Below are 115,343 nucleotides of genomic sequence, written 5' to 3'. Positions count from 1 at the left end.
CGGCCGCGATTGCCGGGGCCAATATGCTCTTTGGCCTGCTGGTCATGCCCGAGAGCCTCGCCCGGGACAAACGCCGGCCCTTTCAGCTGTCGCGCGCCAACCCGTTCGGCGCCTTTCGCGCCATCGGCCAGCTCAAGGGGCTGACCGGGCTCCTGGCGGTCTTCGGCCTCTATGAGCTCGCCTATTTCGTCTACCCGGCGGTCTGGTCGTTTTTCACCGAGGAACGCTTTGGCTTCGACACTGCGATGATCGGCCTGACGCTCTTTGCCTTCGGCATCACCATGGGGATCGCCCAGGCCGTGCTGGTCGGCCCGCTGGTCAGCCGGTTCGGCGCCTATCGCGTCGCCATGGCCGGGATCGCAATGGACAGTATCGTGTTTCTCGCCTTCGGCTTCACCGCCAATGTGCCGCTGATGTGGATCATGACGATCCTCTCCGGAATTTCCGCCATTTCGATCCCGGCGCTGCAATCGATGATGAGCACCGCCACCCCGGACGACCAGCAGGGCGAATTGCAAGGGGTCACCGGCTCCATCGCGGCCCTTGCCACGATCCTCAGCCCGCTGATCATGACCGAGACTTTCGCGATCTTCTCCCGCCCCGGCACCCCGCATTACCAGCCCGGTGCACCGTTTCTGCTGTCGCTGATCATCGTGCTGATCGGCGGGCTGATCCTCTGGTGCTGGCAGCGTGTTCATGGCCGGAGCTGAGCCTGCCCCGCCCCCGTCTGACGGCGCAAATACAGGCTCTTTGCGGAAATTTGATCTATATCGGGTCCGACCCCGTGCTCTTGTGCTATACTAGGCTCAGTCAAGGAGGAGGAGAGTTATGACTCGCAATATCGTAGACACGTCCCACCGCGCCGCAGGTAATGGTCGTCTCGTCCATTATCTCAGCCATGATCGCGCCGCCGGGCGCTCCCGCGTCTGGGAACAGATCGACCGTGCGCGCAAAGGTCCGAAAGATGCCTCCCGCGTGAAACAGTTCCTGCGGGTGGAACGCGGTCAATTGGCCTGATCCCAGGCCGACACAACACCCCCGAACAGGCCCTTTGGGCCTGTTTTCGTTTATAAATTTTCCCATTTCAGGCTTTGCACAGAGAGTTTGAAAGAAGTTTGCAAATCCTGCTTCACAGATTGAAATTGCAAAAACCATTACAAAAACCTGTGCACAATCGCATACCGGATTTGACCAGCGGAAATTGACTGGCAGCGCCCTCAGAAGGCGTCTAGATGCACGGGATGATCGGGCGGCTTTTGGGAGGAGTAGGTCGGATCGAATCCCCCCTCTCTTCCCCGATATATGCGCCGCACCGGACACGCATCCATGACTTTCCACCAGTTGGAGACCTCTCGTGACCATCGCACGCCGCCCTGTTCCAGCCTCGCTGCAATCCAAGATCATGTCCGCCGAGGACGCCGCCGCCCTCGTCACCAATGGTGCCACTGTCGGCATGAGCGGCTTCACCGGCTCCGGTTATCCGAAAGCCGTGCCGCTGGCGCTCGCCGCCCGGATCGAAGCGGAACATGAAAAGGGCAATCCCTTCCGGATCAAGATCTGGTCCGGCGCGTCCACCGGCCCGGAGCTCGACGGCGCCCTGGCCAAGGCCGACGGCATCGATTTCCGCCTGCCCTACAATTCCGACCCGATCGCCCGCGAGCGGATCAACAAGGGCGAGATGCGCTATTTCGACATGCACCTGTCGCAGGTGGCGCCGATGGCCTGGCAGGGTTTCCTGGGCGAGTTGGACACCGCGGTGATCGAGATTTCCGGCATCACGCCCGAGGGCGATCTCATCCCCTCGTCCTCGATCGGCAACAACAAGACCTGGCTGGAGCGTGCCGACAAGATCATTCTCGAGCTGAACTCCTGGCAGAGCGAATATCTCAACGGCATGCATGACATCTATTACGGCACGGCCCTGCCGCCGAACCGTGTCGCCATTCCGCTGACCAGACCCGACGACCGCATCGGTCAGGCGCATTTCAAGGTCGACCCCTCGAAGATCGTCGCCATCGTCGAGACCGATACGCCGGACCGCAACGCGCCCTTTGCCAAGCCCGATCAGGTCGCGCTCGACATTGCCGGGCATCTGTTGGAGTTCCTCAGCCATGAGCTGAAAATGGGCCGGATGCCGAAAGAGCTGCTGCCGCTGCAATCGGGGGTTGGCAATGTCACCAATGCCGTGCTCGCGGGCCTTCTCGACAGCCCGTTCGAAAACATGACCGCCTTCACCGAGGTGATTCAGGACGGCATGCTTGACATGCTCGACGCCGGCAAGCTGCGCATGGCCTCGGCCACCGCGTTCTCGCTCTCGCCCGAGGCCGCCGAGAGGTTCAATGCCGAGGCGCATCGCTATCGGGACAAATTGATCCTGCGACCGCAGGAAATCTCCAACCACCCGGAGCTGGTGCGTCGCCTGGGCTGTGTCGCGATGAACGGTCTGATCGAGGCCGACATCTACGGCAACGTCAACTCGACCCATGTCATGGGGTCGCGCATCCAGAACGGCATCGGCGGCTCGGGCGATTTTGCCCGCAACGCTTTCGTGTCGATCTTCATGACGCCGTCGACCGCCAAGGGCGGCGCGATCTCCGCCATCGTGCCGATGGCCAGCCATGTCGATCACATCAATCAGGATGTGCAGGTCATCGTCACCGAACAGGGGCTGGCCGATCTGCGCGGGCTCGACCCGAAGCAGAAGGCCGAGAAAATCATCAACACCTGCGCCCATCCGATGTATCGCGACATGCTGCGCGACTATTACGAGCGGGCGAAGAAAAGCTCCTTTGGCGGCCACGCGCCGCACGATCTGCGCGAAGCGTTGAGCTGGCACCAGCGCTTTGTCGACACCGGTTCAATGAAATAAGCGAAAGGCCTCCGGATCGGAGGCCTTTTCTCTGGTCTCTCATGTTCCATTCCGTCAGGGTGCCGCCATGGATGCGATACAGATGACAGAGCTCGCAAAGAGCCTCGCAGGCGCGCTTACCGGCGCAGAGGATCTGCATGAGACACTTGTGGCGGAGCTGGCCCGGGCGCCGCTTTCCGAGGCAGAGGCAGATGCGCTTTTGCCGCTGATCCGTCGAGAGGCCGAGGCGGCATTGATCGCCCGGCTCGACCAGTTGGACGCCGGCTTTCTCACCGCCGTGATCCGCCATGCCTGCGGCCATGCGCCGATCCCGGGCTCTGCCGCCATCCAAAGCCACCTGAAAAATGCAGAGGTCGCGCCGGTGATGTCGCCCGACCCGCGTGAAACCCGCGCGACCGCCCTGCCCTCCGAGCGGCCCCGCATGCCGGCCTTTTCCGACCGGGCTTTCGATGCCTGGTTCGACGGGCTGCGCGAAGGCGAGGAGATGCTCTACGGCTACGGGCTCTATGGCGAGAAGCGCCGGGTCTATATGGCCGATCAATATCGCGACGCCTCCGGGCCGGAACCACGCTCGCGCCATCTCGGCATCGATATTTTCGCGCCCGCGGGCACCTCCGTCACCGCGCCGCTGCCCGGGTACGTGCACCGGGTCGCCTATAACGCCGATCCACTCGACTATGGCCATACGGTGATCTTGCGACACGCCACGGAAGACGGCCTGCCGTTCTGGACGCTCTACGGTCATCTGGGTCAGCCGCATGTCGCCGAAGGCGATGAGATCGCCCCGGGTCAGACCATCGCGCCGCTGGGGGACTGGCACGAGAATGGCGGCTGGGCGCCGCATCTGCATTTCCAGCTGATCACCAGCCTGCTCGCACAGACCGGTGGCAATTTCTACGGCGTCGGCCATGACAGCCTCTGGCCGGTCTGGGCCGGGATTTCCCCCGACCCGAACCTGATCCTGCGGCTGCCCGAGGCCGTGTTCCGGCTTTAGGCGGCGGTCCCGGTCAGATCGGCGATATCGGCCGGCAGGACCTCATCGCCGAAAGCCTGCATCTGATCTTCCGCCCAGAAGCGGATATCCTGCAGCTTGACCATCTTGCGATTTGAAATCATCCGACCGCGCCGCTCTTCCAGTGGCAGGTCGAGCGCGAACTGGATCGCCCCGTCCATCGACTTGTGCGAGAACGGGTTGGCGGGCACGGCGGCGGCCAGCTCGACCGCGGCCCCCGCGAATTCGGAGAGCACCAGCACCCCGTCCTCATCGGTGCGCGCAGCGCAGTATTCCTTGCACACGAGGTTCATCCCGTCGGCCAAGGGCGTGATCCAGGCGACATCGGCGGCGCGATAATAGGCCACCAGATCCTCGAAGGGCACGGGGCGCGAGATCAGCGCAATCGGTTGCCATTCGAACGAGCCATAGCGGCCATTGATCTTGCCCGCGAGATGTTCGAGATCGCGCTGGATCTCCTCATAGGCGGTCATGTTGGAATTGGCCGCCACCGAGACATGCATCAAACGCACCTTGCCCCTGAGATCGGGACGGCTCTCCAAGAGCCGCTCAAAACTTTCGAGCTGTTCGATGCCGCCCTTGGTGTAGTCCGTGCGCCCGACCGAGAGGATCAGCTGACCGTCGCCGATCTCCTGCTTGATCTCCTTGACCTTGGCCGCCGTCTTGTCACTGGAGGCAAGCTGTTCGATATACTCGACATCGACGCCCACCGGGCTCGCTTGCAGCCGCACGGTCCGGCCGTCAAAACCAACCTCGGTCACCACGCTCTGCTCCGAGAGCGCCGAGGTCTCTGACGCCAGCTCCGGCTTGACCTTTTCGCGTTTGAGCGTCTCGACCTCGAGCAGCGAGCGCGCCGCCGAGACGAAATTGTTCACGTAACGCGGGATGTGGAAACCGACGACATCGCAGGCCAGAAGGCTCTCGAGGATCTCCTTGCGCCAGGGCAGCACGTTGAAAATATCGGCGTTCGGAAACGGCGTGTGGTGGAAGAAGGAGATCTTCACATCGGGCCGAAGCGTGCGCAGATAACCGGGCACCAGCCACAGGTTGTAGTCATGCACCCAGACCACGGCGCCCTCGGCGGCTTCGGCGGCGGCGGCCTCGGCAAAGGCCCAGTTCACCTCGCGGAAGGTCGGCCAGTCGACCGGGTCGTAATTGTAGCGCTCCTTGAACCCGTGCAGGATCGGCCAGAACGCCTCTTTCGAGGACACGTGATAGAAGCTCGTCACCTGTTCCGGCGTCAGCGGCAGGCGCGACACGGTGTATTTACCATAGGCGTCGTCGATCTCGATCACCCGCTCGAAATCGGGATTCGCCGGATCATCGGCATGTTTCCAGGCGATCCAGGCGCCCTTGTCGACGCGGCCGAAAAAGCTTTTCAGCGTCGGCACGATGCCGTTCGGACTTTTGTTTTCGCGATATTCGATTTTGCCGTCGACCTCGACCTCTTCGTAAGGCTGGCGATGGTAGACGATCACAAGATTGGAAGACATATCAGGCTCCTTTCAGGGCATGATTTGAGGCGTGATTTGGCGCGTCATGAAGGTCAAATGCGGCGATGGCCTCGAGAATGCCGGCGGCCCCGTGGGCTTTGGCATGATGGACCGTGTCATGACCGTGCAGGCGCTGGGTGAGCGCGGTCTCGGAATTGCCCACCGCCACGGCGGGCAGGCCGGAAATCAGCATCGACAGGTCGTTCATCGTGTCGCCGGCGCAGAGCACCCGGTTTTCCGGAATGCCCAGATGCGAGATCAACCGCTTGATCGACGGACCTTTCGAGACGCCTTTGGGCAAAACGTCGAAATAGCGATTGTCGGAAATCAGCCAGTCGAGCCCCATGGTCTCGACCAGCACCTCGGCAGAGGCATCATAGACCGAGGGTGTCAGATCGTAGCTGACCCGGTATCGAAACGCTGTCGGCTGAAGCGTCAGCCCCGAGATCCCGTCGAGCGCCGCGCGCACATGATCACCCTTGTTGTGCCAGCGCGCGGCGATATCGGCTTCGAGTTCCGGGATCGGTTCGACATGACCGTCCGGGCGCACATGGGCAATCGTCGTGCCGACGTCGCCGACGACATATTCGGGCCAGGGCAGACCCTGCTCGCGGCACATGTCCATGATGAATTCCGGGTCGCGCCCGGTCACGAAAATCAGCCCGACGGTGTCGCGATTGGCCTCGATCCAGTCGTAGAGAATTTTGCGATCCTCTTCAGAGCCGCCCAGAAAGGTGCCGTCGAGATCGGTCGCAAGGGTAAAGCGGCGCGCGGCAATCGCCGGGCGCGGTGTGGCATGAACATTCATGTCTCAGGAAACTCCGAATTGTAACGGCATATCTGGCGTTGGGTGGGTCAGTGACAGGTCGAGCGCATTGGGCTCCGCCTCGATCGGCCGCGCCCAGAGCGCGGTAAAGGCCGCTTGCAGATCGGCGCCCTTGTGCAGGACCGCATGGACCGTCTCACAGATCGGCATCGGCACATTGATGCGATGCGCCAGATCGGTGACCGAGACCGCGTTGACCTCGCCCTCGACCACCACCGGGCGGCCTTCAAAACAGGACGGACGCGCGATCCCCTGGCCGAGCTGATAGCCGAGCGACATGTTGCGCGAGGTGGTCGAGCTGCAGGTCAGCGTCAGATCGCCCGCCCCCGAGAGGCCGGTGACGGTTTCGCGCGAACCACCCAGGGCCTGGGCGAGCGCCTTCATCTCGTCGGTGCCACGGGTGATCAGCGCGGCGCGGGTGTTTTCGGCAAAGCCTGCCCCCGACATCATGCCACAGGCGATGGCGATGACGTTTTTCACCGCCCCGCCAACCTCGACCCCGACCAGATCGTCGGAGACATAGGGCCGGAACCCGCCGCCCGAGAGCGACATGGCGAGCCGCGCCGCCGGGCTCTGTTCCGGCGCGAGCCGGTCGGCATAGGAAAACGGAAAGGCCACGGTGGCCGCGGTCGGATGATCGAGCGCGGTCTCGCGGGCAAAGGTGGGACCGGAGACGGCACCCACCGGATGGCCGGGCAGCACCTCGGAGACCACCTCGGACAAGAGAAAGCCGGTGCGCTTCTCGACGCCCTTGCAGGCCAACGCAATCGGAATGCCCGCCGGGATATGCGACGCGATCGCCTGACACATCGGGCGCAGCGTCGACGAGGGGGTGACCATCAAAACGGCCTCCGCACCCTCGAGCGCGTGCGACAGATCAGCCGTGGCCCTCAGACCGTTTGGCAGAGCGACCTCGGGCAGGTAATCGGCATTCTCATGGGTTTCATTGATCCGTTCGGCCAGATCAGGACGGCGCGCCCAGAGACGCACCTCGCGTCCGTTGCGAGCCAGAACGGTGGCGAGCGCAGTGCCCCAGCTGCCGGCGCCAAGAACGGCGACACGCGCATAGGGCTGCGACGGGGTGTGGGATATGGAATCCTTGATGGGGAGCTCCTTTTGGGTGCTCTTACTCAATATGTCTTCTTCAGGTTCCGCGCGCCCCACCCGCCTCTGATCGAGGCCGCGCGACAAGGGGCAAAGACACTCCATAGGCAGGCCGAAGGACGATACAGTCGTCAGGCCAGGCGGGCATCAGCGCCAAGCGGGTCGGTCACGGAACACGAGCCATGCAACACTACGTGCAACACCGGCGGGCAGTCCCGGAAAACCGAGCGGGTCCGTCGCGTGGACCCTGGCAATAGGGTAGTCATTCTGCCCCAAATTTCAACCCGCCACCGCCGCGACGCAGAAAAACCCGTGACATCTCGGCCACGATCCGCTTCCAGGCCGCCTCCGGACCCCACATCCAGGCCCCGCATCCAGACCAGTGCCAGATGCTCTGAAACGGCCATCGCTTTCCCGGGCACGGACCGGCCCCACAGACCAGATCGATCTCACGCGAAAACCGCGAGCTGTACCGCACCTTCGGCGGCGCCCGCTGTTTTCTGACGCACAAAACACAACTCTTGGGCGTATGCTTTATTTGCATTCTCGCAAGAAGGGTTGCCATCGGCAGAAACCCGCGCCTCAGCACAAAAAGAAGCTATCGCCAAAGCCCGACTTCACGTATCGATCAACGAAATTTTTACCATGAATATCTCGTATGTTCGAAGGCATGGCATCCGGTAATGACCCTGATAGGTAACACGTATTCTGTTTTCCCGAAGTATGGACGCAGCCTGGTCGCGCTCCTCATCGCTTTGGGTCTGACCCATAACCTCTATGTTTTCCCGTCAACCCACACCCCCTCTCTGAACATCTTTTCGGCCCTGGGGTACGGGCTTCTTCTATATTGTATTTTGACCCGAGAAGCCACGGGAGGGCTGCGCCTGCTGCGTGGCATGGCCCTGGGCTATGTGCTGATGTTCGCCATTCAGAGGCTCCTTGAACAAAGCCTGCCGGGCTGGCCGCTGCTGATCGGCAAGGCGCCGCTGAGCAGCTGGGGCATCGAGCCGCCTTTGCGGGCCGAGTTTTCCACCCAGACCGCCATCGCCCAGGCGGCAATCGGCGCCGCGCTCCTGAGCGAGAGCCGCTACCCGCGCCTGTCGACCGCCGCCACGCTGTTCTCGGCGCTGGTCACCACGATCGCCATTCAAGGCCTGGCCTTTCAGGCACTTTTGACCGATCTGGAACTGTCGGTCTTCTCCGTCGGGCTGATGCTTCTGCTCAGCCTCGACCTGATGCATCACAAACGCGACCAGCGCCCCTTTTCCGGGCTGATGTGCCCACATGGCCAATGCCAGCTGGTCCGCGCCCTGACCCTCGCCGCGATCATGATCCCTTCTGCGGTCGGGCTCTGGCTGGCCAAGACATTGTGGATGTCGGCCCATATCGCACATGGGCTCGAGATCGCCTTCGGCCTGATGTCGATGCTCCTGGTTGGGCTGACCCTCTGGGTCGGCGACCTGATGCGCAGTCAGAATCTCGAAATGGAACTCGCCGCGATCAGCGATCCGCTGACCCGCATCCGCAACCGGCGCGGCGTCCTGCAGGCGGTCAAGACCTGGCATTACAGCGCCATGATCCTGATCGATCTGGACCGTCTGAAATGGCTCAATGACACATTCGGCCATGAGATCGGCGATGAGGCCATTCAACTGGCCGCGACGATCCTGGAACGCGAGATCGGGGAGCACGGCATCGTCGGACGCTGGGGCGGCGACGAGTTCATCGTCCTGCTCGACAAGAGCGCCGCGAAATCCCTGCATGAGACCTGCAACCGGCTCGATCAGGCGCTGGCACGGGGCGCGCTTTCGGCCCCCACCGGCGAGACGATCTCGCTCAGCGCCTCCTTCGGCCCTGCGGCGATGACAGCCACGCTCGAAGGGTTCAACGAGGCCCGCGAACGCGCCGACCGGGCGCTGTATCACGGCAAGGCCTGCAAACGCTGTCAGCGCAACGGCCATGCCTGTGCCGAAGCGGTGCAAAGCGCCATCTTCCACATGGTGCCGCCGAGCTGCCCGATGGACCGCCTGCCCTGACAGCCTGCCCCTGTAGCGGCTATTCCAACGCTTCGAGTGCCAGTGCCGCCATGCGCAAAATGGCCTCCCGACTGTCGGCCACGGCGATGAACCGGCCGTTGTGACAGAATTTTGCGCCTTTCACTCCGCTGGCCGCCTCGAGCGCCGTATCCGTGAGCCCGGCCCAGGCCTCCGGCAGATCGGCCCGGCTCTCGAATGTGTCAGCGCCCAGCCGGATCGTGGTCAGGGCCCAGTCGGCGCCACGCGGATGCACCACGAAGAGCAGGTGATCGGCCCCCGCCGCCTCGATCGCGGAGCGGAACGGCATGCCCATCGGCAGCTCGAGGATGCGCGCCGCACCGGCGGCCTCGATCGCATCGAGCACCAGGGTCTCGGCCCGGTATTTCGCGGCCAGACGCGCGATTTCGGCCTCGACCAATCCGCGGGCCACCGCGAGCGCCCGATGAAACCCCCGATCATCCGCCTCCGGGGAACGATCGTCGAAATCCGGTTTGAAGCTCTCCAGCAGGTTGGGCAGGGTCAGCTTCGACAGCGGACCGGCCACGCCCGGGTCCATGGCGCCATTGTCCAGAAGATCGACGGGAAGCACGAAATCGGCGTCGAATGCCGCGTGGATCGCGTCCGCCCGCGCTTGCGGCACATCCAGCGCCCGCAGATAGTCGCGTCCGAAATGCGCCCAGATCAACCCGAAGGAACTATAGGGCTGGCCGTCGGGGCGCAGCGGGTTGGGCTTTTGATGGTGATCGAAAATCCCGGCCCCGGCATCATAGGCACGCCCGACATCATAGATGATCCGATCCGCGGCCGGGGTGAGCCAGGCCTCATCGCGGCTGCGCACCAGCTTGGCCTCGGGGAACAATCGGGTCAGGATGACAGAGGACAACACCTCATCGGCATGAAAGCCGCCGGAATGGGTCACGAGATGGATGAAGGTCATGGGCGGTCTCCAAAACGAAGGTTCATAGGGGCCAAGACGACAAGGGCGACCGATTGGCCGCCCACACAGGTCATTCGACAATATACCGGCACATCCCGTGCCGACGCCATCCGATCAAGGCGTCTCGATCAATGCGTCCAGGGGGCACGACGGTTGGTGGCGAAGTTTTCGCCATAGCCGCCGGCACGCACGTTATGCGCGCGGTTGTGCGGCTCCTGCACCACATAGTCGATGCCATGCTGTTCGGCATAGGCGATCGCCTTTTCCTTGCTCTCGAAACTCATGCGCACTTGGGTCTGGGTGTCGCTGGACGAGGTCCAGCCCATCAGCGGGTCGATATCGCGGCTCGAGGCCGGGGCGTAATCGAGCATCCAGTGTTTGGTCTTGCCTTGCCCGGATTGCATCGCGTTGCGGGCGGGCTGATAGATACGAGCGCGCATCAAGAGACTCCTTTGCTTCTTGCTGCGGTTATCCCCATTTCCCACAGCCGTTTCAAGTCTTTCACGAGACAGAGGCCGACATTGCCGAAACACCGTGGCTCAGGGGGCGGAAAATCGATGGCATCGGGGCAAACGCGAAACCCGATGATCGCGAAAGATTACGGGCCAGGATCTCAGGGCTAGAGGCTAGAGGCTCGGGTCCAGCGGCCAAGATCGAGGGGAATGAATTGAGGGGAGGAGGGTGACTGCCCGACCGGAGCGTGGGAGCGAGGGGTGGGTGGTGGTACGCACCCGGCCGGGACAGTCTGTTCTGCTGCTTGCATATATAGGATAGGCCTGTCGGCATTTCTGTGGCAAGAGAAAATATCGCTAAAGTTGCATAAAAAATCCGAAAATACTCGCTAAAGTAGCAACGATTTGTTAACCAAGTACCTCTTGCGGCCTCTTGTCGGTTGAATCGGGCTCGGGGCTTGAACCGAGAACAAAAAGAGATCATCTCTTAACCGTTCCGCCCCTTGCCCCTCAAACGCCCACCAAAGGATCGCCCATGGACCCGCAGTTGATGACCGACCCGCCGAAAGAGTTGAAGAACCGTCCGAAGCTCGAAGGCGGCAAGCGGTTCGTCATGCACAGCAATTTCGAGCCCTCGGGGGATCAGCCGACGGCGATTGCCGAACTCTCTGCGGCGATCGAGGCCGGCGAACATGATCAGGTGCTTCTGGGCGCCACCGGCACCGGCAAGACCTTTACCATGGCGAAGGTGATCGAGGCGACGCAACGCCCGGCGATCATCCTCGCTCCGAACAAAACGCTCGCGGCGCAGCTCTATGGTGAGTTCAAAGGCTTCTTTCCGGAGAACGCCGTCGAATATTTCGTCTCCTACTATGACTATTATCAGCCGGAGGCCTATGTCCCCCGCTCCGATACGTTCATCGAGAAGGAAAGCCAGATCAACGAACAGATCGACCGGATGCGCCACGCCGCCACGCGCTCGCTTCTGGAACGCGACGACGTGATCATCGTGGCCTCCGTGTCCTGCATCTACGGCCTCGGCTCGCCCGAGTTGTACATGGCGATGACCATCGATCTGAAGATGGGCGAAGACTACGATCAGCGGCAATTGATGGCGGATCTGGTGGAGCTGCAATACCGGCGCAATGACACTGCATTCGACCGTGGCTCCTTCCGGGTGCGCGGCGACAGTCTCGAAATCTGGCCCGCGCACATGGAAGACCGGGCCTGGAAACTGTCTTTCTTTGGCGAGGAGTTGGAGAGCATCACCGAGTTTGACCCGCTCACCGGCAAGAAGACCGACACGCTCGAACATGTCCGGGTCTACGCCAATTCGCATTATGTGACGCCGAAACCGACGATCAAACAGGCGATCAACGGCATCAAGGCGGAGCTCAAGCAACAGCTCATCCGTTTCACCGATGAGGGCAAGCTGCTGGAGGCGCAGCGGCTGGAACAGCGCACCAATTTCGATCTGGAGATGCTGGAGGCCTCGGGCTTCTGCAACGGCATCGAGAACTATTCGCGCTATCTGACGGGCCGCGCCCCGGGCGAGCCGCCGCCCACGCTGTTCGAATTCATCCCCGACAATGCCATCGTCTTCGCCGACGAGAGCCACGTCTCGGTGCCGCAGATCGGCGGCATGTACCGCGGCGACTTCCGACGCAAATCGACGCTCGCCGAACATGGCTTCCGCCTGCCCTCCTGCATGGACAACCGGCCTCTGAAATTCGAGGAATGGGACGGGATGCGGCCGCAATCGGTCTTTGTCTCCGCCACGCCCAAGGATTGGGAGCTGGAGCAATCCGGCGGCGTTTTCGTCGAACAGATCATCCGCCCGACGGGGCTTCTGGACCCGGTGGTGGAGATCCGCCCGGTGGATACCCAGGTTGACGATCTCTTGGACGAGGCCAAGAAAATGGCCGAGATCGGCCGCCGGGTGCTGGTCACCACGCTGACCAAACGCATGGCCGAGGATCTCACCGAATATCTGCACGAACAGGGCGTGCGGGTGCGCTACATGCATTCCGACATCGACACCATTGAACGCATCGAGATCCTGCGCGACCTGCGTCTGGGCGCTTTCGACGTGCTGATCGGCATCAACCTGTTGCGCGAGGGGCTTGATATTCCGGAATGCGGCCTCGTCGCCATTCTGGATGCCGACAAGGAAGGCTTCCTGCGTTCCGAGACCTCGCTGATCCAGACCATCGGCCGTGCCGCCCGCAACGCCGATGGCCGGGTCATTTTGTACGCCGACAAGATCACCGGCTCGATGCAGCGCGCCATGGACGAGACCGAACGCCGGCGCGAGAAACAGATGGCCTATAACCTAGAGCACGGCATCACGCCCGAGACGGTGAAGAAGAATGTCGATGACATCCTCGCCGGGCTCTATCAGGGCGACGTGGACATGAACCGCGTCACCGCCACGATCGACAAACCCGCCGCAGGCCAGAACCTGCAAGCCGTGCTCGAAGGCCTCAAGACCGACATGCGGGTGGCCGCCGAGAACCTCGAATTCGAAGAGGCCGCGCGGCTCAGAGACGAGATCAAACGGCTCGAAACCGTCGATCTGGTGCTCCACGATGATCCGCTGGCGCGGCAATCCGCGGTGGACGAGGCCGTGGCCGATGCCAAGGAGAAGAGCGGACGGTCAACGGCAGGACGACCGGGGATGCGGGGTGGCAAGGCTGGACGGGGGAAGAGGAAGTGATGTTAGGCCTTGGACTTAGCATAGGAAATGTTGTGCTTCACCAAAGACCTGCGCAGGTGCGCGAACAGATGGAGACGCTTTCACATGAATTGATCATCCCAATACAGCTCCTTGAAGTCGTAGAACATGCCAATGAGGGGCAGATAATTGCAGCCCTGCGCTACCCGTGGGAGGCAATCTTTCAGCAGGTCAAAACCTCGCCTGAAATCTTGTATCAATTCTCAAAGCACCCGCGAGAGTTTGAGGAGTTTATCGCATCCACATACGACCGCCTCGGCTACAAGGTAACACTTACACCAAGGAGCGGAGATGGGGGCAAAGACCTCATTGCTGAGAAGAGTGGCTTCGGAAAACTCCGTATTCTGGATCAATGCAAGGCGTTCTCAAAAGGCAACACCGTAGGCATGAATGACGTTCGCGCCATGATGGGAACTTTCAAATTGAATACCGACTTTGACAATACGCCGACGCGAGCTGTCATTACGACCACCTCGACTTTCGCGCCGACAGCCAAAGTGGAATGGAAAAATTATATCCCATCACAACTTGAACTGCGGGATCATGATGATCTTGTGAGCTGGCTCTCCAACTCGAAGTAGACTTATCAGAGCTGTGATTTAGGCACGCCCTCCTTGGCCAACAGAGATAAAGGGGCGGCAAGAAGAAACGCTGAGGCTTGCGACCAATCAAGACATTTCCTCTCATTTCTGTTAGAATACGGCGGAAGCGCGCAGACCTTGGAGGTTGCCATGGACTGCTTCATCAAGATCCGTCACGACAAGGCGCCACAAACCGTTCTCTGGATCAGGATTTCCGGCGGCGCGGAGGATGAGACCCTGTTCTGGGAAGAGAACCCGCCCAAAGGCCAGCACGGGGGGCTCGCCACGGATGGCGGCATGTGCCGGATCACGGCCGAGGGCACATGGAGCATGTTTCCCAAAGTGTCCGTGATGGGCAAGACCAAGCCGGTTTTGACCATCACAGTCCCGTCCTGGGCGCGGCTGAAAGATCTCGAAGACATCTCCCACGGCCCGGCCAAAGTCCTCGCTGAGAACAGTTTCTTCAAAGGCAGCAAGACCGGGCTGACCTGGCGGCTTGCCCTGCCCGATTGACCGCGACCTCACAGCCCCCTTCCCTCAAATCCGACGCATCTGTCACAAAACCTTCACCCCATCCGGGGGCGTGGTTTACCCTTGTTTGTCGCATTGCGCCGATCCTGTGACAAACAATCGACCAACGCACAGGTGGCGAACAGATCATGCGCATTTCGACGGCCTTCATTCCCATTCTTCTGGCCTTGCCGCTCGCGGCGGCAGAACCGGAGAGCCCTCCCGAGACAGGGCCCGACACCGAACAGGGCGCGCTCAGGCGTATCGAGGTTGCCGGACGGCTGGCCCTGGCCGGCGAAGCCCTGCGCCGCGACAGCTGTGTCTATGGCATCACCTCGGAGGGGCTCGGCTCCGTGCTGCGCCATGTCGACGATCTCGAATTTTACATCTGGGCGCTGCGCGAAGGCTCGCTCGACGAGGGGCTGTTGCCCATGGCCCATCCGAAGATCCTGGAAAAGATCGCGGAGGCGGAGCCGCTCATTGCCGGGGTAAGCCCGTTCTTCAGCCCGGAAAACGCCGCCACGCTCAAACAGCTCGCCGGAAAGACCGCCGCGATCGGCAAGGCGCTCGACACCCAGGCGCGGTTTTCGGTGCCCGACCCGACTGCGGCGAAACTCGCCACTCTCGCCGCCCGTCAGGCCCAGGACCTCGCCGGCATGGGGGCCGATCTCTGCGAAGCCGTCAAGCTGGGCGATCCCGGGGACCGGCTGAAAGCCGTGTCAAAGAAACTGTTCCGCTACACGATGGTGAGCGCCGCCCTGGCCCATGGCAATGACGACAAACAGATCGTGCCGCCTCCCACGGACAAGATCGCCATGGTGATGGCGGAGATCGACGTGAAATGGGCGGAAATGCTGCCGCTGTTGCAACAGATCACCGAGCGCGGTGACCTCGCCCCGACAGAGGCGCAGACCGTCCAGCAGTCGATCCGCGAGATGCTCACCCAATATGATTTCGCGCTCTATCTCTACGGCGCGCTGTAGACCGGCAGCTTGATCCGGCTCGACCGTCAGGTGCCGCCGGGACCCGTGCCCCGGCGGCCCTGGTTCATTCCGGCACCACCACGGTGAGGCCGAGCATCCGCCAGACCTGTATGCCGCCGCGGTAGTAATAGAGTTTCTCGGCCGGGAAGCCCGCCTCGATCATCCGCCGCGCCGCGGTCGGCGACTGGCCGCACCACGGCCCGTTGCAATAAAGCGCCACGCGGGGAACAGCGTCGCCCTCACAGATGAAACCTTCGAAATCCGGCTCACAGCCCAGCTCGCCCAAGCGGTCCGCCGCTTCGGTATAGGCCATATGCTTGGCCCCGGGGATGGCACCGCCTTCGAAATCCGGCTGCACCCGGCTGTCGAGCACCACCGCATCAGGCGCCTGCAGCATCTCCATGAGCTCCAGCTCGCCGATGGTGGTCACACCCTCGGCCGGGGTCATCGGCTGGATGCAGAAATTCGGACAGGGGCGCGAGGTCTGGGCCCAGATGCCCGTCACCTCATTGGCGTTGTCCTGAATCCGGGAAATTTCCACCGGCCCGGCCCCGGTCTCCACCGTCACCGACATCGTGTCGGGTGTGATCCCGACCGGTTCGGCCATGGCAGCCGCCCCGAAACATGCGGCCGCGGCGGCCATTACAATTGTCAAACGCATCAATAGAGTCCTTCCACTTCATACATCACCGGCTCAAAGGTCTTGCACATGCCGTTGATCTCCCGGTTGCGCTTGCGCATCTCCTCGGTCCGGAGCATGGCCTGATAATCGCCGCGCTCCTCCCATTGCGAATAATTCGCGATCCGGGTCTGTGCATCATTGATATGCAGCGCCGCCGCGATGAAGCCTTTCTGCTTCGAGATCACTTCCGAATAGGCGGATTGCAGTGCTTCCATCAGATCCTGAGCCATGCCCGGCGTCGTCTCGAATGTCGTCAAAACGGTCTGGCACGCGCGGTCCTTGGATATTGTCGGCATCGTCTCCTCCCAAATCTGAGCCTTGTAGGAGAAGCATAGAGCCATATGCGTGCATTCGCATACCTCTTTTCGATCCGCGGAAGAAACCCGCTCGCCGCCCTTGCCGCCTCCCGCCACCGGAATAGCTCGCATTTTAGCCAGTCCGCATTTGGAGAATCACCCGGCGGGCCTTACCCATACCGCATCCCCGAACCGGAATGCCCCATGCATTAACCATTGTTTTTCGGGTATTCTCCCCAGTCAGATCACGCTTTTGCCCAAGCCCCGCCGCATTTCGCGAGCGCCCCCTGAGTCATTCCGGCTTTTCTGTGTTTTCAGTGCGTTAACCATAACAAATGCTTGCAAGAGGCCATGCGGATTTAGCTAAAATCCAATTGAACTCGAACATGGCCAGCTAAAATGCGGTCGTAAATGTCCAGAACGGACCCACCCCCGAACCCGAAAAGCGACCCCGGAGATCCGGGATAGGGATGTGTCAGGAAAGGACAAATCATGCGTGTACTTCTTGCTGAAACCAATTGGAATGCCATGACCGCTGCCGCCGGTCTCGATGATGCCGGTCTGCTGGTCACCCGTGTGAACGACGGGCGAGAACTGATGGATTTCGCCGACTTCGGCGAACAGAACGCGATTGTCCTCGACCTCGACGTGCCCGACATCAACGCCTTCAAACTGATCGAACAGCTGCGCCACCGCGATCCGCTGATGCCGATCTACGCGCTCACCGCGCATGACGATTGGGAGAGCCGCAAACGCGCCTATGAGGCCGGTGCCGATGACGTGATCTCCGGCCCGGTGAACCCGGCCTTCCTCGCCGCCCAGATCAAGGCCGCCGTGCGCCGCACCGCCGGCTATGCCAGCAAATCGCTTCAGGTCGGCGCGCTGACGCTCGACACCGATCACAACGTGGCCACGATCAACGGCCAGGAGCTGCAGCTCACCCGCAAGGAATACGAGATCCTCGAAATGCTGGTGCTGAACCGCGAGCGTCTGGTGACCCGCGAGACCTTCATGAACCATCTCTATGCCTGGAACGACGAGCCGGACACCCGCATCATCAATGTCTACCTGTCGCGCATCCGCCAGCAGATCGAGCTTTGCGGCGGCGAACCGGACATTGTCGAAACCGTCTGGGGGCTGGGCTACAGGATCACCGCCAGAGCCGACGCCGCACAGGCCGCCTGAGCACAGGCCGCCTGAGCACGGGCCGCCTGAACACAGGCGCCTGAGCACGGGGGCAAGCCACCCGACAGATTGGCCCGCCCGACAGTTTTTGTGAAGCCGCGTGTTATGCGGAGGAGGCCAGCGGAATTTGCGCTGGCCTCGCCTGTTGCGCGTCCCTAGACTGCGCGTATGCGTGAAGACAAACCCTCCCCGATCCGCCCGACCGATGACGACGCCCGCCAGATGGCGCGGGATCTGGTGACCGGGGCCCGGATCGCCGCGCTGGCGGTCACCGATCCGGAGACGGCGGCCCCGCATGTCACCCGCATCGCCTTCGGGCTGGGCGGCGATGGCGCCTGGCTGACGCTGGTCTCGGATCTGTCCGGCCATACCAAAGCCCTGCGCGCCAATCCGATGGCCGGGCTCCTGCTCGGCGAGGCGCCGCAAAAGGGCGACCCGCTGGCCTTTCCGCGCCTGTCCGTGAGCGTCGAGGCGCATTTCGTTCCCCGCCAGAGCGAAGAGCACGCCGCCTGTCGTGCCGCCTGGGTCACCCACCACCCGAAAGCCAAGCTTTATGTCGATTTCGGAGATTTCTCCTTTGTCCGCTTCACGCCGCGCTCCGCCGACCTGAACGGTGGTTTCGGCAAGGCCTATCGCCTGTCCCCCGGGGATCTGTCGCGCGACGCCTAACCCCCGCGGGCCGTTCGCCCACGAGGCTCCGTCACGCTCGGGCCGGATCATGGTTCAGATCGGCTTGTCCATCCGCGTCACCACATTGACCGTGCCTTTCACCGCCTCGGGAAAGGTCAGGCGCAGCTGGTTCGCCGACGCCCCGTAATTCACCGTCACATAGGGCCGGTGATAGACGGTCGAGCCGGAGCCATTGGTCATGGCATTGCGGAACACCAGGCTCTCCACCACCCGCGCCTGGCCGCCGAACGGCAGGTAGCCCGACGGGTCGAGCACCCAGTTGTTCGACGCCGTACTCTGGGAAAACTCCAGCGACACCGGGTTGACCGTGACCTGCCCGATGCCGTTGAACGTATTGCCCTCGAAGGTGATGTTGCGCATCAGGTTATAGCTGAGATCGGCATAGGTCGTGTCCACCGTCTCCACCCGGTCGGTGATCCCGTTCAGGGATTTGAACGTGTTGTTCTGGACCGAAAGCCCCTGAATGAAATGGCCCGGCCCATAGGGTTTGACCACGATCCAGGAGAACCAGCGCGCCGCATCGTTGACGGTGAAGATATTGCCGGTGACGGTCAGCCCGCCAAAGGAATATTCCGAGGAGAAATCCGGTCGCGCGTCATGCTCGTTGGTCATCTCGATAAAGGAATTGTCGATGTAATTTCCGGTGATGATGGATTTGACATTGGGATAGGTCAAAACCAGCCCCGCCATGCGCGGGCTGTCGGCCACACTGTCGCCCTGATACCAGTGATTGCCGACAAAAATATGCCCATTGCCATAGCAGATCCCGGTATGGCCGAATTTCTGGAACACGTTGTCGCGGATCTTGGTGTCATTGGCGTTGACGTTGAAGGCGATCGATTGCCGGTCCTCCGCCGGCACGCTCTGTTCGTTCGAGACAAAGGAACAGCGGTCGATATGCAGATCCTGACAGCCCTCGCCCAAGGAACTCACCCCGCGGTTGAGCGGCGATTTGAAATGGCAGTCCCGGATATGGAAATTATTTCCCGAGGGCGCCAGCATCACCGCCGAGGCGCGGCTGTTGCAGAGAAATTCCATCTCCAACAGGCTGAATTGCGAGAGTTTCGACAGGCCCGAGAAATCGAGCACATATTTGAACCGCGTGAACGTGTAGCTCTGGGTCGCGTCGGGCCCGAAAAGCGGCTGGCTCAGGTCGATCGTCTGATTGCCGATATTGACCGAGGTGACATAGACCTCGCGCCCGACCCCCTTGCCGGTGACCAGACTGCCGACGGGAATATTGGCGGCATTGGCGACATTGGAAAGCTTGCGCGGGCTGGCCGGGCTGTAGCTGGCCTGCGACGTCGCGGTCTCGGTATTCCAATCGCTCGAGGCCTGCACGTTGATCTGACCGTTGCGGATCACCCGGCGCACCTCGAGCGTGTCCTTGCCGGCGATCGCGGCAATATCCAGCGGGCCGTAAAGCTCGATCCGCCGCCCCCGCATGTCGAGACTGTCATGGTCGGTATATTGGAACATCGCCTGAATCGCGCGTTTGAACCCTTCGACCTCATCGCCGAACGCATCGATATAGGCGTCGAGGTGGAAATTGTTGCGCAGCACCAGCCGCTCATTCGCCGGCAGGCTCACCGTGCCGTCGAATGTCACCTCGGTGGTAAACGACACCGTATCGGTGAGCTTGTACACCCCTTCGGGGACCAGGATACGACGCCCGTTCGCGGCGTCATTGGCGGCATCGAAGGCGTTGGTGCAATCCGTCACCCCGTCCCCCACGGCGCCATAGTCGCGCACATCGATGACACCGCTGCTGTCGCCGAGATACCAGCCCGAAACATCCTCGATCCGGATGTCGTCGATCCGCACCGTGCCGCCGTTCAAGCCGGTGAGATCGAGACCGAAATGGCCATAGACCGGCGCGAGCCCCCAGGGCATGTCGACGCCACCGCGCGCGCCCGACCCGACGATGGCCGAGACCTCGACCACCTCGCCGTAGCTGTCGAGCGCCACCGAGGCGCCCAGCTCGGTCAGCCCGCCCACGTGATTGAACGCGCCGTTGCCGGCCCAGCCGGCGATCCGCACCGAGGGCAGATTGCCGGAGATGGCCTTCACCCGCGCGGTGATCTGCAAATACATCCCCGGCTGCAAAGGCGTCTCGCCCATGTAGCGCAGCCTGGTCGTCATCGTGGTCTTGACCAGTTCGAGACAGCCGCCGAAATCCGCATCCGCCGCGACAAAGGCCGCGTTCGCCGCCCCGTCATAGGTCGCGGAGCCCGGTGTTCCGTCCTCGCTGGACCAGACATCCAGCCCCTGCGCAAAGGCCGGCGGCATCAGCGCCAGCCCGTCAGTGATGGCCTTGTTCATACGAGCCCCTTTCATCCATCGATCGACGCCAATGTCAGCGCGCATCTGCCCCGAGATGGACCCGGTTTACCGTCCCGGATTTACGGCCCTGTTAGCACCCCGTGCGGCGCCGCCCCCGCAGGCGCAACACTTCGCGCCCTGCGGCGAATAGATCATTGGCACCTCACCGACATCGGCGTAGGCTTTGCCCATCATGAGCGATCGCATCCGCAGAAAAGACCCCGACATGACACGCGCCCTACGGCGCCTCGCCGCCGACCGTCTGGATCGGGCGATCGCCGAGACCGCGGCGCACAGCCTCGAGGACAGGATGCGCGCGGTGCATAATATTCGCCGACGGATCAAGGAATTGCGGGGCCTGCTGCGCCTCGTGCAGCCGGATTTCAAAGGGTTCCACGACAGCGACCGGGCGCTGCGCGACATTGCCCGCGAGCTCTCGGAAATGCGCGACGCCAAGGTGCGGCTCGACACGTTTCTGCAGCTCGCCGATCTGGTCGATCTCTCATCGCCCTCCTGCACCCGCTATCGCAGCCGGCTCGAAGCGGCGCGGATCGAGGCCTATGGGTCCGACAGTGCAGAGCTTCGCCTGAAACAGGTGCGCGAGGATCTGCGTGCCTTCCGCGCGGCGAGCCAGAGCTGGCAATTGCAACATGCCGGGCGCAAAGCCGTCTTTCCCGGTCTCCGGGCCACCTATGCCGCCGGCTATACCGATCTGGCCCGGGCCCGCGAAAGCCACGCCCCCGAGGATTTCCACGACTGGCGCAAACATGTGAAATATCATGCCTATCACGCCTATATCCTCACCCCGATCTGGCCCGAGGCGATGATGGCCCATAGCACGGCCGCCACGCAGCTCGGCAGTTTACTGGGACAGCATCACGATCTCGTCGTGCTCGCCGAAGAGGCCCGCAAGGCCGGGATTTCCACCGAGAATGTCCAGACGATTGAAAAGGCCATGGAGAAACGCCGAAAGGTCCTGGAGCGCCAGGCCTTTCGCGACGGTGCCCGGCTTTTCGCCGACACGCCCGAAGCGCTGGGCCGGCGTTGGTCGATCTGGTACCGGCTCTGGCAGGCCGGTTGAGCGGGCGCCTCATCCGGGCCGGTAATCGCCCTGCCCCCGCTGCGACTGGGCAAAGACCCGGTCCGACACCTGAATCGTATGCCCCGCCGGGTCCCGCACATTGGCGAAGGCGCAGCCCTCCATGCGGATGATCTCGCCGAAATCCAGCCCGTCGGCCTTCGCAGAGGCGCAAAACCCGGCGACATCCTCGACATCGAACACCAGTTTGACCTGGGATTGCCCCTCGTCCTGTCCCGGCCGCAGCGGGTGCAGCAGAAGCGTCATCCCCTCCGCCCGGGACCGCAGTTCGACGATCGGATCGGTCTTTGAGCGATAGATCGCATAGCCGAAATACCGCGCGTAAAATCCGGTCATCTCGTCGATCTTATCGGTGTAAATCAACACTCTCCCAAGCACAGTTCCCATCCCGGCCTCCATCTGATTGACCCCATGCCCGACATGATCACGCAATCCAGTGCAGGCCAATGAAAAAGGCGGCCCCGAGGGACCGCCCAAATCATTTCGCCTTTCACAAAACTCAGGACAGCTCGCCCGCCAGCCCTTTGTCCAGAAGCGCGATGGTCTCGTTCACCCCGTAGAGCGCCGCAAAGGAGCCGAACCGCGGGCCCTGGCTCTGCCCCAGAAGCACTTCGTAAAGCGCCTTGAACCAGTCGCGCAGATTCTCGAACCCGTGGTTCTTGCCGACCGCGAAGACGATCGATTGCAGGAAATCGCCGTCGGTGAAATCCGCCTCCGGCAGCGCCTCGTCGGAACCGGCGGCTTCGTTCTTTTTGGCGATTTCGGCGAGCGCCAGCTCGGCGGAACCAAAGGCCGCCTTGAGATCTTCCATCGCGGCGCGCTCTTCGGCAGAGGGCGCACGGAAGGTCTTCTCCGGCTTCACGAAGTCATTGTAATAGCGCACGGCATAGCCGGCGGCGGCGTCGAGCTGCGGATTGTGCTCCGGGCTGGCGTCCGGCGCGTAACGCTGGATGAACCCCCAAAGCTGATCCTTGTCCTCGGCGCCGGCGACAGAGGCCAGGTTCAACAGCATGGTGAAGGGCACGACCATGTCGGAGGCCGGCACATTCTGACCATGGATGTGGAACACCGGGTTATTGGCCTTTTGCGTCGCGTCCTGTTTCGGATAGGCGCGCAGCTGCTGGTGGTACTCATCCATCGCCCGCGGGATCACATCGAAATGCATCCGCTTCGCCGTTTTCGGCTTTTGATACATGAAATAGCTGAGGCTCTCCGTCGAGGCATAGGTCAGCCATTCGTCGATCGACAGACCGTTGCCGGACGACTTGGAAATCTTCTGGCCCTGCGCGTCGAGGAACAGCTCATAGGTGAAATGCTCCGGCTTCTTGCCGCCCAAAATCTCACAGATCCGGTCGTAGATCGGCGTGTTGGTCGAGTGGTCCTTGCCATACATCTCGAAATCCACGCCAAGCGCCGCCCAGCGCGCGCCGAAGTCGGGTTTCCATTGCAATTTCACATTGCCGCCGGTGACCGGCAGGGTCCATTCGCGGCCGTCTTCGTCATCGAAGGTGATGGTGTAATCATCCTTGTTGACCGATTTCATCGGCACGTAGAGCACGCGACCGGTTTCCGGGTGGATCGGCAGGAAGATCGAATAGGTCGCGGCGCGCTCTTCGCGCAGGCTCTTGAGCATGACCTTCATCACATCGTCGTATTTCTCGACGGCGCGTTTCAGAACCTCGTCAAACTGACCCGATTTGTAGAACTCGGTCGCCGAATAGAATTCATATTCGAAGCCGAACGTGTCGAGGAAGCGACGCAGCATGGCGTTGTTATGCGCGCCGAAGCTCTCGAATTCCTCGAACGGGTCGAACACGCTGGTCAGCGGCTTCTGGATGTCCTCTTTCAGGCGCTCCTGATTGGGCACATTGCCGGGGATCTTGCGCATCCCGTCCATATCGTCCGAGAAACAGATCAGACGCGTCGGAATGTCAGAGATCACCTCGAAGGCGCGGCGGATCATCGTCGTGCGCAGCACCTCGCCAAAGGTGCCGATATGCGGCAGGCCCGAGGGGCCATACCCGGTCTCGAAGAGCACATAGCCCTTCTTGTCCTTGGACTGCTCATAGCGTTTGAGAACTTTCCTTGCCTCATCAAAAGGCCAGGCTTTAGAGCTCATACCAGCGTCACGCAGGTCAGTCATGATCAAGGAATCCTTATCTCGCACGGGTCCATCCCGCAAAGCCCGGTTCCTATTGAACATGCCGCGTTGCGTCAATATTGTTTGGATGGAAACGCCCGCTCAGGAGCCAATAAAATGAACGATATGCCCCATTCGCTGACCCCGCAGGACTGTCTCGTCGCGGTGATGATCGCGCAATCCATGTCGGATGAGAATATCCGCACCGCCGAACTGGTCACGATCGAGAATATCGTCAACCATCTGCCGATCTTCGGCGATTACGATCCCGACCGGATCAAGGTGGTGTCCTCGACCGTGTTCGACCTGTTCTCGGAAGAGGACGGGCTCGATGCCCTGTTCGGTCTCATCCGCGACAACCTGCCCGACTATCTGCACGAGACCGCCTATGCGCTGGCCTGCGATGTCGCCGCCGCCGATGGTCATACCTACGAGGCCGAGCTGCGGCTTCTCGAGGAGATCCGCTACGAGCTCAACATCGACCGGCTGCACGCCGCCGCCATTGAACGGGGGGCACGTGCGCGCTACATGCTGATCCACGCTCCGCTCTGAGAGCCCTGCAAAGGACAGATATGCCCCGCTTCACGTATCTCTACGACACCTATTGCGGCTGGTGCTATGCCGGTGCACCGGTGATCTCCGCCCTTGTCGAGGCCGGCGCCGAGGTCGAGATGCATCACAGGTGGCTCTTTGCCCCCGAGCACGCCCAGACCATGGGGTCGGGTCTCGGCCGGATGATCGAACAACACGACGCCCGCGCCGAACAGCTCTCCGGCCAGCCGTTTTCCGAGACCTATCGCGAGAACATCCTGCGCGCCCCCGAAGAGAGACTCGAGTCGACCCTGACCGCGCAGGCCGCCGCCCTGGTCCATGATCAAGGCGCAAAGGTCGAGATGGCCCTGGCGCGTCGCCTGCAAAAGGCACGTTGGGAAGAGGGCCGCTCGGCACAGGACGCGGCATATATCGAGCAGATCCTCAGCGACGAATTCGACACCAGCACAGCGCTCTCCGACGCCTCCGACGCAGCCCGCGCGATGGCGCAGGAAACCGAGCGCCTGATGCACCAATATGGTCTCTCCGGCGTCCCGGTGCTGATCATGGAACGCGACGAGACGCTCTACAATATCGCCCTCTCCGACTATTATAATCGGCCCGAAGAAATCACGACCCTGTTGCGCTAGGCGCGCTTTTCACCGGGACGCGCATCGGGGCGGCCACCCGGACGACCATCGGGGCGACCGAAACCGGCGCGCTCTTCACGCCGCGTAAAACGCCCCCCAGCGCTGGATCAACGCCTGTTGCAACCGTTTCGCCCGGCCATTGAAGCTGCGCGCCCCTTTCGGGATCTCGGCGCCTTGCGCCTTGGCCGCCTCGCGCGCCGGCACATCGGCCGCGATGACGGCAAAGGCCAGACGCCGGCCATCCGGCAGATCGGCATAGCCCGCCAGGTTCGAGACGAAATCCAGCGTGCCGGTCTTGGCATGCACGCTGACCGGGCTGTTCTCGAGCAGGTTGCCCTTCTCGTCGAGCATCCGGATCGGCTTCATCAGCGGGGCCAGCACCGTCTCGACCCCGGGCGCCGTCAGCAGGGTGACCAGATCGGCCACGCTGACCTGCGAGTCCGCGCCGAGCCCCGAATGATCGACAAAGGCGATATGGCGCATGCCCAGCGTCTCGCGCGCCCAGGCGCTCATCGCCCCGGCCGAGGCGGCCAGTGTATCCGGCGCGCCCCCGCGCGCCCGGCTGGCCGCAAGCCCGATCACCTCGGCGGTCAGATTGGTCGAGTATTTCAGCATGTCCCGCACGATGTCGCGCAGAGGCGCGCTGTCGATCCGGGCCATCTCGATCGCATCTGCGGGCATCGTCCCGCGCTGCCCCTGCGGCAGACGCAGGCCAGCAGACCCGGCCAGGAGCTGAAACACTTCGGCGGCATATAGCGCCGGCAACCGCACCGGCAGCCAGCGCGCGCCGCCATTGCCCAGCGCACTGCGCGCCACGGTCCATTCGTCGCGCCCCTTGCCCGGCTCGTGATCGAACACCGGCAGATCGCGGCTCGCCAGCTGCATATGCGAGATCCGCACATCCGGGGCATGGTTCGTGGCACGGGCATCCATCTTGAGACTGTAGCTCTCGCCCTGCCGCCGCCATTCGAAATGCACGCGGTTGTAATTCAGATTGAGTCCGGAAATCGTCGGGTTGTAACCGGCATATTCGGTCTGTTGCCCGTCGATCTGGTCAATTCTGGGCAGGGCGCTGTCATCGACCAGAAACCGCCCGCTGACCCTGGTGATCCCGGCGCTCACCAGCTGTTGCGCCAGCGCCGCCAGCGCATCGGTGTCAAGTGTCGGATCTCCCCCGCCCAGGAGGATCAGATCGCCCTCGAGCACGCCGTCGACCACCGGCCCGCTGCGCAACACGCGGGTGGCAAAGCGATACCCCGCTCCGAGATGTTCGAGCGCATAGAGGCTGGTGACGGTCTTCGCCACCGAGGCCGGTGGCAGGCGCATCAGCGGATCACGGGTCTCGAGGCTCTCGCCGGTCGCCGCGTCCGCCACCGCGAAACTGACCTGACCGGAAAGCCGGGCGGCTGCGACGAGCTCTTCGGAGCTTGGCAGGCTCTGTTTGAACAGGCCCTCGGGACGCGGCACAGGGAGGGGCGACGCCATCAGCCCCTCGGCCAGCGCGCCCCGCGCCAGGCCGAGCTGCGCCGCACCGCCGAGCAAAAGCCCCAGCGCCCCGCGCCGACTGATCCTGTGCCGATTGATCCCGATATGCCCGTCCTCACTCATGCCGCCGAGTTAACCGGGGGAGTGTGACTTGATCAAGACGGGAATGCGCCGATCAGCGCTGCCATTCCCCTTTGGCACGGATTTCTGTCGAGGAGGCATGCGACATCGGCACGTTGATGAAACACCAGCACGGCGCCGCGCAACGCCCCAGAAGCCGCGAAGAGCCCGACGGCAGCTTGGCATGGGCAAAACTATGCGCCGCCACCGAATTGCGCGCCGCGCCGCGCGTGCCCGGCCGGGCGATCACCCCCATGGGCGTGGTCTCCATGATGCCGCGCCAATCCTGCCAGAGGTGAAACTGTGCCAGATTATCCGCCCCCATCAGCCAGACGAAGGTCACTCCGGGGTAGAGCCGCTTCACCGCCTCGAGCGTCGCCGCGGTGTAACGCGTGCCGGTGCGGGCCTCGAGATCGGTCACCTCGACCTTCGGATGGCGCATGATCGCCCGGGCATGGGCGAGCCGCTTTTCCATCCCCGCCGGGCCGTGTTCCTTCAATGGATTGCCGGGGCTGACCAGCCACCAGACCCGATCCAAGCCAAAGCGTTTCAACGCCATTTTTGTGATATGCACATGGCCCTCATGCGCGGGATCGAAGGATCCCCCGAGCAAACCGATCACCTGACCGGGGCGGGCATATGGCAGGTCGCAACGCATGGCGTCCTGCATGGCGACATGTCGCCGCACTGTCAATATTCTGCTCCGCCGTATGGGCTTGACGATTTCCATTTGCTGACTAAAGTCAGACAAAATAGCAGACCCAGGTCAGGAATAAAATGTCGCTTTCTCCCGTCGCCCGCATCCGCCGCTTCAACCGCGCCGTCACCACCGAGACCGGCGCCCTGGACCAGAGCTTTCTCGGCCGTGGCCGCCCGCTCGGCGCGGCCCGTGTGCTCAATGCCATCGGCCCGGAGGGGCGCGCCGTCTCGGAGGTGCGCGATTTTCTCGATCTCGACACCGGGCTGATGTCGCGGCTGTTGCGCGGGCTGGAAGAGGAAGGGCTGATCGCGGTCAGCGAAGACCCGGAGGACAAGCGCCGCCGCCATGCCGCGCTGACGCCCGCGGGGCTCAGTGAATACGAGGCCTATGAGGCGCTCTCCGACACCCGCGCCCAGGCGCTTCTGGACCGGCATCCGCATCCGGAACAGCTCCTCGCCGCGATGGATCTGATCGCCTCCGCCTTGGGGCGCGACCGGATCGAAGTGCTCGAGATGGACCCCGACAGCGCAATGGCGCAAGACGCGATGCAGAGCTATTACAGCGAGCTGGCCGTGCGGTTTTCGATGGGCTTCGACCCGGCAAAAGCCGCCCGCCTCGACGCCTCCGACATGCGCCCCCCGCGCGGCGCCTTTCTCGTCGCCATGGCGGACGGGCTGCCGTCGGGCTGCGTCGGCTTGAAAGGCACCGACACGTCTAAAGAAAAAGGGGGCTATGCCGAGATCAAACGCCTCTGGGTCGCCCCTTCGGCGCGCGGCCTCGGCCTCGCCAAACGGCTGATGTCCGAGATCGAGACCCGCGCGCGGGAGATCGGCATCACCACGCTGCGCCTGGACACCAACTCCGCCCTGCCGGAAGCTGCGGGATTGTATCAGCGATTGGGATGGAGTGAGATCGAGCGGTTCAACGACGATCCTTATCCGGACCTGTTTTTCGAGAAGGCGATGTGAGGGTCATTTCCCCCGCACCATCTCTCGCAAACCATCAAGATCATCGGGACTATCGAGACGATGAATAATGCGGTGACAAGTGGCGCAAAGCACCGCGAAATCGTCAGGATCGACCACACGCCCCTCGGGAGGCATCTCTGCCACGGGTTTGAGGTGATGGGCCTCGATCACGCTCGTCGCGATCTCCGCGCCATAAGCTGCAATCGCGTCTAGCTCGCAGCCCTCACAAACGTACCCTTTCTCCTCCTTGATCTTGCGCGTATTCACCCCGCGCCGCTCCCACGCTTTGTGCACAACGGCAACCTTTTTCTCACTGAACGAGGGGCGTTCGGTTTGGGCCTCGTTGCTCGGGAATTCCCACGGAGGCGCCTCTCCCTCTTCGGATATCTTCTCAGCGCCATCGGGGTAGAACACCGTGAAGCGATCATAGAACGCTTCGGGGTCGTAACCGCTGAGGCCGAGGGAGCGGCGTGAATCCTTGTCGAACTTTAGATAGGAGAAACCCATAGTACGGAGTTCATCGTCAAAGCTACCCCAGTAATCGTTGTCGTTCCACGCCGCATTCGCGTTTTTATAGGCTTCCCGTATAGCGGGCTTCAGGTCCCAAACGCTCCCATCATCTGGGTCGACGAGAAAAGTCTTGCCCGACCAATTGTGCGGACCTTTCGGGATATCGCGCATCTGTTTGAGTACGGTCAAAATCTCGCCGCGCCCGATCCCAAGTTCTGCCAATCTCTTCGCCATACCAATTGCCCCCCTTGTCACACTCCGCTATCTAAGCACAAAATCCCAATTCCCTCCAAGGAGCCCCCAAATGGCAGCCTATCAATACGTCTACCACATGGACGGCGTGTCCAAGACCTACCCCGGTGGCAAGAAGGTGTTCGAGAACATCCGCCTGTCCTTCCTTCCGGGGGTGAAAATCGGTGTCGTCGGTGTCAACGGCACCGGTAAATCGACGCTGATGCGGATCATGGCCGGTCAGGACAAGGATTTCACCGGGGAGGCCTGGGCCGCGGAAGGCGCCAAGGTCGGTTACCTGCCGCAGGAGCCGGAGCTCGATCCGGCCCTCACCGTGCGCGAAAACGTCATGCTCGGCGTGAAGGCCAAGAAGGACATTCTCGACCGTTACAACGAGCTCGCCATGAACTACTCGGACGAGACCGCCGAGGAGATGGCCCAGCTGCAAGACGAGATCGACAGCCAGAACCTCTGGGATCTCGACAGCCAGATCGACATCTCGATGGAGGCGCTGCGCTGCCCGCCGGACGATGCCGATGTCACCACGCTCTCGGGCGGGGAAAAGCGCCGGGTTGCGCTCTGCAAACTGCTCTTGGAAGCGCCCGACATGCTGCTCCTCGACGAACCGACCAACCATTTGGACGCCGAGACCATCGCCTGGCTGCAACAGCACCTGATCGAGTACAAGGGCACGATCCTGATCGTCACCCACGACCGTTACTTCCTCGACGATATCACCGGTTGGATTCTCGAACTGGACCGTGGCGCCGGCATCCCCTACGAGGGCAATTATTCGGCCTGGCTCGAGCAGAAAGCCAAGCGGCTGGAGCAGGAAGCCCGCGAGGACAAATCGAAACAGAAAACCCTCGAACGCGAACTTGAATGGATGCGTCAGGGTCAGAAAGCCCGTCAGGCGAAACAGAAAGCCCGGATCAACGCCTATAACGAACTGGCCTCCCAGTCCGAACGCGAGAAAATCACCCGCGCCCAGATCGTCATCCCCAATGGTCCGCGGCTTGGCTCCAAGGTCATCGAGGTGCACGGGCTCTCGAAACATATGGGTGACAAGCAGTTGATCGAAGGGCTCGATTTCTCCCTGCCGCCCGGTGGCATCGTCGGCGTCATCGGCCCGAACGGCGCCGGTAAATCAACGCTGTTTCGCATGCTCACCGGCCAGTTGGAGCCCGACGAGGGCACGGTGGAATTCGGCGACACGGTCAAGCTCAGCTATGTCGACCAGTCGCGCGACGACCTGAACCCGAATGACACGGTGTTCGAGGCGATCTCCGACGGGCAACAGATCATCAACCTGGGCGATGCCGAGGTGAACGGCCGGGCCTATTGTTCGACCTTCAACTTCAAGGGCGGCGATCAGCAGAAGAAGGTCGGCGTGCTTTCGGGCGGTGAACGCAACCGGGTGCACATGGCGCGGCTCTTGAAGTCCGGCGGCAACGTGCTGCTCCTTGACGAACCGACCAACGATCTCGACGTCGAAACCCTCCGCGCGCTGGAAGACGCGCTCACAGAGTTTGCCGGCTGCGCCGTGGTCATCTCCCACGACCGTTTCTTCCTTGACCGCATCTGTACCCACATCCTCGCCTTCGAAGGCGACGCCCATGTCGAATGGTTCGAAGGCAACTTCGAGGATTACGAAGAGGACAAGAAACGGAGACTTGGACCGGATGCCTTGGAGCCGAAGCGATTGAAGTATAAGAAGTTTTCTAGGTAACCTGACGCCCCGCCCTGTGCGGGGCGTTCTCTTTTCGTGTCCAAAAGGAATTCCTCAATGCCTTGTCCCGACCAGAATCTTCTTAAGAAAGCCGCCATGCAAGCAAAGGAAAACTGGGGCTGGTGGGGACCGGACTTTCTGGAACCAGATTTCAAGTCTTTGCCACTCTTGCTGGATTACCCGCGCTTTCGCGGTTTTGGCGCGGACTACTCGGTCGTCCGCGGCCTCAGTGCACGACAGTGTGATACTCTCCGAAAAGATCTGAAATCCACCCCCGGTTTTTTATCCAATTTCTCGAAAAACATGACTTACGAAGCTTTTGAGAAAGGTTTTGGCGAGTTCAAGAAAATGCTCATCGATCTGCCGAAGGACAAAAACAAAGAGGCGCAAAAACAAGAAAGAGTCCTCAATCAAAATCGAATCTCGCTCCTTTCGAAGCTCCTTTGCACTTGGCAACCAACAGAGTTCGCGATGTGGGACACATTGGCACGGGAAGGGCTTCACAAAATATCCAGTTCCAAGTCAACGAGATATACCCGGCACACGCAGTACCCTGAGTACAATGCAGCCTTTTGGAAATTGTACGAAAAATGGGAGAAAGAGCTCGGCGATCATGCAGACCAAGAGTGGCAACAGGCCAGCCTGAAGAACGATGAGCTTCAAGAAAGGATTGCACTTTTCGCACCAAGAATTCTTGACAGTTATTTGATGTTATCTGCTCCCTCCCAAAAACAATGAAATAGACGTGCCCGCTGTCTGGTCGGACACTCTCTCGCGCCTGATCCGAGGGGGGCGCGTGAAACGCGCAGCCCCGTCGCACCAAAGGTGCGCCCCACGCGCGCGTCGCGCCGCCCGCATCACTCCGCCTCCCGCCATGCCGCCAACTGTTCCGCCTCGCTCGCGCCGGCCTTCCGGGCCGCACGCCAGGCTTTGAATTTCCGCTCGGTCAGGGCGATCTCGGCGATTTTCATCTGGGCATAGGTGCCCAGCACCCGGTTGATCCGCGCCTGATAGCCCTGGCCTTGGGCGCGAAAGAATTTCGCGACGCTCTCGTCGAGGCGCAGCGTCACCTTGACCTTCTTCTCGGTGACATCGAGATCCTGTTCCAGCGTTGCCCAGGCCTCCAGCACGATCTGGGCGACGTCCCAGTCGAACATGTCCAGCTTCCCGAGCGCATAGACCTGCCGCTCGAGACGGTCCATGGCAAGGCGTTGGGTCTTGGTGAGCCGCGGGCGCTGCGGGCGGCGGGTCGATTGGGAACCGGTCGATTGGGTCTGGCGGGAGGGCTGGCGAGGGGGCTGGCGGGGGGTCATGGCACGCTCCGATTTCTGCGCGCCCCAGCTTGTCAAAGCGGTGTTAATCCCGCCTCACCGGAGCGCACGCGGGGTCCAACGGAAGGCCGACAGGAGGCCGACGCGAATCCGACGCCGACCCGGCAGGGCAAAATTCCCCTATCCAGCGACACAGAAACCTGTCATATTCCCCGCGCTAAGTTACCTCTTTCGACCCTTCTGTTCGGTTTTACCGGCCACAGTCATCGAACGATCCTTGACGACGCCGGGTCGCTGCAATCTCGCGAGCGACAAGACAAACAGGAGTAAACACGATGGCCAATGGCACCGTGAAATGGTTCAATTCCACCAAAGGCTTCGGCTTCATTCAGCCGGAAGGCGGCAGCAAGGACGTGTTCGTGCACATCTCTGCCGTCGAGCGTTCCGGCCTCACCGGCCTGGCCGATGGCGCGAAGGTCACCTTCGACATCGAAGCCGGCCGTGACGGTCGCGAATCCGCTGTGAACCTCGTTCTGGCCTAAGCGCTTTTTCAGCCCTTGTGCTGAAGCCTGCGCTGACCCGAGACAAAGAAACGCCCGCACCTATGCGGGCGTTTTTCTTTCCTGACTTCAGGCCCTTATCAAGGTCTCGCCATCGCCCTCACGGTCTCGCACCCCGACCAGATCGGTGGCCACCACGGCCAGCGCCGCGATGGCTTCGCCACGATCTTCGCGGAGCGTACAGGGCGTCATCGTCACCCGGCCAAAGCCGGCCTCGGCCAGAAGGGCTTCGACATAGGCCTGGGAATGCGCGAACCGCCTCGTGTCCCGCAATTCCACCGGCGCCGCCCCCAGCTCGACCGTGAAGGCCAGAACACCGTGATCGGCGAGTGAGCCGGCACACCAGGACATGATCCGCTCCAAAGCGCCCAAGTAGATGAACACATCCGCCGCCAGAATCAGGTCATAGCGTTCGGCCCCGAGCTCCAGCCGGGCGATATCCTGTTTCTCCAACAGATCGTAGATGCCCTTGCGATCCGCCTCGACCAGCATGCCCTCGGAGATGTCATAGCCGGACAGCTGGTCACAAAACGGCCGGATCGCGCCCCCCATCAACCCTGTGCCACAGCCGAGATCGAGCACATGCTCAAACCGCGTGCGCCCGGTCAGGAGCAGGCTGTCGCGCAGGATCTCCGGCCCGCGATAACCGAGTTTTTCGACCAGAGAGCGCTCGAACCGCGGCGCGTATTGATCGAACAACAGCTCGACAAAAGCGGCGGGCATGGCCTCCGCCATCGGCACTTTGCGCGCCAGATCGCGTTTGAGCCCGGCCCCCAACGCATCGCACGGATCGGCCAAAATCGCCCGCTCCCAGGCGGCACAAGCCGCGTCAGTCTCCCCCAGCGCCTCCAGCCATTCGCCCAGTCGAAACCAGCCGGCCACCCAGCCCGGCACCAAGTCCAATGCACCCGCAAGTGTCTCCACCGCCCCGGCCAAATCCCCCAGATGCGCCAGCGTTTCGGCAAAAGACGCCCGACGGTCCACCGTCAGATCGCCCGAGGAAAACAGGCTCCCCGCCATCTTTTTCATCTTTCGAAAGGACCCGCTCATTTGCCTTGCAATGGCCACGCGGCGGGTGACACGCTGCACGTCGGGCGTGCATCGGCGCCGCAGTACTGCGACGCCGTGTTTTCGTCAAGTTTCTTGAAGGCCCAAAGGCGCTCAGCGCTTTTTCACGAACTCCGTGAGAATGACGATGCGCTGGCCTTCGACGCGGCCTTCGATCTGGCCGGCGTTGTCCTGCACCAGAGAAATGCCCCGCACCGCCGTGCCGCGCTTGGCGGTAAAGCCACCGCCCTTGACCGGCAGGTCCTTGATCAGCACCACGGTGTCTCCCGAGGACAGAACCGCACCGACACTGTCGCGATGGATCACCTCGGGACCGGCGGCCTTGGCCCAGTCCTCGACCTCGGGTTCCAGGTACAGCATGTCGAGCGCATCGGCGGCCCAGGCCTCATCCTTGAACCGGTTCAAGAGCCGCCAGGACACCACCTTGACCGCGTCGCTTTCCGACCACATCGAGCTGGTCAGCGCCTGCCAGTGACCTTCGGGCACCGCTTCGCCCTTGAGCCCGTTTGCACAGGTGTCGCACAGGCTCACCGTCTCGCTTTTCGGCTGCACAGCCACCTCGGTCAGAGCGGCATCCGCTCCACAAATCTCACATTCGGCCATAGCGTCCTCCTGAATTCGCACGGCCCCCGAGGCAATTCACCCTCGGGTAAATCCAACGAAACGCAAAGCACCGGCCCCCGATTGCCGGGCGCCTGCGCATCGCGCTCAAACCGTGTCTTTGCTTGGTCATGAATGGCTTTAGGGCGCTAGGCGCCTCGGAGCAAGCAACAAACCGCCCTCGCGATGAACTCTCTGCAAAATCACGGCAAAGCCCCTTTCAACTGTCGGCGGAACACCGCATAGTCGGGGCAACAAGGACGGGGGGGACCGTTCGAGGGGACGACCAAAGGTGTTGAACGCAACCAAATTTGCAGCCGTGATTTGCCTCTGTGCCGCAACGCTCGGCGGCACCGCCGCCGGGGCGTTCGAAGCGAGGCTGGACAGCTCCGGCAGTGACGATCTGAGCAAGCGTCTGCGCGCGGCTTCCGCCGTGCTCGAGGCCGTCGGTCAGGATGTGACCGCGCCCGAAGAAATTATCGCCGCGGTTCAGAGCGATTATCGCACATTGATCGGCACGCTCTATCGCGAAGGCTATTACGGACCGAGCATCTCGATCCGTGTCGATGGCCGCGAAGGCGCCTCCATGTCATTGATTTCCCTACCGGCCTCGATCTCCACCGTGGTGATCACCGTGGCGCCCGGACCGCAATTCGTCTTTGGCGAGACCCGCGTGGTGCCGCTGGCCGCAGGCACGGAATTGCCCGAGGGTTTCGCCCGTGGCGAAATCGCCCGGGCGTCGCTGATCGGGGAGGCCTCGGATGCCGCCATCGAGGCCTGGCGCGAAGCCTCGCATGCCAAGGCTGCGCCCGCCGGTCAGGACATCGTGGCCGATCACGACACGCGGACGCTCGATGCCGATCTCACCATCGATCCCGGCCCTGCCGTCACCCTCGGTCGCTTGCGCTTTGCCGGCAACACCACGGTGCGCGAAGACCGGCTTTGGCGCATCGCCAACCTGCCCACCGGCACCGCCTATCATCCGGACAAGCTGGTGCTGGTCACCAAACGGCTGCAGAAGACCGGCACATTCCGCTCGATCACCCTGCGCGAGGCCGACACGCTCAATGCCGATGGCAGTCTCGACATCACCGCCACGCTGATCGATGAAAAGCCGCGTCGCTTCGGCTTTGGCGCCGAACTGTCGTCGCTCGAGGGCGGCACGCTCTCGGCCTATTGGATGCATCGCAACCTCACCGACAATGCCGACCGGCTGCGTTTCGACGGCGAAATCTCGGGATTGGGCGGCACCACCGGCGTCGATGCGACCGTCTCCGCCAGCTACCGCCGCCCGGCGACGGTGACGCGCAAGACCACGCTGGTGCTCGGCGCGACGGTGGAACATCTCGACGAGCCCGATTACCTGTCGGATTCGGGCGAATTCACCCTCGGCTTCGATGTCGAGACCTCGCCCAATTCGACCTTCACCGCTGGCATCGGCTATCGCTATTCCGAGGTCGAGGACGATCTCGGCTCGCGCAACTTCTCGCATGTGATCTTTCCGATCTCCGGTTCGCGCGACACACGCGACAATGCGCTGAACCCCGCCTCCGGCTCCTATTTCGAAGCCGAGATCCTGCCTTTTGTCGGCATCGACGGCTCGGCCTCCGGCACGCGGGTGTTCGCCGACGGGCGCGGCTATCGCAGCTTTGGCGACAATGATCGTTTCACCTTCGCCGGCCGGCTGCAACTGGGCTCTGTCATGGGCGCCGATTACACCGAAGTGCCGCCCGACATGCTGTTTTTCTCCGGCGGCGGCGGCACCGTGCGCGGCCAGCCCTATCAGTCTCTGGGCGTCGATCTCGGCGGTGGCGATGAGACCGGTGGCGCCAGTTTCCTTGGCCTCTCCGCCGAGTTGCGCACCAAGATCAAAGGTCCGATCTCTGTCGTCGGTTTCTACGATCTGGGCGGCATCGGCACCACCGCGCTGCCGGGCGAAGACGCGGAATGGCACGCCGGTGCCGGTCTTGGCCTGCGCTACGAGACCGGGTTTGGACCGATCCGCTTCGATCTTGCCGGGCCGGTGTCCGGCAACACCGGTGACGGGGTGCAAATCTATATCGGCATCGGACAGGCATTTTGAAAAAGCTTCTTCCCATCACCCTCGCCCTGGCCGCGTCCACAGCCCTGCCCTCGACGCTTCTGGCGCAGGACAGCGGCACCCCGGCGGAGACCGAGCGCGACCGTTCAATGATCGTCGGTTTTCTCGAAGACAATCTTTCGGGCGCCGGGCGCGATATCCGCATCGAGGGGTTCAAGGGGCTGCTGGCCTCCTCGGCGACGCTCGACACGCTGACCATCGCCGATGATCAGGGCGTATGGTTCACCCTGAAAGGCGCGGAGCTCGACTGGAGCCGGGCGGCACTTTTGTCCGGCAGGGTCGAAGTCACACGGATCGCCGCCAAAGAGATCCTGTTTGACCGCCTGCCCGACGCGCCCCAGACAACCGTCGACATCCCTGCGCCGGAGGCCACGCCTTTCTCGCTGCCCGATCTGCCGGTCTCGATCGACATCGGCGCGATCGAGGCGGAACGGGTGCGGCTTGGCGCCCCAGTGCTGAAAATCGGCGAAGCCGTGGAAATATCTCTGAGCGGTTCGGCGCAGCTCGCCGATGGCTCCGGCCAGACCGCGCTCGACATCACCCGGCTCGATGGGACGACGGGACAATTCTCGCTTGCGGCCAGCTTTGACAATGCCACGGAACAGCTTGATCTCGATCTGTCGCTGAGCGAGGGCGAAGGCGGCATCGTCACCACATTGGCCAATCTGCCCGGCGCACCATCCTTGTCGCTGGTCGCCAAGGGCTCCGGCCCGCTGGACGGGTTCGCCACCGACATTGCCCTTTCGACCGATGGGCAAGAACGCCTGACCGGCCGCGTCGCACTGTCCGCCGAGCCGGACCCGGATCAGTCCGACGCCCCGGCCCCACGGCGCTTCACCGCCGATCTCTCGGGCGACCTGACACCGCTGTTCAGCCCGGACTATGCGCAATTCTTCGGGGACGCCTCGCTGCTTTCCGCCAAGGGGCTCTCATACCCGCAGGGCGGTTTCGACCTCGAAAGCTTTATCCTGTCGACCCGCACACTGTTGCTGACCGGCGCGCTGGATCTGGCCGCCGACGGCCTGCCCAACGCGTTTGACCTCTCCGGTACGCTGGTCAGCCCCGATGGCGAACCCGTTTTGTTGCCCTTCGGCAATGCCCGGAGCAGGGTCCACGATGCCGCGATCCGTGCCGCCTATGACATTCGCAAGGGCGAGAGCTGGACCGCCGATATCGATCTGACCCAATATGCCCAGGACGGGCTCAGTCTCGACCAAGCCGCGCTCGCGGCCCGCGGCACGATCTCGCGTCGCCGCAGCAGCGATGGCGCGACCCTGCTGGGCGCAGTCAAATCGCGGTTCAGCCTGACGACGCGGGATCTCGCCTTCGACGATCCGGCGCTGCAACAGGCGGTCGGCGCCACCCCCGGCCTGACCGGACGCCTGTCCTGGCGCGAGGGCCGGCCCTTGGCCCTCGAGGCGCTGGAGATACAAAGCAGCGACACCACGGCCACGCTTTCCGGTTCCCTCGACGGGCTGTCGGACGGTCTGGGCTTCACCGGCAAGCTCGGCCTCGACACGCCGGATCTGAGCCGGTTCGCAGCGCTCAGCGGGCAAAACCTGTCCGGCGCCCTGACCGCGGCGGCGCAGGGCCGTATCGCGCCTCTGAACGGCACGTTCGACCTCGACATCGATGCCACGGGGAACGAGCTTCAAGCCGGGATCGCAGAGCTCGACGCGCTGACCGGGGGGCGGAGTGCGATCAGCCTTTCGGCCAAGCGCGACGGCACCGGCGTGAGCCTGCAACGGGCTTTTCTTAGCACGACGGCTCTGATGGCACGCGCGCGCGGCCAGCTCTCGACCGAGGCCGGTGATCTGAACCTCAGTGCAAGGCTCGATGAGGCCGCACGGCTTGGGCTCGGGCTGAGCGGTCCGCTCTCTGTGACCCTGGACATGTCCCGCACCGGCGCCGACAGCCCATGGCAAACGGATGCAGAGCTCGACGGGCTCGGCGGTACCTCCGCACAGCTCAACGGCGCACTCAAAGGGCTCGAGAGCGGCGATCTGAACGCTTTGGCCTTCGATGGCACGCTCGCGCTCGACGCGCCGCAGCTGGCGCAATTCTCGACGCTGGCCGGGCGGCCCCTGTCGGGCGCGCTGAACGCCTCCGCCAAGGGCAGCGTCACGCCGCTCACAGGCCTGTTCGATCTCGATGTCGCGGCCACGGGAACGAACCTGCGCAGCGGCATCGCCCAGCTCGATGCGCTGACCGGCGGCACAAGCACGCTCTCGCTCTCCGCCAAACGCGACGAGAGCGGCCTGACCCTGCGCCAGGCAGATCTCGCCACCCCCGCGCTTCAGGCCCAGGCCGAAACGACATTCGCCGCCGAGAGCGCCGAGATCACGGTGACCGCGCGGCTCGACGACGTGGCCCGGCTGGGCGTCGCCCTGAGCGGGCCGCTGTCCCTTGACGCGCAACTGTCGCACAGCGGCACAGAGACACCTTGGCAGGCGGCCGCGAACATGACAGGCCCCGGCGGCACGGCCGCCCAAATGTCCGGCGCGCTGGCGCAGGATTTCGCCACGGCGGACCTGAGCCTCACCGGCACAGCACCTCTGGGCCTGTCGAACCGGTTCACCACGGCGGCGCTGACCCAGGGCAATACCACGTTCGATCTGCGCCTCAACGGGCCTTTGGGCCTGAACGCAGTTTCAGGACAGGCACAGATTGTGCCCGGCGGCCGGGCGGTGATTTCCTCGGCCGGGCTGGCGCTCACCGTCGAGCGCGGTCTGGTGACGCTGAACGGTGGGCAGGCACAGCTCGATTTTGCCGCCAGCGCCGACACTGGCGGCAGCCTCACCACCTCCGGGCCGATCACCCTGTCCGGCGCCTTTCCCGCCAGCCTCGCCATCGGCATCAATCAGCTCGGCCTGAGCGACCCGCAGCTCTACAGCACCTCGCTCGACGGGAATTTGCGCTTTGAGGGCGGGCTCACCGGCGGTGGCCAGATTTCCGGGGCGCTCACCCTGGGCAAGACCGATGTGACGGTCTCGCCCGCGGCGCTCGGCAGCGGCGGCGACATTCCGGCGATCACCCATCGCGGTGCCTCCGCCAAGGTTCAGAGCACCCGCGACCGCGCCGGGTTGATTGCCGAGGAAAAAACCGGCGGGCCGGGCGCGAGCTACGGGCTCGACCTCACCATTTCCGCCCCCAGTCAGATTTTCATTCGCGGGCGCGGTCTCGATGCCGAGATGGGCGGTCAGCTGCGGCTGCGCGGCACCACCACGGATGTCGTGCCGGTCGGGCAATTCTCGCTGATCCGCGGGCGCCTGTCGCTTCTGGGCAAACGCATCGTCATGGAGGAAGGCGCGGTCACCCTACAAGGCGAACTCGACCCGATGATGCGCCTCGTGGCGGTCACAGAGACCGATGATCTGACCGTGCAGCTGATCACCGAAGGCCCGGTCAGCTCCCCCGAGCTCACGCTCACCTCCTCGCCGGTGCTGCCCCAGGACGAGATCCTCGCGCGCTTGCTGTTCGGCAAGAGCCTGAGCGAAATCTCCGCCCTGCAAGCCGCGCAGATGGCTGCCGCGGTGGCCACGCTCACCGGCGGCGGTGGCGGGCTGGTCGGCTCGATCCGCGACAGCTTCGGCCTCGACGACCTCGACCTGCAGACCTCGGAGGAAGGCGGCAGTTCGCTGAAGCTCGGCAAATACATTTCCGACTCCGTCTACACCGACGTCACCATCGACAATGCCGGCAAGACCCAGATCAACCTGAATTTCGATGCCACCCGGAACGTGACGATCAAGGGCACGGCGACCTCGGATGGCGATACCGGGTTTGGCGTATTTTTCGAGAAAGACTATTGAGGGAATTTGACCCGCCGCAAGGCAGGAGCTTGAAAACAGCATAGGGTGACAAGGGCTGAGGGAGGCTGCTTTGTCCGAGACCATATTCCACACCGAGGATCTGGTGAAAACCTATCACACCGGCGGCACCGAGGTGCGGGCGCTCTCCGGGGTGGATCTCGATCTCTATGGCTCCGAGCTGACCGTGCTCCTCGGCCCCTCGGGCTCGGGCAAATCCACGCTTCTCAATATTCTGGGCGGGCTCGATCACGCCACCTCTGGGCTGGTCGAGTTCCGTGGCCGCGATCTCACCTTGCTCTCGGATCGCGAGCTGACCCGCTATCGCCGGGACCATGTCGGCTTCGTCTTTCAGTTCTACAATCTCGTGCCCTCGCTCACGGCGCGCGAAAATGTCCAGATGGTCACCGATATCGCGCCCAACCCGATGCGCGCCGAAGAGGCGCTCGCGCGTGTCGGCATGAGCGACCGGATCGATCATTTCCCGGCCGAGCTGTCGGGCGGGCAACAACAGCGCGTCGCCATCGCCCGCGCCATCGCCAAACGCCCCGAGGTGCTCTTGTGCGACGAACCCACCGGCGCGCTCGACAGTTCCACCGGCGTGCAGGTGCTCGAGGCCATTCGCGACATCAACGAGGATCTGGGCACCACCGCCATCGTGATCACCCACAATGCCGCGATTCAGGGCATGGCCCATCGCGTGGTACATTTTCAGGACGGCAATATCTCCACCGTGTCCACCAATGACACCCGGCTCGCGCCGTCGCAGATCGAGTGGTAGCCATGCATGCGCTCGACAAGAAACTCCTGCGGGATTTCAAACGGCTCTGGGGCCAGTCGCTTGCCATTGCGCTGGTGCTCGCCTGCGGGGTGATGATCTTGCTGACGGCGTTCGGCATGTATCGGGCGCTCGACGATACTCTGGAAGCCTTTTACGAACGCAATGAGTTTGCCGATGTCTGGGCCGCGACCGAAAAAGCGCCGCGCCCGCTGTTGCGCGAGATCGCGGCGCTCGACGGGGTGCAACGCGCCGAAGCCCGGGTGCAGGAATATCTGATGCTCGACCTGCCGGGGCGGGTCAAATCCGCGACCGGCCTGGCGCTTTCCCTGCCTGACAACGGTGCCCTGCCCGGGCTCAACGTGCCGCTTCTGCGCTCCGGCCGCCTGCCTGATCCGCAGGCCACGGATGAAGTGCTGGTGACCGAACCCTTTGCCCAGGCCAACGGCTTTGTCCTCGGCGACACATTCGATGCGCTTCTGTCGGGGCAAAAGCGCAGCCTGAAGATCACCGGCACCGCGCTGTCGCCGGAATTCGTCTATGCCATCGGTCCCGGCACGCTGATGCCCGACGATACGAGTTTCGGCGTGATGTGGTTGCCACAGGCGATGCTCGCCTCTGCTTTCGACATGTCGGGGGCGTTCAATTCGGTCTCTTTGAGCCTCACGCGTGGCGCCAATGAGCCGCAGGTGATCGATGCGCTGGACGACCTTCTGGCACCCTATGGCGGCACCGGCGCCCATGGCCGGGATCAGCAGGCCTCGAACGCTTTCATCGCCACCGAAATCAAGCAACTCAAGAACATGGCGACCATCCTGCCGCCGGTGTTCTTCGGCATCTCCGCCTTTCTGGTCAATATGGTGATCGGCAGGATCATTGCGCTCGAACGCGGCGAGATCGGGCTGTTGAAGGCTCTGGGCTATACCGATCTCCATATCGCCGCGCATTATGTGCTCCTCGCCGGGCTGACCGCCCTATTGGGCATTGTCATCGGCTGGATCACCGGCGGCATGTCGGCGCGCTGGATGGCCGCGGAATATGCGCAATATTTCAAATTTCCCTATCTGATCTTCAACGTCTCTTACGATGCCTATGCGATCTCCGGGTTTCTGGCGCTTTTGACCGCTGCCATCGGCGCCTTGCGCTCCGCCATGGCCGCCGCCACCCTGCCGCCCGCCGTCGCCATGTCGCCGCCGGCCCCGCCGCGGTTCAAACGCAGCCTGTTTGATCGCCTGCTCGCAGCCTTGCGGCTCAGCCAGCCCTCGATGATGATCTGGCGATCCTTGTTTCGCTGGCCGCTGCGCGCCGCCATGTCCGCCGTCGGCCTGTCGCTCGCCGTCGCCATCATGATCTCGGTCGGGTTCTTTTCCTATTCGATCAACGCGGTCTCCGATATCGCCTTTGACCAGTCCAATCGCGAAGACACGGTCCTGCTCTTTGCCAAGGAACGCTCGCTCTCCGCGCTCGAGGACGTGCGCAAATTGCCCGGGGTCGAAGAGGTCGAGGGCGAGCTCTATACACCGGTGAAACTGCGCAATGGCTGGCGCGAGAAACAACTGTCGATCATCACCCGCGGTGAGGGCGCCACTCTGGCACGCTCGATCGATGAGGTCGGCCATGTGGTCGAAGCAAACGGTTCCGGCCTGCTGATCACCACCCGGGTGGCCGAGGTGCTCGGGCTCCGCCCCGGCGACCAGGTCGAGGTCGAATTCATGACCGGGCGGCGTGAGACCTATTGGCTGACCGTTTCCGGCATTACCGAACAGTTTCTCGGCCTCGGCGCCTATATGAGCCGTGAGGCCATGGCCCGGCTGACCCGCACAGAGCCGCAAATCTCGGTCGCCAATGTCTCGCTCGATCCACGCCAAGACATGGCGTTCAACACCGCCATCAAGGAGGTGCCGATGATCTCCGGCGCTGTCCGGGTGACCGATATGAAAGCCTCCTTTGCCGCCACGGTGGATGAGAATATCTCGATCATGAACGGACTGTTCAGCATCGTCGCCATTCTGATCACCGTCGGGCTGACCTATAACAGCGCCCGGATACAGCTCTCCGAACGCGCCCGCGAGCTGGCCTCGCTGCGTATCCTCGGCTTCTCGAACTGGGAAGTCTCCTTTGTCCTCGTCGGCGAGATCATGTTGATCGCCGCGCTGGCCCAGCCTCTGGGCTGGCTCATCGGTTACGGGCTCGGCGAACTGATGGCGGCGAGCTTCTCCTCCGATCTCTATTCCATCCCGATGGTCCTGCCGCCCGCCGCCTATGCCCGCGCCTCGCTTGTGGTCTTGGCGACGTCTTTCGTCTCCGTCATGCTGGTGCGACGGCGGATCGACCGTCTCGACCTTGTCTCTGTCATGAAAACCCGGGAGTGACCCGATGACCTCCAGATCCCGCAAATCGCTTTTGACCCTGATCGTGGCCGCGCTGGTGGCGGCGCTGCTGTTCGTGGCCTTCCGCCCGCACCCGGTGGCGGTCGATCTGACCGAGGTCACGAAAGGCCATATGGAAGTCACCATCAATGCCGATGGCAAGACCCGCATCCGCAACCTCTACGAGGTCTCCGCACCGATCGCCGGCACGGCGCTGCGCTCGCCGGTCGAGGAAGGTGACGCCGTCATCGCGGGCGAAACTGTGGTCGCCACGGTCGAACCGGTTGCGCCCTCGCTCATCGATGCCCGCACAAGGCTGCAGCTCGAGGCCGCGGTGCGCGAGGCCTCTGCCGCCGCCGATCTGGCCGCGGCGCAATCGCGTCAGGCCGATGAGGAACTGTCCTATGCCCAAAGCCAGTTCGACCGCACCAAGGCACTGGTGACCAAGGGTGTCTCCTCGATCACCGCATTGGAAGATGCGCAACAGCTGCTGTCGCTGCGCGTCGCCGCACGCGATGCCGCCCAGTCGAACGTGCAAATGGCCGAGTCCTCGCTGGCCCGCGCCAAAGCGGCCCTGATCGAACCCGGTAGCGGCACCCGGATCGACGGCAGTTGCTGTGTCGAGATCACGGCCCCCGCCTCGGGACAGGTGCTGGCGATCACCCAGGTCTCCGAACATGCGGTCGCGGTCGGCACGCCGCTGCTGTCGATCGGCGATGTCACGGATCTGGAGATCGAGGCGGATCTGCTGTCCTCCGACGCGGTCGGGCTCAAAATCGGCGCCCGTGCCATGGTCGAACGCTGGGGGGGCACACCGCCACTGGAAGCCCGGCTGAAAAGCCTCGCCCCCAAGGCCGAAACCCATACCTCATCCCTGGGGATCGAGGAACAACGGGTCTCCGCCGTCTTCGACCTGATCACCCCGCCGCAAGAGCGCCCGGGTCTCGGCCATAAATACGCGGTCTTTCTGAAGGTCGTGGAATGGGAGGCGGATGATGTGGTGATCGTCCCGGTCTCGGCGCTGTTTCGCAATGGCGGCGGCTGGGCGGTCTTTGTCGATGACAATGGCACGGCCCGGCTCAGAGAGGTCGAGATCGGCCATCAATCCGATCGTACCGCCGAGGTGCGCTCCGGGCTGAGTGCGGGCGACAGGGTCATCCCGCATCCGGCCGACACGGTCAAGGACGGAACCGCCATCATCGACCGCGAGACGCTCTGAACGCAGCGAGACACCGGCAAGCAATATGCTCATATACAAGTGAGAAGCCTGCCCATCAAAAGTTGGATATGGCCTCTCACCGCAAACTATTTGTCTCAAAAGAGATCAGACGATCCCGCCGCCCGCACCCGAAACTTTCGGGCGTTCCGAGGCGACTTTTGCGCGGTAGCCTGAGGCGCGATAGGTCATGACCGGGTCGATGGCCGCGCCGGCTTCGAACCGCGCCATTTGCAGGATCGGCTCGACATCCGTACGGAAAGCGGCGCGCAGCGTGGCAGAGGCCATGAGCGCGTCGTTCTCCTGCTGATAGGCCGCGAGTGCCGCACGATCCACGAGGCTGGCCTGGACATAGGCGCGCTGGATTTCCACCGCCGAAATCATCAGGCTTTCGATCGGATCGGTCACGTTGTGGCTCTGGTCGATCATATGCGACAGGTCCAGTCCAGGCGTCCCTTCGGCATCCACAAGCTCATTCCAGACGAGGAACAGGCGGTAAGGCTCGATGGTGCCCGAGTCGAGATCATCGTCGCCGTATTTCGAGTCGTTGAAATGGAAGCCGCCGAGTTTGCCCGCGTGAATGAGCCGCGAGACGATCATCTCGATGTTCACATTGGGCGCGTGGTGGCCGAGATCGACGAGGCATTTCGCCTTATCGCCCAGCTCCTGCGCCGTCAAAAGCGAGCTGCCCCAATCCTGCACCACCGTCGAATAGAAGGCCGGTTCGTAAATCTTGTGCTCGGAAAAGATCGACCAATCCTCCGGCAGGCCTTTGTAAATGTCTTTCATCGACGAAAGATAGCGTTCGAACTGGCGGCCCATGTGGGTCTGCCCGGGAAAGTTCGCGCCGTCGCCGATCCAGACCGTGAGCGCTTTGGAGCCGAGGCTCTCGCCAATCTCGATACATTCGAGGTTGTGCTCCACCGCCTGCGCGCGGGTGGCCGCATCCACATGCGAAAGCGAGCCGAATTTATAGGACTGTGCCTGGTCCGGCTGGTCCTGGAAGGTGTTCGAGTTCATCGCATCAAAGCTCAGCCCGTGTTCTTCGGCCTTGGCCAAAAGATCCGCAGGATCGGCCTTGTCCCAAGGGATATGGAGCGAGACGGAGCCCGCGGCGCCGGTCAGCTTGTGGATCACGCCGCAATCGTCGAGCTTGTCGAAAATGTCGCGCGGCTCGCCCTCGCCGGGGAAACGCGCGAACCGCGTCCCGCCGGTGCCCGTGCCCCAGCTCGGCACAGCCACGGAAAAGCCCTTGGCGCGGTCCTTGATGGCGTCGATGTCTACACCTTTGCGGGACAGTTTTTCGCCCAAGGTGTCGTAATCTCGTGTCAGCTCAGCGGCGTGCGTGGCGTTCCGAGCCTCGATGATGGTGGTGTCGATCATGATTTCCTCCCGTGAAAACTGCGCGCCCCGCCCGATCCTTGAGCAGGCGCGCAGCTTGGTCTTTGCAGTGTCGTCTCTACAGCCGCTTAGCGGGTAAAGGCCTGCACGTTGCCGGCGTCGACGTTGACGATATTGCCGGTGGATTTTGCCGATTGCTCGGAGGCAAAGAAATAGGCCGCTTCCGCGATGTCCTCAGGAAGGACAGACCGCTTGAGCATGGAACGCTGGCGATACATTTCCTCCAGCCCCTCCTTGTCGGTGCCATAGGTGCCGGCACGCTGTTCCAGCCATTCGCCTTCCCAGATCTTGGAGCCGCGCAGCACCGCGTCGGGGTTCACCACGTTCACACGGATGCCCGCTTCGGCCCCTTCGAGCGCCAGACAGCGCGCGAGGTGGATTTCGGAGGCTTTCGCCGTGCAATAGGCCGAGGCATTCGGGCTGGCCGCGAGACCGTTCTTGGACGCCACGAACACGATGGAGCCACCGATACCCTGCGTGCGCATCACCTTGAAGGCTTCGCGCGAGACAAGGAAATAGCCCGTGGACAGGATGTCCATATTTTTGTTCCACAGTTCGAGCGTCGTGTCCTCAACCGGAGCCGAAGAGGCGATGCCCGCGTTCGACACGAGGATATCGACCCCGCCGAACTCCACCGCGCTATAGGCATAGGCGCCGGCCACCGCCGTCTCATCGGTGACGTTCATCACCACGGAGCGCACGACATCCGCGCCGAATTGCTTGGCGAAGCCATTGCGCACCTCATCGAGGGCGGTCTCGTTGATGTCGGCCAGAAGGACACAGGCCCCCTCTTGCAGATAGCGCGCCGCCGTCGCCGCACCGATGCCGCCGGCGCCACCAGTGACGAGCGCCACTCGACCCGCGAGCGATTTCGGTTTCGGCATGCGTTGCAGCTTGGCTTCTTCCAAGAGCCAATATTCGATGTCGAAAGCTTCCTGTTCCGGCAGGCCGCAATATTCGGAGACCGCCGAGGAACCGCGCATCACGTTGATTGCGTTGACATAGAACTCGCCGGAAATCCGCGCCGTGGCCCGATCCTTGGCGAAGGTGATCATGCCGACGCCGGGGATCAGATAGACCACCGCGTTGGGATCGCGCAGGGCGGGCGAATCGTCATGTTTGCAGCGGGTGTAATAGGCGGCGTAATCCTCGCGATAGGCCGCGATCTGGGCGTCCAACCCCGCGAGCACGTCGTCGATATTGTTTTTCGCCGGATCGAAGTCTACCACGAGCGGGCGAATTTTCGTGCGCAGGAAGTGGTCGGGACAGGAGGTGCCCAGAGCCGCCAGATCGCGCATGTTCTTGGCGTTGACGAATTCCAGAACCGTGTCCGAGTCGTCGAAATTGCCGACCATATGCTGCGCGCCGGAGACAAAGCCTCGGATCGCAGGCATCAGTTTCGCGGCCACCTCACGACGGGCTTCTGGGGCAAGGCTCTCGTGCACCGCACCGCCAAAGGCCGGGATGTCCGCCGTTTTTTCTTCGAAATAGGCGATCGCCTTGTTGATGATCTCCAGCGTCAGCTCGTAACAGGTCTTCGCATCGTCATCCCAGGTGAAGAGACCGTGGGATTCGAGCACGACGCCTTTGGCCTCCGGGTTCTCAAGGCAGAATTTTTCCAGCCAAAGCCCCAACTCGTAGCCCGGCTTTTTCCACGGCAACCAGCCGATCTCATCACCGAAGATCTCCTGGGTCAGCGCCTTGGAGTCTTTCGACGCCGCGATGGCAATGATCGCATCCGGGTGCATGTGATCGACATGTTTTTTGGGCACATAGGCATGCAGAGGCGTGTCGATCGAGGCCGCGCGCGGGTTCAGGTTGAAGGTGCAATGCGGCAGGTAGCCGACCATCTCGTCTTCGAACTCCACACCGCGATATTTGCCCTTCAGCGCGCGGAGCTTGTCCATGTAGAGGGTCGCGAACCCGTCCATCTTGATCGAGCCGACATCGCCCCCAGAGCCCTTGACCCAGAGCACTTCTGCCTTGTCACCCGTGAGAGGATCGTCCTCCATGACCTTCGCCGACGTGTTGCCGCCACCATAATTGGTCACGCGTTTGTCGGACCCCAAGAGGTTCGAACGGTAAAGCAGTTTATCAGGTTCGCTCATATCTTTCGCTTTGGCATCATCCCAAAGCGAAGCGAGCCGCGTGGACGCGGATGTCATGGTGATCTCCTCCCGATCATCAGGTAGTGGATAGTCGTATTGAGCCAAATCTGCGTGGCATGCGTCAGATTGTCAATCACAAATAATCAAAATCGATCATAATGCATCCGCGAAAATGATCATAATGACATTTTATGATTGACAATGATTGTTTCGAGCGCCACGCTGACCGAACGGGAGGAACTTCATCAATGCACGAGAGAGAGCGCCACGGAATCATTCTGTCCGCCGTTCAGGAACGGCCGGTCGTGACCGTCGTCGAGCTTTGCGGCCTGACGGGCGCATCCGAGGCCACGATTCGCCGTGATATCGCCGCTTTGCACGTCGCCAAGAAGCTGCGCCGTGTCCGTGGCGGGGCCGAGGCCCTGGCCCCTAATCCCTTCCCCGGCCTCGCGGGGCGCCCCTTTGCCGTGAACGAAACGCGCAACATCAAGCAGAAACAAGCAATCGCGCGCGCCGCCGTCGACATGATCGAAGACGGCGAGCCGATCATCATCAACGGCGGCACCACCACATTCCAGATGGTGCATCCGCTCGCGACGCGCCGCTGTCAGGTGTTCACCAACTCGTTCCCGATTGCCGAGCATCTTTTGAAGACCTCGAAAAACTCGGTGCTGATTTCCGGGGGCGTGATCTACCGCGAACAGAACATCGTGCTGTCGCCGTTTGACAATGACGTGACGCGCAACTTCTACGCCCGCCGCATGTTCATGGGCGCGCAGGGCGTTGCGCCTCTGGGTGTCATGGAGGCCGATCCCCTGCTGATCCAGGCCGAACAGAAACTGATCGGTCAGGCGGACGAACTCGTCCTTCTGGTCGATTCCACGAAATTCGCGAACCGTTCGAGCCTCGTGCTCTGCCCGCTCGACCGGATCGACGTCTTGATCACCGACGAAGGGATCGGGGATCGGGAGGCCGCCATGATTGAAGCGGCCGACATCAAACTCATCGTCGCGCCCTCCGGCGCGGCGCAGGAGGACGTTGCGTCCTGACCGGGAGGATGGGGCGCGAAGATCAACCAGGAGACTTAGGGAGGACTCCAAATGAAAAAACTGACCAAACTTCTGACCACCGCCGCAATCGCGACGGGCCTGTTCGCAGGGGCTGCATCCGCTGAGGACATGCGCATCGCGCTCGTTGTGAAAGCCCTCGGCATCGGCTTCTTTGAAGCGGCGGCAAAGGGCGCGGAAGAGGCCGCCTCGGAGCTGGGCGATGTCGAAATCATCTATACCGGCCCGACCGACACCACGGCCGAGGGGCAGATCGAAGTGATCAACTCTCTGATCGCGCAAAATGTCGATGCCATCGCCGTGTCCGCCAATGACACCGACGCGCTCGTGCCGACCCTCAAAAAGGCGATGCAGCGCGGGATCACCGTCATCTCCTGGGATTCCGGTGTGGCCGAAGAGGGGCGCCAGATGCACCTCAACCCGTCGTCCAACCCGCTCATCGGCAACATGATCATCAAGCTTGCCGCCGATGAACTGCCGGAAGGCGGCCAGGTTGCCGTGCTCTCCGCCACCACCACCTCCACGAACCAGAACATCTGGATCGACGAGATGAACAAGGTGATGAGCAATTATCCGGGCGTCGAAGTGGTCGCGACCGTTTATGGCGACGATCTCGCCGATAAATCCTATCGCGAGGCCACCGGCCTAATGCAGTCCTACCCGGATCTCGACGCGATCATCGCACCGACCTCCGTGGGGATCGTGGCCGCCGCACAGGCTGTCGTCGATGCGGGCAAGGTGGGCCAGGTCAATGTGACCGGTCTCGGTCTTCCGTCCGAGATGGCCGGAGCGATTGAGAGCGGCGCGTCGAAATCCTTCGCGATCTGGAATCCGATTGACCTCGGCTATTCGGCCACCATGATTGCCTATCACCTGTCCAAAGGCGACGCCGTGGCCGAGCCGGGCGCCAGCATTCCGATGGGCCGCATGGGCGAAGTGACGCTCGATGAGACAAACTCCGGCGCGATGGCCGATCCGTTCGTCTACGACGCATCCAACATCGCAGACTTCAAAGACATCTTCTAACTTCCGAAGACGTTCTTTGCGGGCGGCGCACACTGAATCAAAACTGTGGGCCATGGCGCCGCCCATTTCACCTTTCCGACAGACATAAAGCCAATGGGGTAGCCATGGGCCATGCACAGACACCTGCCGCGCCGGTTCTCGCGCTTGACGGCATCACAAAGACATTTCCGGGCGTGAAAGCGCTCGATGGCGTCACGCTCGAGCTTTATGCCGGGCAAGTGACGGCTTTGATCGGTGAAAACGGCGCGGGCAAATCGACCGTGGTGAAAACACTCACCGGCATCTACCAGCCGGATGGCGGGCGCATTCTCATGGACGGGGAAGAGGTCCGTTTCCCCACCGCGCAGGACGCCTCCGCCGCTGGCGTGACGGCGATCCATCAGGAAACCGTGCTGTTCGACGAATTGTCTGTCGCAGAAAATATCTTTCTCGGACATGCTCCGAAGGGCCGGTTCGGCCTGATCGACCGCAAAGCCATGCACAAGGACGCCCAAGCCATTCTTGATGGCATCGGCGCGGAAATCGATGCGGGCGTGCGGCTCAAGGATCTCGGCATCGCGTCGCGCCACCTGGTTGCCATTGCACGCGCGCTCTCCGTCGAGGCCCGCGTCGTGATCATGGACGAACCCACCGCCGCGCTCAGCCGCAAGGAGATCGAAGAGCTCTACGAGCTTGTTGATGCGCTCAAGGCGCAGGGCAAGGCGATCCTGTTCATCTCTCACAAATTCGACGAGATTTTCCGCATCGCCGACCGCTATACCGTGTTTCGTGACGGCCAGTTTATCGGTGCGGGCGAGATGGCGGATATCGCGGAGGCCGAGTTAGTGAAGATGATGGTCGGGCGCTCCGTCGACCAGATTTTCCCGAAACGCGCCGCCGAGATCGGCGAGGATGTTTTGCTCGTCGCGGGCTACAGCCACCCGACCGAGTTCGAAGACATCCACTTTACCCTGCGCCGGGGCGAAATCCTCGGCTTCTACGGCCTCGTGGGCGCGGGGCGCTCCGAGTTCATGCAAAGCCTGATCGGCGTGACACGACCCTCGAAAGGCGCAATCCGCCTGAACGGCAAGGTGCGGGTGATCCGCTCCCCCGCCGACGCCATCGCGGCAGGGATCGTCTATGTTCCCGAAGATCGCGGCAAACAGGGGGCGATCCTCGACATGCCGATTTTCCAGAATGTCACCCTGCCGTCCCTGCCGCGCCTGTCCAAGAACGGGTTCACCCGGATGGCCGAGGAATTCGCACTGGCACGTCAATATACCGAACGGCTCGATCTGCGCGCGGCCTCGCTCGACACCACGGTCGGGAGTCTCTCTGGCGGCAACCAGCAGAAGGTGGTCATCGCAAAATGGCTCGCCACGCAACCGACCGTCATCATTCTCGACGAGCCGACCAAGGGCATCGACATCGGCTCCAAGGCGGCCGTGCATGATTTCATGTCGGAACTGGCTTCCGAGGGGCTGTCCGTCATCATGGTCAGTTCCGAAATTCCCGAAATTCTCGGCATGTCGGATCGCGTGATCGTCATGCGCGAAGGCCGGATGGTCGCCGAGTTGGAAGGCGAGGATCTGACGCCCGAAACCCTGGTCCGCCACGCGGCAGGCATTTCATCGAAAGGAGAAGCAGCATGACCCTGCTGAAATCCCGCGAGGCGATCCTTGTGGGCGCCATCCTGCTTCTGCTCGCCCTGGTCGCAAGCCGCTTTCCCGGTTTCGTGACCCCCTCGAACCTCGTGGCGGTGTTCACCGACACCGCGCCGCTGATCATCCTCGCGCTGGGGCAGATGGTCGTCATCCTGACCCGCTCCATCGACCTCTCGGTCGCCGCGAACCTCGCGCTGACGGGCATGGTCTGCGCCTTGATCAACGTGTCCTTCCCCGGAGTGCCGGTTCCGGTTCTGGTCGCACTGGCGCTTGGCCTCGGCGCGCTCATGGGTGCGATCAACGGCTTTCTGGTCTGGAAACTGACGATCCCGCCCATCGTCGTGACCCTCGGCACGATGACAATCTTCCGCGGTGTCATCTTTCTTCTGACCAACGGGAGCTGGGTGAACTCGCACCAGATGAGCGCCGCGTTCAAGGCCTTTCCGCGTGAAAACATCCTCGGCCTGCCGGTTCTGGGCTGGATCGCCGTGATCGTCACGCTGATCCTCGGGCTCGTCATGAGCCGCACGACACTGGGGCGCGCCTTCTTTGCCGTGGGCGGCAACCCGCATGCCGCCGTCTACACCGGAATCAATGTGGGTCGGACCCAGTTCCTCGCCTTCGTGATCTCCGGCATGCTGGCCGGTCTCACCGGCTATCTCTGGGTGGCGCGCTATGCCGTGGCCTATGTCGACATCGCCGGCGGTTTCGAGCTCGATGTGGTCGCGGCCTGCGTTATCGGCGGCGTCTCCATCGCCGGCGGCATTGCCACCGTCGGCGGAGCCGTCCTGGGCGCGCTGTTCTTGGGCATCATCAAGAACGCCCTGCCGGTGATCGACGTCTCGCCCTTCTGGCAACTCGCCATCTCCGGGGCCGCGATCATCATCGCCGTGACCTTCAATTCCCGTGCTGGCCGCTCGAAAGGCCGTGTCATCCTCAAATCCGCGGAGCATGCCCAATGAGCCTTGCAGAGACACAACAGACCGCCGCCCGTCACATTCCCGACCGGCTGACCACGCCGCTGGCGCGCACGTTCAAAAGCTGGGAAAGCCTGCTGCTCTTGGTCGCGATCGGCATCTTCATCCTCAACAGCTTTGCCTCGCCCTACTTCCTGAATGCGTGGAACCTGTCGGATGCGACGTTCAACTTCACGGAAAAGGCGATGATCGCCTTTGCCATGGCGCTTTTGATCATCGCCGGCGAGATCGATCTCTCCGTCGCCTCCATCATCGCTCTGTCATCCACGGCGATGGGGGTGGTGATGCAGGCCGGCTTTGGCACACCTGCGATTGTTGCCACGGGCCTTGTGACCGGGCTCTTGTGCGGGGCCTTCAACGGCGTGCTGGTGACGCGTCTGGGCCTGCCCTCCATTGTTGTGACCATCGGCACCATGAGCCTGTTTCGCGGGATCAGCTACATCGTTCTCGGCGATGGTGCGTTTCGTGGCTACCCGTCAGAGTTTGCCTGGTTCGGTCAAGGCTATGTGGTCTGGGTCATCACCGTTGAGCTGACGATCTTTGCGATCCTCGCCGTGATCTATGCCGTGGTGTTGCACAAGACCAATTTCGGCCGCGCGGTCTATGCCATCGGCAACAATGCCACCGCCGCGACCTTTTCCGGCATCCGGGTCGAACGGGTGAAATTCATCCTGTTCCTTTTGACCGGCCTGATGGCGGGGCTGGCCTCGGTCTGCCTCACCTCCCGGCTTGGCTCGACGCGGCCCTCCATCGCCTCTGGCATGGAACTGGAAGTCGTCACCATGGTCGTGCTCGGCGGGGTCAGCATCCTCGGCGGCTCTGGCTCCATCCCCGGCGTCGTAATCGCGGCCTTCGTCATGGGGCTCGTCACCTTCGGCCTCGGCCTTTTGAACGTGCCGGGCATCGTGATGTCCATCGTGGTCGGTGCGCTGCTGATCGGGGTGATCGCCCTGCCGCGCATCTACCAGAACCTGCGGAGGTCGTAATGGAAAAATACGCCTTCCGCATGGTCCTGAATGAGGGCTGCCTCGGCGAGTATCGCAAACGCCATGACGAGATCTGGCCGGAGCTTGTTACTCTGCTCAAAGACGCGGGTGTCGAAGATTATTCGATCCATTACGATCCAGAGACCCGCCATCTGTTCGGCGTGCTCTGGCGGCGCGAGGATCACGGCATGGCGGCGCTGCCCGACCATCCGGTGATGCAACGTTGGTGGGCGCATATGGCCGACATCATGGAGACCCATCCCGACAATCGTCCGATAGAACAACCGCTTGAAACGGTGTTCCACCTGCCATGACCATGCCGCGCCATATCGCTGTTCTCGATGTCGGGAAAACCAATGCCAAGCTGGCGCTGGTCGATGCCGCCAGCCTGTCGGAAATCGCGGTCGTCACCCGTCCAAACACCGTTCTGGCGGGGCCGCCCTGGCCGCATTTCGATCTTGAGGGGCATTGGGAGTTCTTTCTTGAGCACCTCACGCGCTTCCACGAAAGCCATGGGATCGACGCGATCTCCGTGACCACCCATGGGGCCTCTGCCGTCTTGCTCGATGCGGCGGGCGGGCTCGCCGCGCCAATGCTCGACTATGAGCATGGTGGGCCGGAGGCATTGGCCGAGGATTATGATGCGCTCCGCCCGCCGTTTTCGGAGACTGGCTCACCGCGCCTTGGCGTCGGCCTGAACCTCGGGGCGCAGCTCTATTGGCAATTCCAGACCGATCCGACGCTTAAGGACCGCGTGGCCCATGTGCTCACCTATCCGCAATATTGGGGCTATCGCCTGACTGGTCGTATGGCGACGGATGTCACCTCTCTGGGCTGCCATACCGATTTGTGGAACCCCTGGGAGGGCCAATTCTCCTCTCTGGTCGCCCGTCTCGGCCTCACCGACAGCCTCGCCCCCGCGCATCCTTCCGGCGATGTTCTGGGCACGGTGACCAAGGATGTCGCCACCCGCACCGGCCTGTCGCCAGACACGCGGGTGGTCTGCGGCATCCACGATTCCAACGCCTCTCTGCTGCCGCATGTCTTGGGCCGAGAGGGCGCGTTTTCTGTCGTGTCCACAGGCACCTGGGTCGTCGTCATGTCGGTCGGCGGGCCTGTGAGCACGCTCGATCCGGACCGTGACACGCTCGTCAATGTCAACGCCCTGGGCCACGCCGTGCCCTCGGCCCGGTTCATGGGCGGGCGTGAATACGAGATCATCCGCGCGGGCGGAGACACAGGGGGGACGGAGGTTGACCGCGCCAAGGTGCTCGCGGACCAGATCATGCTCCTGCCTGCGGTCGAGCCGGGATCGGGACCGTTTCGCGGACGCGCGGCCACGTGGACCCATGAGCCGGATGGACAGGGTCAGCGCATGGTCGCGCTCGGGTTCTACCTCGCCCTGATGACCAAGACCTGCCTCGATCTCGTCGGCGCAGAAGGCCCCGTGATCGTCGAAGGCCCCTTTGCCCGCAACCGCGACTACCTCGACATGCTGGCCACGGTGCACAAGGATGGCGTGGAGATCGCGGCCTCAGCCACCGGCACCTCCGTCGGGGCGGCGATGCTTTTTGCCGAGACCGCCTCGCCGCCGGAGACCCATCGGGTCACGCCCCGGCAATGCGAGGTGCTCACGCCCTATGCCGCCGCCTGGCGGGCCAGAGTTGAAGGGGAAACACCATGCGCCTGACCGAGTGTCACAATTTCCACGATTTCCGTCGTCTCGCCCTCCGCCGCCTGCCCGGGCCGATCTTCAACTACATCGACGGCGGCGCCGATGACGAGGTGACCCTGCGCCGGAACACGGAGGCGTTCGAGAGCGTCGATCTCGTGCCCAACGTGCTGCGCGGTGTCACCGATGTCGATCTCTCGACCGAGATCATGGGACAGAAACTCGCCCTGCCGGTCTACCTGTCGCCAACCGCGCTTCAACGCCTGTTCCACCACGAGGGCGAACGCGCCACGGCCGCAGCGGCGGCGAAATTCGGCACGATGTTCGGGGTCTCGTCTCTGGGCACGGTTTCGATGACGGAATTGGCCGCAAAACACGACACACCGCAGGTCTACCAATTCTATTTCCACAAGGATCGCGGCCTCAATTCCGCGATGATGCAAAAGGCCAAGGAGAGCGGCATCAACGTCATGATGCTCACCGTCGACAGCATCACCGGCGGCAACCGCGAACGCGATCTGCGCACCGGGTTTTCGATCCCCTTTCGCCTGACCCTCGGCGGTATGGTGCAATTCGCGATCAAGCCGATGTGGGGCATCAACTATGTCACCCATGAGAAATTCAGCCTGCCGCAGCTCGACGCCCATATCGACATGAAGGGCGACACGCTCACCATCGGGCGCTATTTCACCGACATGCTCGACCCGTCGATGAACTGGGACGATGTGGAGCGCATGGTGGCCGAATGGGGCGGGCCGTTCTGTCTCAAAGGGATCATGAGCGTCGATGACGCAAAGAAAGCGGCAGAAATCGGATGCAAAGGCATCATTTTGTCAAACCATGGCGGTCGACAGTTGGACGGGTCCCGCTCCGGCTTCGACCAGCTCGATGAGATCGTTCAGGCCGTGGGCGACAAGCTCGACGTGATGGTCGATGGCGGCTTCCAGCGCGGCACGCATGTGCTCAAGGCGCTGGCACTCGGGGCGAAAGCCGTGGGGCTGGGCCGCGCCTATCTCTACGCGCTCGCGGCGGCGGGCCAGCCGGGGATCGAGCGGATGTTGACCCAGATGACCGCTGAGATCACCCGCGACATGCGCCTGATGGGCGTGACGCAGGTGTCAGATCTCAAACCAGATATGCTGCGGTTGCGTTGAGGACAGTTTCCCTGCGCACCTCCGGACATTCATGTATACAGCCGCGAAAGTCAGCTTCTCTAATTGGGTGTCGGGGTCAAGCTCATTTTCCTTCTTCTGTACGACTGAGGATCGCCTATCCGGGTCACGCTTCTCTTCGCAGTCTGGTTTGGCGTTCGAAGGGCGCCGCTGCATGCATGTGTCGGATTGGCAGTGGAGAGCCCCGCTTTCCGGCGCGCTTCGAGTTGCGCAGCAGACATTTTCGGCTTCATCCACAAACCTCGTCCGGATTGGACGATCCCGTCAGGGTTGGTGGTTGACTATTGGGTCATGCCTTGCCTCCCACTTGTTCCTGACGGAATTCTGTGCCGTCGATCCACATCCTGTGCAGAAGGACGGCGAGTTTACGGGCGACGGCGACAACGGCACGACGGCGGCCTTTGGTGCGCATTAAGCGCATTCCCCAAGACTTGATCTGTGATCCCGCCATCGTGCGCATGAGCAGTGCATTTGCAGCAGCATACAAGGTAGCCCGGACATCTCGATCTCCAGCCTTCGAGATGCGCCCTGGATTGTCATGTTCCCCGGATTGGAATCGCCTGGGCGTCAATCCAAAATGTGCAGCCACAGTCCGAGAACGTTTAAACCGGCTGGGATCATCGACTGCAGCCTTGAATGTGAGCGCAGCGATCGGGCCAACCCCTGGCACTGTCATCATTCGCATGCACACTTCGTCCTGCGAAGCTGCCCGTTTAACGCGTCGGTCCAACTCCAGATAGTGTTGGAACAGAACCGCACGCGCGTCGAGCAGGCGAATGATCGCATGCGCGAGCACCTCATCCATCTCGATCATCGGTCGGACCAACCCGTCAAAACTGCCGTGCTTGACGGTTCTTGGCAGGCGAACCCCAAAGACCTTCAACAGGCCGCGCACCTCGTTGGCCAGATCCATCGTCTTTTTGAGCAGAGCCTTTCTGGTGCTGAGCAAAGCACGCAGACCATGCGCTTCACGGCTCTTCATATGCACCGGGCTGAACCAGCCAGTACGCAATATCTGAGCAATGCCCTTGGCGTCAGTCTTGTCCGTTTTGTTCCGCATGGCCGACAGCGCAGCGCTCACCTGCCTGGCTTCCATGCAGACGATGTCGAACCCCTTGTCTTGTAGACCGAAGAATAGGTGTTGGCTGAGCGCGCCTGCTTCAAAGCCGATCCGCTCGATTGGATGGGGGAATGCTTTCAAGCAAGCTGCGATATCGTCAACTTCGCACCTCAGCTCGCGCTCCATAAAAACTTTGCCACGGCCATCAACCACGCAAAGCGCGCATGACCGAAGCGACACATCTAATCCAACGAAGTATTCCATTCTCTGTCTCCCTTTCTCACAGCATTGCCGTGATCCTATAGGGAGCTCGACCTCACAGCAGGGTCAGCCCAATTACGCATGCTTTCCGACCGTACTGTCTGAGCAGGTCTCCCCAACCAACATGCTCTCTGCCAGAAGCAATAGGCCGACGGGCTGAGCGATGGCCCTTCAAGAACCGCAAAGGATTTCCCGATATTGGCCTCTTGCAGGGCGAGCTTGGTGTGGTCGGAGAAGCCTTTGCGGTCGAGGCGATTGAGAGCGGTGAAGGACGGCGCGATGGTAAGGTCTCGAAGATGACTGCAATTGCTCGCCTGATCGAGAATTGGTTTAAGATGCCCTTCGCCAGGCATGCAAACCCCAAACCACACTCTCGGCTATTGCGCGGCTTTTTGGCACTTCAGCTTACAGGCTTCGCGGTGAGCTTCGCCGATCTTAGGACGCCATACAATTTAAGCTTGGGACCAAAGTGAAAAGCTTCTGATCGGAAGGGGAATTTGGTGGAGTCGATCGGGATCGAACCGACGACCTCGTCATTGCGAACGACGCGCTCTCCCAACTGAGCTACGACCCCACGTGAGCGTTGATTTGGACGTTCCGGGCGAAAAAGTCAAGCCGCCCGGAACCGAAACCTCACGCCACGACCTTATGCCGGCAATTTGCCGTTCTGCTCGACAAAAGCGATGATGTCGCGGGCCGGGCGGGCACCGGCGATGCGGGCGATTTCCTTGCCACCCTGATAGAGGATCAGGGCAGGAATACCGCGGATGCCGTTTTTCATCGACACGGTCGGATGTTCCTCGGTGTTGATCTTGGCAAAACGCGCCTTGCCCTTGAGCTCCTGTGCGGCCTTCGCAAACTCCGGCGCCATCATCCGGCAAGGGCCACACCAAGGCGCCCAGAAATCGACGATCACCGGCAGGTCGTCCTTTTTCGACAGGGCGGTCAGGGTTTTCGGATCAAGTTCCGAAACCTTGCCGGACATCAGCGGTTCACCACAGGTGCCGCATTTCGGCCCGGCAGAGAGCTTACCCACCGGCACCCGGTTGACCTGGGCACAGGTCGGACAGGCGAGTTTCACATCGGTTTTTTCAAGCGTCGCGGCCATGGCCGTGGTCTCCCGTTCACATTCATGTTATGGAATATATGTACCCGAAACAGTCCCGGATCAAGAGGTCAAAATGACAGCGCCCGAATTGACAGAATTCGACAGTCTGACGCCCGAGGAACAGGCCCGCCTGCGCGCGGCCTATGCGCTCGAGATGGCGCGTCACGCGAACACCTGTTCTCTGGACGAGAAAATCGCCCGCTTCAACGCCTGGCTCGAACCGCAGGGTATCACATTTTCCATGGATACCCTACGGCCCAGGCATCAGGCCCCTATGGCGCGCTGATCCTTCAGGGATCACTCCGCCGCTTCGACATAGCTTTCGGGCGGCGGGCAGAGACAGATCAGGTTGCGATCGCCATAGGCATTGTCGACCCGACCGATCGGCGGCCAGTATTTGTCGACCCGGAAGGCGCCCGGCGGAAAACAGCCCTGTTCGCGCGGGTAAGGCCGGTCCCAATCCGCCACCAGATCGTTGACCGTATGCGGCGCCAGTTTGAGCGGGTTGATGTCTTTCGGCAGTTCGCCCTTCTCGATCTGGGCGATCTCCGCCCGGATCGACAGCATGGCTTCGCAGAACCGGTCCAACTCGGCCTTGGTCTCACTCTCGGTCGGCTCTATCATCAACGTGCCCGGCACCGGAAAGGACATGGTCGGCGCATGGAACCCGCTGTCCATCAGCCGTTTGGCAATGTCATCGACGGTGACATCGGTCGTGTCCTCGAAGGCGCGCGGATCGACGATGCATTCATGCGCCACACGCCCCTGTTTGCCCTTGTAGAGCACCGAGAAGGCCGCATCCAACCGGGCCGCAATGTAATTGGCGTTGAGGATCGCCACTTTCGTGGCCTGCGTCAGCCCCTCACCGCCCATCAACATGCAATAGGCCCAGGAGATCGGCAGGATCGAGGCGGAGCCATAGGGCGCGGCCGAGACCGGGCCGGACACCGAACACCCATCGTCCTCACCCAGCGGCGATCCCGGCAGGAACCGCGCCAGGTGCTTTTTCACGCCGATCGGCCCCATGCCGGGACCGCCGCCGCCATGCGGGATGCAGAAGGTCTTGTGCAGATTGAGATGCGAAACGTCGGAGCCGATCTCACCGGGTTTGGCCAGCCCGACGAGCGCATTCAGGTTGGCACCATCCATATAGACCTGCCCCCCAAACTCATGGGTGATGTTGCAGACCTCCTTGACCGTTTCCTCGAACACCCCATGGGTCGAGGGGTAGGTGATCATACAGGCTGCGAGATTGTCGCCCGCCGCTTCGGCCTTGGCGCGAAAATCCTCGAGATCGATATCGCCATTCTCTGCAGTTTTCACCACCACGACCTTGAGGCCGACCATATGGGCGGAGGCCGGGTTGGTGCCATGGGCCGACATCGGGATGAGACAGATGTTGCGCCCGCCCTGCCCGTTCGCCCGGTGATAGCCCATGATCGTCAAGAGACCGGCATATTCGCCCTGCGCGCCCGAGTTCGGCTGCATCGACATGGCGTCATAGCCGGTGATCTCACAGAGCTTGTCCGAGAGATCGTCGATCATGAAACGATAGCCGTCGGACTGATCCTCTGGCGCATAGGGGTGGATGGCGTTGAACTCCGGCCAGGTGATCGGCATCATCTCGACGGCGGCGTTCAGTTTCATCGTGCACGATCCAAGCGGGATCATCGCCCGGTCGAGTGCCAGGTCACGGTCCGCCAGACGGCGCATGTAGCGCATCATCTCGCCCTCGGCGCGGTTCATGCCGAAAATCGGATGCTCGAGATAGGCGCTCTCGCGCAGCATCGTCTCCGGAACGCCCAGCCCGGGGAAGCCCGCGGGCACCTCCGCCTCATGACCGAAAGCGCGCCAGACCTTGGCGAGGGTTTCATCGTCGACCATCTCATCGACGGCGATACCAATGCGGTCCGTCCCGACACGGCGCAGGTTGATCCCTTCGGCCTGGGCCGAGCGCAGGATCACCCCTTGCATCGCACCGGCCTCGACCGTGATCGTGTCGTAATAGGCCTCGGGCGCAACTTTGAACCCGGCGGCCTTCAGCCCCTCGGCCAGCTTCACCGCTTTGAAGTGGATCTGCTCGCCGATGGCGCGCAGCCCGGTCGGCCCGTGGAACACCGCGTAGAACGAGGCCATGACCGCCAGAAGCGCCTGCGCGGTGCAGACGTTCGACGTGGCTTTTTCGCGCCGAATATGCTGTTCGCGGGTCTGCAGGCTGAGCCGATAGGCGCGGTTGCCGGAGGCATCGACAGAGACCCCGACGATCCGACCGGGCATCGAGCGTTTCATCGCATCCTTGCAGGACATGAAAGCGGCGTGCGGACCGCCGAAGCCCATGGGCACGCCAAAACGCTGGGCCGAGCCGACGGCGATATCGGCATCCATCGCACCAGGTTCTTTCAGCATGGTCAGCGCCATCAGGTCACAGGCCATGACCGCCACGGCTTTCGCCTCATGCAGCGCGGCGATCTGGGTGCTGAAATCCGTCACCCCGCCATAGGTGCCGGGGTATTGGAAAATCGCACCGAACACGTCGGCAGGCATGAGATCCTCCGGGGCGCCGATCACGATCTCGATGCCCAGAGGGGCGGCGCGGGTCTCGATCACCGCGATATTCTGCGGGTGGCAATTTTCGTCGACGAAAAACGCCTTGGCCTTCGATTTCGCCACACGCTGCGCCATGGTCATCGCCTCGGCGCACGCCGTCGCCTCATCGAGGAGCGAGGCATTGGCCACTGGCAGGCCGGTCATGTCCGAGATCATCGTCTGGAAATTCAACAGTGCTTCGAGGCGCCCCTGCGCGATCTCCGGCTGATAGGGCGTATAGGCCGTGTACCACGCCGGGTTCTCGAGGATATTGCGCTGGATCGCCGGCGGCGTGGCGGTGCCATAGAAGCCCTGACCAATGAGCGAGGTCATCACCAGGTTCTTCTTGGCCACTTTGCGGATATGGCCCAGCACCTCATGTTCGGTCATCGGCGCCCAGGTGAGCGGCGACATCTGGCGGATCGCCATCGGCACCGTCTCGTCGATCAGCGCATCGAGCGAGCTGGCGCCCACCACATCGAGCATCTGCGCCATTTCATCCGGCGACGGGCCGATATGGCGGCGGTTGGCGAAATCATAAGGGTTGTAACTCGACGGGGTATAGGCCACGGGGTCGCTCCTTGAAAGCTTGTAACATGAAAGCTTGTGTCATGACGGATCGGGCGTCGCGGATCATGACCCGCGACGTATCGTTTTTGAAAGCGGGCGCGGCGTGGCTCAGCCGACGAAATCCTTGTACTCCGCCTCGGACATGAAATCGTCCAGGGCCGACATGTCTTCGATCTTCATCTTGAAGAACCAGGCGTCCCCCAGCGGGTCTTCGTTCACCTTGCCGGGATCTTCCGCCAGCGGTTCGTTCACCTCGACAATCTCGCCATCCAAGGGCGCCAGAATGTCGGAGGCGGCCTTGACGCTCTCGATCACCACGACCTCATCGTCCTTCGACACGGTGGTGCCCTCTTCCGGCAATTCGACGAAGACCACATCGCCCAGCTGCGTGGCCGCATGTTCGGTGATGCCGACGACGACGAGATCATCCTCGACGCGGAGCCATTCGTGTTCTTCGGTGAATTTGATATCTGCGGCCATATCTGTGGTCCCTTTGAGAAGTATCAGCGTTTGTAAGTGGAATTGCGGAAGGGCATCGGGGCGACCGTGACCGGCCGGCGCTTGCCCCTGAGTTCGGCGAAGACCTCGGTACCGCCCTTGGACAGTTCGGTCGGCAGGTAGCCCATGGCGACCGGCGCCTCGACAGAGGGGCCGAACCCGCCGGAGGTGATCTCACCGATCTGGCGCGAGCTGTCCTCGCTGGCGAAAAGCGGCGTGCCCTCGCGCATCGGCGCGCGGCCCTGCGGCAAAAGCCCGACGCGTTTGCGCTCGGCGCCGTTGTGCAGCTCCGAGAGAATGCGATCGGCGCCAGGGAAGCCCCCCTCGCGCGCGCCACCCGTGCGCCGGACCTTTTGCAGCGCCCAGGCGATATTGCCCTCGACCGGCGAGGTGGAGGTGTCGATGTCGTGGCCGTAAAGGCAGAGCCCGGCCTCGAGCCGGAGCGAGTCGCGGGCGCCCAGCCCGATCAGCTCGACCTCCTCCATGGCGACAAGCTTTTCGGAGATCTCGACGGCCATCCCGGCCGGGATCGAGATCTCGAACCCGTCTTCGCCGGTGTACCCCGAGCGTGAAATCCACCATTCGACCTCATCGACGGTGATCCGCACGGAATCCATGAATTTCAGCTCGGTGACCTGTGGCACAAGGCGGGAGAGCGCAGTCTCAGCCAGCGGCCCCTGCAACGCCAGAAGCGCCCGGTCGGTGATCTCGGTGATCTCGACATGATCCGGCAGCATGGCGTTGAGATGGGCGATATCTTCGGTCTTGCAGGCGGCATTGACCACCAGGAACAACCCGTTGCCGGCGTTCGAGATCATCAGATCGTCGAGAATGCCGCCCGTGTCATTGGTGAAGATGCCATAGCGCTGACGTCCCGGTTTCAGCCCAAGCACATCCACCGGCACCAGGCTCTCGAGCGCCAGGGCGAGCTTGTCATAGCCATAGGGTGATGTGAGCATCACCTGCCCCATATGCGACACGTCAAACAGGCCCGCGGCCGCGCGCGTGTGCAGATGTTCCTTCATCACGCCCAGCGGATATTGCACCGGCATTTCATAGCCGGCGAAAGGCACCATCTTGGCCCCATGGGATACGTGAAAATCATATAGCGGCGTCTGTTTGAGTTCCGTCATCTCAGCCTCTCCTGCACGCGCACCGGACCCGGTCTGGGCCACTCTGACATGGCGTCGCGATCTTGTTAAGCCGGCGGAATACGCCCGGCACCTATGACGGTTTCCCGCCCGATGCCCCCTCTGTCCTTTGCGCCTGAGATCGTTATCCCTTCGGCGGGGGTGAAACACCCCTCTCTCCAGAGTCTTGGCCGCATGAAGGTCCGTTTACCTGAGAGTTTCCCGGGGCGGTTGCTCCTTCGGTACGGTGTCACCCGTTCTCCCAACATGCAGCGTTGCGCCGGACCCTATGCGAGGGCCGGATTCGGAGCAAGCGAGAAATGTTTCCGATAGGAAACTTGCGACAGAAAGACAGTAAAAAGCCGCCACAGAGCGTTCTCCATGGCGGCCTACTGTTTGATTTTGAACAAAACCGCTTAGAAAGACGGCTTTTTCTGCATGAGCGGCATGACATCGGACATGTCCGGCCCGCGCTCCATGCCGGTCACGGCCTTGCGCAGCGGCATGAAAAGCCCCTTGCCCTTGCGGCCCGTCGCCTCTTTCACCGCCGCGGTCCAGTCTTTCCAGCTCTCAGAGGTGTAGGGCGGTTCCGGCAACATCTCGAAAGCCTCGGTGATAAAGTCCTTGTCCTCATCGGCCACCATCGGTGTCGCGCCATCACGGAACAGTTCCCACCAGCCCGCCATGTCGGCTTTCACGGTGATGTTCTCGCGCACGACATTCCAGAACGGTTCGGCGATCTCGGCAGGCACACCCAGCCCGGCGACCTCATAGGCCACATCGGCAAAGGGGCGCGCGTGGTTGATCTGCGACGTCAGGCTGAACAGGTCCTGGCTGTCGAACTTGGTCGGCGCCGCGCCGAATGTCGACAGGTCGAACCCTTCGATCAGCTCCTCCATCGAGGTCCTGAGTTCCACCGGCTGGTTCGAGCCAAGACGCGCCATCAGCGACAGAAGCGCCATCGGCTCCACCCCCTGCGCCCGCAGATCACGCAAGCTGAGCGTGCCGAGACGCTTCGAGAGCGCCTCGCCCTGCGGCCCGGTCAGGAGCGAATGGTGGGCAAATGTCGGCACCGTGCCGCCCAGCGCCTCGATGATCTGGATCTGCGTCGCGGTGTTGGTGACGTGGTCGGAACCGCGCACGATATGGGTCACACCGTAATCCACGTCATCGCAGACCGAGGCGAGCGTATAGAGGAACTGACCATCGGCGCGGATCAGCACCGGATCGGAGACCGAGGCCGCATCGATCGAGATATCGCCGAGAATGCCGTCATGCCAGTCGATCCGCTCCTGATCGAGTTTGAACCGCCAGACACCGTCACCGCGCTCGGCGCGCAGCTTGGCTTTCTCATCTTCGGAGAGCGCCAGCGCGGCACGGTCATAGACCGGCGGCTTGCCCATGTTCAAAAGCTTCTTGCGCTTCAGGTCCAGTTCGGTCGGAGTCTCGAAGGCTTCGTAGAACCGGCCCTTCTCGCGCAGCTCGTCGGCGGCGGCGTGATAGCGGTCGAGCCGGGTCGACTGTTTCTCCAGCCGGTCCCAGGTGAAGCCCAGCCATTCGAGATCCTCGAGGATGCCATCGGCATATTCCTGTTTCGAGCGCTCCTGGTCGGTGTCGTCGAGACGCAGAATGAACTGCCCCCCGGCCTTGCGGGTGATCAGGTAGTTGAACAGCGCGGTGCGCAGGTTGCCGACATGAATAAAGCCCGTGGGCGAAGGCGCGAAACGTGTGACGATCATCGTGGGTCTCCTGTTGCGCTTCCTCTTTCATATCGCGGCCAAAGAGTCCATATCGGGCACAGGTTCACAAAGGAATTCTGCGATGACATCACCGCTTCTTGAGGCCCCGGACATGATCGCCCCGGATCTCGACATGATCGAGCAGATCGCCCGCCAGACCATGGCGGACCTGCCGCCGGCTTTCAAAGTGCTGGCCACCAATGTGTCGCTCACGGTGATGGATTTCGCGCCCGAAGACTTGCTGGCCGAAATCGGCATCGAGGACCCGTTCGAACTGACCGGGCTTTATACCGGCATCCCGATGACCGAGAAATCCACCATGGATCAGCCCATGGCGCCGGATACGATCTGGCTGTTCCGCCGGCCGATCTTGGACGAATGGTGCATGCGTGGGAACGTGACGCTCGGGCAGATGGTCGCCCATGTCACCGTGCATGAGCTGGCGCATCATTTCGGCTGGTCGGACGAAGACATCGCCACGATCGACAAATGGTGGGAATACGACTGAGCCCGGCTCACGGCCGTTGACGCAAATGTCATTCGCGCTTTTCCTCGCTGTGCTATTCTCCCGCGACGACTATCGTTTCCCAAAGAGAAACCCTAGCCCGGGAGGATACCCCCATGAAAACGCAGAACGCAAAGAACGCGCCTTTTTCACCTTACTTGTCACGTCGCCACCTTTTGTTAGGTGCAGCCGCCCTTCCCATCGCCTCGAGCCTGCCGTTCGCGGCCAGGGCAGAGGCACCGATGCTCGGTCAGGGGTTTGCCCCCTATCGCCGTTTCCAGCTCGGCGCCTTCGAAGTCACCACGCTGCTCGCCGGCAACCGCACCGTGCCCGACCCGCACACGATCTTTGGCCTCAATGCTTCGGACGAGGAATTCGCCGCCGCCTCCGAGGCCAATTTCATCCCGGCAGATGCGGCGCAGTTCTTTTTCACCCCGACGCTGGTCAACACCGGCGCCGAGCTGATCCTGTTCGACACCGGGCTCAACCCGACGGGCATCACCACCGCGCTCGAAGCCGCCGGTTATAGCGCCGATCAGGTCGACCGCGTGGTGATCACCCATATGCATGGCGACCATATCGGCGGCATCTATGACGGCGCGCCGACCTTTGCCAATGCCGCCTATTCCACCGGTTCGGTCGAAATGGATCATTGGGACATGTCGGGCAATGACGGGTTCGAGGCGAAAATCCGACCGCTTCAGGAACAGTTCGATCTGCTCGAAGGCGGATCGGAAGTCACCTCAGGCATCACCGCGGTGGAGGCTTTCGGCCACACGCCCGGACACATGGCCTTCCATCTCGAGAGCGAGGGCAAGCAATTGATCCTCGGGGCGGATTTCGCCAACCACTTTGTCTATTCCCTGGCCTACCCGGATTGGGAAGTGCTCTACGATACCGACAAAGCCATGGCGGCGCAAAGCCGGCGCAAGCTTCTCGACATGATGGCGGCGGATCGCCTGCCCTTCATCGGCTATCACATGCCCTTCCCGGCCCTGGGCTATGTCGCGGCCAAGGATGACGGGTTCACCTATGTACCGGCCAGCTATCAGATGATGATCGAAAGCTGACGCAAGCCGCAAAAGACGTCGAAACAAGGGAGATAAGAAAACGGCCGCAGCGTGGTGCTGCGGCCGTTTTTGTTGCGTATTGCGCCAGGCTGATCAGGCGACAGCAGCCTGTTCGGCAGCCTTCACATGCAGGCGCACCATGGTCTGGTTCAACAGGATGTAAGCGATCTCGCCAAAGGTCACCGGACCGGTGAAATTGCCGGTCTTCTTGCCCTCGAGCTCACCGTAGAGGTAGTTGAGGATACAGTTGCAGGACAGCTCCGAAGCGCCTTCGCCCGTGGCGCGCGCTGCGAAAGTGGCGGCATAGTCGCCGGTCGGTTTGGCGATGTGATACTCGGCGCCTGCGACAACCGGCGCATAGAAAGCCACACCCTTGTCCGCATCGACGGACTGGAAGGACACATTGACCATCATGCCGGCATAGTTGGCGACGAGCGGAAGCTGCGTGTCGACGCCGGTCTCGGTCAGATAGGCCGCGAAATCCACCTCTTCGCCGTTGACCATGGCGGTCTTGGCGCCAAAGCCGTCCTCAGAAAAACTGATCTTGTCGGCGGCAACGTCCTGTTCGAACAGGTTCAGGATATCGAGATCCGCAACCGCACCGTCGTTCAGCGCGACATGCAATACGGCGGCCCCCTCTTCATGCGCCTGGCCGGTGGCGCCATCGAAGACCTTCGGCGTTTTCACACCGATCTCCTCGAGATGCACGCCGGTGATCCAGCCCATCAGCGGCTGATCGAAAAGACCCGGGAATTCCGCGCCTTTGATGGCGAACTCGGAATGCGCCTTGGAAAACGCCGGGATCAGAATCATCGACAACCCGTTGTCAAACCGGTTCATCGTCAGGTTCGGGAGATCCTCGCCCTCGTAAACCACCGCACGCGCATCGGTTGCGCGCTCGATTTCGGTCACGAAAACATTTTCACGGTCGACCCGACCGCCGGTTTCGGTGACGAAGTAAACCGAGGTCCCGCCAATCCATTTGCCCTTCGGCAATTGGCCCAGCGCCTCTTCGGAGCCAGCGAGCAATAGGACCGCACCGGCTTCGATCTTTTCGGCAGCCTCGGCCACGCTCATCATGGTGTTTTTCATGTCTGTTCTCCTCAGAAACCGGCAATATCCGCCTGGGCAAAGGCGTTCTTTTCAAAATAGGCACGCAATTCGGAAATCTTCCCCGAGATGCTCGACGGGTCGCTTCTCGCCTCACGGCGCAGGCGGGTCACCAAGATCTTGGTCGCCAAGCTTGCTGCGGACAGATCGCTGTCCGAGGTCAAAACACGCTGCCAACGCGGGTCGTTCGCTGCAGGAACCATTTACTTCTCCTTTATGGTAGATCACATTTTCCGGGTTTCATGTTTCGAAATGCTTTTTGCCCGGAACTTCTTTCTCGACGATTAAATTTTGGACGGTTTGAGAAAATGCCGGTCAGAAATTGTGTTACCCTGACCTCGATCAAAGTTGTTATCGCTATCAGATGTAGGTTAGTTCTCGAGCTGACTCGCTTGCGGTTAGGAGATGTTTATGGCTCAGATTCTGACAATTACGCTGAACCCGACCGTGGATCTGTCCACCAACACCAGCGCGGTCAGTGCCGGGCCGAAGCTGCGCTGTTCCACGCCCGAGGCGGACCCCGGCGGCGGCGGCATCAATGTCTCCCGCGCGATCAAGTTCTTGGGGGGCGACAGCACGGCCTTTACCGCCGTTGGCGGCGAGACCGGGGCACATCTCCTGCGTCTTCTGGCCCAGGAACATGTGCGTTTCACGGCATTTTCCGTCACCGGTGGCGCCACGCGTCAATCCATAGCGGTGACGGAACAGGAGAGCGGCAAACAATATCGCTTCGTCATGCCCGGGCCGTACTGGAACCACGAAATGGTCGACGAATCGATCAATGCGATCACCCAGGCGGCGCCCGCCGACGGGGTGGTGGTGCTCTCCGGTTCGCAACCGCCCGGCGTGCCGCTGGATTATCCGGCGCGTCTCGCCCGGCATCTGGTGCGCAAGAGCGTGCAGCTTTTCGTCGACACCTCGGGCAAGCCGCTGCACGAGCTGATGAAGAACCCGGCAAATCCCTTTGTGTTGCGCATGGATGATGTGGAGGCCGAGGATCTCGCCGGGCGCAAACTGCCCTCGCGCAAGGACACGGCGGACTTCGCCAGCGAACTTGTCGCCCGTGGCGTGGCCGCGAATGTCATCATCGCCCGCGGCGCCGATGGCTCGACACTCGCCAATGCGGAAGGTCGCTGGCACGCCTCGCGCGCGATCAATCCCGAGGACGTGATTTCCGCTGTTGGCGCGGGCGACAGTTTCGTCGGTGCGTTCTCGATGGCGCTCACCCGCGGTGACACGATGCAGGAGGCGCTGTGCTTCGGCACATCGGCAGCCTCCGCCGCCGTGCTCACCGCCGGCACGCAGCTTTGCAGTCTCGAAGAGGTCGAGCGCCTGCTGCCCGGCTGCGAACTGATCGAATTGTAAGCTGTTTACGCCCCATCGGACGAGGCCAGCGCCAGCCCGTCGACCACGGCGGTAAAGGCCTCTTCGCGAATGGCGCGCGCCTGTGGCAGTTCGGCGGAACAAGCGGCATCGACCACATGCATCAGGCTGGAACCGCCAACATAGACCACCGCCCCCACCGACGCATCCGCGAGCCCGGCCAGCTCAAGCGTGGCTTTGATCGCGTCCCGCAGCTCGGCCTGATAGCCCGCGAGTGCCACGGCGAGATCTTCCGGTGTGAGAGCAGCCGACAGACCCTTTTCCACCAGCGACAGCTCGATCTCCGACGCGGCACCGCCATTGGCGCCAATCTTTGCTGCCTCGACGGCAAACGCGACATCGTGACCGAGCTCGGCCTCGATCACCTCGACCAGCCGTGCGAGCTTCTCTCGCTCGACCGCATGGGCGTGCAGATCGCGCACCTTGGCGAGTGTTTCGCGGGTGTAGAGAAAGGGGATCTTCTGCCAGGTGGCGAGATCGTTGAACAGGGCGGTCGGCATCGGCAGAAGCCCGTCCGCCAGAGTGCGGCGCAATTGCGTGCCCGCACCGAAGAGCGGCATGGCATGCGCGAGGCTCAGGGCGCGGTCGAAATGCGTGCCGCCCAGACGGATCCCGTGCGAGGCCAGCACCTCGACCTTGCCGCCCATCTTGCGGAACAGGGTGAAATCCGAGGTGCCGCCGCCAATGTCCACCACCAGCCCGATCTCATCGGGTTTGAGATCCTTGGCCGCCAGCGCTGCCGCCTCCGGCTCGGCGAGAAAGCGGATGCGGGAAAACCCGGCCATTTCATAGGCCTCGCGCAGATCGCGCTCGGCCTGCGCGTCCATCCCGGCATCTTTCGAATGGAAATGCACCGGACGGCCGGAGACCACGCCGGTCACCGGCTGGCGAATCTGTTCCTCGGTGCGGGCTTTCAGCGTGGCGAGGAATTGCGCGATGACATCCAACAAACTTTGACGTTTGCCGCCGATCGGCCGGGTTTCGCGCAGAAGCGGCGTGCCCAGCACGGATTTCAGCGCCCGCATGTAGCGGCCCTCTTCACCATCGATCAGCGCCCGGTTGGCCGCCGACCCCAACCGCATCGCGCCTTTCGGATCGAAGAACACCGCGGTCGGCAGGGTCTTTTCGCCGGGTTCCAGTTCCACCAGCCAGGGCTTGCCGTTGACCGCGAGACCCAGCGCGGAATTCGAGGTGCCGAAATCAATGCCAACCGTAAGATCCATACCGCCCGCTCCTAATCAGAAAGCGCGCTGTCTAACCGTCCACGGGCCTCATCGCAAGAGAGATCAGCCCCGCAAAATCAGGAGGGATCGCGCCAGCGGCTGGCGATCGGATAGCGCCGGTCGAGCCAGAAGGCCCGCGGCGTCAGGCGTGTCCCCGGCGCCGATTGGAAACGCTTGTATTCGGAGATGTACAAGAGGTGCTCGATCTTCTTCACCGTGGCGCGTTCGAAGCCCGCGGCAACCAGATCGGACACGCTTTCCTCACGATCCACCAGCCCCTCGAGAATCGCGTCCAAGACCTCATAGGGCGGCAGGCTGTCCTCGTCCTTCTGATCCGGGCGCAGCTCGGCCGAGGGCGGCTTGTCGATGATCGAGACCGGGATGACCTCGCCCTCGGGCCCCTTCATCCAGTCACGGTGGTTGGCGTTGCGCCAGCGGCATTGCTCGAACACCCGGGTCTTGTAGAGATCCTTGATCGGGTTATAGCCGCCGTTCATGTCGCCATAGATGGTGCAATAGCCCACCGCGACCTCGGATTTGTTGCCGGTGGTCAAGAGCATCGAGCCGAACTTGTTCGACAGCGCCATCAGCAGCAGGCCGCGCAGACGCGACTGGATATTCTCCTCGGTCGTATCGAATGGCAGATCGCCGAAGATCGGCGCCAGCGTTTCGGTGATCGCATCGCGGCCTTGGGAAATCGGCACGAAATCGTAGCGACACCCCAGCCGGTTGGCGATGTCCTTCGCGTCTTCGAGCGAGCCTTCCGAGGTGTACTCCGACGGCAGCATCACGCAATGGACGTTCTCGGCGCCCAGCGCGTCGGTGGCGATCGTCGCCACAATGGCCGAATCGATGCCGCCCGACAGGCCCAGAACCACGCTTTTGAATCCGGTCTTGCCGAGGTAATCGCGCAGGCTCTCGACCATGGCGCGGTAATCCTGTTCCCATTCATCGGGCTGATGGGTGATCTCGCCATCGAGCGCCCACCAGCGCCCGTCGCGTTTCTCGAAATCCACATGGCGCAGACAAGCGTCGAAGGCCGGCAGGGTGTGCGCCGGCTTGCCATGGCGATTGAGCACGAAGGAGCCACCGTCGAACACCTGATCGTCCTGACCGCCGACCATGTTGAGATAGACCAGCGGCACATCGTTTTCGACCACACGCGACACCATATGGGTCAGACGGGTGTTGAACTTGTTGCGGTAGTAAGGCGAGCCATTGGGCACCAGAAGGATCTCGGCGCCGCTTTCGACCTGCGCCTCGGCCACATCGTCGAACCAGGCATCCTCGCAGATCGGCGAGCCGATCCGGAGCGGCCCGATGGCATAGGGGCCTTCGAACGGGCCGGAGGCAAAGAGGCGTTTTTCGTCGAAGACCTTGTAATTCGGCAGGTGATGTTTGCGCAGCACCTGTTTCACCCGCCCCTCGGCCAAGATCCAATAGCCGTTATAGAGCGCATCGCCGTAGAAATACGGCGCGCCGAGGCCGATCGCCGGCCCGTCGAGCGTCATCGCCGCAAGCTCCTCTGCCATGGCCATGGCCATGTTCACCAGCGCCGGTTTCATCACCAGGTCCTGCGGCTGATAGCCGATCAGAAAGAGCTCCGGAAAGGCGATCATATCGGCCCCGGCGGATTTGGCCTCGGCATAGGCGTCCCGCACCTTTTGCGCATTGGCGTCAATCGCCCCCACGGTCGGGTTGAGCTGGGCCAGTGTCAGGCGGAAATGGTCGGTCATCGCGCGCGTCCTTAAACTCTTGAGTCAGGGTTTAGCAGAAAGACACGCGAGGAAAAGCCGATCACGGCAAAAACATTTGAAGCCCGCGCGGTGACCCCCTAGGCTGGCCAGCGACCGCTGCCCTTTTGGGCAAAGCCTCTGCCCGGTGCGCCGCACCGGCCTGCAAGGCGGGACTGACATATCGTGAATGGAACTGACAGAGTGACACGCAAACAAGTGACACGGATGCGCAACGCGCTCACCGCGGCGACCCTGATCGGGTTTACCCCTCTCATGGCCCTGGCGCAGGACGACCGGCCTGTCGAAACCCATCAATTCGAAGAGGGCGGCATCTACGAGGGCACGTTCAAGGACGGGTTGCAGGACGGGGTCGGCACCTACAGCCTGCCCAACGGATATGAATATACCGGCGAATGGGTGATGGGCGAGATCAAGGGCCAGGGCCTTGCGCGCTTCACCGACGGCTCGGTCTACGAGGGCGCTTTCGAGAAAGGCAAACCGAGCGGGTTCGGCAAGATCACCTATGCCGATGGCGGCACCTATGAGGGCGACTGGGTCGATGGCGAGGCCACCGGGTCGGGCGTCGCCACCTATGCCAACGGGGTGAAATACGAGGGCGGATTTCTCGCCGCCAAACATCATGGCCAGGGCCGGATGGAAAGCCCGACGGGCTATGTCTATGAAGGCGGCTGGGTCAATGGCGTCAAGGAAGGCCGTGGTACAATCAGCTATCCCGAGGGCGCACATTACGAAGGCGAGATGGCCCGCGATCAGCGCCATGGCCAAGGTATCCTGACCACCGAAGAGGGGCTCATACTCGATTGCCAATGGGTCGACAATCAATGCAATGGCGCGGGCACGATCACCCAGCCCAATGGCGATGTCTTTGAGGGCGAGCTGGTCGGTGGCAAACGTCAGGGCATGGGCAAGGTGACCTATGCCAATGGCGACGTTTATGAGGGGGCCTTTGACGATGACAAACGCCACGGCGAGGGAAGCTTCACCGGCTCCGACGGCTATATCTACAAGGGCGAATGGGTCGACGGACGGATCGAGGGGCAAGGTCAGGTGACCTATCCCGATGGCTCCGTCTATGTGGGTGAATTCCTCGACGACCTGTCCCATGGCACGGGCAAGATCACCTACCCCAATGGCACCACCTATGACGGCGAATGGAAATATGGCGTGATCGACGGCACCGGCGTGGCGCGCTATGCCAACGGGCTCATCTATGAGGGCGAGTTCAAGAACGCCCAGAACCACGGGCGCGGCAAGATGACCTATACCGATGGGTTCGTCTACGATGGCGACTGGGTCGATGGCCAGCGCCAGGGCAAGGGCAAGGCCTCCTACGCCGATGGCACCACCTATGAGGGCGATTATGTCGCCGGCAAGCGCGACGGCGTGGGCACGATCCACATGGCCTCGGGCTTTTCCTATACCGGCGAATGGAAAGACGGCGAGATCCAGGGACAGGGCAAGGCAACCTATGCCAATGGCGACAGCTACGAAGGCATGTTCGTCGCCGGCAAGTCCAACGGTCACGGCACGATCACCTATGCCGATGGCAAGGTGGTGTCGGGCGAGTGGGTCGATGGTGCGCTGGTGTCTGAGGATACCGCCCCTGAAGCCGCAGATGACACAGCGGAAACGCCTGCTGCGGCATCGGAGTGAGGTGCGGGTGAGGGATGTCCGCTTTGGGGGACGGAGCGGACATTGGTCACCGGACTGACGTGAGGGCGTGCGCCGGACCGTGGGCTGGCGCTGCAACGACTGAACGTTGCGCTTTATGCCTGCCAAATCCGGAAAAGATCAGAACGTTGCGTGCTGCCACAAATGCGCCTGACCGCCGGGACGGTCCGGCGCACGCCCGGGCAACTGCGTTGCTATTCCGGGCGGTCGCACGAAGTCCCCAATGCCCCCTAAGGCCTCAAACTCACCACTCCCCTTCGTGACCTCACCACCAAGCAAAAGGGCGGCCCGCTTTGGACCGCCCTTTCCTATACGCTGCGATGCCCCTCAGCCCTTGAGCTTGTTCACCTTCATCATTTTCATGACCATGCGCTCGTAGAACGGCTCGGAAACGCCTTTTTTCACCTTGCGCATGAAGTACCATTCAAAGCCGAGCTTGGCCCAATGCACCCATTTGCCATGGCCCGCCCAGTTGACGTTGCGCGGTGGGTTCTGCGGCATGGCGAGGAAGGCGGCACCGCCATCGCCGAAGTCCGCAAGGCAGAGCGCGTTCCAGGTCGCCAGCTCCTTGGGCTCTTCGCCCTTCATGATCAGCGGGATGTTATGCGCGGTCGCGGTCACCATGCTCTCGATCATGAAACCGGTTTTCGGCACGCCGGTCGGCACCACGGTGGGTTCTTTCGGCGCGATGGCGATACAGACGCCGATACCGAAGATGTTGGGATAGGTCGGGTTGCGCTGAAACTCATCGACGATGACAAAGCCGCGCGGGTTCACCAGACCTTCGATCCCCATCAGGGCCGGAATACCGCGGAAGGCCGGCAAAAGCATGGAATAGGCGAAGGGGATCTCGTGATCCTTCTTCGGATTGCCGTCCTCGTCATGTTCGGTGACAAAGATCTTGCCCTCTTCGAACTTATTGGTCTTGGCATTGGTGATCCAGCGAATGGACCGCTCGCGCATGATGCTCTCGAGCATGCCCTTGGTATCCCCCACACCGCCGAGGCCGAGATGGCCGATATAAGGTTCCGGCGTGACAAAGGTCATCGGCACCTGATCGCGGATCTTGCGCCGCCGCAGGTCGGTATCGATGGTCATGGCATATTCATAGGCCGGACCGAAACAGGATGCCCCATGCACCGCGCCGACCACGATCGGGCCGGGATTGGCGCAGAACTCTTCCCATTTATCGCCCGAGACGGCGGCATGTTCGACATGGCAGACCGAATGGGTGAATTTGTCGGGACCGAAGCCTTCGATCTCGTCAAAGGCCAGATCCGGCCCGGTGGCCAGCACCAGATAATCGTAGGTGACCTCGCGCCCCGATTCCAAGGTGATCTTGTTCTCGGCGGGCTCCAGCTTCACCGCGCCATCACAGATGAAATCGATACCGCGCCGCTTCATCACCGGCTCGAGCTCGATGGTCAGATCGTCCTGCTTGCGCCAGCCAACCCCGGCCCAGGGGTTCGACGGCGTGAACTGGAAATAGCTTTTGTTGGAAATCACCGTAATCTTGTCGTCTTTGCCGACCGTATCCTTCAGCTCATATGCCTGAATGGTTCCCCCGAGCCCGGCACCGAGCACAACGATATGCGCCATAGTCTTCTCCCTTCAAAATTGTCCCGCTTCCGTTGGAGCATTCGCCAACACGAGCTCTCCTCCGCGGATCATAGCACAGCTTTCCGAGTAACGATTTGATTTTGATCGTTTCGGACTTTGCATACAAATGCATGCACATTCGTGAATATAATGGCATTCAAAAATCAACGTGGTGACATGACGCAAGGGGCAAGAAAGCTGCCCTGGCCCGAGATTTGGGGTTTTCAACACCGTTCGAGAGAGTATATTCCGTCACCATGACGACCAAGGCTCATATTCCGGCAGCCTTTCCTGCCCAGCCCGCGCAGCACGCTGCGCCGCTTCGTCATGGCCTCCTCCTTCTTAGCTGCCTCTGAGCGTGCCGTCGGCGCGAGGCTCAGAGGTGACCGCATGCGCCGAATCAAACCGCAGCAGACACAACCGCTAAGAACACCAAGAGAGATTTCAAAATGACCGAGACAGCCAAACAGGACCGGGTCCTGATTTTCGATACGACCCTGCGCGACGGCGAACAGAGCCCGGGCGCCACCATGAGCCATGACGAAAAGCTCGAGATTGCCGCCCTGCTCGACGAGATGGGCGTCGACATCATCGAGGCCGGGTTCCCGATCGCCTCCGAGGGCGATTTCGAAGCGGTCCGCGACATTGCCAAGAATTCCAAGAATTCGGTGATCTGCGGTCTGGCACGCGCCAGCACCCGCGACATCGACCGCTGCATGGAAGCGGTGAAATTCGCCGCCCGCCCGCGCATCCACACCTTCATCGGCACCTCGCCGCTGCACCGCGAGATCACCGCGCTGTCGATGGATGAGATGGCCGACCAGATCCATGAGACCGTGACCCACGCCCGCAACCTGACGGACAATGTGCAGTGGTCGCCGATGGATGCGATCCGCACCGAGCATGATTACCTCTGCCGCGTCGTCGAGATCGCGATCAAGGCCGGCGCCACCACGATCAACATCCCCGACACCGTGGGTTACACGACGCCGCGCGAAAGCGCCGATATCATCCGCATGCTGCTGGAACGCGTGCCGGGCGCCGATGAGATCGTCTTTGCCACCCATTGTCACAACGATCTGGGCATGGCCACGGCCAACGCTCTGGCCGCGGTCGAGGCGGGCGCCCGTCAGATCGAATGCACGATCAACGGGCTGGGCGAACGCGCCGGCAACACCGCGCTGGAAGAGGTGGTGATGGCCTTGAAGGTCCGCCACGACATCATGCCCTACACCACCGGCGTCGACACCACCAAGATCATGAACATCTCGCGCCGCGTGGCGCAGGTCTCCGGCTTCCCGGTACAGTTCAACAAGGCCATCGTCGGCAAGAACGCCTTTGCCCACGAAAGCGGCATCCACCAGGACGGCATGCTGAAGAACAAGGAAACCTTCGAGATCATGCGGCCGCAGGACGTCGGTCTGTCGGGCACCTCGCTGCCCCTGGGCAAGCATTCCGGCCGGGCGGCGCTGCGCGCCAAGCTCGACGACATGGGCTATCCCATGGCCGACAACCAGCTCAAGGACGTCTTCGTCCGCTTCAAGGATCTCGCCGACCGCAAGAAAGAGGTCTTTGACGACGACCTGGTGGCGCTGTTGCGCGATGCCGGCGCCGCCGAGCAGAACGAACGTATCAAGGTCAAATTCCTGCGGGTGATCTGCGGCACCGAAGCACCGCAGTCTGCCGATCTGATCCTCGAAGTCGACGGCGAGGAGAAACAGGAAACCTGTCAGGGCGACGGTCCGGTGGATGCCACTTTCCGGGCGATCAAATCGATCTTCCCGACCACCGCGCGGCTGCAGCTCTATCAGGTCCATGCCGTGACCGAGGGCACCGATGCCCAGGCCACCGTCTCCGTTCGCCTCGAGGAAGATGGCAAGATCGTCACCGGTCAGAGCTCCGACACCGACACGGTCGTGGCCTCTGCCAAGGCCTATGTCAACGCGCTGAACCGGCTGTTGGTGCGGCGCGAAAAATCGGCGCCGGACTCGGATGTGAAGACCGTGAAATACACGGATTCCGTGTAAGCACCGAGATCCCTGCACGAACAGGCAAATCATCGAAGGGGCGTGCCGCGGCGCGCCCCTTGCTTTTCCACCGCAAACCTCTTGGCCCGCCCCGCCCCCCGCAAGTCAGCGCTGCCGCGCCCAATCTTTGGCAAAATCACCGAAAAGTGGCGGTTGTTCGCCGTCCCGGCCCATGCCGCCCCTTTTCCAGCGTCACACAGCCCCCTATAAGTCTGCCGATACGGGGGGATTCTCCCCTTTGGCGGCACGCGCGGTTTGGCATGACCGGGACGTCCGCCTCTACGGCACGCTCTTTGGGCACGATGGGACAGCGGGAATATTATGGCGGGAATTACGGGACTTTTCTCCTCTGACATGGCAATCGACCTGGGCACGGCGAACACGCTGGTCTACGTCAAGGGCAAGGGCATCATTCTCAATGAGCCGTCCGTGGTGGCCTATCACGTCAAGGACGGGCGCAAACAGGTGCTCGCCGTGGGGGAAGACGCCAAACATATGCTCGGCAAGACCCCCGGCTCGATCGAGGCCATCCGGCCGATGCGCGAAGGTGTGATCGCCGATTTCGACACCGCCGAGGAAATGATCAAGCACTTCATCCGCAAGGTGCACAAGCGCACGACATTTTCGAAACCGAAGATCATCGTCTGTGTGCCGCATGGGGCGACCCCGGTGGAAAAACGTGCGATCCGTCAATCCGTGCTCTCCGCTGGCGCCCGCCGCGCTGGCCTCATCGCCGAACCGATCGCCGCGGCCATCGGTGCCGGCATGCCGATCACCGATCCGACCGGCAACATGGTCGTCGACATCGGCGGCGGCACCACCGAGGTGGCCGTGCTCTCCTTGGGGGATATCGTTTACGCGCGCTCCGTGCGCGTCGGTGGCGACCGCATGGACGATGCGATCATCGCCTATCTGCGCCGCCAGCAGAACCTTTTGATCGGCGAAGGCACCGCCGAGCGGATCAAGACCTCGATCGGCACGGCCCGCATGCCCGATGACGGCCGTGGCTCGGTGCTGACCATTCGCGGTCGTGACCTCTTGAATGGAGTGCCGAAAGAGATCGAGATCAATCAGGCACAGGTTGCCGAAGCCCTGGCCGAACCGGTGCAGCAGATCTGCGAAGCAGTGATGACCGCGCTCGAGACCACACCGCCGGATCTCGCCGCCGACATCGTCGACCGTGGTGTCATGCTCACCGGCGGTGGTGCGCTTCTGGGCGAGCTGGATCTCGCTCTGCGCGAACAGACCGGGCTCGCCATCTCGGTCGCCGATGAGTCACTTAATTGTGTGGCCCTGGGCACTGGCAAAGCGCTGGAATATGAGAAACAACTCCGGCACGTTATTGATTACGAAAGCTGAGGGCCGGCGCCCGAGTGGCGCGCCCCATGCGGGCCGTCTGGCAGGTTATCAGACGGCCTGACCGGAGGACACCGTGGCCAAAGACAGGGGAAATGCGGAGACCTATGTCCGCCCGATCCGGCGTTTGCTGATCGGCATCCTGCTTCTGTGTCTCACCGGTCTGTTCATCCTCTGGCGCATCGACAGCCCGCGGGTCGAACGGCTCCGCGCAAATCTTGTCGACAAGGTTGTTCCCTCGATGGAATGGGCTCTGGTGCCGGTCACCAAGACCATTGGCATGATCGAGAATTTTCAAAGCTATCAACGGCTTTACGACCAGAACCAGGAACTCAGGAACGAGCTTCGCCAGATGCAGGCCTGGAAAGAGGCGGCGCTGCAGCTCGAGCAGAAGAATGCCAAGCTGCTGGATCTGAACAAGGTGCGGATCGATCCGAAATACACCTATGTCACCGGCGTGGTGATGGCCGACAGCGGCTCGCCGTTTCGGCAATCCGTGCTTTTGAATGTCGGCGCCCGCGACGGCATCATGGACGGCTGGGCGACGATGGACGGGATCGGTCTCGTCGGGCGCATTTCCGGCGTCGGCCAGAACACCGCACGGGTGATTCTTTTGACCGACAGCAATTCGCGCCTGCCGGTGACCATCCAGCCCTCGGGCCAGCGCGCCATCCTGTCGGGCGACAATTCCACCCGTCCCTCGCTCGATTTCATCGAGACCCCGGAACTTGTCCGCCCCGGCGACCGGGTGGTATCCTCCGGCGATGGCGGGGTCTTCCCGCCGGGTCTGTTGATCGGGCAAGTGGCGAAAAGCCCAGACCGCCGCCTGCGGGTGATCCTGTCAGCAGATTACGAGCGCCTCGATTACCTGCGCGTGCTGCGCACCCATGTGAGCGAACAGATCACCGATCCGGGGGCCCTGATCCTGCCGGAACATCCGGCGGCCATGGCGATCGAAAGCGACGCGGCGGAGGCCGGAGCTGATGCCGCTCCCGACACCACGGAGAGCGGCGATGGTTGATCCGCGCACCGTTCGTCTCTGGTCGTTTCGGGCAGGCTTTCTCGGCATCGCCATTCTGGCGAGCTTTTTCTACCTGCTGCCGCTCCGGGTCGGCTCCGGGCATTGGCCCGGCCCCGACCTGATCCTGGCCTTTGCTTTTGCCTGGGTGATGCGCCGGCCCGATTACGTGCCGGTGTTTCTGGTGGCACTGGTGATGCTGATCGCGGATTTCATCTTCCTCCGCCCGCCCGGGCTCTGGGCCGCGCTCACCGTCGTGGCGCTCGAATTCCTGCGCGGCCGCGAACCCACCTCGCGCGATATGCCCTTCGCCGTCGAATGGGCCATGGTCGGCGCCGTCATGCTCGCCATGGCGCTGATGTACCGGCTGTGCCTCGCCATCTTCATGGTCGATCAGACCTCGCTGGGCCTCGCAATTCTCGGCCAGATGTCCACGCTTCTGAGCTATCCGGTGGTGGTCGCCCTTTCGCATTACGGCCTTGGCATTGCCAAGATCAGCCCGTCTGAAGCCGATGAGATGAGGTATGTCCGATGAAACGCACCCCGATCGAAAACGCCAGCTCGGCCAAGCGCATCACCCGCAGGGCGCTGTTCCTCGGCGGTTCACAGATTGCCTTCATGGGCCTTCTCGGCATCCGCATGCGCTATCTGCAGGTGGATCAGGCCGACAAGTTCCGGCTTCTGGCCGAGGAAAACCGGATCAAGGATTCGCTTTTGGCTCCGGCCCGTGGCTTGATCTACGATCGCAGCGGGACTGTTCTGGCCGAGAACGAACAGACCTTTCGCGTGGTGATCCGCAAGGAGGATTCCTCGGAACTCGACGCGGTTCTGCTGAAGCTCGAAGAGCTGATCGGTATCACCCCCGAGGATCAGGCCAGGGTACGCAAGGAGCTCAAGGATGCCGGTCCCTCGGCCCCGGTGATCATCGCCGACCGGCTGAGCTGGGAAGACTTCTCCACGGTCTCCGCCAATGGTCCGGCGCTCCCCGGCGTGACCCCGGAAGTCGGCCTGTCGCGCTACTATCCGCTGCACAACGATTTCGCCCATCTCGTCGGCTATGTCGGGCCGGTCTCCTCGTATGACATTTCGAAAATGGAGACCGTCGATCCGCTTTATAAGATCCCGAAATTCCAGCTCGGCAAATTCGGCGTCGAGGCCAAGCTCGAGGACACGCTCAAGGGCAAGGCCGGGCTGAGGCGGGTCGAGCAGAACGCCTACGGGCGGATCATCCGCGAGCTCGACCGGCAGGAGGGCCAACCCGGCGCCAATATCCAGCTCACCGTCGACCACAAGGTGCAGAATTTCATTCAGGCGCGCCTGGGCGGGGAGAGTGCCTCTGCGGTGGTGATCGATGTCGAGACCGGCGATATCATCGCCGCGGGCTCCACCCCGGCGTTTGATCCGAACCTCTTCGTGCGCGGGATTTCGTCGAAGGATTACAGCGCGCTTCTGGAAAACGACCACAGACCGCTGCCGGCGAAATCGGTCCAGGGCTCCTACCCCCCAGGCTCAACCTTCAAAATGGTCTCCGCCCTTGCCGCGCTCGAGGCGGGCGAAGTGGCCCCCGACGAAACCGTGCGCTGTCTCGGCCATGTGGAAGTCGGCGGGCGGCGTTTCCATTGCTGGAAACGTGCCGGGCACGGCAATCTCAACCTCGTCGGCTCGCTGCGTCATTCCTGTGATGTGTTCTATTACGAGATGGCCCAGCGCGCGGGCATCGAAAAGATCGCCGAGATGGGCCGCCGGCTCGGGCTTGGCGAGACCTATGACCTGCCGCTGTCGGGGATCAACTCCGGGCTGATGCCGGACAAGCAGTGGAAACTCGCCAATCGCGGCGCCGAATGGGTCGTCGGCGACAGTCTCAACGCCGCCATCGGTCAGGGGTTCGTGCTTGCCACGCCGCTGCAACTGGCGGTGATGACCGCGCGTCTGGCCACCAACCGCGAAGTCATTCCGCGGCTGGTGAAATCCATCGACGGGGTGGAGCAGCCGGTGCGGGGCGGCGGGCCGCTCGGGCTCAACGAGAACATGCTGCGCTCTGTGCGTCAGGGCATGTTCGAAGTGGTGAACTCGAACCGTGGCACGGCGTTTCGGTCCCGGATCGCGGATGAGGCGATGCGCATGGCCGGCAAGACCGGCACCTCTCAGGTGCGGTCCGCCGTGGTCAACAACAACAACGTGCCCTGGGAGCAGCGCGACCATGCGCTTTTCGTCAGTTTCGCACCGGTCGAGGCGCCGCGCTATGCGGTCTCGGTCGTGGTCGAACATGGTGGTGGCGGCTCCTCCGTCGCGGCGCCGATTGCCCGCGACATCATGCTCTTTGCCCTGCACGGCGCCGTGCCGCCGCTCGAAGCCTATCCAAGCTCTCAGCGCGGCACCATTCAGGAACGTTTCCGCACCCTGCCGCTCATCGACAGAGAGACCGGGGCGGACGAGAGGAGCCAGGCATGAGGGGTGTGGTATGAGGATTGCGGCATGAGCTATCTCGAAAGCACGCTCAAGACCGTGCCCACCGGCATCGCGAAAGTGCTCTATCTCAACTGGGCGCTGGTGCTGCTTCTCTCGGCGGTGGCTTCGGTCGGGTTTCTGATGCTCTATTCCAATGCCGGCGGCTCGTTTCAGCCCTGGGCCGAACCGCAGATGAAACGGTTTGCGCTCGGCATGATCGCCATGATGATGATCGCCATGGTGCCGATCTGGTTCTGGCGCAACATCGCCGGGCTGGCCTATATCATTTCGTTCATACTTCTGATTTTCGTCGAATTTTTCGGCCATGTCGGAATGGGCGCGCAGCGCTGGATCGATCTGGGCTTCATGAAATTGCAGCCCTCCGAGCTGATGAAAATTGCACTGGTGATGCTCTTGGCTGCCTATTACGACTGGCTGCCCCTAGAGAAAGTCTCGCGCCCGCTCTGGGTCGCGATCCCGGTGGCGCTGATCCTTGTGCCGACCTTTCTCGTGCTCAAGCAGCCCGATCTCGGCACCTCGATCCTCCTGGTCGCCGGCGGCGCGCTGGTGATGTTCGCGGCGGGCGTCAGCTGGATCTATTTCGGCGCGGTCATCGCGCTTTTCGCCGGGTTGGTCACCGCCGTCTTCGCCTCGCGCGGCACCGGCTGGCAATTGCTCAACGATTACCAGTATCGCCGGATCGACACCTTTCTCGACCCTTCCGCCGATCCACTGGGCGCCGGCTATCACATCACCCAGGCCAAGATCGCGCTTGGGTCGGGCGGCTGGACCGGGCGTGGCTTCATGCAGGGCACGCAATCGCGCCTGAACTTCCTGCCGGAAAAACACACCGATTTCATCTTCACGACGCTGGCCGAGGAATTCGGCTTCATCGGAGCGTTTTCCCTGCTCGCGCTCTATGCCGGGATCATCATCTTCTGCCTCATCTCGGCGATGAACAACAGGGACCGTTTCGGCGCATTGGTGACCATCGGCATCACTGCGACCTTCTTCCTGTTCTTCTCGGTCAACATGTCGATGGTGATGGGGCTGATGCCGGTGGTGGGCGTGCCCTTGCCGCTCGTCTCCTATGGCGGATCGGCCATGCTCGTCCTGCTGGCGGCCTTCGGCATTGTGCAATCCGCCCATGTACATCGCCCACGCAGCAAGAGATAAACGCGGCAGACATCTGACACGCGACGAGAGATCCCGATGCCCCTCACCCTGCTCTTCTCCGCCCCCGACCGGATCTGGCCCGAATATGAGACATCCCTGCCGAAAGCTCTGGCAAAAGCCGGGATCGCGGCGGAACTGCTCCGCGAAGCCGCGCCCGAAGAGGTCGATTACATCATCTACGCACCCAATGAGGCGCTGAGCGATTTTGCCCCGTTCACCCGTGCGAAAGCGGTGCTGAGCCTCTGGGCCGGGGTCGAGAAGATCGCCCCAAATCCGAGCCTCACCCAGCCGCTTTGCCGCATGGTCGACGCGGGGCTTGCGCTCGGGATGCGCGACTATGTCGTCGGCCATGTGATGCGCTATCACCTCGGCATGGACCGGCATATTCGCGGGCTGAACGGTGTCTGGGATCAGACCACCCCACCTCTGGCCCGCGACCGCAAAGTGACCGTTCTGGGACTGGGCGAGCTGGGCCGGACCTGTGCCGAGGCGCTTGCCGGTCTCGGGTTCGACGTCGCAGGCTGGTCGCGCGGACAAAAGCAAATCAATGGCATCACCTGTCTCTCAGGCCCCGACGGCTTGCGCGAGGCGCTGAGCCGGGCCGAGATCCTCGTGCTCCTGCTGCCCAACACGCCCGCGACCGAGAACACGCTCGATGGCGAGACGCTCGCGCTCATGCCCAAGGGCGCGCGGATCGTGAACCCCGGACGCGGCACGCTGATCGAGGACGCGGCCTTGCTCAAGGCGCTCAACAGCGGCCAGATCGACCATGCCACATTGGATGTGTTCCGCCAGGAGCCGCTCCCGGCCGATCATCCCTATTGGGCCCAGGGCAATGTCACGGTGACCCCGCATATCGCCGCCGAGACCCGGGCCGAGACCGCCTCGGACGTGATCGTGGAAAATATCCGCCGGGGCGAGGCGGGCGAGCCGTTTTTGCATCTGGTGGATCGGCAGGCCGGATACTAACCGTCAAACCTCAGCGCGTTCGAACTGGAACAGGGACTTGTGCTCGGGCCTTCATATGTCAGCTTTGCGGGACGGAGGGGACTTTCGCTGTCTTGGTGCAAGCCGCTCCTCGATGACGCGGGCGGTGGCGAGCCTGAGCTATGAGCCTCTTGATTTACCCCAGCCAAATCCGAAAAAGTTCAACACATTGTGCTTTCCTGACGAAATCGCCGCCGCGCGGGACGCGTCAGCGATGTGCGGCGGCCTGCGGCCTTGATTCCGCACGAGGTGCTACGTGCGAATGTACCCTTGGGCTCAAACCTGACGATCGTCTCACGCTCAAGGGAGCTCTCATGCCGTCCTCAGCGCAGGATCGGCGGCGCGTCCGGATCCATACCCGGTGCCTTCGGCCCATTAGTCTCCAGCGGCTCGGGGTCCGGCAGGTCAAAGCGCAGACCATAGCGCGCCAGCGGGGCGCAGAGCGGGTCGGAAGACTTGAAAAACGCCACATCGAGCGCGCCGGCTTCGACACCGGAGAAGATCAGCGCCTCCGACACCAGACGCGCCAGAACATCCTCTGCGCCGGGCACCTGATCGACAAAGACCAAAAGGTGCGAGCGCACCCCGTCTTCGTATTTCACCCCGGCGAGATAGGTGAGCCTGGCCAGCCCTGCGGCCAGTGCGAGCTTCGCGTCAAGCGCGGTGATCAGCGTCTCCGGCAGACCGGCGGGCGGAAAGATCTCCTCCGCCTTGCCATGGGTCTCGGTCACTTCCGTGCCCAATGTGGCGTGGAGCCAATCCACCGCTGCCCCGGGCAGGAGCATCTCGGACGGCGCCACCGACAGGTTCAGCCCGAGCCCGTATCCAGAGCCGGCCAGCATTTCCGCCAGCACCCTACCGGACATGGCGACATAGGGCGCATGCCCGGCAAATTCCGCCAGACGCTGTTCACGGTCGAAAGCGAGGACAAAGCTGTCTTCTTCCACCGGAAAGACCCTTGGCGAAATCGGCCCTTCACCGTCATGCTCCTCTTCCAGGAGCAGGAACCATTCGCCATCGGCCACCCGTTCGAAATAGCGCAGTCGCGCATTGTCATCTTCGGGCGCCGCCTGCATCGCGGCATGGGCGAGATCGATCGGGGTCTGTTCCGTCATAGCAACTCCTTTACCCGGGCGCGCAGCTCCGGCAAGAGCTCGGCCTCGAACCACGGGTTTTTCTTCAGCCAAGCCGTATTGCGCCAGGACGGATGAGGCAAGGGGAAGTGGCGCGCACCATGGCTGCGCCAATTGCGCACGGTCTCGGTGAGCGAGGTCTTGACGCGCAGATGATAGCGGATCGCATGCAGCCCCACCGGCAGGATCAGCTCGACCTCTGCAAGTTCTTCCATCACCCGGTCATGCCATGTCTCGCGACAAAGCTTCGGCGGCGGGATGTCCGATCCCTTGTCGTCATAGCCCGGGAAGCAGAACCCCATCGGCACGATGGCGATACGATCCCGGTCGTAGAAAACCGCCTCATCGATCCCGAGCCAATCGCGCAGCCGGTCGCCCGAGGGATCGGTAAAGGGCCGGCCGCTCTCATGCACCCGCGCCCCGGGCGCCTGCCCGGCAATCAGGATACGCGCCGAGGGACGGAACCACACCACCGGGCGCGGTTCATGCGCCGTCCGTGTGGCGCGGAACTGCGCAGTGCAGAGGCGACAGGCGCTTATGTCATCGGCGAGGGTCATGCTGACTATCTAACGCGGCGCGTGGCGAAAGACCACTTGACTCATTTTGATATTTTTAGAAATATAGAAATGAATCACACATAGCCAGGAAGGACCCCCATGAGCGTTGCGCATTTTGACGACATTTCTCTCGCCGAAGCCGCGAGCCTGTTTGCCGCACTCGGCTCCGAACAACGGCTCTTGGTGCTCCGCACGCTGCTGCGCGCCGGCCCCAACGGGCTCTCCATCGGCGAATTGGGCAATCGCACCGGCATCACCGGCGCCACCTTGACCCATCATATGAAAACCCTCGCCGGCGTCGGCGTGGTGAAACAGGAAAAACAGGGCCGCTCGGTGATCTGCATCGCCGCCGATTACCCACAGCTTGAGGGCCAGCTTACCGCGCTTCTGGGGGAATGCTGTGCCGATTGCACCAATGATGCTTGTTCCCCGAAGGACCATTGCCATGAAAGAGACTCAATATGACTGATCTCACGCAAACCCCGCCGCGTCTGCCGCAGCTTTGGCAAAAACTCGACAAGGCGCTTCTGTTCACCGGGCTGATGCTTCTGGCCGTCGCCGCTTTCGATCCCGGCAACCTCCTTCCCACACTCCAATTCACCTTGGCGTCCCTGTGGAAAACCGCGCCCTTCCTGCTCTTTGCCATTTCCGCCACCGCCTATGTCCAGGCCTCGGGCGCCGAAACGCTTCTGTCCAAGGCCTTCGAAGGGCGCGAGGTCCATATGATCATGGTCGCCGCCGTGGTCGGCGGCATTTCACCGTTTTGTTCCTGTCAGGTGATCCCCTTCATCGCCGCCTCGCTGGCCGTCGGCGTGCCGCTTTCGGCGGTCATGGCCTTCTGGCTCGCCTCGCCGCTGATGGACCCGGCGATGTTCTTCGTCACCGCCGGTGAGCTGGGCATGGACTTCGCCGTGGCCAAGACCGTCGCCGCCGTCGGCATCGGCCTTCTGGGCGGGTTCGGGGTGAAGCTTCTGGGCGGCACCGCACTCTTTGCCGATCCGCTCAAGGAATTCACCAAACCGTCCTGCTGCGCCACATCCGGTCTGCGCGGCAAGCCCGAATGGCGGTTCTGGCGCGATGACAATCGGATCGCGACGTTCAAGTCGAGCTTCATCAAGAACCTCTTGTTCCTCGGCAAATGGATGCTCGTGGCCTATGCGCTCGAATCCGTGATGCTGTCCTACCTGCCCGCCGACATGATCGCCTCGGTCATGGGCGGCACCGGATTGCAACCAATCCTGATCGGCGCGCTCGTGGGGGCCCCGGCCTATCTCAACGGCTTTGCCGCCGTGCCGCTGATGTCCGGGCTGATCTCGCAGGGCATGGCCCAGGGGGCGGCCATGTCCTTCATGGTCGCAGGCGGGATTTCCTGTATCCCGGCGGCTGTGGCGGTCTGGGCGCTGGTGAAACCGCGGGTCTTTGCCGCCTATATCGGATTTGCCCTGATCGGCGCGGTTCTGGCCGGGATCCTGTGGTCGCTTTTCTGAGCAGGCCCGGTAAAATTCCCAAAGAAACCAAGAAGTGAGCGCTCGCGGACACCGCCTGCGCTTGCCCTGCCCTCGCACATCAATTATCCCGTTCCGCAAAGGCAAAAAGGGATCGGAGGGGCAGCGAATGTATCGCGTCTGGAATTTCGTTATCAACTATTCGCTGCTTTTGGTCATCGGGGCGGTGCTCGCGCTGATCTGGGCCAATGTCGACAGCCACTCCTATCACGCCTTCGTGGAATACCCGCTGGCCGAGAATTTCTTCATCGGTCACCCGCATGTGGATGAGACCGGGCATGTGCATCGCACCCTGACCATGCATTACCTGTTCAACGATGTGCTCATGGCCTTCTTCTTTGCCATCGCCGCAAAAGAGGTCTGGGAGGCCGTGATTCTCAAACAGGGCAGCCTGCGCGGCAAGAAAGCCGCCACGCCGCTGATTGCCACCGCCGGCGGCATGCTCGGCCCGATCGCGGTCTATCTCGGCCTCGCCATGATCTCTGGCTCTGACACATTCGATGCGGTGAAGAACGGCTGGGCCGTGCCGACCGCCACCGACATCGCCTTTTCCTATCTCGTCGGCCGCGTCGTCTTTGGCGGCGGCCACCCGGCGGTGCGGTTCCTGCTGCTGCTGGCCATCGCCGATGACGCGGCCGGGCTGGTGATCCTGGCGATCTTCTACCCGACCGCCGAATTGGCGCCGCAATGGTTGATGCTGTCTCTGGGCGCCGCGGTGATCGTCTTCCTGCTGGCCAACTGGCTGCCGCGCAAGATGGACAGGGGCAATCAGCTCCGCCCCAATTCCACCTGGGTGCGCCGCAACCTGAGCTATTGGCCCTATCTGATTGCCGCGGCCATCTCCTGGTACGGCTTCATGCGGGCCGGCATTCACCCGGCGCTGGGTCTGTTGCCGATCGTGCCGACCATCCCGCATGCGGATCGCGCCTTCGGGATCTTTGCCGAGGCCGAGAAACACCTGACCGACCTGTTGAACGCCATCGAACATCGGCTCAAAACCCCGGTCGAGGTCATCCTGTTCTTTTTCGGCCTGCTGAACGCGGGCGTCGAGTTCAACGCGATTGGCGAGCCGACCTGGTTGGTGCTGGGCGGGTTGCTGATCGGCAAGCCGGTGGGCATTCTGATCATGGGCGCGCTGGCTGCACATGTGCTGCGGCTCGGTCTTCCGGCAGGCATGCGCACCATCGACCTGCTGGTGATCGGCTGTGTCGCCGCAATCGGTTTCACCGTGTCGCTGTTCATCGCCTCGGTGGCTTTCGATGCCGACACCATGCTCGGCGAAACTCCGGTGCAGGCCGCCGCCAAAATGGGCGCGCTGTTCTCCTTTGCCGCCGCGATCGTCTCGATCATCGTCGGCAAACTGTGCCGGGTGAAGAAACAATCGGCGTGAGCCCTCTGCGGTTTTCCGCCACTGTTTCAGGCTTGAGGCCAAAATCTTTGGATTTGGCCTCATTCTTGCCACATTTCAGCAGTCACAGATGGATTTGCCCCAGGGGTGGGGACATAATATGGCCGGATTGGCCGATTAAGACACTCCATTAAGAAAACCCGAGTAAGGGTTTGGAGTGTTGAGGTAGTATCAGGGCGCGTATCGATGCTCGAATTCGACAATGTCAGCAAGTCCTTCTGGACCGGCAAGCAGCGCAAGGTGATCCTTGATCGCGCCTCTTTTCGAGTCGAGCTGGGCAACAGCCTCGGCATCCTCGCCCCCAATGGCACCGGCAAGACCACGATCATCAACATGATGTCGGGTCTGGAGAAGCCCGATGAGGGCGAGATCCGCCGTGGCTGCCGCATCTCCTTTCCTCTGGGGTTCATGGGCGGCCTGCTCGGCAAACACACGGCCCGCGAGAACGTCCGCTTCATCGCCGAGCTCTACGATCTCGATCCCGATTATGTCGAAGCCTTTTGTCGCTGGCTCTGTGAGCTCGATGAATATTTCGAGATGCCCGTGGCAACCTATTCGGCCGGGATGCGCTCGCGCCTGTCCTTCGCGCTGCTGCTGGCGCTGGATTTCGACATCTATCTGATCGACGAGGGCATGCCCTCGACCGCCGATGTGAACTTCAACCGCAAGGCCGGCAGCATCCTGCGCGAGCGATTGGAACGCGCCACTCTCATCGTGGTCTCCCACCAGGCCGCCACTCTTGAAAAATTCTGTCGATCTGCCGCGGTGCTCCGCAATGGCAAACTTCATATGTTCGACACGCTGGAAGAGGCCAAGGCACTCTATGACTACGAAGGTTAAAGCCCAGAAATTCCGGGTCCGCCGGACGCCGCGCGCAGCCACCCCGGCACCGGCTCCACGCGCCGCGGCGCAACGGCCAGAGGAGACAAATCTGGCCAAGGCCGGGGGCGATGCCGCCCGCAGCGCGGCACAGTCGAGGCAATCCGCCGACGACAGGCTGTTTGACAATGATGCCGGTTCGGACGGGTTTGGCGAGGCCCCCTTCCCCGGCTCTGCCGCCGCAGATCGCGGTGCCAACCCCACCGATCCCAAACCTTCCGGCCCCCAAGCCACTGGCTCCAAACGCCCTCATGGCGCCGTGGCGCGCTCGCTCGGCATGACGGGACCCGAAGACGGCACCGATGGCGATGCCGCACGAAGCGGAGAAGTCACCCCCGCCGACGAGACCGCGATCGATGCCGAGATCGATGCCATCCGTCGCGAGGGGCTGACCGGCCGGCAATTGCGCATGGCGCGCCGCGTGGCGCAGAAACACGGCGTTGCCGCGACGTCGGATTTCGACGCGGTGCGGTTGCTGCGCAAACAGGGGATCGACCCGTTTCAGCGCGCCGCCATGCTCGATCTCGTCGCCACGGAGAGCGACGGACAGTCGCGTGAACTGACCACGGTCGCGGGGGCAAAGCTTCCCAAAACCGTGGACAACGCCCCGAGACTGCCGTCGAAGGACGTGCTCGACCGGCTCACCCGTGAAGGCGAAATTTCCCACATCCAGCGTGACATCGCAAAACGGCGTCAACGCAAGATGATGCTGCTCGCCGCACGGTTGTCGGTCTTCGTCGGTATTCCGACGCTTCTGGCAGGGTTTTATTTCTACACCATGGCAACGCCGATGTACGCGACGCAATCGGCCTTTGTCATTCAACAGGCCGAGGCGCCCTCTGGCGGTGGCGGCGCTCTGGGCGGGCTGCTGTCCGGGACCTCGCTCGCCACATCGCAGGATTCGATCACCGTGCAGGATTACCTGACATCGCGCGATGCCATGTTGCGGCTCGATGCCGATGCCGGGTTCAAGGCGCATTTCTCCTCGGAGGCGATCGACCCGATCCAGCGCCTGCCGGAAAACCCGACCAATGAAGCGACCTACAAGGTCTATCTCGACCGGGTCTCGGTCGGCTATGATCCGACCGAGGGCCTTCTGCGTCTCGAAGTGGTCGCTGCCGACCCGGAAACCTCGCAGGAGTTCTCCGATCTTCTCGTGGACTATGCCGAGGAACAGGTCGACCAGCTCACCCAACGCCTGCGCGAAGACCAGATGAAGGGCGCACGTGAGAGCCTTGCCGATGCGGAAACCAAAATGTCCGCCGCGCAGGAAAAGGTCGTATCGCTGCAAGAAAAGCTCGGGATCGTCTCACCGGATGCGGAGACCGCCGCGATCATGTCGCAGATCTCTGGCTTCGAAACCCAGTTGCAGCAAAAGAAACTGCAATTGCAGCAGCTCTTGGACAACCCACGTCCGAACCAGGCCCGTGTTGACGGGACCCAGGGCGATATCCGCCGGCTCGACGCTCTGATCGCCGATCTGCGGGGGCAACTGACCCAGGCCAGCGAGGGCGCGGAATCACTGGCCCGTGTTGCCGCGGAACTGCGCATGGCCGAGGTCGATCTCGCGACTCGTCAGGCTATGGCCTCTGCCGCGCTTCAGTCGCTCGAAGCCGCCCGGATCGAAGCCAACCGGCAGGTCCGCTACCTGTCGATGTCCTCGCGCCCCGTGGCGCCGGACGAGCCGACCTATCCGCGCAAATTCGAGAATACGTTGCTGGCACTGCTGATCTTCTCCGGCATCTATCTCATGGCTTCGCTGACCGCCGCGGTGCTGCGCGAACAGGTCTCTAGCTGATCCGACCCGCCAGGACGGTCCCGGCCCATTGCAGCCCCATGCCCGGCTTCGCCCCCGGGCGTGGGGCTGCGTCATTTTGTCGAAACGGAAATCCCCTGCCCGCGCGTTTCACACACATAAGAGATATGGAATGTGAAAGGATCACAAAATGAAACGCTTGGCATTTTCGATCGGCCTGATGGCCGCCCTGCCACTGGCCGCGTCCGCGCAGGGCATTGGCACGGAGTTCATGACCAACTGGGATACCGATGAGAATGGTCAGGTGACGCTCGCCGAAGTGCGTGAACGGCGCGGCGATCTGTTCTACATGTTCGATGCCGATGAGGATGGCCGCCTCAATGACGAGGAATATGCCACTTTCGACGAGACCCGTGCCATGGATCGCGAGATGCATCTCGAGGAATATGGCATCTCCGCTGGCCCCGGCGCCGGGCTGGGGCGCGGTCAGGGAGGCCCGGGAGCTCAGGGCCAGGGCTTTGCCCGCCAGGCGCAGCAATCTCAGAAAGGCCCCGGCAACGGCCAGCGTTTCGCCGCCGGGATCGATCAGGTGCAGAATTCCATGACCCGCAAGGCCAATGATCTGAACGGCGATGGCGTGGTGACCCGCGAAGAGTTCATCGACAATGGCAATCAATGGTTTGCCCGCATGGATCGCAATCGCGACGGCGTCGTCTCTCTGCAAGACTTCGGCGCCTGAGCCGGGCCTGCGCGGTCCGACGACCTTCCTGCCCCGGGTCGAAACCTGTCCGGGGCAGGCCAGACAGGTTTGATCTCCCCTGCATCGAAAGTCTTTTACATTTCTGCGCAGATTTCGCGAAAAAGGGCTTGCGCCGCCCGCAGGGAGCGACTAATTAGCCCCCCACGTTGGGGTGTAGCCAAGTGGTAAGGCAGCTGTTTTTGGTACAGTGTACCGTAGGTTCGAATCCTACCACCCCAGCCACTTTCCTGAGAAATGCGATGGCGCCGAGATCCGAACCGGTGACCAAATCCCGCATGTGACACGGGACGGAAACCTGTCTCACAAACGATCTCACAAGCTACATCCGGACACTCTGGGCGGGTGCCCGTCTCTCGAACCCCGTCACGCGAAAGCACTGTGCCAATGATCACGGCTTGCCGGAGCACGACGCGGCTCTGGACCGGGTCGAGCGCAGCGAAACGGTCCACGCGGAGGCGGGAGGCTTCCCGGCAAACGGGCCGGATGTCTCAGAGATATTAAAGACAGCCCGGTACGGAGGATGTCAGCCGCTCAGTGATCGGGTGTCATAGGCAGACCAAGAAAACGATAGAGGCACAAACCAATTCGAGGGGCGGGACGTGTCCGTCACGTCGCGCCCTATCCTTTGCGCCCCCCGCAAGACACAGATCCCCCTTGGAATTTCCCATAGATCGGCGGCCGCGCGTGTTCCCGCGTCCAACGCCAAGACAGGAGCAGCGCGTGAGAGGCCGGGAGCGGGCGAGACAGCCATGCGCATGGCCCGCGGTCAGGAAAGGGAAATGGCGACAGCCTTTCGGCTCACCACCAGCCCCCGTCATGCAGCGCAAGATCGGTGACGCAGATCTCACCCGGATCATGGCCCTGTCCCTGGGCCTGCTCCGCTGGTGAAAAGACAACGATCGCGCCACGTTGACCGTCCGATCCGGTGGAGAGGATCGGGATCCAGTCGTCGCCATGACCGGCCGCCGCGGTCTCCGGCGGCAGCGACAGGATGATGGTCCAGTCCCTGTGGTCATGATCCCCCTGATCGGCATTTCGCGCCTGTGCCCGAGCGGCGAAGACGAACTCGTCCGAGCCCTGAACGAGCTCCCCGTCCGAGGTCCAGTGAGCGCCGGAATGGTGATGTCCTTTGAGAGCCATGTGCGATCCTCCTGATACGCCTTGTCATAGGGCATAGCCTAGGCGCGGAGCCGCGACGCGACCTGAGTGCCTGCACCTATTTTTCGCCCGCCGTCCCTACCCAGATTTCGGATGCGTTTTCGGGAAGACGGAGATTTCTGGCCGCACCGCTCCCCCCTTTTGATTTCGCGCTGCTTCGATCCCTCGCTCTCTCCGGGCAACGCCGGGTGTCGGCGCTTCCGCGCCGGTACGCGATCCATCACTGTTCACAGCCTCGATGATCGGACACACTTACCCAGCGTCAAGATTGCATCAAGGATGAAAGGGACAGGTGTGCTGTTCGAACGCGACGAGAATTTGCAGGCGATCCTGACCGCTTTCGCGGCGGTGCCGGAGGGCGGCGGTCAGATGGTGCAGATTTGCGGCGAGGCCGGCATGGGGAAATCGACCCTGATCGATGCGGCGCTCTCAAGGCTGGCCGGGCAAGGGTCAACGGCCACCGGCTATTGCGACCCGCTGGCCACGCCGCGACCGCTCGGACCGGTTCGGGACATCGCCGCTGCGCTTTGTCCGCCCGACCGTCACGATGTGCAGGATACGTGGTATTTCGACGGTCTGATAACGGAATTCCTGACCTCGAAACGGCCGCTCATTCTGGTGTTGGAGGACCTCCATTGGGTGGACGAGCGCACGCTCGACTGGCTGATCTTTATGGGCCGACGGCTGACCATGCTGCCGGTTCTCATCCTGTGCAGCTTTCGCGATACCGAAGTGCACGCCACGCATCCGCTGCGCACCGCGCTAGGCAGCATCCCGGCGCGCCGCAAGACCCAGGTGGACCTCGCCCCCCTGTCACGGGATGCGGTGCGGCAGATGGCCGAGACCGGCGGGCTGTCGGCCGATCGGCTGCTCGAGATCACCGGCGGAAACCCATTCTTTCTGACCGAAATGCTCGCCCATGCCGACGATCCCGGCGACGTCCCGCATTCGATTGCCGATGCGTTCAACGCTCGTCTGAACCGAATGCCGCCCGAGGTGGTCGGGCTGCTGGAAGAGGCGGCCTGTTGGCCCCGCACCATTCCACACTGGTCCTTGCAACAGGATCAGGCGGTGCTGAGCGCGGCCGTGGAACAGGGGCTGCTGGTCCCGGCCAAGGGCGGCATGACCTTTCGGCACGAATTGGCACGGCTGGCGATCTACGACCGGCTGCCGGCGCCAAGGCGCATCGAAGCCCATGGGCATTTCCTGGCACGGCTGACCGAAGATGCGACGGCGGAGCGCTCCCTTGATCTGATCCTGCATCATGCATTGGGGGCGCAAAACGACGAGATGATCCTGCGCTATGCGCCACAGGCGGCAGAGCAGGCCGCGACGCTCGGGGCACATCGCGAGGCGGCCGATTTCTTCGCCCATGCACTGCAGCGGGCCGGGCAGCTGCAGCCGGAAATATCCGCCGAAATCCATGAGCGATGGGCTTATGAATCGGGTCTGTCACGCGCCATGGACACAGAGGTGATTGCCGCACGCGAGCATGCGCTTGCCCTGTGGCAGGCGCTCGGCCGCACCGACCGGGCGGGCGAGAACCTGCGCTGGCTGTCGCGGATCCACTGGTATCGCGGCGAAAGCGAAAAGGCCGAGCAACGCATTCACCAGGCGCTGGATCTCCTGAACACCGAAGGCCCCTCGCCGGCCAAAGCCTGGGCCTTCGCCTTGCGGGCGCAGTATTTCATGCTGAAAGACCATATGGGTGAGGCGATCGACTGGGGGCAGCGCGCGATTGCGCTGGCGCGTGAGATCGGCGATGATGAGATCCTCGTCCATGCGCTCAACACCACCGGCTCCGCGATGTTGTTTCGCGGCGATCTGGAGGGCGAAGCGCTCCTGCGTCAGAGCCTGTCACTGGCGCTGGAGCACGGGTTTCACGAGGATGCCGCGCGGGTCTACACCAACCTCTCGGAATGTCTGATCGAACTGCGCGCGCTGGCACGCGCCGACGCGCTGATCGAGGCCGGGATCGCTTTTGACTCGGGGCACGATCTCGATTCCTGGACCTATTACTTGGTCGGGCGCAAGGCGCAGCTGCGGTTTGAACAGGACCGTTACGAGGACACCATCCGCATTGCCCGGGACGTTCTGGCGCGCGAGAACCTGACGCTTCTGATGCGCATGCCAGCGCTGATCTGTCTGGCGCGGGCGCTGATCCGCCTGGGCGATGCCACCGCCGACACGGTGCTGTCAGAAGCGCTGGAAGCGGCGGAGCGGATCGGGGAGCCGCAATATATCGTGCCCTTGCTGGTGGCGGAGATTGAACGTGCGATTCTCACAAACGCGCCGGATCGCACCGGCGTGGCGGAACAGCGTCTCGCCGGGATCGATCCCGCGCAATTGAGCCCGCGCAAGCGCGGCGAGGTGCTGTTCTGGCTGCATATTGCCGGTCGCGGCGGGCGCAACGCCGCGCCGGACGCCCTGCCCGCGCCGTTCCGGCATCTTCTCGAGGGTCGTGACGAGGCCGCCCATACCGCCCTGCTGGACGAAGGCTCGGCCTATCTGGCGGCCTGGCTCCGGCTGATCAGCGACAGGCCCGGGGCGATGGCCGAAGCGGATCGGGCCTTTCGCACCTTCGGAACCCTCGCGGCCAGGCGCTTTCTTCGTAACCGTCCGGGCGCGGAACACCAGGCCCTGCCGCCGATCGAACGCGGCCCCTATCGCGCGGCAAGGGCGCATCCCTATGGGCTGACCGCCAAGGAACAGATCGTTCTGGGCCATCTCGTCGAGGGCCGCAGCAACGCGGCAATCGCCGAGGCGATGAACCGCTCGCGGCGCACGGTCGAAAATCACATCTCGACCATCCTCTCGAAGCTTCAGGTCAAGAACCGGATCGAGGTGCTGCTCCGGGTGAAGAGCGAACCCTCCATCCTCGCAGCCCAGACCACGCCGAAAGACGGGGGCACACCCGACTGAAAAATGGGTGGCTCAGCGATCAAAATCGGGTGACGCCACGCATCCCGGCCCGGTCCCCGCGCCCTAAGCTCATGGGGCCGGCCATCGGGACCCGATACGCATGTCACAACATGCCTCTCTTCCCTCACAATTTGCCGGAAAAGCGCCAGCAGCCTCTCGCACGATCAACGGGCCTGGCGCGCGTAATGATGTTGATAGGTTTAGTGAAAGGACGAATTGATGAAAAATCCAACCATCGACTGGGAGAATTCATCCGATGAATTCATCGCCGCATTTGAAATGCATCCGGAATTCAGTACTCTCGATCGCGGCGATGTCGAGGCCATCCTGAAAGAGGATGTCGCCCGCGCACAACGCATGGCCGCGGCCGGGCTCAGACATTTGCGCACGATCCTGGGCGCCAATCGCAATGCCGGGAAACTCGACCGCTGGCGCCGCGATGCGCTCGCACCGCTCTATTTCGGCAAGGCCTCCACCGTGGTCCAGATCCGCTCGACGCGGCACCGGTTGGAACGCGCGCACCGGCGGTTGCGCGACAACCGGCTGCATCTCAGGATGCGCGAACAGCGTCACGCGGGGTCGGGAACCAATGGTCGCAATCCGGGCTATTTCCTGTCACCGAACCGGTTTCAGCTTTTCCCCGAATGGGCCAAGAAAGATGCCGAAGATCGCGCCGCCATCCTGGTGCATGAATTGCTGCACGAATGGTTGTCGGACCAGAAGATCGGCAGACAGACTGTCTATGGCGAGGACCTCGCCCGCCGGTTGGCGCGCGAAGATCCCGGCAAGGCCCGGCGCAGCCCTGAGAATTTCGAACATTTCCTGCTTCAGGTCTGGCGCGACGAGGGGCTTGAAGCGCCCAGCGGGGCCGAGAAGCTGGACACGCCGCTCAAGCTGATCAGCGAAGCGCCCGACGACGCCACCGGCCTTCTGGCGGATCGACCGGTGCTCACCCCGGCCACCATGGGCGGGCGCCGAGATCTGGCCTTCTGCGCGTTGCGTGCGCGCAGCGGACACCAGATCTACCCGGCGATTTTCGAATATGACGCCCGACCGATCCGCCGCCGCTCGCAGGATGGGGCGACCGGCGAGACATCCTTTCCGGCGGCCTGCTGTACCCTGCCCGATGGCACGGTGATCGCAGCCGTGCGCGGCACCGGCAGCAAACGGCTGAAGCTGATCGCCTGGTCGGTCGAGAACGAACAGCCGGAACGGATTGCCGACAGCGGCGATATTTACGGCGATGTCTATTCGCAACCCGATATCATCGCTCTGGGGGGCGGTCAGATGTGTGTCTGTTTCAAGATCAAGAACGGCCGCATGAAGGTCGATCTCGTCGAATACAGCTCTTCCAGCGGGTTTCGCCGCTACGGCAGTGCCGAGACCAGCGGTCCGATCCACGACCACGGCCGAGCCTGTCTCGTGTCACCGGTGGATGAGATCTACGGCCTTGCCGGTGAAGACGCTCCGAATGAGGTGGTGATCGCCACGGCCTTCCGGACCCGTGAAGGCCAGCTCAGCATGGATCTCTGGACCGGCAATTTCGGACGGCGCGAGGTACGGCGACAGGGCGGCATCGCCGATCGGACGATCACCGGACGGCCCGGAATCGCGGCGCTCACACGCGGCCGCGAGCAGAGACGCGTGGTGACGGCCGCGCGCGATGAGGCGACCGGACGGCTCTGGCTCACCTGTTTCGAAGTCGACGACCCGGCGCGGCCGCGCCGCATGGGCGACAGCGGGCTCGAGGGACCCCGGATGAGCCACAGCCCGGATATCGTCACGGTGACCGAAGGCTTTTCGCAACAGCTGGCAACGGCCATCCGCTATTCGGAGAATGGCCGGATCATCGTCAGCACCTGGAGCGCGCCCGATGATTCCGACAATTTCATCCGGCATCGCCACAGCAGCTCAGACACCACGCCGATGATCGACAGCACGCCGAGCCTCATGGCGGTCGAGGGCCAGCAGTCCGAGGATCTTCTGACCTCCGCGATCGGCGCCAACGGACGTCTGGCGCTGCAGCTCTGGGGCGAACCATAAGCGCCCGAACCGGCGCCCACCGCAATGCGGTGGGCGCTTCGCTCGCCACTTTTCCCTCTCCGTTGCCCCGACGCGTCTCAACGCATCAGATCCGGCAGGAACAAAGTGATCGAAGGGAAAGCGATCAGCAGCACCATCACCACGACCTCGCAGGCGAGGAACCAGCCGACGCCGCGAAAGATCGTCCAGATCGGCACCTGATCGCCGACCACGGATTTGACCACGAAAACATTCATCCCCATCGGCGGTGTGATCATGCCGATCTCGATATATTTCACCACGATGATGCCGAACCAGATCAGATCCAGCCCGAGCGTATCGATCATCGGCAGGAAAACCGGCATGGTGATCAGCATGATCCCGAGAGGATCGAGGAACATGCCGAGGACGAGATAGATCACCGACAGGGCGATGACGATCAACAGCGGATCGCCGGCCCAGCCGCCGATCATATCGACCAGAAGCCCCGAGACCCCGGTCAGCGACAAAAGCCGCGTGTACATCACCGCGCCCATGCCGACAAAAAAGATCTGCGCCGTCACCGCCATCGCCTCTTTCAACGCTTCGATGAAGCGTCGCAGGCTCATCCGGCGCTGCACCAGCGAGATCACGAGCGCCAGGGCGGCACCGGCACCTCCGGCCTCGGTCGGGGTCACGATGCCACCGTAAAGCCCGCCGATGATGCCGAGAATGAGCACGGCGAGCGGCCAGGTTTCCTTGAGCGACGACATGCGATCGCGTTTGAGCGTGGCCAGGTCTTCAGCATCGAGCTTCGGCGCCAGTGCCGGGTTGAGCTTGCATCGGATCAGGATCATCACGACATAGGCCGCCCCGGTCAAAAGCCCCGGGATCACACCGGCGATCAGCAGGCGCGAGATCGAGACCTCGGCAAAGACGCCGTAGAGCACCAGCAGGATCGAGGGCGGGATCAGCGCCGACAAGGTGCCGGCAGAAGCCACGACACCTGTGGCCAACCCCTTGTCATAACCCGCGCGCAGCATTTCCGGGATCGCCAGCCGGCCCATCGCGGCGGCCGAAGCCAACGAAGAGCCGCAGGCCGCCGCAAACCCGGCCGAGGCCATATTGGCCGCCACCGCCAGCCCGCCGGGCAGGGCCGAGAACCACAGCCGTGCCGCCCGGAACAGCGCCGAGGAAATCCCCGACTGGTTGGCGATCGCCCCCATCAGCAGGAACATCGGGATCGCGGTCAGGTCCCAGCTTGCGGCAAAGGAAAACGGCGTTTCACGCAGGATCGACAGGGCAATCGGCACGTTGCGCACATAGGCCAGCCCGCCGAGCGAGACGACGCCCAACGCCACGCCGATCGGCACACGCAGCCCGATCAGGGTCAACAGGATCGCCAGCGTCGCCAGCCCGAAATAGAGCGTCTCCATATCACACCCCTTCCGAACTGGGCAGATCCGGGGCGGCATCGGGTGCCTGTCGCGGCGTATCCCCGCCGGACAGGCGCAGCAGGAGCTTGATCACCAGCACAAGCACCATTGCAGCACCACCGATCGGCAAAAGCCAGCGCGTCGGCCAGATCGGCAGATAGCCCCCGAAAATCTCCCAGACTTCGCCGCGTCTGGTCTTTGAGAGGGCCGAGAGCCAGGTCTGCCAGACGAAGGTCGAGACATAGGCGATGGCCAGAAGATCGGTGAGCAGCGCCACCAGCTTTTGCAGGCGCGGCCCCATCTGGCTGACGAAAAGATCCGCTGTCACATGCTGATCGCGCCAGCTCACCCAGGCCAGCGGCAGAAAGGCCACGGCGATCATGTAATAGGAGGCGGTGATCTCGCCTGTCCCCGGCAACGGATGGTTGAACAGGGTGCGCGAGATCACATCGACCGTGACATGGGTCATCATCAGCGCCCCGGCGCCCAGCGCGATCCAGAACAACAGATCGGCCAGCCCCGTCGCAAATTTCTGCAGAGGTTTCATCAAAGCCCTCGTATTTCGACTATGGATATTTCGACGATAGATCGGAACGGGCCAGCAACATGCGCTGACCCGCGAGCTCACGAGACACACATGGTCTCGACATGTCTCACAAGCTGGACGGATCGAGCTTGGAATAGACCTCATCCCAGAGCTTGGCCGCGAAAGCCTCGACATCCCCGTCGATCTCGGCCGAATAGCCGCGCCATTTCTCGACATTGGCAAGATAGCTGTCGATCAGGGTGGCCGGGTCCTTGAGGCCGAGCGCCTTGCCATTCTCGATCAGACGCGCCTTGTCCTCCTCGATGAACCCGCCGACCATCGCGGTGAGATCTGCGCCCGGAGCGACCAGCTCTACCCCCATTTCGGCCTGCTGATGGGCAAAGCTTTCCTGATCGCGCTCGACATAATTGCCGATCGTATGCTTGGCGGTCACATAGGCCGAGGCGCGCAGATGCGCCTGCTGCGCCTCCGGCGACATATCGAGGAAGGCCTCGCGGTTCATCAAAAGCCCGACGGCAGGAGAGGCCACGCCCAGAGGCAGGTCGGTCACCTGTTTCGCGTATTCGCCATAGCCGTAGGTCTGAAGCCATTCGCGCGCCGCCATCAGGCAATCGAGCCCGCCACGCTGCAACAGGCTCACCGCCTCGGTCAGGGTCACCGCCATCGGCGTCGCCCCGCCCATCGCCGCCATTTCCGCATAGCCGCCGGTGGCGCGGATGCGTTTGCCTTTCAGATCCGCCATCGATGCCACCGGTTCGGTGCACATCAGACGATAGGACGCCGAGGCGAAGGGCCCGAGCGGCAGGACATTGTTCTCCTTCTCCTCCGCCAAACATTCGGCACAGTCGAGAAACAGCGTCTCGCTCACCGCGCCGGCGACAGCCACCGGGTCATTGCCCGGCACCACGACGGAATAGAGCATCGTCAGCGAGGGCATCGCCCCGGGCGTATAGACCGGGATCTGCAACCCGCCCTGCATCAGCCCGTCGCCCACCGCGGCCAGAGAGCCACGGCCATCCGCCAATTGCCCGCCGGCGATCAGATCCCAGGTGACATCGCCCCCGGTCTCTTCTTCGATCATCGAAAAAGCCGCGGGCAATGTATCGGTGTTGAGATAATCCGAGGCCGGTGGCCAGGACCCGTAGATCGGCGTTTCGGCCATGACCGGGGTGATGTTCCCCCCGATCGCCAATCCTGCAATGGCGCAGAATCCTACTGTCAGTTTCATGATGCGTTTCCTCCCTTGCGCGCGCCCTCCTCCGGCGCTTGCATGTGCTTGGTTCAGTTCAGTCCTTTACATGTCCCTTTTGGGATTCTGATTACGCCGGCTCCACCTCCACCGGGATCGAATGATACCCTCTGAGCCAGTTGATATTCACCTTTTCCGGCGCACCGGTCAGATGGATGCGTTTCACCCGGGCCGCCAGCGCCCGCAGCACCGCCTCGGCCTCGAGCCGGGCGACCATCTGCCCGACACAGCCGTGCACACCGACACCGAAGGCCAGATGCCCGACCGGGCGGCGGGTGATGTCATATTCGTCCGGGCGCTCCCAGCGCGCCGGATCGCGATTGGCCGCAGCGAGCCACATCAGCACCTTTTCCTCGCCGCCGAGCTGCACCCCGGCCAGCTCGGTCGGCCCCGAGGTCGTGCGCCCGATCACCGGGCTCGGCGCGTTGAACCGCAACCCTTCCTCAAAGGCCGGGCGTGCCAGCTCCGGATCGGCCCGCAGCATGTCCCATTGTTCCGGCCGCTCCAGCAGAGCCACCAGCGTCATACCGATGCCGAACACCGTCGTGTCGATCCCCGCCGAAATGAACGCCCGCACCAACATGCCGGCCTCTTCCATGGTGATCTCGCCTGCATGAGCGGCGGCGTAGATCTCTGCTCCGAAACTGCCCGGCCGGATGTTTTCCTCGCGCATCTGGGCGCTGACATACTCGAACGTGCCCTGTTCCTCGACCACCCGGCGGGCCTCTTGATAAAGCGCGTTCTTGGGGCCCATCGCGTTGAAATTCAGGGTCGAATAGGGCATCAGATGATGCCGCCCGTCGGGGCTCAAACCCGCCGCATCGGGCAGGACCTTGAACGGGAAGGCAAAGGCCAGATCCTCCGCCAGATCAAAGCGGCGCCGTTCCACCAGCGCATCGACCATGCGCTCCGCCTCGCGTTTGAAATCCGCCTCGAGCCGGCGCAGCGCGGGCACCGAAAGCACCCGCGACAGCACCTTGCGGTTCGGCGTATGCACCGGCGGATCGGCTTCGAGAATGACCGAAGGCTTGCGCCATGGCTCCTCGCGGATGACATTGGTCATGCCGGTGCCATAGGCCGAGGAAAACCGCCGCCAGTCGGAAAACACCTCGCGCACCACCGCGTCCTGCCCGGTGATCCAGACCCCGTATTTCGGAATCCAGGCCACCGGTCCCGCCGCGCGCACCGCACGGTCGAAGGCCTCCGGATTGTCACGCGCCTCCTGGCTGAACGGATCGACGTCCAACACCGGGCGGCCGTGCATGCCCCCCTGATTGTCCTGCGTTTCGAGCATGAGCTCCTCCCGAATTCAGTTTAATGTTCAACAAATTTAATTTGCAACTTGTATTTTGCAGCCGCTCGACAGAACGGCTGATCCAGCCTCTGTCACGCCATGGCTTCGGCAGCTGCGGCAAGCCAGATCGCCACCGCCTGCGCCCCGGGATCGCGATGGCCCAGGACCCGCGCCCCGACATAGCTCGACCGGCCAAGTCGCGGCGCCATCTCGGCGGTCGCCGCCGCGCCAAGCTCCGCCGCTTCAGAGGCAAGACGCAGGGCACTCTTGATATCCTGCGCCTGTCGCATGGCTTTCACGGCCGGGGCCAGGGCATCAACCATGGTGCGATCCCCCGGCACGGCCCCGCCCAGGGCGCGCAACGCGGCGACACCCGCGGCAAATGCGTCGGTGAGCTGCGTCAATGGCTCCGGCCCGGCAGCGTTCAGGGCATTGCCCGCGCCGGTGGCCAGAATGGCATAGAGCGGTCCGGAGGTGCCGCCGGTGGAGGCGCGGATGATCGCGCCCACCCGCAGCCAAAGCGTTGCTCCGGAGAGGGGCTTCAACTCGCTCTCAGCCGCGATCAGCGCCTCCGCCCCACCGGCCAGAGAACGACCGATATCGCCATCGCCGACAATCTGATCCATACGGGTCAATTCCGGTTCCGTCGCGATCAGAGCCCGGCAAGCCGCCATGATCGCGGCGACGCTGCCGAGATCGCCCTGCTCCGCCGAGATTTTCGCCACGGGGGTTTGCGGCCCCGGCAGCGAGACAGGCAGCGTGACCGGCTCGCCCGGATGGCCGGGCAGTGCCCAGGCCGGCGCCATGGCCATGGCGTCAAGCGCATCGAGCCGCGCCGCGTCGAGCCGCATCAGCGACAGCGACACCCCGGCCATGTCGATCGCGGTCAGGAAGGTCCCGGCCCAGATCCGCTCGACCGCCAACCCGGCGGCGGCGCAGGCATCGAGTGCATCCCCGGCCATGATCGACACTTCCATCGGCGGCGTTGCACCGAGGTTGTTGACCAGAAGCGCGACCCGCTCACCCGCGGCAAACCCCCGATCCGTGACGATCTTGTCAACCAGCGCATGGGCCAGCGCCCGCGCTGGCAAAAGCGGCCCGCGTTCCAGCCCGGCCTCGCCATGAATGCCCAGACCCATCTCGATCTCGCCGGCGCCGAGTTCGAAATTCGGCGTCCCGGCGGCCGGGACGATACAGGGGGAGAGCGCCACGCCCATCGAACCGGTCGCCGCCACCGCCGCTTCGGCCCGGCGCTTGACCTCGGCCAACGGCAATCCGGCTTCGGCGGCGGCACCGGCGATCTTGTGGACGAACACCGTGCCGGCGATGCCGCGCCGCCCCGCGGTTTCCTCCGCCGTGCCCAGCGCGCTGTCATCGTCGACGATCACCAGATCGACCTCGACCCCTTCACTGCGCGCGATTTCCGCCGCCAGACCGAAATTCAGCCGGTCGCCAGTGTAATTCTTGACGATCAGAAGCACGCCCCCCGACCCGGCCACAGCGCGGATCGCGGTGAGCACCGCATCGGTCGAGGGCGAGGCAAAGACGTCGCCGGCCACCGCCGCGCTCAACAAGCCCGGCCCAACATAGCCGGCATGGGCCGGCTCATGACCGGAGCCGCCGCCGGAAATCAGCGCCACCTTGCCCGCCGCAAGCACCGTCTCGAGATCGGCGCGCACCACCGTGGTCGTGCCCTCGATCAGCCGGAGCCCGACCGAAGACCTCACCAGCCCCTTTAGCGCCTCCGGCACCACGGCCGGCACATCATTGATCAATTTCTTCATGCGTTTCTCCTCCCTTGAACGCAGCGCCGGTGCGCCCGGTCTCTTTATTATGGGCCATATCGGCCTCGAGCAGTTTGCAATTAAACTCGGGCTTCGCTATCCATGTCGGAACAATCAGGAGCCCCGCCATGTCCGAACCGGAAATTGTCACTGAACGCGATCTCTCGGTGCGGGCGGAAAGCTATGCCCCCTATTTCCTGTCACTGATCAACAACCGCCTGTCCTGGGGCGCGTCTCAGCTCTATCTCTCGCTCTTCGATCTCGGCCTCAACGAATGGCGCATCCTGTCGGCCTTGCGCAATGAACCGGGCATCCAGGCGCTCCGGGTCTCGGAAATGGTCGCGATGAACAAATCCGTGGTCAGCCGCTCGACCCGCAAGCTTGAGGAACAGGGGCTGGCCGTCGCGCGCCTGGTCACCGGAAAGCGGCTGTTGTGGCTCACCAAACAGGGCGCCAAGGTCCATGACGAGATCATCGAGATCGCCTATCGGCGCGAGGCGGCCCTGCTCGACGGCTTGGACGAGACGCAGCGCGCGACCCTGTTTGACCTGTTGCAGCGGCTGGCCGACAATCTGCCGAAGGTCGAAAAACTCGACCGCGATCTGATGCACAAGACGACGGAAACCGACTGACCCGCGACCCAAGCCTCAGTATTGCGCTTCCGGCAGGCGCACCACCATGCCCTCCATCTCCGGTGTGATCTGAACCTGACAGCCGAGACGGCTTGCCCCGGTCACCTCGGCCGCGGCACAGTCGAGCATTTCGGTCTCGATCTCCTGCTTGGGTGTCAGTACCGCGGCGAAAGCCGGGTCGAGATAGACATGACAGGTCGCGCACATGGCCGCACCGCCACATTCCCCGACAATGCCATCGACACCATGGCTCACCGCCGTGAACATGATGTTGTCGCCGGCCCGCGCGTCAACTTCGCGCCTCTGGCCCTGTGCGGTTTCGAAGATGAGTTTGACCATCTTTCTTCCTCCCTTTTATTTGGTTTATATATCAACTAATTTAATTATCAACAGTATTTGCAGAAATCGAGACAGCACGAATGATCGGCCCCGGCGCCAGCGACCGGCCCAGATGACCGATCGTGCAGCCGACAAACCCTTATTTTCCATGAAGATCTGTGAAGATCCCTACAACGAAGACGGCAGCATCAACGTCGGCACATGCCCGGCCGAAAGCACATGCCCCCCTGCGCCTCAGACCCCGCGCGTCGCGCGCACGACGAGATCCCGCACCCATTGATGCATCTGCGAGCGATGGGTCCGGGCGGTCCAGACCATCTGGATCTGGACCGGGGTCGGCACGGGACAGCGCGCAATGTGCAGCCCTTGGCCAAGCTTGCGCGACAGCCGTTCCGGCACTGTGGCGACCAGCTCGGACCCGGCGATCAGGGTCTGAATCCCCGCCGGGCTCGGGGTGCGAATGGCGATCGAGATCTCGTGCCCCTGCCGCTCCAGCTCCTGCATGTAGCGCGATTTCCACTTGCCGCCGTAGGTGATGTAAACATGATCGAGCGGCAGATATTCCTCCATGCTCAGCGCGGCTTTCGCCATCGGATGCGCCGGGTCCATCATGCAGACATAATGGTCGTCATAGAGCGCCCGGGCATAGAAGGCGGCGCCCAGCTGCACGAAGGGACCGATCAGCAGGTCCGCCTCCATCCGCAGCAATTTGTCATGGCCGAGATAGGAGGAATCGACAATCTCGATCCTGAGCTTCGGCGCCTCGGCCCGGATTGCATGTATGAGATGCGGGATGATCAGCTCACGCTCATAATAGTTGCAGGCGATCGTCACCGTCTCGGTGCTTTGTTTCGGGTCGAAATCCTGCGTCGCCGTCAGCTGCGAAAACCGTTCGAGCAGCTCTGCCGCTTCCGTGACCACCTCTTCGCAACGCGGCGTGGCGATCAGGCGCCGTGCCTCACGCACGAACAAAGGATCGTCGAACACGCCGCGAAGCTTGTCGATCGTGTAGCTCACCACCGACTGGTTCATCTCCAGATCCTCCGCCGCCCGGGTGAACGATCCGAGCCGATAGACCCGGAGCAGCACATCCAGCGCCCGGAAGTCCGTCGCCATCGGGTCCGTGACCTTGTTCATCGCCCCTCTCCTTGCGCGCACGCCTCTCGCATTACGATCTGAAAATCAGATCCTGACAATCTATCTGATCGTATTGATTGATGGAATCCACACTGATTAGCTCGGGCCACTACAGCTTTGGGAGGAGATCTGTAGATGCTCGATCTACCCGTGAACGAGGCGGTCACCCTGGCCGACCTGACCCGTGACCCCTATCCGATTTACAAACGCATGCGCGCCGAGACCCCGGTGGTCCGCGTCGCCCAGACCAACCGGATTTTCGTCACCCGTGCCGAACACACCAAATGGATCAAGGAAACGCCGGAGATTTTCAGCTCCGACGATCCGATGACACCGATGAAACCAGCATTTCAGGCCCATACGCTGATGCGCAAGGATGGCGATGAACACCGCGCCGAACGCATGGCGATGCAGCCGTCATTCTCGCCCAAGGTGATCCGCACCGACTGGGGCGAGCTCTATACGAAACTGGCCGAGGACTATGTCTCCCGCCTGCCGCGCGGCGAGACCGTGGATCTGTTCAAGGATCTTTGCGGCCCGATCGCCGCGCGCATTCTGGCGCATATGCTCGGGCTCGAAGAGGCCTCGGACGAAGAGATGCAGCGCTGGTCGCAACGTCTGATCGACGGCGCCGGCAATTTCGGCGAGGACCCGGAGCTGTTCCGCCTCTCGGACGAGGCCAATGCCGAGATGAACGCCCTGTTCGAACGGGTGATTCCGCGCCACACGGAGCAGCCCAACAACTCCGCCTTCTCGGTGATGCTCAACGGGCGCAACCCGATCCCGATGAGCCAGATGTATGCCAATATCAAGATCGCCATCGGCGGCGGTATCAACGAACCCCGCGATGCGCTCGCCACCATCGTCTACGGGCTCCTGACCAACCCGGATCAGCTCGACGAGGTGAAACGTCAGGACGTCTGGCTCGATGCGTTCGAGGAGGGCGTGCGCTGGGTCGCCCCGATTCAGGTCTCGGGTCGGCGCACCACGCAGGAGGTGCAGATCGGCGACCATCTGATCGGTCCTGGTGAGACGGTGATGACCATTCAGGCCTCCGCCAACCGTGACGAGGCGATCTATGGCGCGGATGGCGAAGAGTACAACGTGTTCCGCGACAAACACCCGCATCAGGCTTTCGGCTCCGGCCCGCATCACTGCGCCGGCGCCCAGGTGGCACGGCGCACCCTGGGCCAGATCATGCTGCCGCTCCTGTTCGACCGCTTTCCGAATATGACACTCGCAGATCCCGCACGCGTGATCTGGAGCGGCTTCGGTTTCCGCGGCCCGTTGAACCTGCCGGTTACCCTGAACTGAGCCTGAAACCGAGAGGACATGACTCAATGGCGAAGATTACTTTCGTCCAGCCCGACGGGCGCCGCCAGACCGTCGAGGCAGAAACGGGCAAAAGCGTGATGCAGGTTGCGCTGGCCCATGGCATCGACGGCATCCTCGCCGAATGCGGCGGCGCGATGATGTGTGCCACCTGCCATTGCTATGTCGATGACGACCGCACCGGCACGGCCAGCGAGGGCGAAGAAGACATGCTCGACTGTGCAGAGGCGGAGGTCCGCCCGACCTCGCGGCTGACCTGTCAGATCAAGGTCAGCGAGGCGCTCGACGGGCTCGTGGTGCATCTGCCGGAGGCCGATGAGTGATGGCCGCGACAGAGCTGAAACGCATCGTCATCATCGGCGCCGGGCAAGGCGGGTTTCAGGCCGCCGCGTCATTGCGTCAGGAAGGTTTCGCGGGCGAGATCGTCCTGATCGGCGATGAGCCGGAGCTGCCCTATCAGCGCCCGCCGCTGTCGAAAACCTATATGAAAACCGGCGACGCGACGATCTTGCCGCTGCGGCCTGAAAGCTTCTACGACGCTCAGGGCATCACCCTGCGCATGGGAAGCCGCGTCGAGGCGATCGACCGGGCGGTGCAGCGGGTCATGGTCGACGACGAGCCCGTCGCCTATGATCATCTGATCCTCGCCACGGGCACCCGCAACCTGCGCCCGCCCCTGCCCGGGATTGAACATTGCCTCGATCTGCGCAGCCTCTCCGATGCGAAGGCTCTGCGCGCGGCCCTCTCCGGCGCGTCTTCCGTCGGTGTGATCGGCGGCGGCTTCATCGGCTTGGAATTTGCCGCCGTGGCCCGCGCCGCCGGGCTCGAGGTGAGCGTGGCGGAAGCCGCGCCGCGGCTGATGGCCCGCGCCGTCTCCGCGCAGATGTCGGAACGTTTCGCCGAGAAACACCGCGCGCTCGGCACCATGCTCAGGCTCGCCGACCCGGTGGCGGAGATCTCCGCCAAGGGCCTCACGCTCGCCAGTGGCAAAAGCATCGCCTGCGATTTCGCGCTTCTGTCGGCGGGCGTCGTACCGAATACCGAGCTGGCCGCCGAGGCCGGGCTCAGCATCGAGAATGGCATCAAGGTCGATACACAGCTTCTGACCGAGGACCCCGCCATTTCGGCGCTTGGCGATTGCGCCAGCTTCCCCGATCCATTCAGCGGCCGCTTGGTGCGGCTTGAAAGCGTGCAAGCGGCCACCGATCACGCCCGCCATATCGCCAAACGGCTGATCAAAGGCGCGCAAGCCCCCTACCGTGCCGTACCATGGTTCTGGTCCGATCAGGCCGACTGGAAGTTGCAGATCGCAGGTCTCGCCGCGCCGGAAGATCGCGCCGAGGAACTGCCCGACGGCACCATGCTGCGCCTCGATGGCGAGCGGGTGACGGCGGTGGAAACCGTCAACAATGCCAAGGTGCATATGAGAAGCCGCAAGGCCATGGGACAGGGCACTCCCCTGATGCTCGAAGACTTCGCTGCGCTGGCCGGGTGAGGAACGGCCAGCGCAGGACGGACAACAGGGCCACAAGGCCCGAAACGCAACTCCGGCAGAGGAGGCCGGAGACCAAAGGGAGGAAAGACATGACGAATTCTATGAAACCGGGCCCGGTGAAGCCGGGCATGACACGCCGGACCGTTCTGGCCGGGATGGGCGCGGCGCTCGCGACGCCGGCCTTCCTGACGCGTGCCAATGCCGCCGAGGTGACGCTGCGCCTGCATTCCATGCTGCCCGCGCCAGCGCCGATGAACACGCAATTCTTCGAGCCGTGGATCGAGGAAATCCGCACCGCCTCCGAAGGCGCGATCAATATCGAGCTCTACCCCTCGATGCAGCTTGGCGGCAAACCCGGCCAGCTCCCCGATCAGGTGCGTCAGGGCATTTGCGACATCAGCTGGACCCTGCCGGTCTATTCACCGGATCGCTTCCCGGTGGCCGAAACCCTGGCGCTCCCGTTCATGGTGACCAATGCCGAAAAGACCTCGATCGTCATGCACAAGCTGATGGACGAATTCGGTCAGGGCGAATACCCGGGCACCAAGACGCTCGCCTTTCACACCCATGATGGCGGCAAGTTCCACACCCGCGAGGGGCTGATCCAGACCGCCGCCGACCTGAAGGGGCAAAAGCTGCGCGCGCCCAATCAGGCGGTCGGAAAGATGCTCGACATGATGGGGGTGGAGACCGTGTTCTTCCCGGTGACCGAAATGGTCGTGGGTCTGTCGAACGGTGTCATCGACGGCTGTTGCCTGCCCTATGAGGTGGTGCCCGCCTTCAAGCTGCAGGAGCTGACCAAGTTCACCTCCGCCCCTGCACCGGCGGCCCGTGGCCTCTATGCCAACACGTTTTCTCTGATCATGAACCAGCGCGCCTATGACGGCCTGTCCGACGATCTGCGCAAGGTGATCGATGACGCCTCCGGCATGGCGCTGTCGCAGCGCATCGGTCGTCAATTCGACGCGTTCGAGCAGAAAGGCAAGGAGGCGGTGATCGCCCAGGGCAACACCATCGGTGAGATTTCCGCCGAAGAGGTGGCAAGCTGGCGCGCCATGGCGGAACCCGTCTATGCGGAATGGACCCAGAAGCTCAACGATCGCGGGCTCGACGGTGCAGCCATCCTCGCCCGCGCCAATGCGCTTCTGGACGCGGGCCAACAGACGTAATCGCCGCGGCTCCTGCGAAACACCCGGCGGCTCGGGTCCCCAGATCCCCGAGAACCGCCGGTCTCTGGCTGCCCGATGGACATGTCACATCGGGCAGCGATTTCACGCCCTCTGCCCATGACATTCCCGCTCCGTGAAGCGCCGATCACTGTGGTCACAGAAAAGATCAGCCCCGATCGCGCGCCCGTCTCACATGTAGAATCAGCTGCAAGGGCTTAGCACCGTCCGGTCATCCTCCCCGGGCTTTCGCAATCCCGCATGCACATTTACCGAAACAGCCAGTGCGCCCCCAAAACGGGTTTGGCCGAGCGGCTTTCGGTCGCGGCGAGCGCATTCCCTCGCATGTATCAACCTCCATCCAACCTCATGATACATATGGTATTTGGAATACTTTCTCTAAAAAGCCGACCTGAGGGAGGCCCAAATCTGTGCGGCGCCGATACCCTAGACCACAGCCCCTTGAGGCAAAGCGTCATGGGAAATCGGCTCGGATGAATTGCGACCTGACATTTGCATATTTCTCAGAGCTAAACCCAAAATTAAGGGGTTTCCCCACATTGTGCAGACCACTGTCCATTCGACGAAAGACATGAGGTCGACAATGCTGAGCTCTTTGCTATCCAAACTCTCCGTTCGCATCTACGCCATCGTTGCCGTCGCTGTGATCATGATTGCCGTCCTGTCACAACTCATCCTCAACATTGCCTATAATTCCGCTCTGGACATGCGCAAACAGCACCTGAGTGACGTTGTGGATACCGCTGTCGCGAGCCTCGAACTGCTGGAAGAGAACGTCCGGAAAGGCGAGCTCACCCGCGAACACGCCATGATGCTCGGGCAAAACGAGCTGATGGCCATGCGCTACAATGGCAATGAATATTTCTTCGCGCTGGACATGAACAATCGCATGGTGGCGCATCCGATGAAACCGGAGATGAACGGTCAGGATCAATCCGGTTACGCCGACACCCGCGGCACCAAGATCTTCGGCGCCATGAAAGACATCGTCGCAACACAGGGCAGCGGTGCGCTGACCTATTATTTCTCGAAACCCGATGGCGATGGAGATGAAGAGAAGATCAGCTACGTCAAAGGTTTCGAACCCTGGGGCTGGTATGTCGGCACCGGTTCCTACCTCTCCGACATCAAGGCAGATCTGGCCCATATGCGCCTTGTCGGCAACGGGATTCTTCTGGCCGCGCTGCTGATCCTGGTGACCATTTCCACCCTGCTGGTGCGCTCCGTCACCCACCCGCTGAACGCGATCAAGTCGCGCATGGCCGATATGGCCGATGGAGATCGTGAAAGCGACGTGCCGATGACCCATTCGCAAAGCGAGATCGGCGAGATCGCCCGTACGCTCGAAGTGTTCCGTCAGGCGCTTGTCGAACGCGAGGAGCTCGAAAAAGCTCAGGCCGCCAAGGATGCCGAGCTCGCACACGAACGCGAAGAGAATGCCGAACGCGAACGTCAGGTCAAACTGCGCGAGGAACAGGCCGAAGAACAACGCCGTCAGGATCAGGAAACGGCCCGGCTTGAGAAGGAACAGGCCCGTGAAGCCGCCGAACGCGAACGCGAACGCAATCTGCAAGAGCAACAGCGCGTCGTCGAAAGCCTCGCCACGGCGCTCGGCGCGATGTCGCGCGGGGATCTCACCGTTCGCATCGAGGGTGAATTCCCGCCAGCCTACGTCAAGCTTCAGAACGACTTCAACCAGGCCGTGGAAACCATTGCACAACTGGCCCGTTCGATCGTCGAAGGTGCCGCGACCATTCTCGGCGAGACCGACAATCTCAACAGCGCAGCGGTCGATCTGAGCCGCCGCACCGAGACACAGGCCGCCTCGCTCGAGGAAACCGCTGCGGCAATCACCGAGCTGGCCGCGTCGGTCGACAACTCGGCCAAAGGCGCGAAAGACGCGGCCGTCTCCGTCGGTCAGGCGAAGGAACGCTCCTCGGTCGGTCGCACAGTGGTTGAGCGGACCGTAAAGGCCATGAGCGACATTGCCGAAAGCTCGTCGCAGATTTCGAAGATCACGTCCGTGATCGACGACATCGCCTTCCAGACCAACCTTCTCGCGCTCAACGCCGGCGTCGAGGCGGCGCGAGCCGGCGATTCCGGGCGGGGCTTTGCCGTTGTGGCGTCAGAAGTACGCGCCCTGGCGCAACGCAGCTCGGAAGCTGCAAATGAAATCGCCAAGCTGATCGATACATCCGGAAAACAGGTGGACGAAGGCGTGCAGCTCGTGAACGCGTCCGGCGAGGCGCTGAGCGAAATCGAAACGCTCGTCTCAAACTTGGACAGCCTGATGAGCGGCATCGCCACCTCGGCCTCCGAACAGTCGGTCGGCCTCGCAGAGATCACCACAGCTGTCAGCCAGCTCGATCAGGTGACCCAGCACAACGCCGCGATGTTCGAAGAGACCACAGCGGCACTGCAATCCCTGAAAGCTCAGGCCACGGCGCTCGAACGTGACAGTGCGCAGTTGAAAACAACCAAGGACAACGATGACATCCGCCTCGCCTCCTGAGCGCGACAGTTCGGCCTGACACACTCCCGCCCGGCGCCCGCAAGGATGCCGGGCGATCGCATTGCAACGGGTGGCCTGCGAGCCACTCCCCGACCGCAGTGAACGCTCCACGACTCGCGGAGCTGCGCCGATGTTTCTTGTGGTCGCAAGCAAGGCGCCCACACTCCGACACCTGTACGATTTACCGCCGCAAGCCTGTAAAGGCCGCCTCGCCCCGCCCTCCTGCGCTCAGGCGCCCCGGGCAAACACAGCCGCTATGACATTGGCTAACAGCTTACAAATCATAGACTTTAGACAGGTTCTCGCGGCAACGCTGTAAACGTATTTACATACTACAGTAAAGTTTCGTGAAGCCCTTCACAAACCACCACCCAATGCCCCGTAAGTTACGGGATTTTTCGCTTCAGACGCTGTAAACCAGAAATTGAGGAGGAGCTTCGTTCGCGCCAGGAGAGCGCAAACGGGCCGTGAATTTCAGTCTTTAGGGAGGCGACATGTCTGACGACAGCACTTTGATGACCCCACCTTCGGAGGCCTTTGCCTCGAAGGCCCATATTTCCGCCGAACGGTACGAAGAGATGTACGCGCGTTCGGTTTCTGATCCGGTGTCGTTCTGGGCGGAACAGGGGAAGATTCTCGACTGGATGGAACCCTATACGCAGGTGAAGAAGACCTGTTTCGATTTCGGCCGCGTCGACATCAAATGGTACGAGGACGGGGTTCTCAATGTCTCCGCCAACTGTATCGACCGCCATCTGGCGAAGCGCTCTTTGCAGACCGCGATCATTTTCGAGCCCGACGATCCGGAGGCCGAGGCCCAGCACATCACCTACAAGGAGCTCTCCGACAAGGTGAACCGCATGGCCAACGTGCTCCTGTCTCAGGGCGTGATGCGCGGCGACCGCGTCGTCATCTACCTGCCGATGATCCCCGAGGCGGCTTACGCGATGCTGGCCTGTGCCCGGATCGGTGCGATCCATTCGATCGTCTTCGCCGGCTTCTCGCCGGACGCGCTGGCCAACCGCATCAACGACTGTGGCGCCAAGCTGGTCATCACGTCGGACACAGCACCCCGTGGCGGTCGTCGCACGCCTCTGAAGGCCAACACCGACGCCGCTCTGCTGCACTGTTCCGACAAGGTGCGCTGCCTCGTGGTCAAGCACACCGGTGATCAGATCACCTGGATCCAGGGCCGCGACGTCGATGTCAAATACCTGATGGAACACGCCAGCCCGGATTGCCCACCGCGGCCGATGAATGCCGAGGACCCGCTGTTCATCCTCTATACCTCCGGCTCCACCGGCAAACCCAAGGGCGTGGTGCACAGCTCCGGCGGTTA

The 115,343-nt window shown here is 62.5% G+C and carries 97 protein-coding genes, 2 tRNA genes and 1 riboswitch (1 of these 100 running past the window's edge); of the genes, 59 read left to right on the top strand and 40 right to left on the bottom strand.

Annotated features, from left to right (window positions below):
• From BM151_RS16375 to BM151_RS16360, 4 genes are all read left to right on the top strand, one after another.
• Positions 1-710: the 3' portion of a TCR/Tet family MFS transporter gene (locus tag BM151_RS16375; protein WP_090061823.1), read on the top strand. It extends 541 nt beyond the left edge of the window; 710 of the gene's 1,251 nt are visible here — the last part of the coding sequence; the start codon falls outside the window, past its left edge; its stop codon occupies positions 708-710.
• Positions 711-828: 118 nt separating this feature from the next.
• Complete coding sequence (locus BM151_RS16370; RefSeq protein WP_090061822.1) at positions 829-1,017, top strand: hypothetical protein; 189 nt, start codon at positions 829-831, stop codon at positions 1,015-1,017.
• 337 nt (positions 1,018-1,354) lie between these two features.
• The gene (scpC, locus tag BM151_RS16365; protein ID WP_090061821.1) at positions 1,355-2,869 is read left to right on the top strand and encodes a succinyl-CoA:acetate CoA-transferase ScpC; all 1,515 of its coding nucleotides are present in this window, start codon (positions 1,355-1,357) and stop codon (positions 2,867-2,869) included.
• A gap of 82 nt (positions 2,870-2,951) precedes the next feature.
• Positions 2,952-3,863, top strand: coding sequence for a peptidoglycan DD-metalloendopeptidase family protein (locus BM151_RS16360; RefSeq protein ID WP_177213191.1), 912 nt, complete (start codon positions 2,952-2,954; stop codon positions 3,861-3,863).
• Here the strand turns inward: BM151_RS16360 and ggpS are convergent.
• From ggpS to BM151_RS16345, 3 genes are read right to left on the bottom strand one after another with little or no spacing between them, the layout of a single operon-like run.
• Complete coding sequence (ggpS, locus tag BM151_RS16355; RefSeq protein WP_090061819.1) at positions 3,860-5,374, bottom strand: glucosylglycerol-phosphate synthase; 1,515 nt, start codon at positions 5,372-5,374, stop codon at positions 3,860-3,862. The genes BM151_RS16360 and ggpS overlap by 4 nt on opposite strands.
• 1 nt (position 5,375) lies before the next feature.
• Positions 5,376-6,182, bottom strand: coding sequence for an HAD-IIB family hydrolase (locus BM151_RS16350; RefSeq protein ID WP_090061818.1), 807 nt, complete (start codon positions 6,180-6,182; stop codon positions 5,376-5,378).
• 3 nt (positions 6,183-6,185) lie between these two features.
• Positions 6,186-7,292: an NAD(P)H-dependent glycerol-3-phosphate dehydrogenase gene (locus BM151_RS16345; RefSeq protein ID WP_281245328.1), complete on the bottom strand. Its 1,107-nt coding sequence runs from the start codon at positions 7,290-7,292 to the stop codon at positions 6,186-6,188.
• A gap of 866 nt (positions 7,293-8,158) precedes the next feature.
• On the opposite strand from BM151_RS16345, the gene BM151_RS16340 reads away from it, so the two are divergent.
• Complete coding sequence (locus BM151_RS16340; RefSeq protein ID WP_177213190.1) at positions 8,159-9,340, top strand: GGDEF domain-containing protein; 1,182 nt, start codon at positions 8,159-8,161, stop codon at positions 9,338-9,340.
• 19 nt (positions 9,341-9,359) lie between these two features.
• On the opposite strand, the gene BM151_RS16335 is transcribed toward BM151_RS16340, so the two are convergent.
• Positions 9,360-10,277, bottom strand: coding sequence for an MYG1 family protein (locus BM151_RS16335; protein ID WP_090061815.1), 918 nt, complete (start codon positions 10,275-10,277; stop codon positions 9,360-9,362).
• A 128-nt stretch (positions 10,278-10,405) separates the two neighbouring features.
• Positions 10,406-10,717: an ETC complex I subunit gene (locus BM151_RS16330; protein WP_090061814.1), complete on the bottom strand. Its 312-nt coding sequence runs from the start codon at positions 10,715-10,717 to the stop codon at positions 10,406-10,408.
• A 547-nt stretch (positions 10,718-11,264) separates the two neighbouring features.
• Here BM151_RS16330 and uvrB point away from each other — a divergent pair.
• From uvrB to BM151_RS16310, 4 genes are all read left to right on the top strand, one after another.
• Complete coding sequence (gene uvrB, locus BM151_RS16325) at positions 11,265-13,445, top strand: excinuclease ABC subunit UvrB (RefSeq protein WP_090061813.1); 2,181 nt, start codon at positions 11,265-11,267, stop codon at positions 13,443-13,445.
• The gene (locus BM151_RS16320) at positions 13,445-14,044 is read left to right on the top strand and encodes a restriction endonuclease (protein WP_090061812.1); all 600 of its coding nucleotides are present in this window, start codon (positions 13,445-13,447) and stop codon (positions 14,042-14,044) included. Before uvrB ends, BM151_RS16320 begins: the two co-directional genes overlap by 1 nt.
• A 150-nt stretch (positions 14,045-14,194) precedes the next feature.
• Entirely contained in the window at positions 14,195-14,557 is a 363-nt protein-coding gene (locus BM151_RS16315; protein WP_090061811.1) for a hypothetical protein, read from the top strand.
• A 146-nt stretch (positions 14,558-14,703) separates the two neighbouring features.
• Positions 14,704-15,537 (top strand): hypothetical protein, encoded by an 834-nt coding sequence (locus BM151_RS16310; RefSeq protein ID WP_090061810.1) that lies wholly within the window; start codon positions 14,704-14,706, stop codon positions 15,535-15,537.
• A 64-nt stretch (positions 15,538-15,601) separates the two neighbouring features.
• On the opposite strand, the gene BM151_RS16305 is transcribed toward BM151_RS16310, so the two are convergent.
• A complete protein-coding gene (locus tag BM151_RS16305; protein WP_090061809.1) occupies positions 15,602-16,198 on the bottom strand; it encodes a rhodanese-like domain-containing protein in 597 nt (198 codons plus the stop codon).
• Positions 16,198-16,515: an antibiotic biosynthesis monooxygenase family protein gene (locus BM151_RS16300; RefSeq protein ID WP_090061808.1), complete on the bottom strand. Its 318-nt coding sequence runs from the start codon at positions 16,513-16,515 to the stop codon at positions 16,198-16,200. Before BM151_RS16300 ends, BM151_RS16305 begins: the two co-directional genes overlap by 1 nt.
• 492 nt (positions 16,516-17,007) lie before the next feature.
• Between BM151_RS16300 and BM151_RS16295 the strand changes: the two genes are divergently transcribed.
• Together BM151_RS16295 and BM151_RS16290 are read left to right on the top strand one after the other, a co-directional pair.
• On the top strand, positions 17,008-17,700 hold the full coding sequence (locus BM151_RS16295) for a response regulator transcription factor (RefSeq protein WP_090061807.1): 693 nt from the start codon (positions 17,008-17,010) through the stop codon (positions 17,698-17,700).
• Between the two features lie 168 nt (positions 17,701-17,868).
• Positions 17,869-18,369, top strand: coding sequence for a HugZ family pyridoxamine 5'-phosphate oxidase (locus BM151_RS16290; protein WP_090061806.1), 501 nt, complete (start codon positions 17,869-17,871; stop codon positions 18,367-18,369).
• A 54-nt stretch (positions 18,370-18,423) separates the two neighbouring features.
• On the opposite strand, the gene BM151_RS16285 is transcribed toward BM151_RS16290, so the two are convergent.
• On the bottom strand, positions 18,424-20,712 hold the full coding sequence (locus tag BM151_RS16285; protein ID WP_090061805.1) for a glycosyl hydrolase family 28-related protein: 2,289 nt from the start codon (positions 20,710-20,712) through the stop codon (positions 18,424-18,426).
• Positions 20,713-20,938: 226 nt separating this feature from the next.
• Here BM151_RS16285 and BM151_RS16280 point away from each other — a divergent pair, with 226 nt between their 5' ends.
• Positions 20,939-21,793: a CHAD domain-containing protein gene (locus BM151_RS16280; protein ID WP_177213189.1), complete on the top strand. Its 855-nt coding sequence runs from the start codon at positions 20,939-20,941 to the stop codon at positions 21,791-21,793.
• A gap of 9 nt (positions 21,794-21,802) precedes the next feature.
• On the opposite strand, the gene BM151_RS16275 is transcribed toward BM151_RS16280, so the two are convergent.
• Both BM151_RS16275 and BM151_RS16270 read right to left on the bottom strand, forming a co-directional pair.
• Positions 21,803-22,198 carry a VOC family protein gene (locus BM151_RS16275; RefSeq protein WP_090061803.1) on the bottom strand — a complete coding sequence of 132 codons (396 nt, stop codon included), beginning with the start codon at positions 22,196-22,198 and terminating at the stop codon, positions 21,803-21,805.
• 112 nt (positions 22,199-22,310) lie between these two features.
• Entirely contained in the window at positions 22,311-23,954 is a 1,644-nt protein-coding gene (locus tag BM151_RS16270; RefSeq protein ID WP_090061802.1) for a lysine--tRNA ligase, read from the bottom strand.
• 114 nt (positions 23,955-24,068) lie between these two features.
• Here BM151_RS16270 and BM151_RS16265 point away from each other — a divergent pair, with 114 nt between their 5' ends.
• Together BM151_RS16265 and BM151_RS16260 are read left to right on the top strand one after the other, a co-directional pair.
• Positions 24,069-24,503, top strand: coding sequence for a tellurite resistance TerB family protein (locus BM151_RS16265; RefSeq protein ID WP_090061801.1), 435 nt, complete (start codon positions 24,069-24,071; stop codon positions 24,501-24,503).
• Positions 24,504-24,523: 20 nt separating this feature from the next.
• A complete protein-coding gene (locus BM151_RS16260) occupies positions 24,524-25,132 on the top strand; it encodes a DsbA family protein (RefSeq protein WP_090061800.1) in 609 nt (202 codons plus the stop codon).
• 75 nt (positions 25,133-25,207) lie between these two features.
• On the opposite strand, the gene dacB is transcribed toward BM151_RS16260, so the two are convergent.
• Both dacB and BM151_RS16250 read right to left on the bottom strand, forming a co-directional pair.
• Positions 25,208-26,740, bottom strand: coding sequence for a D-alanyl-D-alanine carboxypeptidase/D-alanyl-D-alanine endopeptidase (gene dacB / locus BM151_RS16255; RefSeq protein ID WP_090061799.1), 1,533 nt, complete (start codon positions 26,738-26,740; stop codon positions 25,208-25,210).
• Between the two features lie 52 nt (positions 26,741-26,792).
• A complete protein-coding gene (locus BM151_RS16250; RefSeq protein ID WP_090061993.1) occupies positions 26,793-27,395 on the bottom strand; it encodes a nicotinate-nucleotide adenylyltransferase in 603 nt (200 codons plus the stop codon).
• Positions 27,396-27,514: 119 nt separating this feature from the next.
• Between BM151_RS16250 and BM151_RS16245 the strand changes: the two genes are divergently transcribed.
• Entirely contained in the window at positions 27,515-28,405 is an 891-nt protein-coding gene (locus BM151_RS16245; RefSeq protein WP_090061798.1) for a bifunctional helix-turn-helix transcriptional regulator/GNAT family N-acetyltransferase, read from the top strand.
• Between the two features lie 3 nt (positions 28,406-28,408).
• Here BM151_RS16245 and BM151_RS16240 read toward each other — a convergent pair whose 3' ends face one another.
• Positions 28,409-29,149 carry an HNH endonuclease gene (locus BM151_RS16240; RefSeq protein WP_090061797.1) on the bottom strand — a complete coding sequence of 247 codons (741 nt, stop codon included), beginning with the start codon at positions 29,147-29,149 and terminating at the stop codon, positions 28,409-28,411.
• 70 nt (positions 29,150-29,219) lie between these two features.
• Here BM151_RS16240 and ettA point away from each other — a divergent pair, with 70 nt between their 5' ends.
• Together ettA and BM151_RS16230 are read left to right on the top strand one after the other, a co-directional pair.
• Positions 29,220-30,875 (top strand): energy-dependent translational throttle protein EttA, encoded by a 1,656-nt coding sequence (gene ettA / locus BM151_RS16235; protein WP_090061796.1) that lies wholly within the window; start codon positions 29,220-29,222, stop codon positions 30,873-30,875.
• 57 nt (positions 30,876-30,932) lie between these two features.
• Positions 30,933-31,613 carry a hypothetical protein gene (locus BM151_RS16230; RefSeq protein ID WP_143093117.1) on the top strand — a complete coding sequence of 227 codons (681 nt, stop codon included), beginning with the start codon at positions 30,933-30,935 and terminating at the stop codon, positions 31,611-31,613.
• Positions 31,614-31,732: 119 nt separating this feature from the next.
• On the opposite strand, the gene BM151_RS16225 is transcribed toward BM151_RS16230, so the two are convergent.
• The gene (locus tag BM151_RS16225) at positions 31,733-32,188 is read right to left on the bottom strand and encodes a BrnA antitoxin family protein (RefSeq protein ID WP_090061794.1); all 456 of its coding nucleotides are present in this window, start codon (positions 32,186-32,188) and stop codon (positions 31,733-31,735) included.
• A 293-nt stretch (positions 32,189-32,481) separates the two neighbouring features.
• Between BM151_RS16225 and BM151_RS16220 the strand changes: the two genes are divergently transcribed.
• Positions 32,482-32,688: a cold-shock protein gene (locus tag BM151_RS16220; RefSeq protein ID WP_066708083.1), complete on the top strand. Its 207-nt coding sequence runs from the start codon at positions 32,482-32,484 to the stop codon at positions 32,686-32,688.
• 87 nt (positions 32,689-32,775) lie between these two features.
• Here BM151_RS16220 and BM151_RS16215 read toward each other — a convergent pair whose 3' ends face one another.
• The gene (locus BM151_RS16215) at positions 32,776-33,726 is read right to left on the bottom strand and encodes a class I SAM-dependent DNA methyltransferase (RefSeq protein WP_090061992.1); all 951 of its coding nucleotides are present in this window, start codon (positions 33,724-33,726) and stop codon (positions 32,776-32,778) included.
• Between the two features lie 141 nt (positions 33,727-33,867).
• Positions 33,868-34,377, bottom strand: coding sequence for a PhnA domain-containing protein (locus BM151_RS16210; protein WP_090061793.1), 510 nt, complete (start codon positions 34,375-34,377; stop codon positions 33,868-33,870).
• Positions 34,378-34,666: 289 nt separating this feature from the next.
• Here BM151_RS16210 and BM151_RS16205 point away from each other — a divergent pair, with 289 nt between their 5' ends.
• From BM151_RS16205 to BM151_RS16185, 5 genes are all read left to right on the top strand, one after another.
• Positions 34,667-36,457 carry an autotransporter assembly complex protein TamA gene (locus BM151_RS16205; RefSeq protein ID WP_245781237.1) on the top strand — a complete coding sequence of 597 codons (1,791 nt, stop codon included), beginning with the start codon at positions 34,667-34,669 and terminating at the stop codon, positions 36,455-36,457.
• A complete protein-coding gene (locus tag BM151_RS16200) occupies positions 36,454-40,287 on the top strand; it encodes a translocation/assembly module TamB domain-containing protein (protein ID WP_090061792.1) in 3,834 nt (1,277 codons plus the stop codon). The genes BM151_RS16205 and BM151_RS16200 overlap by 4 nt, the downstream gene beginning before the upstream one ends.
• A 70-nt stretch (positions 40,288-40,357) precedes the next feature.
• Complete coding sequence (locus BM151_RS16195; protein ID WP_177213188.1) at positions 40,358-41,065, top strand: ABC transporter ATP-binding protein; 708 nt, start codon at positions 40,358-40,360, stop codon at positions 41,063-41,065.
• A 2-nt stretch (positions 41,066-41,067) separates the two neighbouring features.
• Positions 41,068-43,434 carry an ABC transporter permease gene (locus tag BM151_RS16190; protein ID WP_090061791.1) on the top strand — a complete coding sequence of 789 codons (2,367 nt, stop codon included), beginning with the start codon at positions 41,068-41,070 and terminating at the stop codon, positions 43,432-43,434.
• Positions 43,435-43,438: 4 nt separating this feature from the next.
• Positions 43,439-44,650, top strand: coding sequence for an efflux RND transporter periplasmic adaptor subunit (locus tag BM151_RS16185; protein ID WP_090061790.1), 1,212 nt, complete (start codon positions 43,439-43,441; stop codon positions 44,648-44,650).
• Positions 44,651-44,755: 105 nt separating this feature from the next.
• Here BM151_RS16185 and rhaI read toward each other — a convergent pair whose 3' ends face one another.
• Together rhaI and BM151_RS16175 are read right to left on the bottom strand one after the other, a co-directional pair.
• Positions 44,756-46,030 (bottom strand): L-rhamnose catabolism isomerase, encoded by a 1,275-nt coding sequence (gene rhaI, locus BM151_RS16180; protein ID WP_090061789.1) that lies wholly within the window; start codon positions 46,028-46,030, stop codon positions 44,756-44,758.
• An 86-nt stretch (positions 46,031-46,116) separates the two neighbouring features.
• Entirely contained in the window at positions 46,117-48,213 is a 2,097-nt protein-coding gene (locus tag BM151_RS16175) for a bifunctional rhamnulose-1-phosphate aldolase/short-chain dehydrogenase (RefSeq protein ID WP_090061788.1), read from the bottom strand.
• A gap of 191 nt (positions 48,214-48,404) precedes the next feature.
• Here BM151_RS16175 and BM151_RS16170 point away from each other — a divergent pair, with 191 nt between their 5' ends.
• From BM151_RS16170 to BM151_RS16135, 8 genes are all read left to right on the top strand, one after another.
• Entirely contained in the window at positions 48,405-49,205 is an 801-nt protein-coding gene (locus BM151_RS16170; RefSeq protein WP_090061787.1) for a DeoR/GlpR family DNA-binding transcription regulator, read from the top strand.
• A 51-nt stretch (positions 49,206-49,256) separates the two neighbouring features.
• Positions 49,257-50,249, top strand: a complete 993-nt coding sequence (rhaS, locus tag BM151_RS16165) for a rhamnose ABC transporter substrate-binding protein (RefSeq protein ID WP_090061786.1) — start codon at positions 49,257-49,259, stop codon at positions 50,247-50,249.
• A 104-nt stretch (positions 50,250-50,353) separates the two neighbouring features.
• Positions 50,354-51,880 (top strand): sugar ABC transporter ATP-binding protein, encoded by a 1,527-nt coding sequence (locus BM151_RS16160; RefSeq protein WP_090061785.1) that lies wholly within the window; start codon positions 50,354-50,356, stop codon positions 51,878-51,880.
• Positions 51,877-52,854, top strand: coding sequence for an ABC transporter permease (locus BM151_RS16155; RefSeq protein ID WP_090061784.1), 978 nt, complete (start codon positions 51,877-51,879; stop codon positions 52,852-52,854). Before BM151_RS16160 ends, BM151_RS16155 begins: the two co-directional genes overlap by 4 nt.
• Complete coding sequence (locus BM151_RS16150; protein ID WP_090061783.1) at positions 52,851-53,855, top strand: ABC transporter permease; 1,005 nt, start codon at positions 52,851-52,853, stop codon at positions 53,853-53,855. Before BM151_RS16155 ends, BM151_RS16150 begins: the two co-directional genes overlap by 4 nt.
• Positions 53,855-54,169 (top strand): L-rhamnose mutarotase, encoded by a 315-nt coding sequence (locus BM151_RS16145; protein ID WP_090061782.1) that lies wholly within the window; start codon positions 53,855-53,857, stop codon positions 54,167-54,169. Before BM151_RS16150 ends, BM151_RS16145 begins: the two co-directional genes overlap by 1 nt.
• Complete coding sequence (locus BM151_RS16140; RefSeq protein ID WP_090061781.1) at positions 54,166-55,545, top strand: FGGY-family carbohydrate kinase; 1,380 nt, start codon at positions 54,166-54,168, stop codon at positions 55,543-55,545. Before BM151_RS16145 ends, BM151_RS16140 begins: the two co-directional genes overlap by 4 nt.
• A complete protein-coding gene (locus tag BM151_RS16135) occupies positions 55,536-56,681 on the top strand; it encodes an alpha-hydroxy acid oxidase (protein ID WP_090061780.1) in 1,146 nt (381 codons plus the stop codon). The genes BM151_RS16140 and BM151_RS16135 overlap by 10 nt, the downstream gene beginning before the upstream one ends.
• Positions 56,682-56,988: 307 nt before the next feature.
• Here BM151_RS16135 and BM151_RS16130 read toward each other — a convergent pair whose 3' ends face one another.
• The 3 genes from BM151_RS16130 to trxC all read right to left on the bottom strand — a co-directional run bounded on the left by BM151_RS16130 (position 56,989) and on the right by trxC (position 59,128).
• Entirely contained in the window at positions 56,989-58,023 is a 1,035-nt protein-coding gene (locus tag BM151_RS16130; protein WP_090061779.1) for an IS110 family RNA-guided transposase, read from the bottom strand.
• A 495-nt stretch (positions 58,024-58,518) separates the two neighbouring features.
• Positions 58,519-58,594: transfer RNA gene (locus BM151_RS16120), tRNA-Ala, on the bottom strand.
• Between the two features lie 72 nt (positions 58,595-58,666).
• On the bottom strand, positions 58,667-59,128 hold the full coding sequence (trxC, locus tag BM151_RS16115; protein WP_090061777.1) for a thioredoxin TrxC: 462 nt from the start codon (positions 59,126-59,128) through the stop codon (positions 58,667-58,669).
• A gap of 73 nt (positions 59,129-59,201) precedes the next feature.
• Here trxC and BM151_RS16110 point away from each other — a divergent pair, with 73 nt between their 5' ends.
• Positions 59,202-59,414 (top strand): hypothetical protein, encoded by a 213-nt coding sequence (locus tag BM151_RS16110; RefSeq protein WP_090061776.1) that lies wholly within the window; start codon positions 59,202-59,204, stop codon positions 59,412-59,414.
• A gap of 11 nt (positions 59,415-59,425) precedes the next feature.
• On the opposite strand, the gene gcvP is transcribed toward BM151_RS16110, so the two are convergent.
• The 4 genes from gcvP to gltX form a co-directional block, all read right to left on the bottom strand.
• A complete protein-coding gene (gcvP, locus tag BM151_RS16105; RefSeq protein ID WP_090061775.1) occupies positions 59,426-62,284 on the bottom strand; it encodes an aminomethyl-transferring glycine dehydrogenase in 2,859 nt (952 codons plus the stop codon).
• A gap of 108 nt (positions 62,285-62,392) precedes the next feature.
• Complete coding sequence (gcvH, locus tag BM151_RS16100) at positions 62,393-62,764, bottom strand: glycine cleavage system protein GcvH (RefSeq protein ID WP_281245324.1); 372 nt, start codon at positions 62,762-62,764, stop codon at positions 62,393-62,395.
• A gap of 23 nt (positions 62,765-62,787) precedes the next feature.
• Positions 62,788-63,915, bottom strand: a complete 1,128-nt coding sequence (gcvT, locus tag BM151_RS16095) for a glycine cleavage system aminomethyltransferase GcvT (RefSeq protein WP_090061774.1) — start codon at positions 63,913-63,915, stop codon at positions 62,788-62,790.
• A gap of 186 nt (positions 63,916-64,101) precedes the next feature.
• Positions 64,102-64,187, bottom strand: a riboswitch (glycine riboswitch).
• Between the two features lie 141 nt (positions 64,188-64,328).
• Complete coding sequence (gene gltX / locus BM151_RS16090) at positions 64,329-65,651, bottom strand: glutamate--tRNA ligase (RefSeq protein ID WP_090061773.1); 1,323 nt, start codon at positions 65,649-65,651, stop codon at positions 64,329-64,331.
• Positions 65,652-65,733: 82 nt separating this feature from the next.
• Between gltX and BM151_RS16085 the strand changes: the two genes are divergently transcribed.
• Positions 65,734-66,159 (top strand): metallopeptidase family protein, encoded by a 426-nt coding sequence (locus tag BM151_RS16085; protein ID WP_090061772.1) that lies wholly within the window; start codon positions 65,734-65,736, stop codon positions 66,157-66,159.
• Between the two features lie 113 nt (positions 66,160-66,272).
• Complete coding sequence (locus tag BM151_RS16080) at positions 66,273-67,226, top strand: MBL fold metallo-hydrolase (protein ID WP_090061771.1); 954 nt, start codon at positions 66,273-66,275, stop codon at positions 67,224-67,226.
• Between the two features lie 93 nt (positions 67,227-67,319).
• Here BM151_RS16080 and BM151_RS16075 read toward each other — a convergent pair whose 3' ends face one another.
• The gene (locus BM151_RS16075) at positions 67,320-68,318 is read right to left on the bottom strand and encodes a DUF6976 family protein (protein WP_090061770.1); all 999 of its coding nucleotides are present in this window, start codon (positions 68,316-68,318) and stop codon (positions 67,320-67,322) included.
• Between the two features lie 11 nt (positions 68,319-68,329).
• Positions 68,330-68,539, bottom strand: a complete 210-nt coding sequence (locus BM151_RS16070) for a hypothetical protein (RefSeq protein ID WP_090061769.1) — start codon at positions 68,537-68,539, stop codon at positions 68,330-68,332.
• A gap of 208 nt (positions 68,540-68,747) precedes the next feature.
• On the opposite strand from BM151_RS16070, the gene BM151_RS16065 reads away from it, so the two are divergent.
• Positions 68,748-69,701, top strand: a complete 954-nt coding sequence (locus BM151_RS16065; RefSeq protein WP_090061768.1) for a 1-phosphofructokinase family hexose kinase — start codon at positions 68,748-68,750, stop codon at positions 69,699-69,701.
• A 5-nt stretch (positions 69,702-69,706) separates the two neighbouring features.
• Here BM151_RS16065 and BM151_RS16060 read toward each other — a convergent pair whose 3' ends face one another.
• A complete protein-coding gene (locus BM151_RS16060) occupies positions 69,707-70,942 on the bottom strand; it encodes an Hsp70 family protein (protein ID WP_090061767.1) in 1,236 nt (411 codons plus the stop codon).
• 77 nt (positions 70,943-71,019) lie between these two features.
• The gene (locus BM151_RS16055; protein ID WP_090061766.1) at positions 71,020-72,678 is read right to left on the bottom strand and encodes an NAD+ synthase; all 1,659 of its coding nucleotides are present in this window, start codon (positions 72,676-72,678) and stop codon (positions 71,020-71,022) included.
• A gap of 225 nt (positions 72,679-72,903) precedes the next feature.
• Here BM151_RS16055 and BM151_RS16050 point away from each other — a divergent pair, with 225 nt between their 5' ends.
• Positions 72,904-74,352 (top strand): MORN repeat-containing protein, encoded by a 1,449-nt coding sequence (locus tag BM151_RS16050; protein ID WP_090061765.1) that lies wholly within the window; start codon positions 72,904-72,906, stop codon positions 74,350-74,352.
• A 345-nt stretch (positions 74,353-74,697) separates the two neighbouring features.
• Here BM151_RS16050 and BM151_RS16045 read toward each other — a convergent pair whose 3' ends face one another.
• Positions 74,698-75,969 carry an NAD(P)/FAD-dependent oxidoreductase gene (locus BM151_RS16045; protein WP_090061764.1) on the bottom strand — a complete coding sequence of 424 codons (1,272 nt, stop codon included), beginning with the start codon at positions 75,967-75,969 and terminating at the stop codon, positions 74,698-74,700.
• Between the two features lie 449 nt (positions 75,970-76,418).
• Here BM151_RS16045 and BM151_RS16040 point away from each other — a divergent pair, with 449 nt between their 5' ends.
• From BM151_RS16040 to BM151_RS16010, 7 genes are all read left to right on the top strand, one after another.
• Complete coding sequence (locus tag BM151_RS16040) at positions 76,419-77,996, top strand: 2-isopropylmalate synthase (protein WP_090061763.1); 1,578 nt, start codon at positions 76,419-76,421, stop codon at positions 77,994-77,996.
• A gap of 321 nt (positions 77,997-78,317) precedes the next feature.
• Positions 78,318-79,355, top strand: coding sequence for a rod shape-determining protein (locus BM151_RS16035; RefSeq protein WP_090061762.1), 1,038 nt, complete (start codon positions 78,318-78,320; stop codon positions 79,353-79,355).
• Positions 79,356-79,428: 73 nt separating this feature from the next.
• Complete coding sequence (gene mreC / locus BM151_RS16030; protein WP_090061761.1) at positions 79,429-80,373, top strand: rod shape-determining protein MreC; 945 nt, start codon at positions 79,429-79,431, stop codon at positions 80,371-80,373.
• Positions 80,366-80,905: a rod shape-determining protein MreD gene (locus BM151_RS16025; RefSeq protein WP_090061760.1), complete on the top strand. Its 540-nt coding sequence runs from the start codon at positions 80,366-80,368 to the stop codon at positions 80,903-80,905. The genes mreC and BM151_RS16025 overlap by 8 nt, the downstream gene beginning before the upstream one ends.
• Entirely contained in the window at positions 80,902-82,821 is a 1,920-nt protein-coding gene (gene mrdA / locus BM151_RS16020; protein WP_090061759.1) for a penicillin-binding protein 2, read from the top strand. The genes BM151_RS16025 and mrdA overlap by 4 nt, the downstream gene beginning before the upstream one ends.
• 24 nt (positions 82,822-82,845) lie before the next feature.
• Positions 82,846-83,994 carry a rod shape-determining protein RodA gene (rodA, locus tag BM151_RS16015; protein WP_090061758.1) on the top strand — a complete coding sequence of 383 codons (1,149 nt, stop codon included), beginning with the start codon at positions 82,846-82,848 and terminating at the stop codon, positions 83,992-83,994.
• Between the two features lie 36 nt (positions 83,995-84,030).
• On the top strand, positions 84,031-84,963 hold the full coding sequence (locus BM151_RS16010; RefSeq protein WP_090061757.1) for a 2-hydroxyacid dehydrogenase: 933 nt from the start codon (positions 84,031-84,033) through the stop codon (positions 84,961-84,963).
• A 341-nt stretch (positions 84,964-85,304) separates the two neighbouring features.
• Here BM151_RS16010 and BM151_RS16005 read toward each other — a convergent pair whose 3' ends face one another.
• Both BM151_RS16005 and BM151_RS16000 read right to left on the bottom strand, forming a co-directional pair.
• Entirely contained in the window at positions 85,305-86,096 is a 792-nt protein-coding gene (locus BM151_RS16005; protein WP_090061756.1) for a hypothetical protein, read from the bottom strand.
• Entirely contained in the window at positions 86,093-86,671 is a 579-nt protein-coding gene (locus BM151_RS16000; protein WP_090061755.1) for a uracil-DNA glycosylase family protein, read from the bottom strand. The genes BM151_RS16005 and BM151_RS16000 overlap by 4 nt, the downstream gene beginning before the upstream one ends.
• Positions 86,672-86,770: 99 nt before the next feature.
• On the opposite strand from BM151_RS16000, the gene BM151_RS15995 reads away from it, so the two are divergent.
• The 7 genes from BM151_RS15995 to BM151_RS15965 all read left to right on the top strand — a co-directional run bounded on the left by BM151_RS15995 (position 86,771) and on the right by BM151_RS15965 (position 93,201).
• Entirely contained in the window at positions 86,771-87,136 is a 366-nt protein-coding gene (locus tag BM151_RS15995; protein ID WP_090061754.1) for an ArsR/SmtB family transcription factor, read from the top strand.
• A complete protein-coding gene (locus BM151_RS15990; RefSeq protein ID WP_090061753.1) occupies positions 87,133-88,158 on the top strand; it encodes a permease in 1,026 nt (341 codons plus the stop codon). The genes BM151_RS15995 and BM151_RS15990 overlap by 4 nt, the downstream gene beginning before the upstream one ends.
• 127 nt (positions 88,159-88,285) lie before the next feature.
• The gene (locus BM151_RS15985; protein ID WP_090061752.1) at positions 88,286-89,566 is read left to right on the top strand and encodes a Na+/H+ antiporter NhaA; all 1,281 of its coding nucleotides are present in this window, start codon (positions 88,286-88,288) and stop codon (positions 89,564-89,566) included.
• A 204-nt stretch (positions 89,567-89,770) separates the two neighbouring features.
• Positions 89,771-90,424 (top strand): ABC transporter ATP-binding protein, encoded by a 654-nt coding sequence (locus BM151_RS15980; protein WP_090061751.1) that lies wholly within the window; start codon positions 89,771-89,773, stop codon positions 90,422-90,424.
• Positions 90,408-92,261 carry a KpsE/RkpR family capsule polysaccharide export protein gene (locus BM151_RS15975; RefSeq protein ID WP_090061750.1) on the top strand — a complete coding sequence of 618 codons (1,854 nt, stop codon included), beginning with the start codon at positions 90,408-90,410 and terminating at the stop codon, positions 92,259-92,261. Before BM151_RS15980 ends, BM151_RS15975 begins: the two co-directional genes overlap by 17 nt.
• Positions 92,262-92,409: 148 nt before the next feature.
• Positions 92,410-92,958: an EF-hand domain-containing protein gene (locus tag BM151_RS15970; RefSeq protein WP_090061749.1), complete on the top strand. Its 549-nt coding sequence runs from the start codon at positions 92,410-92,412 to the stop codon at positions 92,956-92,958.
• 168 nt (positions 92,959-93,126) lie between these two features.
• A tRNA-Gln gene (locus BM151_RS15965) sits at positions 93,127-93,201 on the top strand.
• Between the two features lie 576 nt (positions 93,202-93,777).
• Here BM151_RS15965 and BM151_RS15960 read toward each other — a convergent pair.
• The gene (locus BM151_RS15960) at positions 93,778-94,119 is read right to left on the bottom strand and encodes a hypothetical protein (protein WP_090061748.1); all 342 of its coding nucleotides are present in this window, start codon (positions 94,117-94,119) and stop codon (positions 93,778-93,780) included.
• Between the two features lie 297 nt (positions 94,120-94,416).
• Here BM151_RS15960 and BM151_RS15955 point away from each other — a divergent pair, with 297 nt between their 5' ends.
• Together BM151_RS15955 and BM151_RS15950 are read left to right on the top strand one after the other, a co-directional pair.
• On the top strand, positions 94,417-97,059 hold the full coding sequence (locus BM151_RS15955; RefSeq protein WP_177213187.1) for an ATP-binding protein: 2,643 nt from the start codon (positions 94,417-94,419) through the stop codon (positions 97,057-97,059).
• Positions 97,060-97,278: 219 nt separating this feature from the next.
• Positions 97,279-99,102, top strand: a complete 1,824-nt coding sequence (locus BM151_RS15950) for a M35 family metalloendopeptidase (protein WP_090061746.1) — start codon at positions 97,279-97,281, stop codon at positions 99,100-99,102.
• 77 nt (positions 99,103-99,179) lie between these two features.
• Here the strand turns inward: BM151_RS15950 and BM151_RS15945 are convergent, their stop codons facing one another.
• The 5 genes from BM151_RS15945 to BM151_RS15925 form a co-directional block, all read right to left on the bottom strand.
• Positions 99,180-100,496, bottom strand: coding sequence for a TRAP transporter large permease (locus BM151_RS15945; RefSeq protein WP_090061745.1), 1,317 nt, complete (start codon positions 100,494-100,496; stop codon positions 99,180-99,182).
• Position 100,497: 1 nt separating this feature from the next.
• Positions 100,498-101,043, bottom strand: a complete 546-nt coding sequence (locus BM151_RS15940) for a TRAP transporter small permease (protein ID WP_177213186.1) — start codon at positions 101,041-101,043, stop codon at positions 100,498-100,500.
• Positions 101,044-101,149: 106 nt separating this feature from the next.
• The gene (gene dctP, locus BM151_RS15935; protein WP_090061744.1) at positions 101,150-102,271 is read right to left on the bottom strand and encodes a TRAP transporter substrate-binding protein DctP; all 1,122 of its coding nucleotides are present in this window, start codon (positions 102,269-102,271) and stop codon (positions 101,150-101,152) included.
• A gap of 91 nt (positions 102,272-102,362) precedes the next feature.
• Positions 102,363-103,586 (bottom strand): cytochrome P450, encoded by a 1,224-nt coding sequence (locus tag BM151_RS15930; protein ID WP_218151382.1) that lies wholly within the window; start codon positions 103,584-103,586, stop codon positions 102,363-102,365.
• Between the two features lie 92 nt (positions 103,587-103,678).
• Positions 103,679-105,370 carry a dihydroxyacetone kinase family protein gene (locus tag BM151_RS15925; RefSeq protein WP_090061743.1) on the bottom strand — a complete coding sequence of 564 codons (1,692 nt, stop codon included), beginning with the start codon at positions 105,368-105,370 and terminating at the stop codon, positions 103,679-103,681.
• A gap of 128 nt (positions 105,371-105,498) precedes the next feature.
• On the opposite strand from BM151_RS15925, the gene BM151_RS15920 reads away from it, so the two are divergent.
• Positions 105,499-106,002 carry a MarR family winged helix-turn-helix transcriptional regulator gene (locus BM151_RS15920; protein ID WP_090061742.1) on the top strand — a complete coding sequence of 168 codons (504 nt, stop codon included), beginning with the start codon at positions 105,499-105,501 and terminating at the stop codon, positions 106,000-106,002.
• A 15-nt stretch (positions 106,003-106,017) separates the two neighbouring features.
• On the opposite strand, the gene BM151_RS15915 is transcribed toward BM151_RS15920, so the two are convergent.
• Both BM151_RS15915 and BM151_RS15910 read right to left on the bottom strand, forming a co-directional pair.
• Positions 106,018-106,341: a 2Fe-2S iron-sulfur cluster-binding protein gene (locus tag BM151_RS15915; protein ID WP_090061741.1), complete on the bottom strand. Its 324-nt coding sequence runs from the start codon at positions 106,339-106,341 to the stop codon at positions 106,018-106,020.
• Positions 106,342-106,575: 234 nt separating this feature from the next.
• On the bottom strand, positions 106,576-107,478 hold the full coding sequence (locus tag BM151_RS15910; RefSeq protein ID WP_090061740.1) for a LysR family transcriptional regulator: 903 nt from the start codon (positions 107,476-107,478) through the stop codon (positions 106,576-106,578).
• A 135-nt stretch (positions 107,479-107,613) separates the two neighbouring features.
• Here BM151_RS15910 and BM151_RS15905 point away from each other — a divergent pair, with 135 nt between their 5' ends.
• From BM151_RS15905 to BM151_RS15880, 6 genes are all read left to right on the top strand, one after another.
• Complete coding sequence (locus BM151_RS15905; RefSeq protein ID WP_090061739.1) at positions 107,614-108,792, top strand: cytochrome P450; 1,179 nt, start codon at positions 107,614-107,616, stop codon at positions 108,790-108,792.
• Positions 108,793-108,818: 26 nt separating this feature from the next.
• Positions 108,819-109,133: a 2Fe-2S iron-sulfur cluster-binding protein gene (locus tag BM151_RS15900; RefSeq protein ID WP_090061738.1), complete on the top strand. Its 315-nt coding sequence runs from the start codon at positions 108,819-108,821 to the stop codon at positions 109,131-109,133.
• Entirely contained in the window at positions 109,133-110,305 is a 1,173-nt protein-coding gene (locus tag BM151_RS15895) for an NAD(P)/FAD-dependent oxidoreductase (RefSeq protein ID WP_090061737.1), read from the top strand. Before BM151_RS15900 ends, BM151_RS15895 begins: the two co-directional genes overlap by 1 nt.
• 89 nt (positions 110,306-110,394) lie before the next feature.
• The gene (locus BM151_RS15890; RefSeq protein ID WP_245781236.1) at positions 110,395-111,474 is read left to right on the top strand and encodes a TRAP transporter substrate-binding protein; all 1,080 of its coding nucleotides are present in this window, start codon (positions 110,395-110,397) and stop codon (positions 111,472-111,474) included.
• A gap of 601 nt (positions 111,475-112,075) precedes the next feature.
• Positions 112,076-114,004 carry a methyl-accepting chemotaxis protein gene (locus BM151_RS15885; protein ID WP_245781235.1) on the top strand — a complete coding sequence of 643 codons (1,929 nt, stop codon included), beginning with the start codon at positions 112,076-112,078 and terminating at the stop codon, positions 114,002-114,004.
• 515 nt (positions 114,005-114,519) lie between these two features.
• Positions 114,520-115,343, top strand: an 824-nt coding sequence (locus BM151_RS15880) for an AMP-binding protein (protein WP_425429569.1), incomplete at its 3' end; no start/stop codon positions are given.

The sequence above is a fragment of the Celeribacter neptunius genome, from assembly GCF_900113955.1.
GTDB lineage: Bacteria > Pseudomonadota > Alphaproteobacteria > Rhodobacterales > Rhodobacteraceae > Celeribacter > Celeribacter neptunius.
Note: the sequence above shows the minus strand (reverse complement) of the source record. Positions and strands in the feature narration are given on the sequence as shown.

Bases quoted from the DNA above. Each gene is read 5' to 3' on its own strand.
- BM151_RS16370 (WP_090061822.1), top strand. From the start codon at position 829: ATGACTCGCAATATCGTAGACACGTCCCACCGCGCCGCAGGTAATGGT.
- BM151_RS16360 (WP_177213191.1), top strand. From the start codon at position 2,952: ATGACAGAGCTCGCAAAGAGCCTCGCAGGCGCGCTTACCGGCGCAGAG.
- ggpS (WP_090061819.1), bottom strand. From the start codon at position 5,374: ATGTCTTCCAATCTTGTGATCGTCTACCATCGCCAGCCTTACGAAGAG.
- BM151_RS16350 (WP_090061818.1), bottom strand. From the start codon at position 6,182: ATGAATGTTCATGCCACACCGCGCCCGGCGATTGCCGCGCGCCGCTTT.
- BM151_RS16335 (WP_090061815.1), bottom strand. From the start codon at position 10,277: ATGACCTTCATCCATCTCGTGACCCATTCCGGCGGCTTTCATGCCGAT.
- BM151_RS16330 (WP_090061814.1), bottom strand. From the start codon at position 10,717: ATGCGCGCTCGTATCTATCAGCCCGCCCGCAACGCGATGCAATCCGGG.
- uvrB (WP_090061813.1), top strand. From the start codon at position 11,265: ATGGACCCGCAGTTGATGACCGACCCGCCGAAAGAGTTGAAGAACCGT.
- BM151_RS16320 (WP_090061812.1), top strand. From the start codon at position 13,445: ATGTTAGGCCTTGGACTTAGCATAGGAAATGTTGTGCTTCACCAAAGA.
- BM151_RS16315 (WP_090061811.1), top strand. From the start codon at position 14,195: ATGGACTGCTTCATCAAGATCCGTCACGACAAGGCGCCACAAACCGTT.
- BM151_RS16310 (WP_090061810.1), top strand. From the start codon at position 14,704: ATGCGCATTTCGACGGCCTTCATTCCCATTCTTCTGGCCTTGCCGCTC.
- BM151_RS16305 (WP_090061809.1), bottom strand. From the start codon at position 16,198: ATGCGTTTGACAATTGTAATGGCCGCCGCGGCCGCATGTTTCGGGGCG.
- BM151_RS16300 (WP_090061808.1), bottom strand. From the start codon at position 16,515: ATGCCGACAATATCCAAGGACCGCGCGTGCCAGACCGTTTTGACGACA.
- BM151_RS16295 (WP_090061807.1), top strand. From the start codon at position 17,008: ATGCGTGTACTTCTTGCTGAAACCAATTGGAATGCCATGACCGCTGCC.
- BM151_RS16290 (WP_090061806.1), top strand. From the start codon at position 17,869: ATGCGTGAAGACAAACCCTCCCCGATCCGCCCGACCGATGACGACGCC.
- BM151_RS16285 (WP_090061805.1), bottom strand. From the start codon at position 20,712: ATGAACAAGGCCATCACTGACGGGCTGGCGCTGATGCCGCCGGCCTTT.
- BM151_RS16280 (WP_177213189.1), top strand. From the start codon at position 20,939: ATGACACGCGCCCTACGGCGCCTCGCCGCCGACCGTCTGGATCGGGCG.
- BM151_RS16275 (WP_090061803.1), bottom strand. From the start codon at position 22,198: ATGGGAACTGTGCTTGGGAGAGTGTTGATTTACACCGATAAGATCGAC.
- BM151_RS16270 (WP_090061802.1), bottom strand. From the start codon at position 23,954: ATGACTGACCTGCGTGACGCTGGTATGAGCTCTAAAGCCTGGCCTTTT.
- BM151_RS16265 (WP_090061801.1), top strand. From the start codon at position 24,069: ATGAACGATATGCCCCATTCGCTGACCCCGCAGGACTGTCTCGTCGCG.
- BM151_RS16260 (WP_090061800.1), top strand. From the start codon at position 24,524: ATGCCCCGCTTCACGTATCTCTACGACACCTATTGCGGCTGGTGCTAT.
- dacB (WP_090061799.1), bottom strand. From the start codon at position 26,740: ATGAGTGAGGACGGGCATATCGGGATCAATCGGCACAGGATCAGTCGG.
- BM151_RS16250 (WP_090061993.1), bottom strand. From the start codon at position 27,395: ATGCGTTGCGACCTGCCATATGCCCGCCCCGGTCAGGTGATCGGTTTG.
- BM151_RS16245 (WP_090061798.1), top strand. From the start codon at position 27,515: ATGTCGCTTTCTCCCGTCGCCCGCATCCGCCGCTTCAACCGCGCCGTC.
- BM151_RS16240 (WP_090061797.1), bottom strand. From the start codon at position 29,149: ATGGCGAAGAGATTGGCAGAACTTGGGATCGGGCGCGGCGAGATTTTG.
- ettA (WP_090061796.1), top strand. From the start codon at position 29,220: ATGGCAGCCTATCAATACGTCTACCACATGGACGGCGTGTCCAAGACC.
- BM151_RS16230 (WP_143093117.1), top strand. From the start codon at position 30,933: ATGCCTTGTCCCGACCAGAATCTTCTTAAGAAAGCCGCCATGCAAGCA.
- BM151_RS16225 (WP_090061794.1), bottom strand. From the start codon at position 32,188: ATGACCCCCCGCCAGCCCCCTCGCCAGCCCTCCCGCCAGACCCAATCG.
- BM151_RS16220 (WP_066708083.1), top strand. From the start codon at position 32,482: ATGGCCAATGGCACCGTGAAATGGTTCAATTCCACCAAAGGCTTCGGC.
- BM151_RS16215 (WP_090061992.1), bottom strand. From the start codon at position 33,726: ATGGCGGGGAGCCTGTTTTCCTCGGGCGATCTGACGGTGGACCGTCGG.
- BM151_RS16210 (WP_090061793.1), bottom strand. From the start codon at position 34,377: ATGGCCGAATGTGAGATTTGTGGAGCGGATGCCGCTCTGACCGAGGTG.
- BM151_RS16190 (WP_090061791.1), top strand. From the start codon at position 41,068: ATGCATGCGCTCGACAAGAAACTCCTGCGGGATTTCAAACGGCTCTGG.
- BM151_RS16185 (WP_090061790.1), top strand. From the start codon at position 43,439: ATGACCTCCAGATCCCGCAAATCGCTTTTGACCCTGATCGTGGCCGCG.
- rhaI (WP_090061789.1), bottom strand. From the start codon at position 46,030: ATGATCGACACCACCATCATCGAGGCTCGGAACGCCACGCACGCCGCT.
- BM151_RS16175 (WP_090061788.1), bottom strand. From the start codon at position 48,213: ATGACATCCGCGTCCACGCGGCTCGCTTCGCTTTGGGATGATGCCAAA.
- BM151_RS16170 (WP_090061787.1), top strand. From the start codon at position 48,405: ATGCACGAGAGAGAGCGCCACGGAATCATTCTGTCCGCCGTTCAGGAA.
- rhaS (WP_090061786.1), top strand. From the start codon at position 49,257: ATGAAAAAACTGACCAAACTTCTGACCACCGCCGCAATCGCGACGGGC.
- BM151_RS16160 (WP_090061785.1), top strand. From the start codon at position 50,354: ATGGGCCATGCACAGACACCTGCCGCGCCGGTTCTCGCGCTTGACGGC.
- BM151_RS16155 (WP_090061784.1), top strand. From the start codon at position 51,877: ATGACCCTGCTGAAATCCCGCGAGGCGATCCTTGTGGGCGCCATCCTG.
- BM151_RS16150 (WP_090061783.1), top strand. From the start codon at position 52,851: ATGAGCCTTGCAGAGACACAACAGACCGCCGCCCGTCACATTCCCGAC.
- BM151_RS16145 (WP_090061782.1), top strand. From the start codon at position 53,855: ATGGAAAAATACGCCTTCCGCATGGTCCTGAATGAGGGCTGCCTCGGC.
- BM151_RS16140 (WP_090061781.1), top strand. From the start codon at position 54,166: ATGACCATGCCGCGCCATATCGCTGTTCTCGATGTCGGGAAAACCAAT.
- BM151_RS16135 (WP_090061780.1), top strand. From the start codon at position 55,536: ATGCGCCTGACCGAGTGTCACAATTTCCACGATTTCCGTCGTCTCGCC.
- BM151_RS16130 (WP_090061779.1), bottom strand. From the start codon at position 58,023: ATGGAATACTTCGTTGGATTAGATGTGTCGCTTCGGTCATGCGCGCTT.
- trxC (WP_090061777.1), bottom strand. From the start codon at position 59,128: ATGGCCGCGACGCTTGAAAAAACCGATGTGAAACTCGCCTGTCCGACC.
- BM151_RS16110 (WP_090061776.1), top strand. From the start codon at position 59,202: ATGACAGCGCCCGAATTGACAGAATTCGACAGTCTGACGCCCGAGGAA.
- gcvH (WP_281245324.1), bottom strand. From the start codon at position 62,764: ATGGCCGCAGATATCAAATTCACCGAAGAACACGAATGGCTCCGCGTC.
- gcvT (WP_090061774.1), bottom strand. From the start codon at position 63,915: ATGACGGAACTCAAACAGACGCCGCTATATGATTTTCACGTATCCCAT.
- gltX (WP_090061773.1), bottom strand. From the start codon at position 65,651: ATGATCGTCACACGTTTCGCGCCTTCGCCCACGGGCTTTATTCATGTC.
- BM151_RS16085 (WP_090061772.1), top strand. From the start codon at position 65,734: ATGACATCACCGCTTCTTGAGGCCCCGGACATGATCGCCCCGGATCTC.
- BM151_RS16080 (WP_090061771.1), top strand. From the start codon at position 66,273: ATGAAAACGCAGAACGCAAAGAACGCGCCTTTTTCACCTTACTTGTCA.
- BM151_RS16075 (WP_090061770.1), bottom strand. From the start codon at position 68,318: ATGAAAAACACCATGATGAGCGTGGCCGAGGCTGCCGAAAAGATCGAA.
- BM151_RS16070 (WP_090061769.1), bottom strand. From the start codon at position 68,539: ATGGTTCCTGCAGCGAACGACCCGCGTTGGCAGCGTGTTTTGACCTCG.
- BM151_RS16065 (WP_090061768.1), top strand. From the start codon at position 68,748: ATGGCTCAGATTCTGACAATTACGCTGAACCCGACCGTGGATCTGTCC.
- BM151_RS16060 (WP_090061767.1), bottom strand. From the start codon at position 70,942: ATGGATCTTACGGTTGGCATTGATTTCGGCACCTCGAATTCCGCGCTG.
- BM151_RS16055 (WP_090061766.1), bottom strand. From the start codon at position 72,678: ATGACCGACCATTTCCGCCTGACACTGGCCCAGCTCAACCCGACCGTG.
- BM151_RS16050 (WP_090061765.1), top strand. From the start codon at position 72,904: ATGCGCAACGCGCTCACCGCGGCGACCCTGATCGGGTTTACCCCTCTC.
- BM151_RS16045 (WP_090061764.1), bottom strand. From the start codon at position 75,969: ATGGCGCATATCGTTGTGCTCGGTGCCGGGCTCGGGGGAACCATTCAG.
- BM151_RS16040 (WP_090061763.1), top strand. From the start codon at position 76,419: ATGACCGAGACAGCCAAACAGGACCGGGTCCTGATTTTCGATACGACC.
- BM151_RS16035 (WP_090061762.1), top strand. From the start codon at position 78,318: ATGGCGGGAATTACGGGACTTTTCTCCTCTGACATGGCAATCGACCTG.
- BM151_RS16025 (WP_090061760.1), top strand. From the start codon at position 80,366: ATGGTTGATCCGCGCACCGTTCGTCTCTGGTCGTTTCGGGCAGGCTTT.
- mrdA (WP_090061759.1), top strand. From the start codon at position 80,902: ATGAAACGCACCCCGATCGAAAACGCCAGCTCGGCCAAGCGCATCACC.
- rodA (WP_090061758.1), top strand. From the start codon at position 82,846: ATGAGCTATCTCGAAAGCACGCTCAAGACCGTGCCCACCGGCATCGCG.
- BM151_RS16010 (WP_090061757.1), top strand. From the start codon at position 84,031: ATGCCCCTCACCCTGCTCTTCTCCGCCCCCGACCGGATCTGGCCCGAA.
- BM151_RS16005 (WP_090061756.1), bottom strand. From the start codon at position 86,096: ATGACGGAACAGACCCCGATCGATCTCGCCCATGCCGCGATGCAGGCG.
- BM151_RS16000 (WP_090061755.1), bottom strand. From the start codon at position 86,671: ATGACCCTCGCCGATGACATAAGCGCCTGTCGCCTCTGCACTGCGCAG.
- BM151_RS15995 (WP_090061754.1), top strand. From the start codon at position 86,771: ATGAGCGTTGCGCATTTTGACGACATTTCTCTCGCCGAAGCCGCGAGC.
- BM151_RS15990 (WP_090061753.1), top strand. From the start codon at position 87,133: ATGACTGATCTCACGCAAACCCCGCCGCGTCTGCCGCAGCTTTGGCAA.
- BM151_RS15985 (WP_090061752.1), top strand. From the start codon at position 88,286: ATGTATCGCGTCTGGAATTTCGTTATCAACTATTCGCTGCTTTTGGTC.
- BM151_RS15980 (WP_090061751.1), top strand. From the start codon at position 89,771: ATGCTCGAATTCGACAATGTCAGCAAGTCCTTCTGGACCGGCAAGCAG.
- BM151_RS15975 (WP_090061750.1), top strand. From the start codon at position 90,408: ATGACTACGAAGGTTAAAGCCCAGAAATTCCGGGTCCGCCGGACGCCG.
- BM151_RS15970 (WP_090061749.1), top strand. From the start codon at position 92,410: ATGAAACGCTTGGCATTTTCGATCGGCCTGATGGCCGCCCTGCCACTG.
- BM151_RS15960 (WP_090061748.1), bottom strand. From the start codon at position 94,119: ATGGCTCTCAAAGGACATCACCATTCCGGCGCTCACTGGACCTCGGAC.
- BM151_RS15955 (WP_177213187.1), top strand. From the start codon at position 94,417: ATGAAAGGGACAGGTGTGCTGTTCGAACGCGACGAGAATTTGCAGGCG.
- BM151_RS15950 (WP_090061746.1), top strand. From the start codon at position 97,279: ATGAAAAATCCAACCATCGACTGGGAGAATTCATCCGATGAATTCATC.
- BM151_RS15945 (WP_090061745.1), bottom strand. From the start codon at position 100,496: ATGGAGACGCTCTATTTCGGGCTGGCGACGCTGGCGATCCTGTTGACC.
- BM151_RS15940 (WP_177213186.1), bottom strand. From the start codon at position 101,043: ATGAAACCTCTGCAGAAATTTGCGACGGGGCTGGCCGATCTGTTGTTC.
- dctP (WP_090061744.1), bottom strand. From the start codon at position 102,271: ATGAAACTGACAGTAGGATTCTGCGCCATTGCAGGATTGGCGATCGGG.
- BM151_RS15930 (WP_218151382.1), bottom strand. From the start codon at position 103,586: ATGCTCGAAACGCAGGACAATCAGGGGGGCATGCACGGCCGCCCGGTG.
- BM151_RS15925 (WP_090061743.1), bottom strand. From the start codon at position 105,370: ATGAAGAAATTGATCAATGATGTGCCGGCCGTGGTGCCGGAGGCGCTA.
- BM151_RS15920 (WP_090061742.1), top strand. From the start codon at position 105,499: ATGTCCGAACCGGAAATTGTCACTGAACGCGATCTCTCGGTGCGGGCG.
- BM151_RS15915 (WP_090061741.1), bottom strand. From the start codon at position 106,341: ATGGTCAAACTCATCTTCGAAACCGCACAGGGCCAGAGGCGCGAAGTT.
- BM151_RS15910 (WP_090061740.1), bottom strand. From the start codon at position 107,478: ATGAACAAGGTCACGGACCCGATGGCGACGGACTTCCGGGCGCTGGAT.
- BM151_RS15905 (WP_090061739.1), top strand. From the start codon at position 107,614: ATGCTCGATCTACCCGTGAACGAGGCGGTCACCCTGGCCGACCTGACC.
- BM151_RS15900 (WP_090061738.1), top strand. From the start codon at position 108,819: ATGGCGAAGATTACTTTCGTCCAGCCCGACGGGCGCCGCCAGACCGTC.
- BM151_RS15895 (WP_090061737.1), top strand. From the start codon at position 109,133: ATGGCCGCGACAGAGCTGAAACGCATCGTCATCATCGGCGCCGGGCAA.
- BM151_RS15890 (WP_245781236.1), top strand. From the start codon at position 110,395: ATGACGAATTCTATGAAACCGGGCCCGGTGAAGCCGGGCATGACACGC.
- BM151_RS15885 (WP_245781235.1), top strand. From the start codon at position 112,076: ATGCTGAGCTCTTTGCTATCCAAACTCTCCGTTCGCATCTACGCCATC.